The organism is Pseudomonas sp. NyZ201 (assembly GCF_049860765.1).
GTDB lineage: Bacteria > Pseudomonadota > Gammaproteobacteria > Pseudomonadales > Pseudomonadaceae > Aquipseudomonas > Aquipseudomonas bharatica.
In genome coordinates, this window is the sequence record NZ_CP187557.1 from 1,909,623 (window position 1) to 2,023,885 (window position 114,263).

Genomic DNA, 114,263 nt, shown 5'->3' on the forward strand with positions numbered 1-114,263 from the left:
TGACAGACATTACGCGAGGTGCCCATGCACGATCCGTTTGAACAATCCCTGCGCGACATGCTCAAGGCTTCGCCCTCCGCCCTGGAGCGCGATGACGACGCCTGCCTTGGGCGTGTGCTGAAAACCGCCAACCGCCAGGTCGGCGCCGGCGATATGTTCAGCCTGCTTGGCCGCTGGGGCCAGGCGCTGATGATCGCCATCAACAATGGCTCGGCGCATGTCGCGCCGGTTCGCCGCACCGCTTCCAAAAAAGCTGATAAGGCCGATTGAATATGGAACTTGATCTCTGGACCCAGAGCCTGGTCACCGCAATGACCGCGTTGTGGACCAAAGTCGCGAACTTCATCCCCAACCTGTTTGGCGCCCTGGTGGTCGTGCTGCTTGGCTTCGTGGTCGCCAAGCTGCTCGATACCCTGCTGTCCAAACTCCTGGCCAAGCTGGGCCTGGACCGCCTGATGAGCGGTACCGGCCTGACCAAGATGCTCGGCCGGGTCGGCATCCAGGTGCCGATCTCGACCCTGATCGGCAAGATCGTCTATTGGTTCGTGCTCCTGGTATTCCTGGTTTCCGCCGCCGAGTCCCTGGGCCTGGAGCGGGTGTCGGCGACCCTCGACATGCTCGCCCTGTACCTGCCGAAAGTGTTCGGCGGTGCCCTGGTGCTGCTCGCCGGCCTGCTGCTGGCCCAGGTGGCCAACGGCCTGGTGCGTGGCGCCGCCGAAGGCATCGGCCTGGAATACGCCGCCGGCCTGGGGCGCATCGCCCAGGGCCTGGTGATCATCATCAGCATCTCGGTGGCCATCAGCCAGCTCGAGGTCAAGACCGACCTGCTCAACCACGTGATCGTCATTGGCCTGATTACCGTTGGTCTGGCCGTTGCGCTGGCCATGGGCCTGGGCAGCCGCGAGATCGCCGGGCAGATCATCGCCGGCATCTATGTGCGCGAGCTGTACCAGGTAGGGCAGGACGTGCGGATTGGCGACGTCGAAGGGCAGATCGAAGAGATCGGCACGGTTAAGACGGTAGTGCTGACCGACGAAGGCGACCTGGTCTCGCTGTCCAACCGGACCCTGCTGGAACAGCGTGTCAGTAGCCGCTGACCGGGCAAATCTCTGCTAATGTATGCCGCCGCAAAACTGCCCCCTCCGGGCAGGCGGCGATGAATACCTGACTGTCGGCCTGATTTGTTTTGAATAGAACCTCACCGCTGCCCATGCGTTACGACCCCCGCGAACTCACCGATGAGGAGTTGGTGGCGCGTTCGCATGAGGAGCTTTTTCATGTCACCCGCGCCTATGAAGAACTCATGCGGCGCTATCAGCGCACCCTTTTTAACGTATGTGCACGTTATCTCGGGAACGATCGCGATGCGGACGATGTCTGTCAGGAGGTGATGCTGAAGGTGCTCTATGGGTTGAAGAACTTCGAGGGCAAGTCCAAGTTCAAGACCTGGCTCTACAGCATCACTTACAACGAGTGCATTACCCAGTACCGCAAGGAGCGACGCAAGCGCCGGTTGATGGATGCCCTGAGCCTGGACCCGGTCGAGGAGGCCTCTGAAGAGAAGTCGCCGAAGCCGGAAGAGAAGGGCGGGCTGGACAGGTGGCTGGTTCATGTGAACCCCATCGACCGAGAAATCCTGGTGCTGCGATTTGTCGCAGAGCTGGAGTTCCAGGAAATAGCCGACATCATGCACATGGGCTTGAGCGCAACGAAAATGCGTTACAAGCGCGCGCTGGACAAGCTTCGCGAGAAATTTTCCGGGCAGATGGAAACTTAGTCTGTCGGAAAATTCTCTAACGGTTCGGTGAGTTCTGCTAAACTTGCCGACGAGTTGTCCCCCGGATATTGGTGGGGACTACTTAACAATCACCAAATGGGGATTTAACGGATGAAATTGAAAAACACCTTGGGCTTGGCCATTGGTTCGCTGGTCGCCGCCACTTCCTTCGGCGTACTGGCTCAAGGCCAAGGCGCAGTCGAAATTGAAGGCAACGTCACCAAGCAGTACTACGACAGTGAGCGTAACTTCAAGAATGACGGCACCAACCCTGGCGTGCGTCTGGGCTACTTCCTGACCGACGACCTGTCCCTGGACCTGGGCTACAACGAGACTCACAACGCTCGTGGCGAAGTCTTCAACAAGGACATCAAGGGTTCCAAAGCCAAGCTGGACGCTACCTACCACTTTGGTCAAGTCGGCAGCCCGATCCGTCCATACGTTTCGGCCGGTTTCGCCCACGAAAGCCTGGGTCAAGCTACCCGCAACGGCCGTGATCACTCCACCTTCGCCAACTTGGGCGCTGGTGCCAAGTGGTACATCACCGACAACTTCTTCGCCCGTGCCGGCGTTGAAGCCAACTACAACATCGACGGCGGCTACACCGAGTGGGGCCCGAGCGTTGGTGTTGGTCTGAACTTCGGCGGCAGCGGCGGCAAGCAACCTGCTCCAGCACCGGCTCCGGTTGCTGAAGTCTGCTCCGACAGCGACAACGACGGCGTTTGCGACAACGTCGACAAGTGCCCTGACACCCCGGCCAACGTTACCGTTGACGCCGATGGCTGCCCGGCTGTTGCCGAAGTCGTTCGCGTTGAGCTGGACGTCAAGTTCGACTTCGACAAGTCGGTCGTGAAGCCAAACAGCTACGGCGACATCAAGAACCTGGCTGACTTCATGAAGCAGTACCCACAAACCACCACCACCGTTGAAGGTCACACTGACTCCGTCGGTCCTGACGCTTACAACCAGAAACTGTCCGAGCGTCGTGCAAACGCCGTTAAGCAGGTTCTGACCCAGCAGTACGGTGTTGAGTCGAGCCGCGTTCAGTCGGTTGGCTACGGTGAGACCCGTCCGGTTGCCGACAACGCCACTGAAGCTGGCCGCGCCGTTAACCGTCGCGTAGAAGCTCAAGTAGAAGCCCAAGCCAAGTAATTGGTCTAAGCGCTACTAGAAAAACCCGGCCTCGGCCGGGTTTTTCTTTTTCTGCGGTTCGTCAGCCTTTCAGCAGGCCGATCAGCAACACCAGGTTCAACAGCAGCGACAGCAGCGCCAGGCCGCGCCAGACTTTCAGCGGTTCGCGCTCCAGCAAGGGTTTCGCGCGCAGGGCCAGGGGCTGGTTTTCACCCTGGTCGAGCAGCAACAGCCATTGCTCGGCGGTTTCGAAGCGCTGACGCGGGTCGCTGGCCAGCGCCTGGGCCAGGTTGTGCTCCAGCCATTCCGGTAGGTCCGGGCGCAGGCGTGCAGCGCTGGTGGGCGTGGTGAAACGCGGATGTTGGAAGGCTTCGATCTCGCCGTAGGGATAATGCCCGGTGAGCAGCCAGAAAAGGCTGACGCCCACGGCGTAAAGGTCTTGTTGCACCGACGGCGGCTGCCCTTCGTAAGCTTCCGGCGCGATGAACGAGGGCGTGCCGGGCAGATCCTGCGAAGGCGCCTCCGACAGGCCCGGGCAGAAGGCCAGGCCGAAGTCCAGCAGGCGTATCTGGCCGTCATCGCCCAGGTGCAGGTTCTCCGGCTTGATATCGCGGTGCAGGATGTTGCGCCGGTGCAGCATGCCTGCTGCGCGCAGGGTCTGGCGGGCAATATCCAGCCATTGTGCCAGGGGCAGCGGGCCATATTGCTGGAAGTGCCCGGCCAGGGTCTGGCCCGGGTACTCGCGCATCAGGTAGTACAGGTGCTGGCGCTGGTTGCCCGGGTGTACTTCGGGAAAGCAGCGCCCGGCTACGCGGCGCAGGAACCATTCTTCCATCAACAGCGCTTGCTGGGCGCCTGTGTCCTGCTCGCGGCTGGCCGGCAGGGTTTTCAGCAGCCAGGCTTGTCCCTGTTGATCGAGCACACGGTAGAGCAGGGATTGACGGCTCTTGCCGACGATACTGTCGACCTGCCAGCCCTCGAAGGATTGCCCCGGACGCAGGTTTGGCGGCAGCGGCCAGTGGTGCAATTGCGCCAGGGTGTCGCCAAGGCTGCTGGCACCGAGTTCCTCGACCCCGGCCAGCACCGCACTGGCATTGTCCTGGCTGCCGGCCAGGTGGGCCATGCGCACCAGGGTGTCTGCTGCTTGCTGAAGGTCCGGGGTATCGCGCAGGACGCTGGCGATCTGCCTGTCGTTGAGCACGCACCAGACACCATCGCTGAGCAGGACGAAGCGTTCGCCCTGCTGCAGTTCGCCTTCCTGGTAATCCACCAGCAGATGTTCATCCAGGCCGAGGGCGCGCTTGAGCACATGCTGCATGCCGGGCTGGTCCCAGACATGGTCCTGGCTGATGCGTCGCAACTGCCCGGCATGCCAGCGATAAGCCCGGCAATCGCCGACATGGGCCAGGGTAAAGCGCCGGCCACGCAGCACCAGCGCGGTCAGGGTGGTGAGCAGCGGCTGGCCGCCGCCGTTGGCGCGCAGCCAGCGATTCTGCGCCGACAGCAGCCGGTCCAGGGCCTGGGCCACGCCCCAGGTGGGCGGCGTGGCGTAGTAGTCCATGGCCAGCGCCTGCAGGCTGGCCCGCGCCGCCAGGCCGCCGTCGGCGCACTGGCTGACACCGTCGGCAAGGGCGACCAGGTAGCCCTTGCTCGCCGCCAGCTCGGGCCCCGGAGTGACCAGGCGCGTGGCGTCCTGGTTTTCTTCCCGTGGGCCGCTGGCGCTGGCCTGGGCGATGTTCAGTCGCAGGCTCACCGGTATCAGACCCGCGCTGCCGTAACGGCGGCGGAGCCCCAGGTGGTGCGCCAGCGGCGCTTGACCCCATGCAGGCCGAACCAGGCCAGCACGCCGAGGCTGGCGAACAGCCACAAGCCCAGCTGGTAATCACCGCTGTGTTGCTTGATCGCGCCCAGGCCGGCGGCCAGGAGGAAGCCACCGATACCGCCGGCCATGCCGATCAGCCCGGTCATGACCCCGATTTCCTGGCGGAAGCGCTGTGGCACCAACTGGAACACCGCACCGTTGCCCGCACCAAGGCCGAGCATGGCGCTGACGAACAGGGCCAGCGCCGCTACCGAACTGGGCAGGTTGAAGCCGACTGCGGCAATGCACACCGCCGCCACGCTGTACATCGCCAGCAGGGTGCGAATGCCGCCGAAGCGGTCGGCCAGGGCGCCGCCCAGCGGACGCATCAGGCTGCCGGCGAAGACGCAGGCGGCGGTGTAGTAGCCGGCCTTGACCGGGTCGAGGCCGTACTGGTCGTTGAAGTAGCCGGGCAGGGCGCTGGCCAGGCCGATGAAGCCGCCGAAGGTCACGCTGTAGAAGAACATGAACCACCAGCTGTCACGGTCGCCCAGGGCCTTAAGGTAATCGGCCACCGCCTTGGGTTTCGGGCGCTGCGGGGCGTTGCGCGCCAGCAGGGCGAAGAGCACCACGGTGAGCAGCAGCGGCAGTACGGCAAAGCCGAACACGTTGTTCCAGCCGTAGGCGGCGGCCAGCAACGGCGCCAGCAGGGCGGCGAACACGGTACCGGAGTTGCCCGCGCCGGCGATGCCCATGGCCTTGCCCTGGTGCTGCGGTGGATACCACTGCGAGGCCAACGGCAGGGACACGGCGAACGAAGCCCCGGCCACACCGAGGAACACCCCGAGCAGGAGGGCCTGCTCGTAGCTGTTGACCCCCAGCTTCCAGGCGCTGAACAGGGCGACGATAACGATCACCTGGCCGATCAGGCCGGCGGTCTTGGGGGAGAGGCGGTCTACGAGGATGCCCATGACGAAGCGCAGCACAGCGCCGGCGAGAATCGGCGTCGCCACCATCAGCCCGCGTTGTTGCGCGGTGAGTTGCAGATCGGTGGCGATCTGGACGGCGAGCGGGCCGAGCAGGTACCAGACCATGAAGCTCAGGTCGAAATACAGGAAAGCGGCAAACAGGGTCGGGACATGCCCGGATTTCCAGAAGCTCGTATTCATGGGATACCTCACGGGGCTGAAACAAAAAAACGCCGCTTCCCGGCTCGCATGGGTGGCGAGGGGGAGAGCGACGTCTTTGTCGGTATTGGGGTTGGGGCAACCGCCGTTGGCTACCGGAGGATTCCTAGCAAGAGGTGGGCCAGATCCATAAATGGCTGGGGCGCACTCATCAAAACACAACTCTTTGATTTAGCAGAAACCTTGTGGGAGCGGGTTCACCCGCGATTGCTATTTTGAATTCACTACCGCAATCGCGGGTGAACCCGCTCCCACAGGGTACGCGTCGTGCTTTGGAACGGTTCTCTGCGCGACAGCACAGGCTGAAGGACACCTCAACCCAACAAGTCATGCATCGCGATGATCTGCTCCGCCACCTGCACCAGCTTCTGCTGCTTGCTCATGGCCTGCCGGCGCATCAGGGTGTAGGCCTGTTCTTCGTCGCAGTCCTTCATCTTCATCAGCAGGCCCTTGGCCAGTTCGATGCGCTTGCGCTCCGCCAGTTGCTGGTCGCGCGCCTGGAGCTGGGCCTTGAGCGCCTGGTCGCTTTCGAAGCGGGCCATGGCCACGTCGAGGATCGGTTGCAGGCGCCGGGCATGGATGCCTTCGACGATATAGGCGCTGACCCCGGCCTGGATCGCCTGGCGCATCACCGCCGGATCGTGCTCGTCGGTGAACATCACGATCGGCCGCGGCAGGTCGCGGCTGACCAGCACCACCTGGTCCATCACGTCGCGGCCCGGTGACTCGGTATCGATCAGGATCACGTCCGGACGCACCGCTTCGACGCGCGCCGGCAGGTCGATGGTCAGGCCGGACGCCTCGATCACCTCGAAGCCGGCCTCGACCAGCGCCGTGCGCAGGCGGCCGACCTTTTTTTCGGTGTCGTCGATCAACAGGATTCGCAGCATCAGGGCAACTCCCGTTACTGGCCGGACAGGGCATGCAGGCGGAAGCCATGGGCGTAGCCGCGCGGGTCGCCGCCATCCCAGACGCTGCCATCGATCAACTGGCTGCTGCGCATCGACGCCACGGGACAGTCGATGCCCAGGCTGGTCGCCGCATCGCGGTACAGGCCCAGTTGCTGCACCTCGCGGGCGACCGCGAGGTAGTCGGGGTCGTCGCGCAGCAGGCCCCAGCGGCGGAACTGCGTCATGAACCACATGCCGTCCGAAAGCCACGGCAGGTTGGCCCGGCCATCGTCGTGCAGGCGCAGGCCGTGGGCATCGTGCCAGTGATTGCCGAGGCCGTCGCTGTAGTCGCCCAGCATGCGCGGTTCGATGTCCGCCAGCGGCGCATCAAGATAGTTTTCGGCGCTGAGCAGGCGTGCGGTGGCCCGCAGGTTTTCCGGGCTCTGTTCGATAAAGCGGCTGGCGGCGAGTACCGAGGCGACCAGCGCCCGGGCGCTGTTGGGGTATTGCCGGGCGAAGCCGGCGGTGCTCGCCAGGACCTTTTCCGGATGGTCCGGCCAGATCGACTGGCTGGTGGCCAGGGTAAAGCCCATGCGCTGGTTCACTGCATTGGCCGACCAAGGCTCGCCTACGCAGAAGCCGTCGATGCGTCCGGCACGCAGGTGCGCAACCATCTGCGCCGGTGGCACCACCACGCTGTTGACGTCCTGCAAAGGGTGAATGCCCTGGCTGGCGAGCCAGTAGTACAGCCACATGGCGTGAGTGCCTGTGGGAAAAGTCTGCGCGAACGTCAGTTTTGTCCGACTTTGGTGCACGTGACGTTCCAGTGCCTCAGGGCTGGTCACGCCAATCGCCTGCAAGTCCGGCGACAGGTTGATCGCCTGTCCGTTGTGGTTCAGGCCCATCAGCACCGCCATGGGCGTCGGGGCAACGCCGCCGATGCCCAGGTGTACCGCGTAGGTCAGGCCATACAGGCAATGGGCGGCATCCAGTTCGCCGCTGAGCAGCCCGTCGCGCAGCCCGGCCCAGGAGGTCTGGCGCTTGAGGTTGAGGGTCAGGCCGTGGGGCTGGGCAAAGCCCTGGGTGGCGGCCACCACCAGCGGCGCGCAGTCGCTCAGGGCCATGAAGCCGATGTTCAGGCTGGTTTTTTCCGGTGCATCGCTGCCATGCAGCCATGCCAGGGGGGAGGGAGAAAAATCGGTCATCGCAGTGCAGTCGCCCGGCAGGTAAAGCGCTTGGCCGATGCGCGCACGGCGCCGGCCCCATGCAGGCGCTCAAGCAACCCATATGCCAAGGCGCTGTCATGCAACCGCCGCCATGGCTATAATCGCCACCTCTCCAAATCCTGAGCCAAGCCCGCCCATGTATACCCTGGCCCGCCAGCTGTTGTTCAAACTGTCCCCGGAAACTTCCCACGACCTGTCGCTCGACCTGATCGGTGCCGGCGGCCGCCTGGGCCTCAACGGACTGTTGACCAAGGCGCCGGCGCGCCTGCCGGTGAAGGTCATGGGCCTGGACTTCCCCAATCCGGTGGGCCTGGCCGCTGGCCTGGACAAGAACGGCGCGGCCATCGACGGTTTCGCCCAGCTCGGTTTCGGCTTCGTCGAGATCGGCACCGTGACACCGCGCCCGCAGCCGGGCAACCCGAAGCCGCGGATCTTCCGCCTGCCGCAGGCCGAGGCGATCATCAACCGCATGGGCTTCAACAACCTCGGCGTGGACAACCTGATCGAGCGCGTGCGCGCCGCTCGCTACCAGGGCGTGCTGGGCATCAATATCGGCAAGAATTTCGACACCCCGGTCGAGCGCGCCGTGGACGACTACCTGATCTGCCTGGACAAGGTCTACAACCATGCCAGCTACATCACCGTCAACGTCAGCTCGCCCAACACCCCGGGCCTGCGCAGCCTGCAGTTCGGCGACTCGCTCAAGCAACTGCTGGACGCCCTGGCCGTGCGCCGTGAGGAACTGGCCCTGAACCACGGCAAGCGCGTCCCGGTGGCGATCAAGATCGCGCCGGACATGACCGACGAGGAAACCGCGCTGGTTGCTTCGGCCCTGCTGGAGTCGGGAATGGATGCGGTGATTGCCACCAACACCACCCTCGGCCGCGAAGGTGTCGAAGGGCTGGAGCATGGCGACGAAGCGGGCGGCCTGTCCGGTGCCCCGGTGCGCGAGAAGAGCACCCACACGGTGAAGGTCCTGGCGGGCGAGCTGGCCGGGCGCATGCCGATCATCGCGGCGGGCGGTATCACCGAAGGTCGCCATGCGGCCGAGAAGATCGCAGCCGGTGCGAGCCTGGTGCAGGTCTACTCCGGCTTCATCTATAAGGGCCCGGCGTTGATCCGTGAGTCGGTAGATGCTATCGCCGCGATGCCCGGAAGATAATTTGTAAGAGAAGGGTCTGCGCGGCGATCAGGCAAGGCGAAGACAGGCTCGGAAGCGGAGTTGACTGGTTGTCAATGAGCATTCCGAGCCTGTCTTCAACGCAGCATGATCGTCGCGCAGGCACTTCGAAGCCAATAAAAAGGGCCCCGAAAGGGGCCCCTGGGCCTCAGCCCGCCGCCCGGATAGGGCGCGCATGTAAAACGGTTGAAACGGTTACGCTCCTCGATCAGCCAACGGCGTGAACTTCGTTGAGTCTATGGATACCTGCGGTGCCGGTCATTCCATCCCAGTTGTCGCCCCGTCCCTCGCGCCAGCCATTGATCCATGCCTGGCGCACCGACGGTAGGGTGAAGGGGCAAAGCTCCCGGGATTTGCCGGTGACTCCGTATTGGTAGCCACGTGAAAATGCTCTTTCCAACGGATCACGCTTAAGTCTTCTCATAGGGTACTGCCCTCATTTGTTGACTGTAATGTCCCGTCGACCTCGTTGAGGTCGGGCAGATTCTTTCTGCCGGTGTGCGCTCGCTGCCGGCGTGGCGAGCAGAAGTGTCGTACCGTTGCGGTCACGACCTGAGTTGAGTTCTAACCAATGGGGCGAAGCGTGTGAACGAACGAATTGTCATAAGCACGTAACCTTTCCATGGGTGAGGGGATAAGTAAAAAATTGCGTCAGAGGCAGATCTCGGGTAAAGCCAACTATCATCAGGAGTTACCCGGCCTTTGCAGCAAAAGGCCATCGCCGCGAAGGTTTTCCGGCGCTGACCGACTAAACGACGAAGGGTCGCATTCGCATCCTTCAGCAACAGAATTTTTCGTTCTGCCTGGCGATCAAAGCCTTTTTGCTGTCCGCGAAAAGGCATCGCGGGTGGCCCGGCATATCGGGTTTGTACTTATCGTACAAAGCCAGTGCCACTCGGGTGCTTGCGGAAGGCACCCGATCAAACTCTGGAGAGCGATGCGTTCGCTTCTTCACTACAAGGCTGGACTTGACCCATGTCGGACCGTTTCGAACTCTACCTCACCTGTCCCAAAGGCCTGGAAGGCCTGCTTGCCGATGAGGCCCGCGGCCTCGGCCTGGAGGATGTGCGCGAGCACACCTCGGCCCTGCGCGGCTCGGCCGATATGGAAACCGCCTACCGGTTGTGCCTCTGGTCGCGCCTGGCCAACCGTGTGCTGCTGGTGCTCAAGCGCTTCGATATGAAGAACGCCGACGACCTGTACGACGGCGTCCATGACGTTGACTGGCAGGAGCACCTGGACGCCGCCGGCACCCTGGCCGTGGAGTTCAGCGGCCACGGTTCGGGCATCGACAACACCCACTTCGGTGCCCTCAAGGTCAAGGACGCCATCGTCGACAAGCTGCGCAACGCCCAGGGCGAGCGGCCGTCGATCGACAAGCTCAACCCGGACCTGCGCGTGCACCTGCGCCTGGAGCGTGGCGAGGCCATCCTGTCCCTCGACCTGTCCGGCCACAGCCTGCACCAGCGCGGCTACCGCCTGCAGCAGGGCGCCGCGCCGCTCAAGGAAAACCTCGCTGCCGCCGTGCTGATCCGCGCCGGCTGGCCGCGCATCGCCGCCGAGGGCGGAGCCCTGGCCGACCCGATGTGCGGTGTCGGGACCTTCCTCGTCGAAGCGGCGATGATCGCCGCCGATATCGCGCCCAACCTCAAGCGCGAGCGCTGGGGCTTCACCTCCTGGCTCGGCCACGTGCCGGCGCTGTGGCGCAAGGTCCATGACGAAGCCCGCGCCCGTGCCGAAGCCGGCCTGGCCCGGCCGCCGCTGTGGATCCGCGGTTACGAAGCCGATCCGCGCCTGATCCAGCCGGGGCGCAACAACGTCGAGCGCGCCGGGCTGAGCGATTGGGTCAAGATCTACCAGGGCGAAGTCGGTACCTTCGAGCCGCGCCCGGACCAGAACCAGAAAGGCCTGGTGATCAGCAACCCGCCCTACGGCGAGCGCCTTGGCGACGAAGCCAGCCTGCTCTACCTCTACCAGAACCTTGGCGAGCGCCTGCGCCAGGCCTGTCTCGGCTGGGAAGCGGCGGTGTTCACAGGTGCCCCGGACCTGGGCAAGCGCATGGGCATTCGCAGCCATAAGCAATATGCGTTCTGGAACGGCGCCTTGCCGTGCAAGCTGCTGCTGATCAAGGTGCAACCGGACCAGTTCGTAACCGGCGAGCGCCGCAGCGCCGAGCGCAACCAGGACCAGGAGCGCCCGGCCCAGGCCGCTGCTGCCGAGCCGGCGCGCCTGAGCGAAGGCGGGCAGATGTTCGCCAACCGCCTGCAAAAGAACCTCAAGCAACTGGGCAAGTGGGCCAAGCGCGAGCACATCACCTGCTACCGCCTGTATGACGCCGACATGCCCGAGTACGCCCTGGCTGTCGATCTCTACCAGGGCTGGGTGCATGTGCAGGAATACGCCGCACCGCGTTCGGTCGATCCGGAAAAGGCCCAGGCCCGGTTGTTCGATGCGCTGGCGGCCATCCCGCAGGCGCTGGGCGTGGATCAGAGCAAGGTGGTGGTCAAGCGCCGCGAGCGGCAGAGCGGCACCCGCCAGTACGAGCGGCAGAACAGCCAGGGACAATTCCTCGAAGTCAGCGAAGGCGGGGTCAAGCTGCTGGTCAACCTGACCGACTACCTGGACACCGGCCTGTTCCTCGACCACCGCCCGATGCGCATGCGCATCCAGCGCGAGGCCGCCGGCAAGCGCTTCCTCAACCTGTTCTGCTACACCGCCACGGCCAGCGTGCACGCAGCCAAGGGCGGCGCGCGCAGCACCACCAGCGTCGACCTGTCGAAAACCTACCTGGACTGGGCGCGGCGCAACCTGTCGCTCAATGGCTACTCGGACAAGAACCGCCTGGAGCAGGGCGATGTGATGGCCTGGCTGCAGGGCAACCGCGAGCAGTACGACCTGATCTTCATCGACCCGCCGACCTTCTCCAACTCCAAGCGCATGGAAGGGGTGTTCGACGTGCAGCGCGACCACGTGCAGCTGCTCGACCTGGCCATGGCCCGCCTGGCGCCGGGCGGCGTGCTGTACTTCTCCAACAACTTCCGCAAGTTCCAGCTCGACGAGCACCTGCAGGCGCGTTACGCCGTCGAGGAAATCAGCGCCACCACCCTGGACCCGGATTTTGCACGCAACAGCAAGATCCATCGGGCCTGGCGCATCCAGGCCCGGTGATCCGAATGACGACCGAGGGGCTCTCGCGAGTGTGGCGACTGGCTATTATTGAAGAGAGCCCTGAGAGCCGTTACCGGCTGGCGTCCTGAGTGCTTGCCCATGTCGAAGCCGAAAATGCTCGGTTTTATCAGCGAAGAAGTGTCCGCCTGGCTGGTGGCCTTCGTCGCCCTGGTGGTTGGCGGCCTGCTGACCGCCTTGCTCGCGCTCGCCGCCAGCAAGCTTTCCCAGCAGCAACTGACGCAGCGTTTCGAGTTGCTCGCCAACGAGCGCTATAGCCGCATCGAAGAGCGCATGGAAGACCAGGTGCAACGCCTGGACAGCCTGCGCCGGTTCTTCGTCTACGCCCAGGAAATCACCCGCGACGAATTCGACGGCTATGTCGGCCCTTTGCTGCACCGCTCCCAGGCGTACTCCTGGGCGCCACGGGTCAGCGCGGAGCAACGCGCGGGTTTCGAGCGCCAGGGGCGCAGGCTGTTCGGCCAGGACTTCAGCATCCGTGAAGTCGGTGAGGGCGGGGTGCTGCAACCGTCGCCGGCGCGGCCCCTGTACTATCCGGTGCTGTTCAGCCAGACCCTCAGCCAGTTGCCTCCGCCGCTGGGCTTCGACCTGCTGTCCCAGCCGCTGCGTCGCGACACCGTGCAACGCGCCAGCACCCCCGGTTCCATGGCCGCCTCCGCGCCACTCGACCTGATCGGCGTGGCGCCGGCCTATACCCGCGGCATGCTGATGGTTGCGCCGGTGTTTGCCGCCGGTGCCAGCGGCGGGGAACCCAAGGGCTATGTAATGGCGGTGCTGAGCATGCGCCAGTTGATGGCCGACGGCCTGCCCAGTGCCGCCGAGGACAACCTGGTGGTGCGGATTCTCGATCTGTCGTCGCCGTCGGGGCCGGAATCGCTGTTCGAATCGGGCAACCAGGCTGCCGAATCATCGTTGCAGGTGCGCAAGGTCCTGCATCTGGCCGACCGTACCTATCAATTGGATATGTCTCCCAGTCAGGAATTTCTTCAGGACAATCGCTCCTCGGCCATGGGCGTGGCCTTCGTCGGCGGCCTGCTGAGCCTGTTGCTCAGCGCCTTGCTGTTCAGCCTGTTCAGCCAGCGGCAGCGCGCCCTGACCCTGGTGGAGCAGCGCACCGCCGAGCTGCGCATCAGTGAGCAAAGCCTGCGCGATACCCACAACCAACTGCGCAGCGTCCTCGATGCTGCCACCCAGGTCGCGATCATCGCCACCGACCTGCACGGGGTGATCAGCACCTTCAATGCCGGTGCCGAGCGCATGCTGGGCTACAGCGCCGCCGAGGCGCTGGGCAAGCTGACCCTGGAAAGCCTGCTGCTGCCCGAGGAAGTCCAGGAGCGCGCGCGCTCCATGAGCCTGCGTTTCGGCCGGGAGATCAGCGGCAGCCAGGCCCTGCTGGGCGATGACGTGTCTCCGGCGGACCAGGAACCGGGCGAATGGACGCTGCGGCGCAAGGACGGCAGCCTGCTGCCAGCGAACATGCTGGTGACCGCAGTGCTGGATGAATACGGCCTATGGGTCGGGCACCTGGCGATCTGCATCGACATCACCGAGCGCAAGCGCGTGCACGAGGCGCTGGAAGCGCGCGATCGCCTGCTGGAGAAACTCACGGCCCAGGTGCCAGGCGGCATCTATCAGTTCCGTCTCGATCCCGATGGCCGTTCCTGCTTCAGCTATTCCAGCGAGGGGCTGCGGGACATCTACGAGGTCGAGCCCGAGTTGCTCAGGCAGGACGCAACCACGGTGTTCGAGCGGATCCATCCCGATGACCTGGTGCGGGTGCGCAGCTCGATCCGCGACTCCGCCGCGCAACTCACGCCCTGGCGCGAGGAATACCGGGTCAACCTGCCCAAGGCCGGCGTGCGCTGGGTGCGCGGCGAAGCGACGCCGGAGCGGCTGGCCAATGGCGGGACCCTGTGGCACGGCTATCTCACCGACATCTCCGATCTGAAACGGGTCGAAGAGGAACTGCGCGCGCTGTCTGTCACCGACTCGCTGACCGGCATCCACAACCGCCGCTATTTCCAGGAGCGACTCAAGGCCGAACTGGAGCGTGCGCAGCGCGGTGGCCAGGACCTGGCGGTGATCATGCTGGATATCGACCACTTCAAGCAGATCAACGACCACTTCGGCCATGCGGTGGGCGACCTGGTATTGCAGAGCCTGTGCCAGCGCATCAGCAACCGGCTGCGGCGTACCGATGTGTTCTGTCGGTTGGGCGGGGAGGAGTTCATGGTGTTGTGCCCGGGCAGCAATGCCAGCCAGGCGCACTCGCTGGCGCTGGAGTTGTGGCAGGGCGTGCGCAGCGTGCCGGTGGAGGGAGTAGGGCGGGTGACTGCGAGCTTCGGTGTGGCCGGCTGGCGACCGGGGGAAGGGGCTGATGCCTTGCTGCTGCGGGCTGATTCGGGTGTCTATGCGGCCAAGCAGGGCGGGCGGGACCGGGTCGAGGCCGAGCAGCCCTGATCTTTATTGCTCATACCGGCCTCATCGCCGGCAACGCCGGCTCCCACAGGTTTGGCGGTGTATTCGATACTTGTGGGAGCCGGCGTTGCCGGCGATGAGGCCATCAGCAACAGCGAAAAACCTCAGGGCTGGCTTGCCAGTGCCGCCTTCGGCTGCTTGTACAGCTCCAGCAATACCTGGTCCAGCACCGCCGAAGCCCCCCAGGGGCGTGGGTCGTTCAGGATCGCCGTGACCGCCCAGGTGGTGCCGTTGCTGTCACGGCTGAACCCGGCGATCGCCCGTACGGTGTTCAGGGTGCCGGTCTTGATATGCGCTTCCCCGGCCATCGCCGTGCGCTTCAGACGCTTGCGCATGGTGCCGTCCATGCCGGTCAACGGCAGCGAGCTGATGAACTCGGCGGCGTACGGGCTCTTCCAGGCGGCCTGCAACATGGTCGCCATTTCCCGTGCACTGACCCGCTCGGCACGGGACAGCCCGGAGCCGTTCTCCATCACCAGGTGCGAGGCGATGATGCCTTTCTTCGCCATCCATTGCCGCACCACCCGCTGCGCGGCGCGGGCGTCGTCACCGTCGGCATCGGTGCGGTAGCGCGCGCCAAGGCTGAGGAACAGTTGCTGGGCCATGGTGTTGTTACTGTACTTGTTGATGTCGCGGATGATCTCTACGAGGTCCGGCGAGAAGGCGCGAGCCAGCAGGCGCGCGTTCTTTGGCACTTCCTCGACCCGGTTGCGGCCCTGGATGGTACCGCCCAGCTCGCTCCAGATCGCCCGCACCGCGCCGGCGGCGTAGGTCGGGTGGTCGAGCAGCGACAGGTAGGTCTGCGAGTTGCACCCTTCGGCGAGCTGGCCGGTTACGGTCACGCTGACGCCGTCGGCCTGTTGCACCGGGTTGTAGCGCACATCGCCCGTGCATTGCTTGCCGGCCACGGCCTTGACCTGGTTGTCGATGCGGATGCTGGCGATCGGCGGCTCCACCGAAACCAGGACCCGGCCACCGTCATTGCGGGCAACGAAGCGCAGCGCCTTGAGGTTGACCAGCAGCGAGTCGGGCTTGACCAGGAACGGCTTGTTCTCGTCGCCACCGTCATCGTTGAACTGCGGCAGTTGCGGCTGGATGAAATGGCTGCGGTCGAGGACCAGGTCGCCGGTGATGGTCTGCACGCCGTTGGCCCGCAGGTCGCGCATCAGCAACCAGAGTTTTTCCATGTTCAGCTTGGGGTCGCCGCCGCCCTTGAGGTACAGGTTGCCGTTGAGCACGCCGTTGCTCAGCGGCCCGTCGGCATAGAACTCGGTTTTCCATTGGTAGGTAGGGCCGAGCATTTCCAGGGCGGCGTAGGTAGTGACCAGCTTCATGGTCGAGGCCGGGTTGACCGAGACGTCGGCATTGAAAATGGTCGGGGTGCCCGGGCCGTTGAGCGGGATCATCACCAGGGACAGGGCGGAATCGTCGAGCTTGTTGGCCTTGAGCGCCTGCTGCACCTTGGGCGGCAGGCTGGAATTGGCGGGTGCGGCGGATGCCGGCAAGGCGAAGGGCAGAAGCAGGCCGGCGAACAACAGCGAACGAAGGGATGGGGTCATAAGCACTGGAACCCTGCACGCAGAAGGGTGAATTGAAACGGGGCTTTACAAGATGATGGCCCCGACTGGCAAAAATGATAGCGCGCATTATGCCCCAAGCCTGTGCCGGTGTGCGTTGCGATACGCATGCCTGCTGCGGTTTTGTCGGGTTTTCCCGGGCATAAGGAAGGCGAAACTGGTAAAGTGCGCGGCGTTATTACTCAAGAGGATTGTTTCATGGCTACCAACCGTTCCCGCCGTCTGCGCAAAAAGCTCTGTGTAGACGAATTCCAGGAACTGGGTTTCGAGCTGAACCTGGGCTTCAAGGAAGACCTGAGCGATGAAGCCATCGACGCCTTCCTCGATGCATTCCTGGCCGAAGCCATGGATGCCAACGGCCTGGACTATGTTGGCGGTGACGATTTCGGCCTGGTCTGCCTGGCCAAGCGTGGCTCGGTCAGCGAAGAGCAGCGCGCTGCCGTCGAAGCCTGGCTGAAGGGCCGCAGCGAACTGACCAGCATCGAGGTCGGCCCGCTGGTCGACGCCTGGTACCCGGAAAAGCCGATCAACAAGGCCTGATGAACGTAGCGCGGCAGCCCATGGGCTGCCGCGCTGCTTTTCAGCTCTTGTCTTCCCCGCCAGCGTTCGCTGGCCCCGGCAGATTCCCCAGGGTCTGGCGCAGTGTCTGGTCGACCCTGCGCATCTGCCGCAGCACCTGCCGCTTGCGGCGCCTGAGCACCGGCTCGGGGGCATAGCGTGCACAGACTTCCTCGAGTTTTTCACAGGCCAGGATCAATTCCTCGGCCTGGACGATGCGCGCCACTCCGAGAATCTGGTGCGCGACGCTTTTCAGTTGTTGCGGGTCGCCGTGGGTGTCGGTGGCGATGAGCCGCTGCTGGTCATCGGGGCTGCTGCGCAGCAGGGTCTCCAGCAGGCGCCGCAGTTCCTGCGGACAATCGCCGATGATCGGTTGCAGGCCGGTCAGGTCGATCAAGGCCGGCGCCTTGTGCAAGGTTACGCCGGCCAGGCGTTGACCCAGGGTGTGCAAGCCGATGGGCTTGAGCAGGCAATCGTCCATGCCGGCCTGCAGGCAGTGTTCGCGGACTTCCGGCTGGGCGTTGGCGGTGTAGCCGAGGATGATGCAGGCGGGGCGTTGCCGACGTTTTTCTTCCTCGCGTACGGCCCGGGTGAACTCATAGCCGTTCATGCCGGGCATGTTGCAATCGACGATCAACACATCGAAGCGAGCTTCGCGCCAGAGCGCCAGGGCCTCTTCGCCGTTGTCCAGGCAGCGGTAGTGCACGCCGAGGAATTCCAGTTGCTGGGCCACCAGTTGCAGATTGGCAGGATGGTCGTCCACCACCATGACCCTGAGGCTGGCGCTGGGCATGGGCGGCGCTGCTTCGCCGGGTTGCGCTTCGGCGCTTTCCGGCAGGCTGCGCAGGGGCAGGGTGACACGGATCTCGGTGCCCTCGCCGGGTTTGCTGAACAGGCTCAGCCTGCCGCCCATCATTTCGCACAGGCTGCGGCTGATCACCAGGCCCAGGCCAGTACCGCTGCGTGCCTGGGCGCTGTCCGGCTCGACCTGGACGAAGGGCTGGAACAGGCGCTGCTGGTCTTCCGCCGAGATACCGACGCCGGTATCGCACACCGACAGTTCCAATTGCAGGTCGTGCCGCCCATTGTCGCCGCCCTCGGGCAGACTGGACAGGACGAGGTCGATCCTGACCTGGCCCCAAGTGGTGAACTTGATGGCGTTGCTGACCAGGTTGGAGAGGATCTGCCTGACCCGCAGCGGATCGAGCAATACGTCGCGGTTGGCGCTGCGCGAGATGGTCAGCTTCAGCTCCAGGCCTTTTTCCCGCGCCATGCCGTCGAATACTTCGCCCACTGACTGTACCAGGTGCGCCGGGTTGGCCCGCTCCGGGCTGAGATTGAGATGACCCGACTCGATGCGCGCGATATCGAGGATATCGCCGATGAGCGCCAGCAGGTCGCGGGCGGAGCGGTAGGCGACCTCGATCGCGGCATGCTCCCTTTGCGGATCGCCGGTGCGCTTGAGGGCCAGTTCCAGCATGCCGATCAGGGCGTTCATCGGCGTGCGGATTTCATGGCTCATGGTTGCCAGGAACACGCTTTTCGCACGGTTGGCCGCGTCGGCCTGTTCCTTGGCCAGGCGCAGGTCGTGGATCAGCTGGCGGCGTTCGCTGATGTCCAGCCAGCCGCCGATGATGCCCTTCACCTCGCCCAAGGAGTCACGGTAGGGCAGCACCCAATGGTAGATGGTCTGCTCGGTGTCCTTGAGCATCAGCGGACGATCGACGATCAACGGCCTGCCCTCGTTCATCACCCGCAGGTAATCGGCCTGGATCTTGCGCGCATCCTCGGTGACGCCCAGGGGCGCGTCGTGGATCGACTTGCCGAGCACGGCGTCCAGTTCCACGCCGAGGGCCTGCAGGTAACTGTCGTTGCAGGTCTGCAGCAGGCCGTGGCGATCGCGCACATAGATGGGATGGGGGGTACCGTTGACCATGGCCCGCATGAATTCGAGCTGGTCGTTGAGCGCTCGCTCGGCGGCCTCGCGCTGCTTGATCTGGCGGCGCATCCAGGCATTCCAGGCCAGTGACAGCAGCAACAGGACCACGGTGCCGAGAATGATCTTGAGAATGCTCTGCTGATGGCTTTGCCAGTACGAGTAGGAGCCGCCGCTGTAGCCACGCCAACGGCCATTGATGATGCCCATTTCCTCGGGAACGATGCTGGTCAGGGCCTTGTCGAGGATCGATGCCAGCTCGGGGTTGTTGCGTGAAGTGGCCAGGGAGAAGGTCGCCGGTATGTCGCTGACGGTGGCGCGTATCACCAGATGGCGCTGGGTGGTGAGGTTGAAGTTGGCGTTGATCAGGGCCATGACCATGCCATCCACCTGGCGATTGCGCAGCATGCTGGCGGCCGCAGCGGTGTCTTCGGTGGAGACCAGCTGGATGTCCGGGTAGCGTTGGCGGATGCCTTCGTTGAGCAGGTTGCCGCGGCTCACGGCCAGGCGCCGACCTTGCAGTTCCTCCAGGGAGCCGGGGGCGTCCTTGCCTTCGCGGGTCACCAGGACATAGGAGTTCTCCAGGTACGGACGGCTGATATGCAGCGCCGCTTCCCGTTCCGGGCTGCTGGAAATGGCTGCGATCAATTCGGCGTGGCCATGCTGCACCTGGTCGATCATGTCGCTGATGCCATTGCTGCGCGTGATTTCGAAATGCAGGCCGGTGCGCAGGCGGATGAGTTCCAGCAGATCGGCGGCGATCCCCCGCAGGTTGCCGGAGCGGTCGAAGAAGGTCAGGGGCGCGGCATGCTCGTCCACCGTGACCCGTACCACCGGATTCTTCGCCAGCCACTGTTCTTCGCTGGGTGACAATTGCAGCTTGCGGTCGGTGAGCAGGATGCTGCTGCCGGCGCTCCAGCGCTGGAAGATACTGGCGCGGGTGGTGCTGGTCACGGCTTCGAGGATCTTGTTGATCAAGGTCAGCAGCACCTGGTTGCCCTGTTGCACGGCAAAGCCGAAGCCGGTGGCTTCGTGCTTGGCGAAATTGGCCATCTTGAGGTTGCGCAGGTGACTCTGGTTGAGCAGGTAGTGGGTCGACAGGGTGTCGCCGAGGAACACGTCGGCCTGGTCGAAGGCGACTGCATTGAGCGCGTTATGGTACGAGCTGTAGGTGCGGATGCTGGCGTAGGGGTAGGTGGCGCGCACGTCGGCCAGCGGCAGGTAATGCTCGATCATGCTCAGGCGCAGGTTCTTCAGGCCGGTGTCCAGCGGCCGGGTCTCGTTTTCCCGGGTCACCAGAACCGGCTGGTCTTCGGCGTAGGGCTGGGACAGGGCGACGCCCGGCACGGCGAGATCGTAGCTGTTGGCGCTGCCGAGCAGGTCGATCCGGCCTGCGAGCAGGGCCTGGAGTGCCAGGTCGCGGCTGGCGAAGCGCTTGATCCTCACCGGCAGCCCGAGGGTTGCGCCGAGCAGGCCGGCGTAGTCGGCGGTGACCCCTTCATAGTCGCGGCCGCTGGCGGTCATGTCGAACGGCGGGTAGTCCGGCGCCGAGACGCCCAGTACCAGCTCGTGCCGGTTATGCAGCCAGGCCTGCTGGGCAGGCGTCAGGGCGATCCGCAAGGGCACCTGGGCGCTGCGGCTGAAGAGTTTGAGCGTGTCGTCCGGCGGTGTAGTCGCCTGCGCGCGTTCGAGGCAGAGCCCGAGCAGCAGGCCGAGCAGGAGCGCCTTGCCAAGCATGCGTGCATTCATACCAGTTCGTTGCGTTTGGCCATTTCGATAAGTTCCACCAGCGAGCGCGCCTTGAGTTTTTGCATCAGGCGTTTCTTGTAGGTACTCACCGTCTTGTTGCTCAGGAACATGCCTTCGGCGATTTCCTTGTTGCTTCGGCCCTGGGCGAAAAGTTGCAGGACCATCAACTCGCGGTCATTGACCGATTTGAAGCGTTCTATTTCCTCGGGGGTTTCAATCTGCTGGCGCAACGGGCTGATGGCCTGGCTGGGAAAATAGTTATAGCCGGAAAGTACCGCGCGAATGGCACTTAGCAGTTCGCTCAGGTCTTCCTGTTTGCACACATAGCCGCAGGCGCCGGAGAGCATGCAGCGGATGGCGAACAGTGCCGGCGATTGTGCGGTGAGCACCAGGATCTTCAGCGACAGCGACATGGTATTGAAGCGCGACAGCACTTCCAGGCCGTCCAGGCGGGGAATGCCGATATCGAGGATGACCAGGTCGGGCGGGCTTTCGCGGACCATCTGCATGGCGTCGACCCCGTTATCGGACTCGCCGGCGATCCGGTAGCCTTCGTTCTCCAGCAGCATTCGCAGGGCCAGGCGAATGACAGGATGGTCATCGACAATAAAAACAGAGTGCATGCTCAATCTTCCAAAGGAATGCTTATTGAAGCGGCACCATAGCCCAGATGAGAAGCCTGCACATAAAATGAGTGAGGGTCGGCTTTAATATAGGAATTTTCCTACTTTGTATTCTCTTAATGGCTACAAAGTTGTTTGGGAAGTTTCCATTTTCATGTCGGAAAATAGAGGCAAAGAGCCATATTGCCGTTATACAACGGGGTCCTTCGCAGAGGACCCCGTTGTCATTTAGATCGGGCTTGAACGCCCGGTCATTTCCCGCGCCATCTCGGTCGCGTAGCTGTCGGTCATTCCGGCAATGAAGTCGATCATGCGCAGGAACGCTGCATGCAGGGAGCCGTTCGGGTCCGGCGCGTTGTTACCGAGCAGATCAAGGATGCGTCGGTGCTTGAACGACGGCGTGCGCCCGCCATGCTGCTCCAGGGCCGCGCCACAGAAGGCGTTGAGGAGAATCTCCAGGGTGGTGTAGGCGCCGATTTCATGGAGCGTCTTGCGTTTGTCCTGGAAGATTTTCTTGCGCGCGATGTCCTTGGCCTGGAGCACGCAGCGCTTGGCCGGGCCATCCATATGTTCCACCAGGTCGCCCTGCAGGGTACCGGCCAGCAAGGCGTCCTGCTGTTCGACGAAGGCCCGCGCGGCGGCATTGGTCAGGTGTTCGATGGCCTTGCCGCGAAGGATCGCCAGCTTGCGCCGCCGCGAGTCCTGCGGGCCGAGCTGGCGGTAGGTTTGCGGAAGGTCGTCGCCGACCAGGCCAAGCAGCAGTGCTTCCACTTCCTGGTAATCCAGCAGTTCCATCTCCAGACCGTCTTCCAGATCGATCAGGGCGTAGCAGATGTCATCCGCCGCTTCCATCAGGTACACCAGTGGATGGCGGGCCCAGCGCTGGTCTTCCAGTTGTGGCAGGCCGAGCTTGCGGGCGATCTGTTCTAGCAGCGGCAGCTCGCTCTGGTAGCAGCCGAACTTGTGCTTCTTGTAGCCAAGGGCGTCGGCGTGGCGTGCGGTCCAGGGATATTTCAGGTAGGTGCCAAGGGTGGCGTAGGTCAGCCGGGTGCCGCCGTCGAACTGGTGATATTCCAGTTGGGTCAGCACCCGGAAACCCTGGGCATTGCCTTCGAAGTTGAGGAAGTCGGCGCGCTCGGTGGGGCTCATCGCATCGAGCCAGCCGCGCCCGGCAGCCTGCTGGAACCAGTGGCGGATGGCGTCCTCACCCGAGTGGCCGAAGGGCGGGTTGCCGATGTCATGCGCCAGGCAGGCCGATTGCACCACCATGCCCAGGTCGCTGGGCTCGCACCAGTCGGGCAGGACCTCGCGCAAGGTTTCGCCAACGCGCATGCCCAGCGAGCGGCCCACGCAACTGACTTCCAGCGAGTGGGTCAGGCGGGTGTGGATATGGTCGTTGCTGGTGACCGGGTGGACCTGGGTCTTGCGCCCGAGGCGGCGGAAGGCACCCGAGAAGATGATGCGGTCGTGATCCTTGTGGAACGGGCTGCGGCCCAGTTCCTCGGAGCTGTGCAGGGTTTTGCCGAGGCGTTCGCGGGTAAGCAGGGTGTGCCAGTCCAAGGCCGGATCTCCATAACAGGGGGCAGGGGCCTAGCTTCCCGTGTTCCAGGGCCGCGCCGCAAGCTCAAAGTCCGGCGGCGTCCACGTCGATCAGTAACAGGCGGCGTCCGCTGTCGAAGAACTGCCCGGCGGTCAGGCAGTACTGGTTGGTCGTGGCATCGCGATAGGTGTTGGACAGGATCAGCCGGCGCTCGTCCCAACCCTCTGCCAGCAAGTGGTAGAAATACGGCCGCCACGACCAGTTGTGCCCCAGGTAGCTGGAGTCGATGTGCCAGCTGTCCTGGCGCCATTCCAGGTTCGGCGTCAACTGGGTGCCGTGGCGGTCGCAAAGGAAGAACCGCAGCAGCCAGGGGTAGGCCTTGAGGTCGGGCAGCTTTTCCAGGGCGGCATTGGCCAGGACCCACTGCTGCAATTGCGGCATCAGTTCCACCAGCTGCTGGCGCCGTTGCATCAGCCGCGCGCGCTCTGCCAGCTTGCCATGCACGTATTGCTCGCGTAGCTGGGCGAAGCGCCCGGCGAAGGTCTGCGCGGGGAAGAAGCCAGGTTCGGCGCCCGCGAAGAGAAAACCTTGCAGGTAGCGCGCACCGCATTCCAGGGCGAAGTTCAGCTCGGCCTCGGTCTCTACCCCTTCGGCGATGATCACGCAGCCGGTTTTCTCGGCCATCTGCGCCAGGGCCTTGACCACTTCGCTGCTGGGGCCGCCCCGGGCCGCCGCCTGGAACAGGCGCATGTCGAGCTTGAGGATATCCGGTTGCAGCGAGAGCACGCGGTCCAGTTGCGAATAGCCGGCACCGAAATCGTCGATGGCGACCCGCGCACCGGCCTCCCGGTAGCGCTGCACGACCATCGCCAGGCGTTCGCGGTCGCCGCCGGTCTCGGTGATCTCGAACACGACCCGGCGCGGATCGATGCCTTGCTGCTGCAACTGGACGAGGCTTGGCAGCGGCTCGCCAGGTTGCAGTTCGCTGACCCAGCGCGGCGAGATGTTGAGGCTGAGAAACCAGTCTCCCGGAGCCTGGTGGAATTGTCTGAACGCCTGTTCCCGCAGGGTCCGGTCGAGTTTCAACAAGTCGGCGGAGGGCATGTGCGGATCGTTGAACAGCGGCCCTACCGAGCGCAACTGGCCGTCGCTGCGGCGCAGGCGCCCCAGGGCTTCGACGCCAGCGATACGCCCTGTGGCGGTGTCGATGAACGGCTGGAAACAGGCGAGCGGTTGCTCGTCGGACACGGCGACTCCTTGTTGTTCTTGGACGCGGAAGGGCGGCGGACCGCCCGGTCAACGTTCTGCAAGAATGCCGCCAGTTCCGTTAACGACGATTCGGCGGCTGCTGCATGAACAGGCGAATCAAGGGCAGCAGGCCACTGGCCAGCCTGGTCATGCGCGACAGGTTGCCGCTGCGCGCGCCCTTGCCGGTGATGAACCCCAGCAAGACCACGGCACCGATGCCCCACAGCGGCGCATGCTTGATGCCAAGGCCGCCCTGCAGGCCGCTGTGCAGGCTGTCACCCATGCTGCGTAGGCGGGTCAGGGGTTGCAGGACATTACCGGCTTCGTTGCGGATTTCCTGGCGATGCATCTCCATGCGCAGGCGCACCATGGCCTTGCGCAGTTCCCGGCGATCGGAGGTCTTGGGCAGTTCAGGCAGGCTCATGGCAACAGGCGCTCCCGGTCCTTGGCAAGTTCTTCGAGGGTGCCGCGGAACGGCGACAGCTCGTCATGTACCGCGGTTTTCAGGCGTACGGCGCAGAACAGCGCGGCGATGCCGTAGAACACGCACAGGCCGATGATCCCGGCCAGGCGATAGCTGTCCCACAGCAGCACCAGCAGCAGCGCCGACAGCGCGGTCAGCAGGAGCAGGGCGAAGACCAGGGCCAGGCCTGCGAAGAGCAGGAGGTTGAGGGTGCGGGCCTTCTGTTCCTGCAGTTCGATGCCGAACAGCTCGACATGACCGTGCAGCAGCCCGAGGATCGCCGCGCCGAGGCGCCGCGACGACGAGCCGGGGGATTGGTTTTCCATGGCCAGGCCCTCAGCGCCGACTGGCCAGCAGACCGATCAGGAAGCCCACTCCTGCAGCGATGCCGATGGATTGCCATGGATTGTTCTGCACGTAGTCCTCGGTGCTGGTCAGCGCCGCCTGGCCGCGCTCGCGTAGATCCTGGTTGGTCTGCTGCAGGGTTTCCCGGGCACGCAGCAGGCTGTCGTGGATCTGCGCGCGCAGCTCGTCGGCCTGGTCCCCGGCGAGGGTGGCGGTATGTTCAAGGAGTTTCTCGGTGTCGCGCACCAGGGTCTGGAAATCCGACATGAGGATTTCCTGGGCGGTTTGTGCCTGTTTGCTGGCCATACGGTTCTCCATGAAAGGTTGGCAATCGGAATTTCGAGTGCAGGGCGTTGCTGAAGGTTCAGTCAGACGTCGCTGGTACAGCAATTGCTACGCAGTGGTGCGTTTGGCCTGCGGCTTGCGCCTTTTCCGGGCGTCGAGCCGTCTGGCCTGCTGTTCAACCATAACCCAATTCAAGCCAACCCCGGAAAAATCACCTCGCTCGGGTTTTTTCACCCACGGATGGGCGTCCGACTGATCCAGTCTGGTGCGTCATGGATGTCTCTCGAACTGCTTTGGTGCTTTTTTCTTTTTGCAGGCCTGCCGTCTTCATGGAAAATTTGCAAAGCGCAGTGGACTCCCTGGTCCAGGGCTCCAATACCCTGTTCATCCTTCTCGGCGCAGTCATGGTGCTGGCCATGCATGCCGGTTTCGCCTTTCTTGAAGTCGGCACCGTACGCCACAAGAACCAGGTCAACGCACTGTCGAAGATTCTCAGCGACTTCGCCGTCTCGACCCTGGCGTACTTCTTCATCGGCTACTGGCTGTCCTATGGCACGCATTTCCTGCACCCGGCAGCGACCCTCGGTGCAGAGCATGGCTATGGCCTGGTGAAGTTCTTCTTCCTGCTCACCTTCGCGGCGGCCATCCCGGCGATCATCTCCGGAGGTATCGCCGAGCGGGCACGCTTTGCCCCGCAATTGTGCGCAACTTTGCTGATCGTAGCGTTCGTCTATCCGTTCTTCGAGGGCATCGTCTGGAACGGCAACCTTGGGGTGCAGGCCTGGTTGACCGCGGCCTTTGGCGCGCCGTTCCATGACTTCGCCGGCTCCGTGGTGGTGCACGCCATGGGCGGTTGGTTGGCGCTGGCGGCGGTGCTGCTGCTGGGCCCGCGCAACGGCCGCTACCGCGAAGGGCGCCTGGTCGCCTTCGCGCCGTCGAACATTCCGTTCCTGGCGTTGGGTTCGTGGATCCTGATCGTCGGCTGGTTCGGCTTCAACGTGATGAGCGCCCAGACCCTGACGGCGGTCAGCGGCCTGGTGGCGGTCAACTCGTTGATGGCGATGGTCGGCGGCACCGTCGCCGCGCTGCTGGTGGGGCGCAATGACCCTGGCTTCCTGCATAACGGACCGCTGGCCGGCCTGGTGGCGATCTGCGCCGGTTCCGACCTGATGCATCCGGTGGGAGCGCTGGTCACCGGGGCGGTGGCGGGTGCCTTGTTCGTCTGGTGCTTCACTGCGACCCAGAACCGCTGGAAGATCGACGACGTGCTGGGTGTTTGGCCATTGCACGGCCTGTGCGGGGTATGGGGCGGGATTGCCTGCGGGATCTTCGGGCAGCAGGTGTTCGGCGGGCTGGGCGGGGTGAGCTTCGTCAGCCAGTTGATCGGCAGTGCCGCCGGCGTGTTGGTGGCGCTTGCCGGTGGTTTCATCGTCTACGGTCTGATCAAGCGCGTGCATGGCCTGCGCCTGAGCCAGGAGCAGGAGTACTACGGCGCCGACCTGTCGATCCACAAGATCGGTGCCACCAGCCAGGACTGAGGTATGGGCGCCGCTCTGCGCGGCGCATCGCCGGCAACGCCGGCTCCCACAGTATCCGTGCCGGCCACCGATTCTGCGGCTGGCCAGATACCTTGTGGGAGCCGGCGTTGCCGGCGATTCTGCCTTGAAGACATCACAAAACCTCAGCGGCCGGCCAGCAGGCGCGCCTCGCTGGTCTTGATCGCACTCAGCGGCCCACACACCAGTATCGAATCCCCGGCATGCAGGAACGTCCCGGTGTTCAGGGCCAGTTCGCTGCCGTTACGCTGCACCGCCTGCACTTCCACGCCCAGTTGCTCCAGCGCCAGGTCATCCAGGCGCCGCCCGCAGGCATAGGCGCTGGAAGGCAATTGCACTGCATGCATCAGCACCTTGGGCTGGCCTTCGCTGTCCACCAGGTCGGTCTGCGCGCCCTGGTAGAAACCTTGCAACAGGCGGTAGCGGCTCTGGCGCACTTCCTCGACGGTCTTGCGCACCCGGTCCTCGGGAACGCCGAGCATCACCAGGGCATGGGACGCCAGCATCACGCTGGACTCCAGCACCTCGGGGACCACGGCGCTGGCCCCGGCGGCGCGCAGTTCATCGCGCAGGCTGTCGTCGCGGGTGCGCACCAGGATAGGAATCTGCGCGTTGCGCTGGCGTGCGGCCTTGAGTACCTGCATGGCCACGTCGGTATTGTCCACGGCCACCACCAGCAGCCGGGAACGCTCCAGGCCGATGGCTTCGAGCAACTCGCCACGCCGCGAATCGCCATAGTGCACGCAGCTCTCGCCGGCCGCCGCCTCCTGCACCCGCACCGGATCATCGTCCAGGGCGATGAAGGGCAACTGTTCGCGGCGCAGGAAACGGCCTATGGACTGGCCGACCCGACCATAGCCACAGATGATCACGTGCCCCTTGATATCGGCACTCTGCGCTTCGATTTCTTCCAGGTGGACTTCTTCGTTGGGTTTGCGGTGCAGGCGCAGGGCCACGGCCGGTGCGGCGCGCAGGAGCAGGGGCGTGACCAGCATCGAGCAGAAGGTCGCCGCCAGCAGCAATTGGCCCAGTTCGGCGGGGAGCAGGTTGCTTTGCTGCATCTGCGCCATCAGGGCAAAGCAGAACTCGCCGCCCTGGGCCAATGCCAGGCCGCTGCGCCAGGCGGTTTCCGCATCGCTGCCGCGCACCCGCACCAGCGCCGCCACCACCAGGCCCTTGAGCAAAAGCAGGCCGAGGGTCAGGGCAAGGATTTCCAGGCCATGGCTGGCGAACAGGTGCAGGTCGATAAGCATGCCGATGCTGACGAAGAACAGGCCCAGCAGGATGTCGCGGAACGGGCGGATGTCCGCCTCGATCTGATGGCGGTAATTGCTTTCGCCCAGCAGCATGCCGGCGAGGAAGGCGCCCAGGGCCGGCGACAGGCCGAGCAGGTGGGTCAGCCAGGCGGTGAGCAATACGATCACCAGGGCCAGCAGGACGAACAGTTCGGCCGAATGGGAACTGGCGACTTCATGGAACAGCCTCGGCAGCAGCCAGCGGCTGGCCAGCAGCAGGCCGACGAACAGGATCACGGTCTTGCCCAGGGTCAGCGGCAGGGCCCAGTACCAGGCCTGACTGGATTCACCGGCGAACACCGGGACCAGGGTCAGCAGCAATACCGCCACCACATCCTGGAACAGCAGCACGCCAATGGCGTTCTGCCCGTGAGTGCTGAAGATCTCGCCCAGGCTGGTCAACTCCTTGGACACGATGGCCGTGGACGACAAGGCCAGGCCGCCACCGAGCAGCAAGGCTGCCGTGCTCGGCATGCCCAGCAGCGACAGGGCGCCGGCCAGGGCCAGGCCGCAGAACACCACCTGCAGGCTGCCCAGGCCGAACACCACCTTGCGCAAGGCCAGCATCTTCGACAGGGAGAATTCCAGGCCGAGGGAAAACAGCAGGAAGACCACGCCCATTTCCGCCAGGTCTGGCAGTTCCTCGCTTTCGTTGACCCAGTCCAGCGCCGTAGGGCCGACGAACAGTCCGACGCACAGATAGCCGAGTACCGGCGGCAACTGCAGGCGCCTGAACACCGCGATGACGACCAGCGATGACGCCAGGATGATCAGCAGATTTGCGAACACACCACATACTCCCTGTAAAAACGGCAAAAAACGTCCAGCGTACGGCAAACCCAAGCCAGGCCCCTTGACCCCGGTCAGGTCGTCGCGTTGCGCGCATGCCTGCCTCGACGGACCCGGGGGTGCCCCCTAGAATGAACCTTCCGTTCATTTTGTATCGGTAATTTTCAATGCTTCCTGAATGCCAATTGTTCGGCACCCTGGGTTGTCACCTGTGCGAAGTGGCCGAAGCGCTGCTCATGCCGCTGGTGGAGCACGGCCTGCTGGTGGAACTGGTGGATATCGCCGACGATCAGTTGCTGTTCGAGCGTTACGGTCTGCGCATCCCGGTGTTGCGTCGCTGCGACACCGGTGCGGAACTGGACTGGCCGTTCGACGTCGACCAGGTGGTGGCTTTCCTCGGGTAGGTCACCGTTTCACATTTTGATGCACAAGGACGCATGCAATCGTCATCGCGGCGGTTGGAGAATCCGCTGGCACCGGCCGTGGTGGCCGCTGCGGATTTTTCAGCCAAGGAGTGGCATGCATGTTCCTCACCCCCCATTTCACCCTCGCCGAAATGACGGCCTCGCAGGTCGCCAACCGGACGGGGCTCGACAATAATCCCGACAGCCAGGTCATCGCCAATCTGGTCCGGCTGTGCCAGACCCTCGAGTCGGTACGCAGCTTGATCGGCCAGCCGGTCCTGGTCACCAGCGGCTATCGCAGCGAAGCCTTGAACCGGCAGATCGGCGGTTCGGGGTCCAGCGCCCATATCCGCGGGCTGGCAGCCGACATCATGGCCGTCAGCCTTTCGCCCCGCGAGCTGGCCCGGCGCATCATGGACAGCAAACTGGACTTCGACCAGTTGATCCTGGAATTCGACGGCTGGGTCCATCTGGGCCTGGCCGAACACAAGCACCGCCGCCAGGTGCTGACCATTCGCAAGGGCACCGGCTACCTGCCGGGCTTGCAATGATTCGTTACGTCGATTGACGTTCAACCCGCTCGCCTCCTATGCTGTACATAAATACAGTATGCGGGGCGGGCAGCTTCATGCCCGGAGAAACATGATGGTCAACGTCGAACAACTCAAAGCCAGCGTCAATGCCATGTCCGTCGACCAGGTGCGCGGCGCCGTGGCGGAACTGCGCCTGGAAGGCCTGGTCACCGACGACCGTACGCCGTTCGGCAAGGTTCACTTCAACACCTGCTTCGCCGAGATCGAAGCCCTGTTCCAGCGCGCCGGATTTCACCGGCCGCTGGATGTGGTGGGCTTCGACGGCCAGGCCTATGCCTTGTACGACGCCGGCCGCTGGGAGGCAGTCGATGTGTTGCGCTGGTTGAAGGCAGCCTGTGACACGGCGTCGGTCGAGGCTGGCTGAAGCTGCAGGCATGCCGGATAATGCCCGGCCCCCAGCTTGCGAGGCTTCCCATGAGCGTTGTTTTCGATCCGGCCAGCCAGCAGGCCAGTACGGTCTGCCTGCCGCCGGGCAACTGGTCCACCGTGCTGGACTGTCTCTGCGAGCACTTCAAGGCGATCGGGCGCGAGGTCTGGCTCGATCGTTTCGCTCGCGGACGGGTACTGGATGCCCAGGGCCAGCCGATCGCGGTCGATCATCCCTACCGGGTGGGGCTGCGTATCCATTACTTCCGCGAAGTGCCCAACGAAAAGCCCATTCCGGTGCTGGAGGAGATCCTGCATGTGGATGAGCATCTGGTGGTCGCCGACAAGCCGCACTTCCTGCCGGTAACTCCGACCGGCGAGTATGTCGAGCAGACCTTGCTGCGCCGCCTGATCCGCCGTCTCGACAACCCTCACCTGGTGCCGCTGCACCGTATCGACCGGCATACCGCCGGGCTGGTGCTGTTTTCCGCCAATCCGCAAAGCCGCTCGGCGTATCAGCAGCTGTTCCCGACCCGACGCATCGACAAACAGTACCAGGCCATCGCACCGGCCTTGCCCGGCTTGGATTTTCCATTGGTGCACAAGAGTCGCATGGCCAACGGCGAACCGTTTTTCCGCATGCAGGAAGTGCCGGGGGCGAGCAACAGCGAGACCCATGCCGAGGTATTGGAGAAGCAGGGTGGCCTGTGGCGCTACGGTCTGTCGCCGGTGACCGGCAAGACCCACCAGTTGCGCGTGCATATGGCGGCGTTGGGGGCGCCGATCTGCAACGATCCGTTCTATCCCGAGGTGGTTCAGGGCGAGGATGATTATGCAAAGCCGTTGAAACTGTTGGCGCGCAGCCTGAGGTTCGAGGATCCTTTGACGGGGCAGGAACGGTATTTCGAGAGTCGCTTGAAGCTTGATTGGTGAGGTGGCCTTGAGGGCCTCATCGCTGGCTTGCCAGCGATGAGGCCCGAAAGCCCAACAAAAAGGCCCGGAAGCTAAGCACTTCCGGGCCTTTCGCATTTCCAGCAACGATCAGCGGTTGAACCGCTCCACCAGCGAGTACTGCGTGGTCGCCGTATGGGTCAGTTCCTCACTGAGCTGCGCCGAGTGCTGAGCCTGCTCCGAGGTCTGGTCGGCCAGCGCCGCGATGGTACTGATGTTGCGGCTGATTTCCTCGGCCACCGAGGTCTGCTGCTCGGTCGCTGCGGCAATCTGGGTTGCCATGTCGGTGATGTTGGCCACCGCTTCGCTGATGCCCACCAGCGCTTCGTCGGCTTCCATCACCCGTTGCACGCCTTCTTCGGCCTGGCGATGCCCGGCTTCCATGGTCTGCACCGCATTCGAGGCGGTTTGCTGCAGCTTGGCGATCAGGCTATGGATCTGCCCGGTGGATTCGCTGGTGCGCTGGGCCAACTGACGGACCTCGTCGGCCACTACGGCGAAGCCACGGCCCATTTCTCCGGCCCGGGCCGCTTCGATGGCGGCGTTGAGGGCCAGCAGGTTGGTCTGGTCGGCAATGCCCTTGATCACATCGACTACGCCACCGATCTCGTCGCTGTCGCGAGCGAGCTGGGTGACGGTCTGCCCGGTTTCGCCGACGGCGGTGGACAGGCGCTGGATCGCGTCGCGGGTTTCCCCGGCGATGTTGCGCCCGCGATCGGTCAGGCGGTTGGCGGCCTGGGTCGCATCGGCGGCGCGTTGCACATGGTTGGCCACTTCCTGGGTGGTGGCGGCCATCTGGTTGACGGCAGCGGCGACCTGCTCGGTTTCCACGCGCTGGCGTTCCAGGCCCGAGGAACTGTTGTGGGCCAGTGCGTCGGACTGACGAGCCTGCTCATTGAGGTGCTCGGCGGTGTCCTGCAGGCGGGTCAGGCAGGTCTTCAGGCGTGCATCCTGGCTGAGCATGGCCATTTCCAGGCGCGCCTGGACGCCGCGGCTGTCGGTGTACATCTGCGCGATCAGCGGGTCGGAGGTGGTCTGTTCGGCCAGGCGCAGCAGGCGCTTGAGACCACGCTGCTGCCAGCCCAGGCCGAGCAGGCCCAGGGGGACCGAGAGCGCGGCGGCGAGGGCGAAGCCCCAGGAGTGGCCGAGCCAGATGCCGATCAGGAAACCGATCTGGCTGATCATGATGAACGGCAGCCAGTCCTGCAGCACCGGCAGCCACTTGTCGCGCCGCGGGATGGCCGACTTGCCGTCGTTGATGCGCTTGTACAGGGCTTCGGCGCGGCGAACCTGCTCGGCGGTCGGCTTGACCCGCACCGACTCGTAGCCCACCACCTGGTTGTTCTCGAAGATCGGCGTGACGTAGGCGTTGACCCAGTAATGATCACCGGACTTGCAGCGGTTCTTGACGATACCCATCCATGGCAGGCCCTGCTTGAGGGTTGTCCACATGTGGGCGAACACCGCCGACGGCACATCCGGGTGGCGCACCAGGTTATGCGGTGCGCGCATCAGTTCCTCGCGGGAAAAACCGCTGATCTCGATGAACGCATCGTTGCAATAGGTAATGACACCCTTGGCATCGGTAGTCGAAATCAACCGCTGTTGGGCAGGGAAAGTCCGTTCTCTCTGGGTAATCGGTTGGTTGTTGCGCATAAGCTGTTCAATCCGCAAGGCTTTCGTGGGTTATCGGCGGCCCTACGAAATTATTGAATGAATATTTGACTTACGTTGATCTCGCTCAATGAAAACCAGGTGCGCCTGGGTTAAGCGAAGTCTTCACGTTCATGAAATTTGCGCGCATTCTTTCACATTTTCGCAACATAAGTCAGGTGGTGACCGATGGTTCATGATGGTCGGGTCGGAACACCACCTACGCAATTTTCTGATTTGCAGGGACCCTGTGGGAGCGGGTTCATCGGAACGCCGAACCGCCGCGATTGCTATGGCGACTTCACTACCGCAATCGCGGGTAAACCCGCTCCCACAGGGTATGCGTCGAAAGGACGCTAGAGATGTGATGACGAAAGAGCGTGAATTACCGCCCGATCATCTGCCGCAACACATAATGCAGAATCCCGCCGGCCTTGAAGTACTCCACCTCATTCAAGGTATCGATCCGGCACAGCACGGCGATTTCCTCGACGCTGCCGTCCTCCCGGGTGATCCGCAGGTTCAGGCTCATGTGCGGCTCGATCTTCACCCCATCCAGCCCGAGGATGTCGATCTTCTCCCGCCCGGTCAGCCCTAGTTGCTTGCGATCCTGCCCGGCGCTGAACTGCAGGGGCAGCACGCCCATGCCCACCAGGTTCGAGCGGTGGATGCGCTCGAAGCTTTCCGCCAGCACCGCCTTGATGCCCAGCAGGTTGGTGCCCTTGGCCGCCCAGTCGCGGCTCGATCCGGTGCCGTATTCCTGCCCGGCGATCACCACCAGCGGCGTGCCTTCGTCGCGATAACGCATAGCCGCATCGTAGATCGCCAGTTTCTCGCCAGTGGGCACGTGCAGGGTATTGCCACCTTCTTCGCCACCGAGCATTTCGTTGCGGATGCGGATGTTGGCGAAGGTGCCGCGCATCATCACTTCGTGGTTGCCACGCCGCGAACCGTAGGAGTTGAAGTCCTTCGGTTCCACGCCCTTGTCGCGCAGGTAGCGCCCGGCCGGACTGTCGGCCTTGATGTTGCCGGCGGGGGAGATATGGTCGGTGGTCACCGAATCACCGAGCAGGGCGAGGATCCGCGCGCCGTGCACGTCCGCGATCTTCGGCGGCGGGCCGGAAATGCCGTCGAAGAACGGCGGATGCTGGATGTAGGTGGAGTCGTCCTGCCAGACATAGGTCGCCGCCTGCGGCACCTCGATGGCTTGCCACTGTTCATCCCCGGCGAATACCTCGGCGTATTCCTTGTGGAACATCCGCGTGTCCACCTGGGCCACCGCCGCGGCAATTTCCTGCTGGCTCGGCCAGATATCCCGCAGGTACACCGGCTGGCCATTGGCGTCGTGGCCCAACGGGTCGTTGCTCAGGTCAATGCGCACCGTGCCGGCCAGGGCGTAGGCCACCACCAGGGGCGGCGACGCCAGCCAGTTGGTCTTGACCAGCGGGTGCACCCGTCCCTCGAAGTTGCGGTTGCCGGACAGCACCGAGGCCACCACCAGGTCGGCCCTGGTGATGGCGGCCTCGATCGGATCGGCCAGCGGACCGGAGTTGCCGATGCAGGTAGTGCAGCCGTAGCCGACCAGGTCGAAACCCAATTGGTCGAGAAAGGGCGTCAGGCCCGCTGCCTGGTAATAGTCGGTAACCACCTTCGAGCCTGGGGCGAGGGAGCTTTTCACCCAGGGTTTGCGCTGCAGGCCTTTTTCCACGGCCTTCTTCGCCAGCAGGCCGGCGGCCATCATCACGCTGGGGTTGGAGGTGTTGGTGCAGGAGGTAATGGCGGCGATCACCACGGCGCCGTCCTTCAAGTTGTGTTCCTCGCCGTCCAGGCCGAGGCGGATCTCGCCGCTGCCCTCGGCATTGGCCTTGCGCACGTTGAGCCCGAGGAAATCATCGAAGGCCTTGCCCACGCCGGGCAGGGCGACGCGGTCCTGCGGGCGTTTCGGCCCCGCCAGGCTGGCCTGGACCTCACCCATGTCCAGCGCCAGGCTGTCGCTGAACAGCGGCTCCTGGCCCGGCTCGCGCCACAGGCCCTGGGCCTTGCAATAGGCTTCGACCAGTTCGACGGTTTCCGTCGGTCGGCCCGAGAGGCGCAGGTAATCGAGGGTGACGTCGTCCACCGGGAAGAAGCCGCAGGTGGCGCCGTATTCCGGGGCCATGTTGGCCAAGGTGGCGCGGTCGGCCAGGGGCAGGGTGGCCAGGCCATCGCCATAGAATTCGACGAACTTGCCGACCACGCCCTTCTTGCGCAGCATCTGCGTCACCGTCAGCACCAGGTCGGTGGCGGTGATGCCTTCGCGCAGCTTGCCGGTGAGCTTGAAGCCGATCACCTCGGGGATCAGCATCGATACCGGCTGGCCGAGCATGGCGGCCTCGGCCTCGATGCCGCCGACGCCCCAGCCGAGTACGCCGAGGCCGTTGATCATGGTGGTATGCGAGTCGGTACCGACCAGGGTGTCAGGGAAGGCGTAGGTGCGCCCGTCTTCCTCGCGGGTCCAGACGGTACGACCGAGGTATTCCAGGTTAACCTGGTGGCAGATACCGGTGCCCGGCGGCACCACGCGGAAGTTGTCGAAGGCATTCTGCCCCCAGCGCAGGAAGGCATAGCGTTCGCCGTTGCGCTGCATTTCGATATCGACGTTTTCGCCGAAGGCGGCGGGGCTGGCGTAGCGGTCGACCATCACCGAGTGGTCGATCACCAGGTCCACCGGCGACAGCGGGTTGATCCGCTGTGGATCGCCGCCGGCCCGGGCCATGGCGGCGCGCATGGCGGCCAGGTCGACCACCGCCGGCACGCCGGTGAAGTCCTGCATCAGGACCCGGGCCGGACGGTACTGGATCTCGCGGTCGGAGCTGCGCTCCTTGAGCCAGTCGGCCAGGGCCCTGAGGTCGGCGCCGGTGACGGTTTCGCCGTCTTCCCAGCGCAGCAGGTTTTCCAGCAGCACCTTGAGCGACATCGGCAGCCGGCCCAGGTCGCCGAGGGCCTTCGCCGCCTCGGGCAGGCTGTAGTAGTGGTATTCGCGGCCGCTTACGGCCAGGGTCTTGAGGGTTTTCAGGCTGTCGAGCGAGGACATTGACCAACTCCTTCTGTGCCGGTGAGCGGCTGCCTTCCTTGCTGTTGCCGCTGCACCGCCTCTTTCTGGGTCCGCACGGCACGGACCTGGCTAAGCGGTCAGGGTAGCCCTGTTTGGCGCGCCTGACCAAGTACTGGACCGGCGGGGCGTGTCGCCAGTTCCGAAAGTCCTTTATCATTCGCCGATTTTCCACCGGGGCGCAGCCGTCCCCGTCCGGAGTGAGTGATGAATACCCTGTTCCTGCATTGCCGGCCCGGTTTCGAGAGCGAGGTGTGTTCCGAAATCAGCGAGCACGCTGCGTTGCTCGGCGTTGCCGGTTATGCCAAGGCCAAGCCGCAGACCGCCTGCGCCGAGTTCATCTGCAACGACGCCGAAGGCGCTGCGCAGATCATGGGCGCGCTGCGTTTCAAGCAGTTGATCTTCCCGCGCCAATGGGCCCGGGGCAGCTTCGTCGAATTGCCGGAAAGCGATCGCATCAGCGTGCTGCTGGAGTACCTGGCCGACTATCCGGTGGCCGGCAGCCTGTGGCTGGAGGTCATGGACAGCAATGACGGCAAGGAGCTGTCCACCTTCTGCCGCAAGTTCGAGGTGCCGCTGCGCAAGGCCCTGGTCAAGGCCGGGCGCCTGATGGAGAACGGCCCGGGTCCGCGCCTGCTGCTGACCTTCGTCAGTGGCCGGCGGGTCTTCCTGGGCCTGGCCGATGCGGACAACTCGGCCATGTGGCCCATGGGTATCCCGCGCCTGAAGTTCCCCCGCGAGGCGCCGAGCCGTTCGACCCTGAAGCTGGAAGAGGCGTGGCACCATTTCATCCCTCGCGAGCAGTGGGAGCAGCGCCTTGGCGATGACATGACCGGCGTTGACCTCGGCGCCGCTCCGGGCGGCTGGACCTACCAGTTGGTCAGGCGCGGCATGCTGGTGACCGCCATCGATAACGGCCCCATGGCTGAAAGCCTGATGGATACCGGCCTGGTGCAGCACCTGATGGTCGATGGCTTTACCTGGAAGCCAAAGCAGATGGTCGACTGGATGGTGTGCGATATCGTCGAGAAGCCGGCACGTACCGCGTCGATGATCGAAGAATGGCTGGGTGACGGACATTGCCGCGAGGCGGTGGTCAACCTCAAGCTGCCGATGAAGCAACGTTATGCCGAGGTGCGGCGCCTGCTGGAGCGCATCGAGGAGGGCTTCAAGGCACGCAAGGTCAAGGTCTCCATCGGTTGCAAGCAGCTTTATCACGACCGCGAGGAAGTGACCTGCCACCTGCGCCGCCTCGACATCAAGCCTCGCTGACTTTTCGCTTACGGAGTGCTCCACATGACCGATTTCACCCCTGACGCCGTGCTCGACGCCACCGGCCTGAACTGTCCCGAGCCGGTGATGATGCTGCATCAATACGTGCGCGACCTGGGCGCCGGCGGCCTGCTCAAGGTCATCGCCACCGATCCTTCCACCCGCCGCGACATTCCCAAGTTCTGCGTGTTCCTCGGGCACGAACTGGTGCAGCAGGAAGAAGAGGGCGGCACCTACCTTTACTGGATTCGCAAGAAGCTCGACTGAGCCATAGCTGTTACACCCCTGTTTCCTCCGGTGACGCCCGCACCGGCAGTGTGCATGGAATGGGTGCAAGCCTTTTGGCTGCATCCTTTACCGGGCGGTCTCTCTCCTGGGTTCTCTGTATCCGGCATACAGGTTGCTAGCGAAACGCTATCACCCTGGGCGGCTGCAGAAACGTTTGCGCCCAAGGGTACCCCTATGCGCAGGAGTGAGTCATGAATCGTCTGTTGTCACCGGGTGCGCGTCTGTTGGGGCGTTTCGGCTTCGCGCGCAAGTTCCAGTTGCTGTTTTTGTTGTTCATGTTGCCGCTGCTGTTCAGTCTGGGGCTGATCGGCATGGATTACCGCGCCCGGCTGGCGGTGATCGCCGGCGAGCAGTCCGGGGTGCGCCAGTTGCGGGTGCTCGACGAGCTGGAACGCGAGCTGTCGGCCCAGCGCTATCGGGCCGCGCGCTGGAAAGCCGTGGATATCCTGCGCGAGCCGACCGCCGAGGCGCGCCAGTTGATGGGCGAGATCGATGCTGCGCTGCCGCGTATTGATCAATCGCTGAAAAACCTCAAGGTCGCTCTGGTCGACGAGAAGGCCGGCGCCGACGCCCTGGCCCGCTACGACACCCTGCAAGGCTCGGTGTCCGGCCTGGACAGCCAGTCCCTGCGCGGGATCGGCTGGTGGCCGGACGGCTACGAACGCTTCACCGCCAGCATCGGCCATCTGCAAGCCTTGCGCGAACAGATCGCCATGGACAGCGGGCTGATCCTCGACCCCTGGCTGGAAACCTACCTGTTGATGCAGCTCTCGACCCAGCAGGCGCCCGAACTGATCGAGCGCATCGGACGCATGGCGAGCATCGGCCAGACCTCGGTGGTTTCCGGCCAGTTCAGCCTGCAAAGCCGCCTGCAGATGCGCGATTTGCGCAGCCGTATCGGCGATGCCCGCGAGCAGATGGTCAAGACCGCCGCTGCCCTGCAAACCCGGCTGCCGCCCGAGCTGCAGGGCTGGAGCACACGCTACGAGGCGGGCATCAAGGCGCTCGATGCCGAACTGGCGGTGCTGGATGACGGCGTATTCGGTGGCGCGATCAAACTCAAGCCGGCCGACTTCGAAGCCAGCATCGGCCGCTTGCTGGACGACATGTCCGGCCTGCGTGGGCAGTCATTGCAGTCGCTGCATGAGCGGCTGGACTACTACCACGCCAAGTCCAATCGCGAGTTCATTCCGGTGGGCGCGACCATCGGCCTGTTGCTGCTGCTGGCGTTGTACCTGTTCGCCTGCCTGCAGGCTTCGATCCGCCGTAGTGCCAGTGGTATCACCACCCTGGCCGAGTCCTTGCGCGACGGCAACCTGTGCGTCGAAGTCTCGGTGCAGGGGCGCGACGAGCTGGCGGCGATCAGCCAGGCGCTGAACGTCGCCGTGGTGCAATTGCGTGCCAGCCTGCTCGGGGTCAACCACGAAACCCGGCAACTGGGCTCGGCGGTACAGACCCTGAACGTCCAGGCCAACGGCACCTTGCAGGATGTCGAGCGCCAGCAACAGCAGATCAGCCAGATCGCTGCGGCTGCCACGCAACTGGCGGCCACTTCCCAGGAAGTCGCCAGAAGCTGCGAGCACGCCTCCGACAGCGCCCGGCAGACCCGGCGCATCGCCGAAGACAGCAGCCGGGACAGCCAGCGCACCACCGACAGCATCCAGCAGCTCAATCGCCGCCTGACCGATACCGCCGAGGCGCTGGGGCGGGTCAGCGAGCAGGGGCAGCAGATCCAGTCGGTGGTGGATGCCATTCGCGGCATTGCCGAGCAGACCAACCTGCTGGCGCTCAACGCCGCCATCGAGGCAGCGCGGGCCGGCGAGCAGGGGCGCGGGTTCGCAGTGGTGGCCGATGAGGTGCGCAGCCTGTCCCAGCGCACCCAGGCCTCCACGGCGCAGATCGCCGGCACGGTGGACAGTTTGCGCGCCACCGTGACCCAGGCGGTCAGCCTGATGGAATTGGCCTGTGGCCAGGCCGTGCAGGACGCGCAGTCGGTGACCGGGCTGGGCGAACGCCTGGGGCAGATCGCCGGGGCGGTGCAGGGCGTCACCGATACCCTGGCGCAGATCCTCACGGCGGTCGAGGAACAAACCGGCACCGCCGATGAAGTCAGTGGCAGCATCCAGCAGGTCGACCAGGCCGCCGGACGTTTGCTGGACGGAGCGCGGGCGGTGAACCAGGCCGCGGACACCCTCAGCCAGGGCAGCCGCGCGCTCAACGACAACACGGCGCGCTTCAACCTGGGATAAGCACGCTCCTTTGAGGGGCCGGTGCAGACAGCGCTTGGTCATTGTCCTGTGCAGCCCCTACACTGCAGCCCCTCACAGGAGTCCCGCCCATGCTGATCGTTGCCGACGAAAACATCCCCCTGCTCGATGCCTTCTTTGCCGGTTTCGGCGAGATCCGGCGTTATCCGGGGCGGGCCATCGACCGTGACTGCGTGCGCGATGCCGACGTGCTGCTGGTGCGTTCGGTAACCCGGGTCGACCGCGCCTTGCTGGAAGGCAGCCAGGTGCGCTTCGTCGGCACCTGCACCATTGGCACCGATCACCTGGACCTCGGCTATTTCGCCGAGGCCGGCATTCACTGGTCCAGTGCGCCGGGCTGCAACGCCCGCGGGGTGGTCGACTACGTGCTGGGCAGCCTGCTGACCCTGGCCGAGCTGGACGGCGCCGACCTGTCGCGGCGGACCTATGGCGTGGTCGGCGCCGGCCAGGTCGGTGGCCGCCTGATCCAGGTGCTGCGCGGCCTGGGCTGGAAGGTGCTGGTCTGCGATCCGCCACGGCAGGCGGCCGAGGGCGGGGATTACGTGGCGCTGGAGCGGATCCTGGCCGAGTGCGATGTGATCAGCCTGCACACCCCTCTGACCCGCGCCGGCGAGCAGCCGACCTGGCATCTGTTCGATCGCCAGCGCCTGGCCCGGCTGCGCCCGGGCGCCTGGCTGATCAACGCCGCCCGTGGCCCGGTGATCGACAACAGCGCCCTGCGCGAGCTGCTGCTGGAACGCGAAGACGTGCTGGCGGTACTGGATGTCTGGGAGGAGGAACCGCTTGTGGATGTGGAGCTGGCCGACCTCTGCGTGATCGCCACCCCGCATATCGCCGGCTACAGCCTCGACGGCAAGCAGCGTGGTACCGCGCAGATCTACCAGGCGTATTGCGCCTGGCGCGGCGAGCCGGAGCAGGTGCGGCTTGCCGACCTGCTGCCCGCTCCCTGGCTGGCCCGGGTCGAGCTGCAGGCCGATACCGACCCGGCCTGGGCCCTGGCGACGCTGTGCCGCGCGGTGTATGACCCGCGCCGGGACGACGCGGATTTTCGCCGTAGCCTGGGCAATGACCCGGTGGCGCAGAAGCTGGCGTTCGATCTGTTGCGCAAGGGCTATCCGGTGCGGCGCGAGATCGAAGGATTGAAGGTTCGGGCCGAAGGGCAGGAGGTTCGGAAGGTGGCGGCGGCGCTGGGGTGTGTGGTCGAAGGCTGATCGGTTTGCCGGCCCTCAGGGCCTCATCGCGGGTAAACCCGCTCCCACAGGGGGGCGGGCAATAAAAAACCCGGCACCAGGGCCGGGTTTCGAATAGGCGAGGGTCTCAGCCCTTCTTCACCGGGTTGACCCGGCTGTTGTCCAGCTCGCGGCAGGCCTGCTGGATCATCTGTTCGGTGATCGGGATCTCGCGGCCTTGCGCGTCGATGACCGAGCCGAATGCCGGCACAGGCTGGGCCGGGCGTTGTTGCGTGTTGCTGCTTTGCTGCAAGCTCATTTCCTGTCTCCTCCTCAGGGTGGCTAAGCCCAGATTAATCACGCGTGATGACCAGGCTGTGACAACTCCTTTTCGCTGTCTCATCATGCGAACCGACAGTCCAACAGAAAGTTCCTTCGAGAACCAGCGCTACTTTAGACCGATAGGGTCTAAGGTGCTTCCCGACTCGTTGTAATCAGCCACGGCAGCCGTCCATATGTTCAATCCGCTTTCTTCCCGCCAGCGCCGGGCCCTGCACCTGGCCTGGCGCTTCGTGCGTCCGTACCGCCGGCAGGCGCTGCTCGCCCTGCTGGCCCTGGTGGTCACCGCCGGCATTACCTTGTCGATGGGGCAGGGCATCCGCCTGTTGGTGGACCAGGGCTTCGTAACCCGCTCGCCCGACTTGCTGGGCCAGTCCATCGCCTTGTTCATGGCCCTGGTGCTGGCCCTGGCGGTGGGCACCTTCAGCCGTTTCTACCTGGTCTCCTGGATCGGCGAGCGGGTGGTGGCCGATATCCGTCGGCAGGTGTTCGATCATCTGCTTGACCTGCATCCCGGCTTTTTCGAGCACAACCGCAGCTCGGAGATCCAGTCGCGGCTGACTGCCGATACCACGTTGCTGCAATCGGTGATCGGTTCGTCGCTGTCGCTGTTCCTGCGCAATGTGCTGATGGTGCTGGGCGGCATCATCCTGTTGTTCGTCACCAATCCGAAGCTCACCAGTATCGTGGTCCTGGCCCTGCCGCTGGTGCTGGCGCCGATCCTGGTGTTCGGCCGGCGCGTACGCAGCCTGTCGCGGCAAAGCCAGGACCGCATTGCCGATGTCGGCAGCTACGTCGCCGAGACCCTCGGCCAGATCAAGACGGTACAGGCCTATAACCACCAGGCGCAGGACCGCCAGCGCTTCGGCGAAACCGTCGAGGCGGCCTTCGCCACGGCGCGCAAGCGCATTGTCCAGCGCGCCTGGCTGATTACCCTGGTGATCGTCCTGGTGCTCGGGGCGGTGGGCGTGATGCTGTGGGTCGGTGGCATGGACGTGATCGCCGGGCGCATCTCCGGTGGCGACCTGGCGGCCTTCGTTTTCTACAGCCTGATCGTCGGCAGTGCCTTCGGCACCGTCAGCGAAGTGATCGGCGAACTGCAACGTGCTGCCGGTGCGGCCGAGAGGATCGCCGAACTGCTCGCGGCTCGCAGCGAGATCCTTGCGCCGGTCGACGGTGGGGTAAGGCTGCCCGAGCGGGTTCGCGGCGAACTGCAGTTGCAAGGCGTGCGCTTCGCCTATCCGACGCGCCCCGATCGTCCGGCCATCGACGGACTGGACCTGCGCATCGAGCCCGGACAGACCCTCGCCCTGGTCGGGCCGTCGGGGGCGGGCAAGTCGACCCTGTTCGACCTGCTGCTGCGCTTCCACGACCCGCAGGAGGGTCGCATTCTCCTCGACGGCCAGCCCCTGACCACGCTTGATCCCCAGGATCTGCGCCGCCATTTCGCCCTGGTGGCGCAGAACCCTGCGCTGTTCTTCGGCACGGTCGAGGACAACATCCGCTACGGCCGTGCCGATGCCAGCTTCGCCCAGGTCGAGGCCGCCGCCCGCAGTGCCCACGCCCATGAGTTCATCCTGCAATTGCCCGACGGCTACCAGACGCACCTGGGCGACGCCGGCCTCGGCCTCTCCGGCGGTCAGCGCCAGCGCCTGGCAATTGCCCGGGCCTTGCTGGTGGACGCGCCCATCCTGCTGCTCGACGAAGCTACCAGCGCCCTCGATGCGCAGAGCGAACACCTGATCCAGCAAGCGCTGCCAAACCTGATGGCAGGACGTACCACACTGGTCATCGCTCACCGCCTGGCCACGGTGCAGCACGCCGACCGCATCGCGGTGATCGATGGGGGAAAAATGGTAGCGATTGGCAGCCATCGGCAATTGATCGCGGAAAACCCGCTGTATGCCCGGCTGGCAGCGTTGCAGTTCGGTTCGCAGTAGAAGGGGCTTACGCCAGATAAAGGGGGAAATCCGCCACTCTGCCGTTATAGAGCGACGAATGATGGCGGAAACCCGCCAGATAAACCGCCTAATATGGGGTGCGACCATGCGCCTCGCCTATTGGCCGTTGGTCGCGGGTAAGTTGGCCCGCTTCGTGCTTTGTGAGGCGCCGGCGCGGGCCAAGTCCCCGCTTTACAAGACCATGGGCTGCCAGTGCAGCCACGGCATCAGACCGCACCCCGCTTCCAGATACCCCAGCCACCACCGAGTGAGCACAACGATAAAACCAGGGCGTGCACCCGGGCGCGGCGGTCCAGCCAACACCTTCACTTCAATTGGATGAATTATGAAAAAAGTCCTTTTGGCGCTCCTGTGCCTGAGCGTCATTGGTTGCTCCAAGCCCAGTGAACCGGAAAAGACCGTCGACGTGCTGCTGATCGGTGGCGGCATCATGAGCGCCAGCCTCGGCACCTACCTGCACGAGCTGCAACCTGACTGGTCGATCAATATCTACGAGCGCATGGACCAGGTTGCCGAAGAAAGCTCCAACGCCTGGAACAACGCCGGTACCGGCCACTCCGCCTTCTGCGAGCTGAACTACACCAGCGAAGCCGCCGACGGCAGCATGGATATCAGCAAGGCCGTGGGCATCAACGAGCAGTTCGAGATCTCCAAGCAGTTCTGGTCCTACCAGGTCGAGCAGAAGGTCCTGAACAACCCGGGCTCGTTCATCAACAACGTGCCGCACATGAGCTTCGTCTGGGGCGACAAGAACGTCGAGTTCCTGCGCAAGCGCCACGCCGCCCTGCAGCACAGCTCGCTGTTCCGCGGCATGGAGTACTCCGAGGACCATGCGCAGATCGCCAAGTGGGTGCCGATCGTCATGGAAGGCCGTGCTGCCGACCAGAAAGTCGCCGCAACCCGCATGAGCATCGGTACCGACGTCAACTTCGGCGAGATCACCCGCCAGCTGGTGGGCTCGCTGACCAAGAGCGACAAGGTCAGCCTGAACCTGCGTCACGAAGTCCGCGACATCAAGCGCAACGCCGACAACACCTGGACCGTCGTGGTCGCCGACCTCGCCAACAAGGGCGTGGAAACCAGCGTCAAGGCGAAGTTCGTGTTCATCGGTGCCGGTGGTGGCGCCCTGAAATTGCTGCAGAAATCCGGCATTCCGGAAGCTGACGGCTACGCCGGGTTCCCGGTGGGCGGCCAGTTCCTGATGACCGACAACCAGGACATCGTCTCCCGGCACAAGGCCAAGCTGTATGGCAAGGCGTCGGTTGGCGCGCCACCGATGTCGGTGCCGCACCTCGACACGCGCATCATCGATGGCAAGGAAGTGCTGCTGTTTGGCCCGTTCGCGACCTTCTCCACCAAGTTCCTGAAAAACGGTTCGCTGCTGGACATGTTCGCTGCGCTGAACACCCATAACATCATGCCGATGACCCACGCCGGCATCGACAACATCGACCTGAGCACCTACCTGATGGGTCAGTTGATGCTCAGCTTCGACGACCGCATGGCCGCGCTGCGCGAATACTTCCCGAACGCGAAGAACGAAGACTGGAAACTGCTGCAGGCCGGCCAGCGCGTGCAGATCATCAAGAAGGATGCGGTGCATGGCGGCATCCTGCAGTTCGGTACTGAGGTGGTGGCCTCCGAGGATGGCTCGATCGCCGCGCTGCTGGGTGCCTCGCCAGGTGCCTCGACCGCTGCGCCGATCATGCTGACCGTGCTGGAAAAAACCTTCAAGGACCGCATCAAGAGCCCCGAGTGGCAGGCCAAGCTGAAGGAAATCGTGCCGACCTATGGTCAGAAGCTGAACAACAACCTCGAGCTGACCAACAAGACCCGCGAGTGGACCAGCTCGCGCCTGGGCCTGACCTTCGTTCCGGTATTGCCGGAAGAGCAGCCGGTGGCTGTTCAATAAGACTGTTCGAGGGGCAAGGGTCTTCTTTGCCCCTTCTGGCCTCATCGCTGGCAAGCCAGCTCCCACACCCTGTGGGAGCTGGCTTGCCAGCGATAGCGCCGGACCAGTCAACCCAATAGGGGACAAGCACGAAAAAGCCCGCACTAGGCGGGCTTTTTCGTGAGCGATTGGTCGGAGAGACAGGATTCGAACCTGCGGCCTTCTCGTCCCGAACGAGACGCGCTACCTGGCTGCGCTACACTCCGATGAAGAAAATTCTACTCAAAAATTTCGCTTCGACAAGCCCCCGTTTCGTATGGAATGGGGGCTTTTTTACGAAGGCGCTTACAGCTCTTTCACGGTGCGAATCTGGTCCTTGTTGACCCGGGTACGCTTGCCGTCCAGTTGCTCGATTTCGTAGAAGCCCGAATCGTCATCGTATTTCGGGGTATCGACGGCCTGGATCTCACGACCGTCGTTGAGGGTGATCACGGTAGGTGTCGAGCAACCGGCCAGGGCGCCAATGCCAAGAGCGAGCAGGAAGGCGGGAAGGGTCCGTTTGATCATGGGTAAATCTCCAGTTAAGTGGGGCCGTATAGTTCGTTAAGACGCAAACAGTTACAGCAAGTTCAGTACGAAGTTGCGGCCAGTGCCTGATCGCCGTATTGACCGGCAGCAATGCCATGCCGGGTTGCTCGCGCGGGGCAACCCTGCCCTGTGATATAACACCGGCCATTCCCTGGATCTACGGACTTATGCCATGAAAGCCAAGGCCGACGCGCCCTTCGTGCCGCTCAACATCGCCGTGCTGACCGTCAGCGACACCCGCACCTTCGAAACCGATACCTCCGGCCAGGTCTTCGTCGACCGCCTCACCGAGGCCGGGCACCACCTTGCCGAACGGGTGCTGCTCAAGGACGACCTGTACAAGATCCGCGCCCGGGTCGCTGCCTGGATTGCCGACGACAGCGTGCAGGTGGTGCTGATCACCGGCGGCACCGGCTTCACCGGGCGCGACAGTACCCCGGAAGCCGTGAGCTGCCTGCTGGACAAGCAGGTCGACGGTTTCGGCGAGCTGTTCCGGCAGATTTCCGTGGCCGATATCGGCACCTCCACCATTCAGTCCCGCGCCTTGGCCGGCCTGGCCAACGGCACCCTGGTCTGCTGCCTGCCGGGCTCGACCAATGCGGTGCGCACCGGCTGGGACGGTATCCTCGCCGAGCAACTGGACAATCGCCACCGGCCGTGCAATTTCGTACCGCACCTGAAGCAGGCCGCGCCCTGCGAAAGCCGTGGCTGAGGCGCCGGCGGCACGGCCGCTGATGCCGGTGGAGGCGGCTCTCCAGCGCTTGCTGGAACTGGCCGCGGCGGCGCCGATCCGTGATGTCGAAGAGGTCACCCTGGCCGATGCCGAAGGTCGGGTGCTGGCAGCGGACCTGCACGCGTCCATCGACCTGCCGCCATGGCCGAACAGCGCCATGGACGGATACGCCCTGCGTATCGCCGACTGGACCGGCGAGCCGCTGCCGGTCAGCCAGCGGATCTTCGCCGGGCATGCACCACAGCCGTTGCAGCCCGGCACCTGCGCGCGGATCTTCACCGGCGCGCCGGTACCGGAAGGTGCCGACTGCGTTGAAATGCAGGAGAACGCCGAAGTCCTGGCTGACCAGCGCGTACGTTTCACCGAGGGCTTGAGCCTCGGTCAGAATATCCGCCCGCAAGGCCAGGAAACCCGTGCCGGGGAGCTGGTGCTGGCAACAGGCACGCGCCTGGGGCCGATCGAACTGGGGCTGGCGGCGACCCTCGGTCATGCCTCGCTCAGCGTGGTGCGCCGGGTCAGGGTGGCGGTGCTGTCCACCGGTGACGAACTGGTCGAGCCGGGGCTGCCGCTGGGCCCAGGGCAGATCTACAACAGCAACCGTCGCCTGCTGTGCAGCTGGCTGCAACGCCTGGGCTGCGAGGTGGTGGATGCCGGGATCCTGCCCGATAACCTCGAGCAGACCCGCCTGCGTCTCGGCGAGCTGGGGGCTGTGGACCTGATTCTTTCCACCGGCGGTGTATCGGTGGGCGAGGCGGATTATCTCGGCATCGTCCTTCGCGAGGCCGGCGAACTGGCGTTGTGGAAACTGGCGATCAAGCCGGGCAAGCCGCTGACCGTGGGTCAGTACAACGGCGTGCCGGTGATCGGCCTGCCCGGAAACCCCGCCTCGACCCTGGTCACCTTCGGCCTGCTGACCCGTCCCTATCTGCTGCGCCGGCAAGGCGTGCAGGATGTCCAACCGTTGCAGTTCGCCGTGCCGGCCGGGTTCGACTGGCCGAAGGCGGGCAATCGCCGCGAGTACCTGCGCGCCCGGCTGGAGCAGGGCCAGGCAAGGATCTACCGTAACCAGAGTTCCGGGGTGCTACGCAGCGCGGCCTGGGCCGAGGGACTGGTGGAGGTGCTGGAGGGCAGCACTCCACGGCAGGGCGATATCGTCCAGTTCATTCCCTTGAGTGAATTGCTCGGTTGAAGGGTCTCTAGCGGTCCTAGGCAGGCCCAGCACTCGCGCTTGGCAGGGCATCGGGAAGATCGCCGGCCCCGACCGGCCGACTCAGCAGGCGCTGATGCACGCCCTCCAGTTGCATCACCGCCACACTCCAGTCATGCCGCTCGCGCACGAAGGCTCGCCCGGCCTGCGAGAGCTGGCGCATTCGCTGTGGCTGGTTCAACAGCCGGGTCAGGGTCAGCGCCAGGTCGCCCGCGTCTTCGGCGCCGAGGTAATGCTCGCCGCATTTGACCTCGAGCCCCGAAACGCCCGACGGCGTCGTCACCACCGGCAATCCCGCCGCCATGGCCTCCAGCAGCTTCACCTTGCATCCGCCACCCTGGCGCAATGGCGCGAAGAACACCGCCGAGAGGCGCTGCAGTTCGCGTAGATCGGGCAGGTACCCGACCCATTCGATGCGTGGATCATTCCAGTGCAGCCGCCACTGCTCCGGCAGGGCATGGCCGACTATCGCCAGGCGCACCGCCGGATTGCCTTGCCAGACCTGCGGCATGATTTCTTCCAGTGCCCATTCGATGGCCTGGCGATTGGCACAGTGTTCGAAATTGCCGACGAACAACAGGCGCTGGCTATGCGGCGCGAAATCGATGTGCTGGTAATGCGCGCAATCCACGCCATTGACCACGACCTCCACCGGCTTGCCGCCCAGGCGGCTGAGTGCGTCGGCGTCGCACGGGCTTACTGCGATCACCTTGCTGGCCTGTGCCAGCACTCGTGTTTCCCAGCGCCGATAGCGCCAGCCGTCGAAGCTGTTGAAGGGGCGCAGCCACAGGGGCAAAAGGTCCTGGCAGGCGGCGCCCCTGCGCCATTCCACCTGATGCTCGCTGACCACGAACGGCAACCCGCTGGACTGCAGCGCCCGTTCGAATGGCTGGAAGCTGTAGCTGTGTTCGATCTGGATCACGTCCCAGTGCTCCTGCAGCAGTTGCTCGAAGCGATGACGCAGGTGCGGGGCCAGGCCGTTGATGCAGGCGCGCATCGGATAGCCGGCGGACACGGCTGCCAGCACGTTCAGCGGGCTTCGCAGGGGGCGCCGCGGCAGCACGATCAGGCGCTCGAGCAAGGGCTCCAGCGCCTCTCGCGTTCTGTCGCACAGCGGGACCCGGGATTGCGTCAGCAGGGTAATGCGATGACCCCGCAGCGCCATGCCGCGCAGCAGATGAAATTGCCGGGACTTGCTGCCGCTGGTGATTGGCCAAGGCAGGTAAGGCAGTGTCCAGAGTACGCGCATGGCACTTCCTCGCGACCTATGCTGGTGAATGTCAATAAAATGGCTTTTTTTCGCGGCTTGATTTTTTTGCCAATTATTTGTCGAAGCATGGTCGCGGTCGCAGGATTTTTCCATGCCGCTCGTAAGACAGCTCAACTTTTCCTGTAGCGCGATGGTCCAGATAGCAGATGAGAATCCGCCGGGGAGGGCGATCCATGAGCGAGCGCAAGGCACTGCTGGTCCTGCATGGCAAGCAGGCAATGAATGACGATGTACGTGCGGCGGTTGCGGGCATGCGCGAGCGTGGCTGGCAGCTGGACGTGCGACTGACCTGGGAAGGTGGTGATGCCGGACGGCTGGTGAACGAAGCGCTGGAGGCCGGCTACCCGCAACTGATCGCCGGCGGTGGTGATGGCACCCTGCGCGATGTCAGCCACGCCATGGTCAAGGCCGGCGCCTCGGCCAGCCTGGCCTTGCTGCCGTTGGGCACTGCCAATGACTTTGCCCATGCCGCCGGTATTCCGCTGGAGCCTGCGGCGGCGCTGGAGCTTCTGGAGATCGAGGCGCGCCCGGTTGACCTGGGCGAAGTCGATGGCGAGGTGTTCCTCAATATGGGCACTGGCGGCTTCGGCAGCCAGGTCACCGCGCAGACCTCGGAAGATTTGAAAAAGGTACTCGGCGCGGCAGCCTATCTGTTTACCGGGCTGTCCCGCTTCACCGAACTGGGAGCGGCGTCGGTCAGCCTGCAAGGGCCGGATTTCCATTGGCAGGGCGACCTGCTGGCACTGGGCATCGGCAATGGTCGCCAGGCCGGTGGCGGGCATGTGCTGTGTCCGGAGGCGGTGGTGGACGATGGGTTGCTCGATATCAGCATCCTGCCGGCGCCCCAGGAAGTGGTCGGCACCCTGCGCGACCTGCTCGCCGGCGGACTGGGGCTGGACAGCATGTTCGTCCGTGCGCGCCTGCCGTGGGTGGAGGTCAAGGGCTCGCAGGGGCTGGATATCAACCTCGACGGTGAGCCCTTGCAAGGCGACAGCCTGCGCTTTCGCGTCTTGCCCAAGGCGCTGCGCCTGCATTTGCCGGCGAACTCGCCTTTGCTCAGTCGTCGAGGCTGATGATCTGCTCGCGCACGGCAAACAGCACCAGGCCCGCCACGTCGTAGATATGCAGGCGTTTCATGATCTGCGAGCGGTGGGTTTCGACGGTTTTCACGCTCAGGCCCAGGCCATTGGCGATTTCCCGGGTGGACTTGCCGCGCACGATCAGGCGCAGGATCTCCAGCTGGCGGGCGGTGAGATTGTGGTTGTCCATGGGCTCGGGTTTCTGCCCGCGCAGCAGGGCCTGGTTGATCACGGTATGGGCGATGGCCGGGCTCAGGTAGCGCTCGTCATTGCGCAGCGCCGCCAGGGCCTGCTCCAGCTCGGTGGCCGTGGTGTCCTTGAGCAGGTAGCCGTGGGCACCGCTTTCCAGGGCCTGCATGATCAGGTGCGGATCGGTGTGCATGGACAGGATCAGCACCTTGCAATGCATGCCTTCGGCATGCAATTGGCTCAAGGCATCCAGTCCGCCCATGGCCCGCATCGACAGGTCGAGCAGGACGATGTCCGGCGCGAGCTCGCGCACCAGTTCCACCAGCTGGCTGCCGTCGCAGGCCTCGCCCACCACGGTATAGCCGGGGATGTCGGAGACCAAGGCGCGCACGCCGGCGCGGATCAGGGAGTGGTCGTCAACCAACAGCAATTTACAGGTCATGAAGTCTTACTTGAGTTGGCGCGCTCGCGCGTGCGGGGAGGCCAGGGGAACAGCGCGTCTATGCGCGTGCCCTTGCCAGGATCGCTATGTACCGTGAGGCTGCCGTTGAGCAGTTGCGCACGTTCGGCCATGCCGGCCATGCCGCACTGGCCCTCGCTCCCGGGGTCGGACGAGGGCCGGAAACCCTGGCCATCATCACTGATCGACAGCGACAGCCCTTCGGGCTGGCGCTGGAACCGTACGATCAGGTTATCCGCCCGGGCGTGGCGCAACACGTTGGTCACCGCTTCCTGGGTGATACGGAAGGCGGCCATGGCCATGTCCTCCGGAATGCCATCCAGGCGGCTCCTGCATTCCAGGCTCCAGCGCAGGTCGGTATTTTCCAGGGTGCGCGTCAAGTGCGCGCGCAGGCTGGCTTCCAGCCCCAGACTGTTGAGCTGGCGTGGCGCAAGGCTGGTGGCAAGGTTGCGCACATTTGCCAGGGTGTCGTCCAGGGTGCTGCGCAGCGTGCTGCAGTGCTGCTCGAGCGGTTGTGGAATGCGCCGTTGCAGCCACTCGGCCTGGAGCTTGGCCGCGGTGAGCGATTGGCCGATGTCGTCGTGCAGTTCGCGGCTCAGGCGCTGGCGCTCGCCTTCCTGGACCTTGAGCAGACGGTCGGCCAGTTCCTGGGGAGACATCATCAGGCTGTGCTTGCGCCAATGGCCTGCCCACAGGACCGCCACAAGGCAAAGGGCCTGCAGCAGGACCACGAACACCGGCAGGGGTGCGGCGTTCAGGTGGCAGGCCAGTCCGGCCGCCAGCGAGGCCAGGCTCGCCAGCACTGCGGCCCGGTGCAGCAGGACCGCGCCGCGCGGACAGCGGGTGAACGTCTTGAGGCTTGAGTACACGGGAAATGAAGCCATTGAAAGATCACTTTTCAAAGCCAGTCCGGGGTGATTGAAAGGCTTTTAAGCAAGACCTTCAACAACTTTTATCATCATGTTGCAACAAGGCGGCCTGGCACTTTTCCAGTGCGTTGAAAGCGCCATGTTCCAGCATGGCCAACAGTCGGCTACCGGCTCGGGCGGCGCATGTTAACACCTTGGACGCAATTGGTCGTCGGGTCTGTTAATGGGCCGATGAGTCAGGTTTTACGGGCTGGTACGGTCGTTCCGTCGAGGTCGCGATTCTAGCACTTTGCCACTACTGTTGGCGAACCCAAACTTCCCTGAAAGCGTGCATCTGCTGTTTCCGTAGTGATGGAATTTAATGGAAAGAGGCGGCTTAGTTGCTGCTTAGTGCAATGCCGAATCACAGCGATATGCATGTCGGATATGTTTTCGACACGGCTTAGTTGAACTTTGATTGTACGCGCTGATTGTGCCGGGGCCGTGCCAGAGGGGTTGGCACGGTACGGGGGCTGTTCAGGCGGTCTGCACGGGTGTGCGCAGGATGTTTTCCAGGCTGTCCAGCAGTTCCCGTTGTTCCTCGGCATCCAGGTTAAGCGTGCCGCTGTACGGGTCGATCAGTTCGACTTGCCAGGCCAGCAGGCACAGGCAGGCTTCAAGGATGCCCAATGCTGGCCCATGCAGGCGGTTGCGATATTCGACGGGTTCGAGCAATGCAACCAGCGCCGCGCAAAAGTCGGCAATCTCCAACAGCCCGACGCTGCGCGCCCTGTCCCTAAGGGAAGCCAGGGTATGGATCAGGCAATGGCTGGCATCGGCATCCTCGCCGATCTGGTGAAAATGCTGCAGGCATTCCTGGCCACGGCTTAGCAGCAGATGGGCCTCACCCAGGAAATCCTGGACGGCGCTCATATCCGGCGTGTCGTTCAGCATCGGTCCGCTCCCCCCGAATACGAACGCAAGGCCCCAAGGCAGACGGACGAACGGTCAGGAACGGAGGCTGGCCACAGCAGTTTGTTAGCGAACACAGGCCTGACTCCATTCATGCATTGAGAATGGCGTCACATTAATGGCTAACGGATATCACGAATATCAGGTCCAACCCGATTGTTGATAAGGGTTTCCCTGATGAGGTTTTCCGGGGTTGACCCGGTTGCGGGACAGCGCATGAAAGGCTGTGGGCAAAGTAAAGCATGATGCTAAAGTGACATCAATGCCCCCGAGTGCTTTTTCTGCAAGGGGTCAAGCCAAGCCGCATACGGCCGATATAAAGCCGATGCTTTTTACTTTTGCGACAAGCCTGGGGGATTCAATGGCTGGCATTCTCGACACGGTAGACCAACGCACACAGCTGGTAGGCGAGAACCGCCTGGAAATCCTGATGTTCCGCCTCGCGGGCCGGCAATTGTTCGCGATCAACGTCTTCAAGGTGCAGGAAGTCCTGCAACTGCCGAAGCTTACCCTGATGCCACAGCGCCATAGCTACGTGTGCGGTGTGGTCAACCTGCGCGGCCAGACCCTGCCGGTGATCGACCTGTCCCAGGCGATCGGCATGCGCCCGCTCGAGCCGGGGCCGAACAGTACCATCATCGTCACCGAGTACAACCGCTCCGTGCAGGCGTTCCTGGTCGGTGGCGTCGATCGCATCGTCAACATGAACTGGGAAGCCATCATGCCGCCGCCGACCAGCGCCGGTCGCCAGCATTACCTGACTGCCATCAGCAAGGTCGATGAGCAACTGGTCGAGATCATCGATGTAGAGAAGGTCCTGGCGGAAATCGTTCCGTACAACGCCAAGGTGTCCCGGGACAAGCTGGAAGATCCACTGCTGCAGCGCGCCAGGGGACGGGAAATCCTCCTGGTGGACGACTCCACCGTGGCCCTGGCGCAACTACGGGAAACCCTGTCGCAGCTAGGGGCCAGGCTGCATGTGGCCAGCGATGGCCTGAAGGCGTTGAAGATGCTCAAGGGCTGGGCGGATGCCGGTGAAGACGTCTGCGAGAAGTTGCTGATGGTCTTCACCGACGCGGAGATGCCGGAAATGGACGGCTACCGCCTGACCACCGAGATCCGCAGCGATGCGCGCCTGCGCGGGTTGTACGTGGTGCTGCACACTTCGCTCTCGGGCAGTTTCAACGAATCGATGGTGAAAAAAGTGGGTTGCGACAATTTCCTCTCCAAATTCCAGCCTGATCGCCTGGTGGAAGTGGTGCGCCAGCGCCTGCAACTGGACGAAGCCACCGCGTGATGTCGCACCCGGTGTAAGCTGCTCTTTTTTTCCAGGGGAGCATGGCCGATGCATCTGAGTGCGCTTTATCGTTATCCGCTCAAGTCGGGGCGGCCCGAAGCCTTGCAGCGCTCGCCCTCGGGCCTGCTTGGCCTGGCAGGCGATCGTCGCTGGATGCTGGTGGACGCCGGCAACAACCGCTTCCTGACCCAGCGGGCCTTCCCGCAGATGAGCCAGCTGTCGGCGTTGTATGCCGCCGACGGCGGCCTGCTGCTGGATGCGCCCGGTTTTGCGTCCCTGCATGTTGCCGTGCCCCCGCCGGATGAAGCCTTGCGCGGCGTGACCATCTGGCGTGACACCCTGATGGTGCCGGATGCCGGGGAGGCGGCCGCCGAGTGGCTGAGCGGGTTCATGGGGCGTGCGGTGCGCCTGGTGCACGTGCCGGAGCAGCGCACCCGTTATCTGCCCTCGGGCTATGGCGAGAACAGTGACCGGGTGGCGTTCGCCGATGGTTTTCCGCTGCTGCTGATTGGCCAGGCGTCGCTCGACGATCTCAACCGCAAGATCGGGCGGCCCATGGAAATGCTGCGGTTCCGGCCGAACCTGGTGATCGCAGGCGCCGAGCCTTTCGCCGAGGACGGCTGGAAACGGATTCGTATCGGCCAGCAGACATTCCGCGTGGTCAAGCCCTGCGGGCGCTGCATTCTGACCACCATCGACCCCGCCACCGGCGAGCGCAGCGCCGACCGCGAGCCTTTCGCAACCTTGATGAACTATCGGCAGAAGGAAGGGGAGGCCATGTTCGGGCAGAACCTGGTGGCCGACGGGGAGAGTGTGCTGGAGGTGGGGATGGAAGTAGAGGTTCTGGAGTAAACAGAACTTCGGAGCACCGCGTACCCTGTGGGAGCGGGTTCACCCGCGATTGCGGTAGTGAATTCACAATAGCAATCGCGGGTGAGCCCGCTCCCACAGGGGCTGCGCTGGCCTACTCACTGATCATCGAAATACCGCTCATGCCAATCCACCAACGGCTGTGGTGAGTTGAGCTTCTGCCCGTAGATCACCGCATAAGACAGCACGTTCTGTACGTACTGGCGGGTTTCATCGAAGGGAATCGATTCGACCCATACGTCGAAACTCAGGTGATCCGCGCCGCGCAGCCATTGCCGTACCCGGCCAGGCCCGGCGTTGTACGCCGCCGAAGCCAGCACCCGGTTGCCGTTGAACTGCCCGTGGACCTGGCTCAGGTAGGCCGCGCCCAGCTGGATATTCTTGTCCGGATCCAGCACCTGGCTGGGCGAGGCCAGCGGAATGCTGAACTTGCGCGCGGTCTCCTTGGCCGTCGCCGGCATCAATTGCATCAGCCCGCTGGCGCCGACGCTGGAGCGAGCGTCATCCATGAAGGCACTTTCCTGGCGGGTAATCGCGAATACCCAGCTCGAATGCAGGCCGCGAACCTTGGCCTCGCGTACCAGGGTGTCGCGGTGGGCCATCGGGAAGCGGATATCCAGGTCATCCCAGTATTGCGCCTGGCTGATGGTGCGGATGGCCGGGAAGTACCAGCGCAGGTCGTAGGCGATACGCGCCTGGGCGACCATCTCGTCGCGATTGAAGTGGCGGCTGACGTGGTACCACTCGCGGCGGCCGTTGACGATCTCGCCGCGTGCGTGGAACTCAAGGGCGCGCCGGATGCCCGGGGTGTTGCGCACCTTGTTCATCAATTGCTGGCTGATCACCAGCGGTTTGTTGTTCAGCTGATAGGGCGTTTGCGCACGGTCGGCAGCGAGGAACCCATAGAAATCACGTTCACGCGCAACGGTCTTGTACAGCAGCGGAATCTGCGGATTCTGCGGCTGCGCCAGTTCCAGGCTGCGCGCCTGCCAATAGCGCCAGCGGTTGCTGCTGGCAAGGTCCTGGGGCAGGCGCTTGCTCAGTTCATAGGCCTCTTCCCAGCGACCGAGGCGCAGCAGCAGGCGCATGCGCCATTCGCTGACGGTGTTGTCGCGCAGTTGCGGGTCGTAGCGGGTCATCAGGTCCAGCGCCCGCGGGTCGTAGCGACGGGCCAGGGTCAGGCCGATCTCGCGGGCGATGGCAACTTTCTCTTCTGCCGAGAAGTGCATGCGGTTGGCGTAGTCGTCGAGCAGCGCCATGGCCCGGTCCGGATCCTGGCGGGCCAGGCGACGCAGGCCGAGGCTGACCACGTCGGACATGGCTTCGTTGGCCGGGGTGAAGCGCGACGGCTGGTTGAGCAGTTCCGGCTTCTGTGCGACATCGATCAGCAGTCGACCTTCGTTGCCAAGGGTCGGCAGGGTTTTTACCAGGTTGTTGGCCAGCGCGTAGTTGCGAGCCTGTGCGGCCAGCTTGGTGCGCAGCCAGCGTTTCTGTTCGGTGAGCTGGCCTTCTGCGGCCCAGCGTTCGAACAAGGCGTCGCAGGCGGCCGGCTGCGACTTGCCCACGGCCCAGAGTTTGTCGGCGGTGGCATAGCCTTCGGCGCGCAGGCCGTGGGCCAGTTGGTACTGGCCATTGAGGCAGTCCAGTTCGGTGAAATTCAGTTTCGGGTCGTAGTACTTGACGAAGGGCTGCCAGTCGCCGCGCTCGGCCAGCCAGCGCAGCCAGCGCAATTTCATCCAGTTGGCCTGGGGCAGGTCGCCGTTTTTCGCCAGGAACGCTTCGATCTCGGCGTTGCTTGCGGTTTTCAGGCGCGCAGTCAGCTCGTCATAGGCGAGGTAGGGTTCCAGCGGATAGTCCTGCAACGCAGCGGCGTAGCGCTGGTACGGGCCTTTGTCGCCCTTGGCCAGGGCGCGCTTGGCTTCGTCGTACATCTGGCGTTGTTGGGCAAGATCGGCGGCTTGCGCGATGCCGGCCACCGAGGCGGAAAGAAGCAGGCAGGAAACGAGGTTGAGCAGGCGGCGCATGAGACTTCCAGGCAGTTGACCAAAACGAGTGGCGGCGTCGCCAGCACTGTGGGTTCACAGGCCTTAGCTTAGCTGTTTGCCAGCCGTCGATGAAAGCATTGTGCTTGCATCCGGACGTAATGGCGCGCCGCCCGGCGGATACCGGTGCAGGCTGTGTCGGACGGTCAAGTCGGGTAGAATGCGCGCCCGCTTTATGGAGAAGAACATGACCCTGCTCAAATTCAGCGATGTGTCCCTCGCTTTTGGCACCATGCCCTTGCTGGACAAGGTGTCCTGGCAGATCGCCCGTGGTGAGCGGGTCTGCATCATCGGCCGCAACGGCACCGGCAAGTCGAGTATGCTGCGCCTGGTCAAGGACGAGCAGAAGCCCGACGACGGTGAAATCTGGCGCGCCCCCGGCCTGAAGATCGGCGAGTTGCCCCAGGAATTGCCGGTGGCCGACGACCGCACCGTGTTCGACGTGGTCGCCGAGGGCCTGCAAGGTGTCGGCGCACTGCTTGCCGAATACCATCATCTGAGCCAGAACATCCACAGCGATGCCGACCTGGAAAAGCTCATGCATGTCCAGCAGGACCTCGAGGCCCGTGATGGCTGGCGCCTGCAACAGCTGGTGGACAGCACCCTGAGCCGCCTGCAGTTGCCGGCCGACAAGACCCTCGCCGAGCTCTCCGGTGGCTGGCGCCGTCGCGTGCTGCTGGCCCAGGCCCTGGTCTCGGAGCCGGACCTGCTGCTGCTCGACGAACCGACCAACCACCTGGATATCGGTGCCATCGCTTGGCTGGAAGACGCCTTGAGCAGCTTCCCCGGCGCCGTGCTGTTCATCACCCACGACCGTTCCTTCCTGCAGAACCTGGCCACCCGTATCCTCGAACTGGACCGCGGCGGCCTGATCGACTGGAACGGCGACTACGCCAGCTTCCTGGTGCACAAGGAAGCGGCGCTGGCCGCCGAGGAAACCGCCAACGCGCTGTTCGACAAGCGCCTGGCCCAGGAGGAAGTGTGGATTCGCCAGGGCATCAAGGCCCGGCGTACCCGTAACGAAGGTCGTGTGCGCGCACTGAAGGCCCTGCGCGTGGAGCGCAGCGAGCGTCGCGAGCGCCAGGGCAAGGCGAACATTCAGATCGAATCTGCGGAAAAGTCCGGCAAGCAGGTGATGGTGCTGGAGAACGTCAGCTTCGCCCACCCGGGTGGCCCGACCCTGGTCAAGGATTTCTCCATGGTCCTGCAGCGCGAGGACCGTATCGGCCTGCTCGGCGCCAACGGTACCGGCAAGACCACCCTGCTCAAGCTGATGCTGGGCGATCTGCAGCCGACCAGCGGCAAGGTCGAGGCGGGCACCCGTATCGAGGTCGCGTACTTCGACCAGCTGCGCAACCAGCTGGAACTGGAAAAGACCGTGATCGACAACCTGGCCGAAGGCCGGGACTTCATCGAGATCGATGGCCAGAGCCGCCATGTGCTCAGCTACCTGGGCGACTTCCTGTTCAGCCCGCAGCGTGCGCGCACCCCGGTCAAGGCATTGTCCGGAGGCGAGCGCGCGCGGTTGCTGCTGGCCAAGCTGTTCAGCAAGCCGGCCAACCTGCTGGTCCTCGACGAACCGACCAACGACCTCGACGTGGAAACCCTCGAACTGCTGGAAGAAGTGCTGTCCGGCTACAAGGGCACTGTGCTGATGGTCAGCCATGACCGGGCCTTCCTCGACAACGTGGTGACCAGCACGCTGGTCTTCGAAGGCGAGGGGCGGGTGCGTGAGTACGTCGGTGGTTACCAGGACTGGATCCGTCAGGGCGGCTCGCCACGTCTGCTGGGGGTGAGCGAAAGCAAGTCGGGCAAATCCGAGCTGAACAGCGCAGTGGTTGCGGCGCCGGTGGCCGAGGCTGCGCCGGTCGCTGCCGCTGCGGCGCCGGAAGCGAAGAAGAAACTCAGCTACAAGCTGCAACGCGAGCTGGAGGCCCTGCCCGGGCAGATCGACGAACTGGAAGAGAAGATCGCTGCGGTGCAGCAGGAAATCTCCGACCCGGGCTTCTACCAGAAGCCGATCGACCACACCGCCAAGGTGCTGGCCAGCCTGGAGAGCATGCAGGCGGAGCTGGATGTGTTGGTGGAGCGTTGGGCAGAGCTGGATAGCTAATAAAGGAATGGGGCCGCAAAGCGGCCCCAAACCTGTCAGTCGGCTTTCTTCTGCAAGCGAACCGCCAGTACATCGCACGGCGCACCATGCAGCACGTCGTTGGCAGTCGAGCCGAGCAGCAAGGCCAGGCCGTGGCGGCCATGGCTGCCGACCACGATCAGGTCGCAACGCTGGTCCTTGGCCAGTTGGTGGATTTCCTGGCGGGGTTGGCCATAGGTCAGGTGCGAGTCGCCGCGATTGATCTCCGGATACTTGTTGAACAGGCGATCCATGCGCTCCTTGGCCTGGTCGAACTGCTGCTGTTGCAGTTGCGACAGGTCCATCGGCACGTCGCCGCCAAAGGCCATGGCCATCGGCTCGACGATATGCACCAGCGACACCTTGGCATTGCTCGGGCCGGCCAGCTCGCGGGCGCGCTTGATGACCGGATCGCATTCTTCGGTCAGGTCGACGGCAACCAGAATGTGTTCGTAGGGCATGAGAGGTACTCCTGACAATCGTAATAAAGAAAGTATGGCCCGTTTCAGGCTGATCGCATCCAGCTGCGGCTAACCCGCTCATCGGTAACGTGTTGATAGGAATAACAGATATGACGGTCTGGGTAGTTGTGTCAATCCTCGCGCTGATTCTCAGCCCCCTGGCCTGGCTGCTGCCGTCCCGGCGCATGAGCGGGCGCATGGCGTTGCGCCTGGAGGCGCGGCGCATGGGCATGAACATGCAACTGGCGCCACAGACCTGGCCGCACTGGCTGCCGCACGAGCCGCCGGCGACCTGCGCGCAATACCACCGGGCGCGGCGCAAGGGCAGTGCGGATACCTGGAGCTACTGGCAGACCGAGCCGGGTGTCTGGCTTGACCAGTGGCGTGAGCCCTGCGTTGACGAGCGCGTGCTGGAGCAGCTCAAGCGCTTGCCGGCCAGTGTCTACAAAGCCGAGGCTGGCACGCAGATGATCGCCCTGTGCTGGGGCGAGCGCGAGGACGCTGCTGTATTGCAGGATGTTGCTCAGGTGCTGCAAAACCTGGCATGAAAAAAGCCCGCCCGGGCATCCGGGCGGGCTGCGTTACGCTGCTGAAAAAAAGGCCAGGCAGGCCGGGAGGTATTTCAGTAGTTCGCAGTGTAGTGGGCAATTCATCTTCGCGCGCGGCAAATTCCCTTCTTTTTTCTCCTCTACTCCTGTTTACCCCGCTGGATCGATTTCCGGCCACGGGCGTCTATCGCTTACGTGAATGATCGCCGATCACCGTCATGCGCTGTTGCTCAAAAGCCGTACAGAACTGACTGCAAGGTCGCTTTTTGCCAGTGCTTTTGGGGGTTTGACAAAGATCATCTTTTCGTTGAATGTGTGCACACCCCAATCAAACGGGCGTATGAATTGAGCGTTTGTATTGTAAGAAAGCTCGTACAGAATCCCGACTATCACGCTGCCGGTCAGGTCTGAAACAGAACAAAAGCGGTCAGCGTGTACAGTTCAGCTTCCATATCGTGGAGATCAGTTGATGATTTACGAAGGTAAAGCCATCACGGTTAAGGCTCTTGAAAGCGGCATCGTCGAACTGAAGTTCGACCTCAAGGGTGAGTCCGTCAACAAATTCAACCGTCTTACCCTGAACGAACTGCGTCAGGCGGTGGATACCATCAAGGCCGACGCTTCGATCAAGGGCGTGATTGTCAGCAGTGGCAAGGACGTGTTCATCGTCGGTGCCGACATCACCGAATTCGTCGACAACTTCAAGCTGCCCGAGGCCGAGCTGATCGCCGGCAACCTGGAAGCCAACCGCATCTTCAGCGACTTCGAAGACCTCGAGGTGCCGACCGTCGTCGCCATCAACGGCATCGCCCTGGGTGGCGGTCTGGAGATGTGCCTGGCGGCCGACTTCCGCGTGATGTCCACCACTGCCAAGATCGGCCTGCCTGAAGTCAAGCTGGGTATCTACCCGGGCTTCGGCGGTACCGTGCGCCTGCCGCGCCTGATCGGCGCCGACAACGCGGTCGAGTGGATCGCCTCCGGCAAGGAAAACCGCGCCGAAGACGCCCTGAAAGTGGGCGCGGTCGATGCCGTGGTCGCTCCTGAGAAACTCGGCGAAGCGGCCCTGGACCTGATCAAACGTGCCATCAGCGGCGAGTTCGATCACAAGGCCAAGCGCCAGCCGAAGCTGGAAAAGCTCAAGCTCAACGCCATCGAACAGATGATGGCCTTCGAAACCGCCAAGGGCTTCGTCGCTGGCCAGGCCGGCCCGAACTACCCGGCGCCGGTCGAAGCGATCAAGACCATCCAGAAGGCCGCCAACTTCGGTCGCGACAAGGCCATCGAAGTGGAAGCCGCCGGCTTTGCCAAGTTGGCCAGGACCTCGGTAGCCGAAAGCCTGATCGGTCTGTTCCTCAATGACCAGGAACTCAAGCGCAAGGCCAAGGCCCATGACGAGATCGCCCACGACGTGAAGCAGGCAGCCGTGCTCGGCGCCGGCATCATGGGCGGCGGCATCGCCTACCAGTCCGCGGTCAAGGGCACGCCGATCCTGATGAAGGACATCCGCGAGGAAGCCATCCAGCTCGGCCTGAACGAAGCGTCCAAGCTGCTCGGCAAGCGTGTCGAGAAAGGCCGCCTGACGCCTGCCAAAATGGCCGAGGCCCTGAACGCGATTCGTCCGACCCTGTCCTACGGCGACTTCGCCAATGTCGACATCGTCGTCGAAGCCGTGGTCGAGAACCCCAAGGTCAAGCAAGCGGTGCTGGCCGAGGTTGAAGCCCAGGTCAAGGACGATGCGATCCTTGCCTCGAACACCTCGACCATCTCCATCAACCTGCTGGCCAAGGCACTCAAGCGCCCGGAAAACTTCGTTGGCATGCACTTCTTCAACCCGGTGCACATGATGCCGCTGGTGGAAGTGATCCGTGGCGAGAAGTCCAGCGAAGTGGCGGTGGCTACCACCGTTGCCTACGCCAAGAAGATGGGCAAGAACCCGATCGTGGTCAACGACTGCCCGGGCTTCCTGGTCAACCGCGTGCTGTTCCCGTACTTCGGCGGCTTCGCCAAGCTGGTCAGCGCCGGCGTCGACTTCGTACGCATCGACAAGGTCATGGAAAAGTTCGGCTGGCCGATGGGCCCGGCGTACCTGATGGACGTGGTCGGCATCGACACCGGTCACCATGGTCGCGACGTGATGGCTGAAGGCTTCCCGGACCGCATGAAGGACGATCGTCGCTCTGCCGTCGACGCTCTGTACGAGGCCAACCGCCTCGGCCAGAAGAACGGCAAGGGCTTCTACGCCTACGAAACCGACAAGCGCGGCAAGCCGAAGAAGGTCGCCGATGCTTCGGTGCTGGAAGTGCTCAAGCCGGTGGTCTACGAGCAGCGCGAGGTCAGCGACGAGGACATCATCAACTGGATGATGGTCCCGCTTTGCCTGGAAACCGTGCGCTGCCTTGAAGACGGCATCGTCGAGACCGCAGCCGAGGCCGACATGGGCCTGGTCTACGGCATCGGTTTCCCTCCCTTCCGCGGCGGCGCGCTGCGCTACATCGACTCCATCGGTGTAGCCGAGTTCGTGGCCCTGGCAGACAAGTACGCCGATCTGGGCCCGCTGTACCACCCCACCGCGAAGCTGCGTGAAATGGCCAAGAACGGCCAGCGCTTCTTCGGTTAAGCGCCCAACGGTATAGAGCGAGAGTAAATATATGAGCCTGAATCCAAGAGACGTGGCGATTGTCGACTTCGGTCGCACGCCGATGGGCCGCTCCAAGGGTGGCATGCACCGCAATACCCGTGCCGAAGACATGTCCGCGCACCTGATCAGCAAGGTGCTGGAACGCAACGCCAAGATCGACCCGGCCGAAGTCGAGGACGTGATCTGGGGCTGCGTCAACCAGACCCTGGAACAGGGCTGGAACATCGCGCGCATGGCGTCGCTGATGACCCAGATCCCGCACACCGCCGCCGGCCAGACCGTCAGCCGCCTGTGCGGCTCGTCGATGAGCGCCCTGCATACCGCCGCCCAGGCGATCATGACCGGCAACGGTGATGTCTTCGTGGTCGGTGGTGTCGAGCACATGGGCCACGTCAGCATGATGCACGGGGTCGACCCGAACCCGCACATGTCCCTGTACGCCGCCAAGGCCTCGGGCATGATGGGCCTGACTGCCGAGATGCTCGGCAAGATGCACGGCATCAGCCGTGAGCAACAAGACCTGTTCGGCCTGCGCTCGCACCAGCTCGCCCACAAGGCGACCGTGGAAGGCAAGTTCAAGGACGAGATCATCCCGATGCAGGGCTACGACGAGAACGGCTTCCTCAAGGTCTTCGACTACGATGAAACCATTCGCCCGGACACCACCCTGGAAAGCCTCGCGGCGCTGAAGCCTGCCTTCAACCCGAAAGGCGGCACCGTGACTGCCGGTACCTCCTCGCAGATCACCGACGGCGCTTCGTGCATGATCGTCATGTCGGCCCAGCGCGCCCAGGACCTGGGCATCCAGCCGCTGGCGGTGATCCGCTCCATGGCGGTGGCTGGCGTGGACCCGGCGATCATGGGCTACGGCCCGGTCCCTGCGACCCAGAAAGCGCTCAAGCGCGCAGGTCTGAGCATTGCCGACATCGACTTCATCGAGCTCAACGAAGCCTTCGCCGCCCAGGCCCTGCCGGTGCTGAAGGATCTGAAAGTGCTCGACAAGATGGATGAGAAGGTTAACCTGCACGGCGGCGCGATCGCCCTGGGTCACCCGTTCGGCTGCTCGGGCGCGCGTATTTCCGGTACGCTGCTCAACGTCATGAAGCAGAATGGCGGTACCCTCGGCGTTTCGACCATGTGCGTCGGCCTCGGCCAGGGCATCACCACGGTCTTCGAGCGCGTCTGATCGCGTGGTTGACCAAACCGGGGCCTGGTGCCCCGGTTTTTGTTTTTTCGGATTTTTTCAGGAGGGCCAGCGGCATGCAGATACAACCAGGCGTATACCGGCATTACAAAGGGCCTGAGTACCGTGTCTTCGGCACTGCGCGGCATTCCGAAAGCGAGGAATGGGTAGTCTTCTACCAGGCGTTGTACGGCGAATTCGGCCTGTGGGTACGGCCGTTGTCGATGTTTCTCGAGTCGGTGGAAGTTGACGGGGAGCAAGTCCCACGCTTTGCTTTGGTCGAGGCCGAAGCGACGCTGTTTTCGCGACCGGATGGCGCAGGCGGCTGAACTCCCGTGCTTGACCTCATTCTATAGCCACTATATATAGCGGTGCCGCGTCAGGTGCCTGGCGTGTTTTTTATTTCGATATTCAGGAATTTTCCGATCCATGGGCAAATCGCTGGTCATTGTGGAATCCCCGGCTAAGGCCAAGACCATCAACAAGTACCTGGGCAACCAGTACGTGGTGAAGTCGAGTATCGGCCATATCCGCGACCTGCCCACCAGCGGTTCGGCCAGTGCCACCAAGGAACCGGCCGCCAAGCGCGGCAAGGCTGCCGGTGAAGCGCCGGCGCTGTCGCCCAAGGAAAAGGCGCGCAAGCAGCTGGTTGCGCGCATGGGCGTGGATCCGGATCACGGCTGGAAGGCCAAGTACGAGATTCTCCCGGGCAAGGAGAAGGTCATCGACGAACTGCGTCGGTTGGCCAAGGATGCCGACACCATCTATCTCGCAACCGACTTGGACCGCGAAGGGGAGGCCATCGCCTGGCACCTGCGCGAAGCCATCGGTGGTGACGACAGCCGCTACAAGCGCGTGGTGTTCAACGAAATCACCAAGAAGGCCATCCAGGAAGCCTTCTCGCAACCGGGCGACCTCGATATCGACCGGGTCAATGCCCAGCAGGCGCGGCGCTTCCTCGACCGCGTGGTCGGCTACATGGTCTCGCCACTGCTCTGGGCCAAGATCGCCCGTGGCCTGTCCGCTGGCCGGGTGCAATCGGTGGCGGTGAAGCTGGTGGTCGAGCGTGAGCGCGAGATCCGCGCCTTCATTCCCGAGGAGTACTGGGAGGTCCACGCCGACCTCGGTACCGCGAAGAACGCCAAGGTGCGCTTCGAGGTTGCTCGTGAGAAGGGCGAGGCGTTCAAGCCGCTGAACGAAGCCCAGGCCATGGCGGCGCTGGACAAGCTCAAGGCCTCTTCCTACAGCGTGGCCAAGCGTGAAGACCGGCCGACCAGCTCCAAGCCTTCGGCACCGTTCATTACCTCGACCTTGCAGCAGGCGGCGAGCAACCGTCTCGGCTTCGGGGTGAAGAAGACCATGATGATGGCGCAGCGGCTGTATGAAGCCGGCTACATCACCTATATGCGTACCGACTCGACGAACCTGTCGACCGACGCCGTGGAAATGGCGCGCAGCTATATCGAGAGCGAGTTTGGCAAGAAATACCTGCCCGATGCGCCGATCGTCTATGGCAGCAAGGAAGGCGCCCAGGAGGCGCACGAAGCGATTCGCCCTTCCGACGTCAACACCCATCCGAGCAAGCTCAGTGGTATGGAGCGTGATGCCGAGCGCCTGTACGAGCTGATCTGGCGCCAGTTCCTCGCCTGCCAGATGCCACCTGCACAATACCTGTCGACCACCGTCAGCGTCGCTGCTGGTGATTTCGAGCTGCGAGCCAAAGGGCGCATCCTCAAGTTCGACGGTTATACCCGCGTGCTGCCACAACAGAGCAAGCCGGGCGAAGACGATGTCCTGCCGGAAATGAACCAGGGCGAAGTGCTCAAGCTGATCCAGCTGGATCCGAGTCAGCATTTCACCAAGCCGCCGGCGCGCTACTCCGAGGCCAGCCTGGTCAAGGAAATGGAAAAACGTGGTATCGGTCGTCCATCGACCTATGCCGCGATCATTTCCACCATCCAGGACCGCGGCTACGTGACGCTGCACAACCGCCGCTTCTATTCCGAAAAGATGGGCGACATCGTTACCGAGCGCCTGTCCGAGAGCTTCTCCAATCTGATGGACTACGGCTTCACCGCCGACATGGAGGAGAACCTCGACGACGTTGCCCAGGGCGAACGCGACTGGAAGAACGTGCTGGACGAGTTCTACGGGGACTTCAGCAAGAAGTTGCAGGCCGCGGAGTCCAGCGAGAACGGCATGCGTGCCAACCAGCCGACCCCCACCGACATTCCGTGCAAGGAATGCGGCCGGCACATGATGATCCGTACCGCCTCCACCGGCGTGTTCCTTGGCTGCTCGGGCTATAGCTTGCCGCCGAAGGAGCGCTGCAAGGCCACGGTCAACCTGGTGCCGGGCGACGAGATCGCTGCGGACGACGAGGGTGAATCGGAGTCTCGTGTGCTGCGCGGCAAGCATCGTTGCCCGATCTGTTCGACGGCGATGGACGCTTACCTGCTGGACGAAAAGCACAAGCTGCATATCTGCGGCAACAATCCGGACTGCCCTGGCTACGAGATCGAGGAGGGCAGCTACCGGATCAAGGGCTACGAAGGCCCGAGCCTGGAATGCGACAAATGCGGTAGCGAGATGCAGCTCAAGACCGGCCGATTCGGCAAGTTCTTCGGTTGCACCAATCCCGAGTGCAAGAACACCCGCAAGTTGCTCAAGAACGGCGAGGCGGCACCACCAAAGATGGACAAGGTGGATATGCCGGAGCTCAAGTGCGAGAAGGTCAACGACACCTATGTGTTGCGCGACGGCGCCTCGGGCCTGTTCCTGGCGGCCAGCCAGTTCCCGAAGAACCGCGAGACCCGGGCGCCACTGGTGCTGGAGATCATCCCGCACAAGCATGAGATCGATCCGAAGTACCACTTCCTCTGCGACGCACCGCAGAAGGATCCTGAGGGTCGCCCGGCGGTGATTCGCTACAGCCGCAAGACCAAGGAGCAGTACGTGCAGACCGAAGTGGACGGCAAGCCGACCGGCTGGCGCGCGTTCTACGACGGCAAGGCGTGGAAGGTCGAAGACAAGCGCTAAGCGCTTCGGCGGGTAATGTGGAGGCCGCGGCTGACGATGTCAGGCGCGGCCTTTTTGTTTGAATATCCCGGGCACCATGCGGATCCTGTGGGAGCGGGTTCACCCGCGATTGCAATTGTGGATTCACTCCCGCAATCGCGGGTGAACCCGCTCCCACAGGGTCCGCGTTGTATCAGATCCCAATCTCAAATACGAAAAAACTTACAGATCCTTGCACAGGACAAGGCCTTCCCCGAAACTGACAGACCCCGCCTCGCAGCCCTACCGGAGAGCGCCTCAATGGCCCAGGAACTCTACACCCGCACCAATCAGAAAATCTTCTTCGCCGGCCTGGCCCTGGAAGGCTTGGGCAAGGCGCAGGAAAGCCGGGCCATGAATGCCCAAGCGCTGGTCCAGGCCGAGCGGGAGTCGGCGCTATTCCACCTGTACGGTGCATTGCTGGGACTGTGCCATGAGATCGCCGGGTTTTATCGCCTGCCAGAGGCCAATGCGTCCCGCGCCGAGCAACTGTTGACCCCGCAGGTTCTGGAAAGCATCGCAATCCCGGAAATGGCCGAACTGGTAGAACTGGCCCAACAGCCGGAAACCTGGCTGGCGCGTTTGTTGAAAGCTTATTCCGATTTGTTCAAACCGCCGGTCGCCAATAAAGCGCCGAAAGGCGACGTCACCCAGCCGCTGATTCAGGCCGTCAACCTTGACGAGCCTTCTGTCGCGCCGCTTTCCCGGGAGGAACTGGAGGAATGGCGGCAAAACCTGAAGAAGCTGACCGTGCGTTTCCGCGAGGGTTTGAGTGAGTGCTGATTGTGACCGGCACTGTTACAATATCGCCCTTTCCTGGAGACCTCTGCTGATATGCCCACGTCCTTTCTAGAAATTGTCGAATTGCCAGACGGTCGCATCGAGCTGCGCCGTGCCGAGGACGAGGGTTCCCTGGTTACCCTGAGTTTTTCCGAAGACGCCAAGGCGTTCCTGCAGGGCCAGCATGTCGAGGTGGCGAAGGCCATGCTCAGCGTTGGCGTGCAGATGGCGGGGCGTTTGGTGGAAGGTGAGATCGAGCGTGAAGACGAAGGACCGCGCGTCCTTCATTGAGACTGGCCGGGCTTCCTCGCAATGAGGAAGCCGGATGTTCGGCGTCGTAGCGGTTAACCCAGGCGAATGTTCAGGCTCTGCGCGCTTCCGGCGTTGGCGGCACGGGTCAGTTGTTGCCGTGCTGCGCTGCCAAGTGGGGTCAGCCAGCTCACCACGGTGTGGCTGCGGCCCAGGCGCAGGGCGTCGCAGGCCAGTTGCAGGGCGCTCTGGTTGCCACGCGGTTGCAGGATCAGGATGCGCTCGCGGTTCAGCCCGGCATCACGCAGCCAGGCCTGGGTGAGGCTGGCAGGTGGTGCGATCAGTGTCAGCCAGCGTGCATCTTCTTCCTCGCTCAATTCCCGCAGGACCGGTGCCAGCAGGTTCTGGCAGTGCTCCAGCGCACCACGGAAAGACAACTCGCTGAAGACCTGCGGTTCATTGCTGGAACGCGCAGGCTTTTCCGCTTTGAGTCCAGGCAGCGCAGGCTGGGCCAGGAATGCCTCGAACAGGGGTAACTGTGCTTGCTGTGGTGTGTGGGTAAACTGCATGACGCCTCCTGGTTACCGGCGAATGACGCCGACGCTCAACCCCTCGATCACCAGGTCCTGTTCCTTCAGGTTGACCTCGATGGGGGCGAATTCGGGATTTTCCGCGATCAGCCAAACCTTGCTGCCTTCACGTTTGAAGCGCTTGACCGTGACTTCGTCACCCAGGCGGGCTACGACGATCTGCCCATTGCGTGCTTCGCGGGCGGTGTGCACGGCGAGAAGGTCGCCGTCGAAGATGCCGACGTCCTTCATGCTCATGCCATGCACGCGCAACAGATAATCGGCGCGAGGATGGAAGAACGAAGGGTTGATGGCGCAGGACTCCTCGATGTGCTGCTCCGCGAGGATGGGGGCGCCGGCGGCGACCCGGCCGATGATCGGCAGCGAGGTCTCGTCCTGTGGCGGGCGGGCTTCGAAGCCTGGAATGCGGATGCCACGGGATGCGCCCGGCGTCATCTCGATTGCACCCTTGCGTGCCAGTGCCTTGAGATGCTCTTCGGCGGCATTGGGAGACTTGAAGCCCAGCTCCTGGGCGATTTCGGCGCGGGTAGGCGGGAAGCCGTTGTCTTCCAGGCAGCGCTTGATAAAAGCCAGAATCTCAGCTTGGCGTGGCGTCAGTTTTAGCATGTCGATGGCTCTGTCTTTTTATACAGTGACTGGGATTATATACAGTAGATTGGCTGCTGCAAGCTTCAGGCTACAGGCGGTAAGAAAAAGCGGGGCGGCTGTGCTCTAATAGCGCCCTCTGACTTGACAGTCACGTGGATGAAACGTATGTTTCAAACAACTGTTTGTCAGGTAGATCATTTCATGGCCCAATCGGAAACCGTCGAACGCATTCTTGATGCTGCAGAGCAGCTGTTCGCGGAAAAAGGCTTCGCCGAAACCTCGCTGCGCCTGATCACCAGCAAGGCCGGGGTCAACCTGGCGGCGGTCAATTATCACTTCGGCTCGAAGAAAGCCTTGATCCAGGCGGTTTTCTCGCGTTTCCTGGGGCCGTTCTGCCAAAGCCTCGAACGCGAACTGGACCGGCGCCAGGCGCGCCCCGAGCACAGGCCAAGCCTCGAAGAGCTCCTTGAAATGCTCGTGGAACAGGCACTGGTGGTACAGCCGCGCAGCGGCAACGACCTGTCCATCTTCATGCGCTTGCTGGGCCTGGCCTTCAGCGAGAGCCAGGGGCACCTTCGGCGGTATCTGGAGGACATGTACGGCAAGGTCTTCCGCCGCTACATGCTGCTGGTCAACGAGGCAGCCCCGCGCATTCCCCCGATCGAGCTGTTCTGGCGCGTGCATTTCATGCTCGGTGCCGCAGCGTTCAGCATGTCCGGGATCAAGGCGTTGCGGGCGATCGCCGAAACCGATTTCGGTGTCAACACGTCCATCGAACAGGTGATGCGCCTGATGGTGCCGTTCCTCGCCGCCGGCATGCGTGCCGACAGCGGGGTCACCGACGAGGCCATGGCCGCAGCGCAACTGCGCCCGCGCAGCAAGTCGACCGGTGCGCCGGCTCCGGCCAAGGCCTGATTGCGACTGGGCGTGACGCCTGGCTTCGGCTAAGCTAGCGCCCCATGTCTACTCTCGATCTGCTGCATATTTCCCTCGCCGACCAGGCCCTGTACGGCTTCGCCCAGGGGCGCCTGGTCGTGCGCCTGCCGGTGTCCACGGCGCTCAACGGCCCGGGTGAACGCAACGGTTCGGGCTGTACGCCGCGTGGCCTGCACCAGGTGCGGGCGAAGATCGGTGCCGGCCTGCCACAAGGTGCGGTGCTGCGTGGCCGACGCTGGACCGGTGAAACCTGGAGCCCCGCGCTGCACGAGCAGTTTCCCGGCCGCGACTGGATCCTGACCCGCATTCTCTGGCTCAGCGGCTGCGAACCCGGCCGCAATCGCCTGGGGCCGGTCGATACTTTCCGCCGCTACATCTATCTGCACGGCACGCCGGACACCGAGCCCATGGGCGTGCCGTTGTCCCATGGCTGCATTCGCCTGCGCAATGTCGACCTGTTGAAGCTGTTCGACCAGGTTCCGGCGCACTGCCCGGTACGAATCGAAGAAGCCGCCTGCCCGCAGTGGGCAGGCGCGCCCCTTAACTGAAGGATCATTCATGACTGCCAGCCTGCAAGGCTCCCTGATGGTGGATATCGCCGGTACCTGGCTGACCGCCGAAGACCGCCATCTCCTGCGCCAGCCCGAAGTGGCCGGCCTGATCATCTTTGCCCGCAACATCGACAGCCCGCGCCAGGTGCGCGAGCTGACCGCGTCGATCCGCGCCGTCCGCCCGGACCTGATCCTCGCCGTGGACCAGGAAGGCGGCCGTGTCCAGCGCCTGCGCCAGGGCTTCGTGCGCCTGCCGGCAATGCGCGCCATCGCCGACAACGACAACGCCGAGTACCTCGCCGAGCAGTGCGGCTGGCTGATGGCGACCGAAGTGCTGGCGGTGGGCCTGGACCTGAGTTTCGCTCCGGTGCTGGACCTCGATCACCAGCGCAGCGCTGTGGTCGGCAGTCGCGCGTTCGAGGGCGATCCGCAACGCGCCACGGCCTTGGCCGGCGCCTTTATCCGCGGTATGAACGCGGCGGGCATGGCGGCTTGTGGCAAGCACTTCCCCGGTCACGGCTGGGCCGAGGCCGACTCCCATGTGGCCATTCCCACCGACGAGCGCAGCCTGGAGCAGATCCGTGCTGCCGACCTGGTGCCGTTCACCCGGCTCAGCGGCCAGTTGGCAGCGGTAATGCCGGCCCATGTCATCTACCCGCAGATCGACAACCAGCCCGCTGGTTTCTCCCGCCGGTGGCTGCAGGAAATCCTGCGTGGCGAGCTGGGCTTCGATGGTGTGATCTTCAGCGATGACCTGTCCATGGCCGGTGCCCACGTGGTGGGTGATGCGGCGAGCCGGATCGAGGCGGCGCTGAGCGCCGGCTGTGATATGGGGCTGGTGTGCAACGATCGCGCTGCGGCGGAGTTGGCCTTGAGTGCGGCGCAGCGGATGCAGGTCAAGCCTTCTGCGCGCATTGCGCGGATGCGCGGGCAGGGTTTTGCGCGTACCGACTACCGGCAGCAGCCGCGCTGGCTGGAGGCGCTGGGGGCGCTGAAGCAAGCGCAGCTGGTCGACTGACGACGTTGCGGTTTTTCGGTCCGCTGTTGCAAGACCTGCTAGTCGGCAGGGTGGGTAAACCAATGGTATCCGGGGTCGTCGGGATTGGCTGGCGCGCCTGGTACGGCGGTAAGGCTGTTGTCGCTGAACCTGACCATGTACATGATCAGGTTGTATCCCGAAGTCCTCAGGGCCCTTCCCTCGGCAAGCCAGCGTTCATTGGCGCAAGTCGATTCTGAAAGGCTGACGCTTTGGTAACCCGTGCCTACCCCCATACGAAGGCAAAGTGATGGTTTGGCCGCGAGCCTGAACTGGATTTTCTCGTCGTAGTAGCTCTTGTACCAGCGCTGATTGGGGTTGAACCTGTCGCATAACCAGAGCCCGACTTCAGAGCCTTCCCCGGGGTTGCCACCCAGTACGTCCACGCATTGGGTGGGTGCGCTCAGGCTGCTCAACAGCATAGGCCTGGTCATATCGTTGCCCTCGCCACTGCTTTTGCCTGGCGCGTTCTCTCGCCAGACCCGGGCCATGTCGGCAGTTGCCGGATCGCCGAGGGGGACACCGTCCGGGGCGCGCTTGGCTGGATTGGAGTACGAAAGGAACCAACTGCCCTTGCGGCACAGCAACGAGCTGTACTCTCCCGTGAAGTAACCGAAGTGGTATCCATTTCCCTCCGGGCAATGTATGCCGCCGATGTTATGGCCTATCTCATGGGCGAAGGTGCTGGTGGTGGCTACATGGGTCATGCTGAGTCGGCCATTCCGGTAGGCTATTCCATTGATGCCATTCCAGGTTCCGACGAAGCTGGCTATCAGGTCCGCTTTGGCATGGTTGGGAAAGAGACTTTCCAGCATGGCCAGGCTGGGTGAGCTTATCTCGTAATCGATCGGGGTCGTGGAAACACCGGCAAGGACCGCCTTGATATGGAGCAATCCAGTGTTTCTGAGCGCCATGTTCAAGGTCTCGATCTGTGCCTGTGCAAAAGCGGTCGGGTCACCGACCCGCTCTGCGGAGGCATGCGAGAATCCTGCAAGTATCGTCAGGACGACGGGCTGTTCGGCGTCCGCAGGGGTAGCGGGGGATTTATCCGTTCGCCGGGTCTGTTCCGCCGTCGGCTGCGGCTCCATGACGTAGTCATCCTCCCTGTCCGATTTCGGCTCTTCCTGGAACGTCTGGGAGCCATCGGCCTTACCCACGACCAGGCCGCTTCGTGCCGCGGTGTTGACCAGTGCTGTAAAGGCGCCATCGTCGCGATTGACCAGTACGATAAACCCATCGGGCTTGCCCTGCGTATCGACCAGCATGGCGCTGTTCACGCGATAGCCGGCGGCGCTGGGCTGCGCTTCCAGATGCGGTGCCTTGATATTGGCCAGAAGGGGCGAGGTGCTGGTGTCCGCATGGTTTTCCAGCAAGGCGGGCACATCCAGGAAGTGCCCCTTGACCTCCTCGGGCGTTGCAGCGAACGCTGCGTGCGCCATAACCACCATCATCGCCGCGAACGCGCAGCGGCCCAGGTTGGATATGCCCATGTTGGACTCCTGTTTCGTGAATGAACCATTCATGAGGAATACAGGTAGCCCTACTGCGGAAATAAAGAGCGTCTCTCAAGCCTGACTGTAGTGCATGTCCGAAGTCCCGGCTTCAGTCGGATCGGGCTAATGCTCAAGTGGTGCGGATGTTCTCAGCGAGCCTTCTGCTGCTCCGGCAACGGCGAGAACAACGCCTCGATATCATCCGCCGCCAGCTTCCACTGACCCGCGGCGTTCCCCTCCAGCAACCCCGCTGCCAGCGCCGCCTTTTCCTTCTGCAGTTGCTGGATCTTCTCTTCCACGGTGCCGCGGGTGATCAGTTTGTAGACGAATACCGGCTTGTCCTGGCCGATGCGATATGCGCGGTCGGTGGCCTGGTTTTCCGTGGCCGGGTTCCACCAGGGGTCGTAGTGGATCACGGTGTCGGCGGCGGTGAGGTTGAGCCCGGTGCCGCCGGCCTTGAGGCTGATCAGGAACAGGGGTGTGTCGCCATTCTGGAACTCCTGCACCGGCGTGCGCCGGTCCTTGGTGTCGCCGGTCAGCAGGCTGTAGCGGATCTTGCGTTTCTCCAGCTCTTGCTCGATCAACGCCAGCATCGAAGTGAACTGGGAGAACAGCAGGATCTTGCGCCCTTCGCTGAGCAGGTCGTCGAGCATGTCCATCAGGCTGCCCAGCTTGCCCTTGTCGGACTGCGACCCTTTCACTGTGGCATTGGCCACCAGGCGCAGGTCGCAGCAGACCTGGCGCAGCTTGAGCAAGGCTTCGAGAATCACGATCTGGCTGCGCGCCGCGCCATTGCGGGTGATTTCGGCGCGGACCTTGCTGTCCATCGCTACCCGCACGGTTTCGTAGGTGTCGCGCTGGGCGTCGCTGAGATCGACCCAGTGGATGATCTCGCTTTTCGCCGGCAACTCGGTCGCCACCTGCTCCTTGGTCCGGCGCAGCAGGAACGGGCGGATCCGCGCGGCCAGGTGGCTCATGCGTTCGCTATCGCCGTACTTCTCGATGGGCGTGCGGTAGTCGCGGGCGAAGGTCTTGCTGTCGCCCAGCCAGCCCGGCATGAGGAAGTGGAAGATCGACCAGAGTTCGCCCAGGTTGTTTTCCATGGGCGTGCCGGTCAGGCACAGGCGCTGGTCGGCTTTCAGCTCGCGGGCGGCCTGGGCGGCCTTGCTGGTGGCGTTCTTGATGTTCTGCGCTTCGTCGAGGATCAGCAGGTGCCAGTCGATCGGGGTGAAGTGCTCGAGATCGCGAGGGAGCAGGGCGTAGGTGCTGAGGACCAGGTCGTAGTCGCGCAGGTTGGCGAAATGCCGGTTGCGCCCGGCGCCATGCAGGGCGACGACCTTGAGCTGCGGAGCGAAGCGCTCGGCCTCGTCAAGCCAGTTGGGGATCAGGCTTGTCGGCATGATCGCCAGTGCCGGGCTTTCAAGGCGACCGGCGTTCTTTTCCGCGAGCACATGGCTGAGGGTCTGCAGGGTCTTGCCCAGGCCCATGTCGTCGCCGAGCAAACCACCCACCTCCAGTTCACGCAGGGTTTGCAGCCAGCTCAGGCCTTCCAGCTGGTAAGGCCGCAGTGTTGCATTCAGGCCTTGCGGCGCCTGGACTTCGGTGTACTGCGCATTCTTCAGGCGCGAGGCGAAGTCACGCAGGCGTTCGCCGCCTTGCCAGGTCAGGGAGATGTCGTCGAGGTTGCTCAGGCGCGCCGCATCCGGGGCGGACAGGCGCAGGCTGCGGCCATCGTTTTCCGTCAGGTACAGCTCGCCGAGTGTCGCCATCAGCGGTTTGATCCGCGCGTAGGGCAGGGCGACCCGTGCTGCCGTGGTGCCGTGGCGATGGCGATTGAGGTCGATCAGCAGGTGTTCGTCGTCGCCGCGCCTGGCCAGTTCGCTGCTGCGCAGCAGTTCCGGATTGCTGCGCAGCAGGTGCAGGAGGATCGGCAGCAGGCTGTGGCGTTCGCCGTTGACCACGATGCCCAGCTCCAGGTCGAACCATTGGTGCCCGCCGCCTTCCTCGATATCGGCGTACCACTCGTCCACTTCCTGCAGGTTGAAGGCGAAGTCGGCGTGGATCTCGATTTCCCAGCCAGCCTCACGCAGCGCGGGGAGGCCTTCACGGGCGAAGTCCAGCCATTGCTGGTCGGTGTCGAGCAGCAGCAGTTCGCCGGCGCTTTCCGGCAAGGCTTTGCTTTGCCGGGTGGCGACCTTGAAGCCCCAGCCATGCAGGACCTTGCGCAAGGCTTGTTCGGCCTTGGCGTCGCGCTGGATATGCTGGGTGACATTGTCGACGAAGCGGGTCAGTGGCTTGCTGCCGCTGGCACGCAGGCCGTCGTAGTTGAACGACAGTGCGGCGCGGTGTTGCAACTGTCGCTGCATGCGCCCGCTCTTCGGGGCGTAGGCGCTGAATTCGTGGCTTCCGAGGATCAGGTGGGCGACGGGCTGGATGCCGTCGAGGGTTTCTTCGCGCAGCCTGGTGGGTGTCGGCAGTTGCTTGTCCAGGGCGGCGAGGCGGTGGCTGAGCTGGGCTACCAGGGGTTCCGGTACGTCCGGTGCCAGGGTCAGCTGCTGGGCAACGTAAGGATCCAGGTTATGCCGGAGCAGGCCGGCCTGCATGATGGTGATATCGAACCAGTACAACGGTTGCAGCGGCAGGACCCGGCGCACGGGTTCATCGCCGTGATGCCACATTCCCCAGTAGTGACCGTTCTTCTGACGTACCCAACGGAACTCGGCGTCCCGGACCGGGCCCTGGGTCACCGGGCGCATGCCCTCGTCGAACATCAGGCGGCCGCTGTCCAGTGCTTGCTGGAACACCTCGCTGTCATGTTTTTCATCGAGGGGGAAGGTCATGCCCCAGAATCGTTCCTTGCGATTGAGGTGCAGGAGAATCTGCCGGTCTTGCGGGGTGACGTACCTGGGTGGCTGGAACAGCAGTTCGGGGATCGAGCGCAGGTTGGCGAACTGGATGCTCCCATTGGGTTGCCGTGTGCCTTTCCTGATCTTCAGGCAGAAGATGTCTTCATCGAAATGGATGAAGTAGTAGAGGGCACGGCCCTGGCTGTCTGGCCGCTGCTCGACGCTGCCCGGCGCGGGCTTTTCCAGTTTGTCCAGCCATGACTCCAGATCCGCGGTCAGCCTCTCACCCGAGGGTTCGAGATGATCCTGGGCGTAGTAGAGCACGGCAGCGCAGTGCTTGCAGTCGACGCCCACCGGGCAGGTGCAATCGCAATCAACCCAGTATCCATCGTCTCCACGCGGTTTTATGCCGATCACCTGCCTGTAGCGGTGATCGCCCGAGCCCTCGCAGGTGGCGTGGATCGTGTCGTTCTCGACCTTTACGATGCGGACCCGCTGCTGTCTCGCGTAACCGAGCCCGCGTTCCAGCACCCTGGCACTGAATTCGTCCTGCCAGGCGCTACTTCCGAGCAGCCGGTCGAGCATATGAGGCATGCCTTACTGCTCCATCATCTCGGGATCAGGCGCCGGGCTAGCCGGCGCTCCCACTTTGCGAATCTTCACCAGCAGCGCCAGGTGTCCGCCGTCGAGGAAGGTCAGTTCCGCGCTCTTCACGTTCTTGTTGCCCTGCTTGAACGCCTCGCTCTGTATCACTGCGCCGTTGGCGTCGAACTGGTTGACCCAGAAGTTTGCCTCGACGCTGATGAACCGCGCTTCGCCCAGACTCAGGTTGCCTTCGATGGGGAAGTGGCCGAACTGCTCCTGGCCGTCACTGATGGCGACCTTCGACACGCCACTGCCAACGCTCTGCTGCCAGGCCTTGTGCGCCAGCACGGTGTACTGGCTGTTGGCGGCGAGCGCGGCCACTTCCTTGTCGAGAATCGGCTGGCGCACATCGTACTGCGCGATCGGTGCGGCGCCGTCGCTCCAGTTTTCCGGAGCGAACTGGCTGGTGATGGCCGGTACCGCGTTCTGTCGCACCAGGATCATTTCCACCAGGTACTGGGTGTCGGCGAAGGCCGCCGGCGCGACCAGCGCCAGCAGCAGGGTGAGGTTGCGAATGGCACGCATGGATCTTCCTTACGCGGTTTGCGGGGTGAGGCGCTCGAACAGCGCTTCGAGTGTCGAGAATCGTTCATCGGCGCGCTCCATGGGCACCATGAACCTGAACTGGGTGGCGCCTTCGAATTTGTAGCGCTTGGGCTGGCCCTGGATCAGCTTGATCAGCACCAGCGGATCGACCGGGGTCTCGCTTTCGAATTCGATCTTGCCGCCTTGCGGGCCGGCATCGACCTTCTTGATCCCGAGCTTCTCCGCCTGCAGCTTGAGCAGGGTCAGGCGGATCAGGTTCTTGGTCGGCTCGGGGAGCAGGCCGAAGCGGTCGATCATCTCCACTTGCAGGTCGTTGAGGCCGTCTTCGTCCACCGCCGAGGCGATGCGCTTGTACAGGATCAGCCGCGCATGCACGTCGGGCAGGTAGTCCTCGGGAATCAGCGCCGGCAGGCGCAGGTTGATCTCCGGGCCACCGCCCAGCGGCTGGTCGAGGTTCGGCTGGGTACCCTTGCGGATCGCCTTGACCGCACGTTCGAGCATTTCCATGTAGAGGGTGAAACCCACCGCCTGGATCTGCCCGCTCTGGCCTTCGCCGAGCAGTTCGCCAGCACCGCGGATTTCCAGGTCGTTGGTCGCCAGCACGAAGCCGGCACCCAGATCCTGGGTGTTGGCGATGGCCTCCAGGCGCTTCTCCGCATCGGCGGTGATCTGCTGGCGCGGCGGCGTCAGCAGGTAGGCGTAGGCCTGGTGGTGGCTGCGTCCGACCCGGCCGCGCAACTGGTGCAGCTGGGCCAGGCCGAACTTGTCGGCGCGCTCGATGATGATGGTGTTGGCACTCGGCACGTCGATGCCGGTCTCGATGATGGTCGAGGCGATCAGCACGTTGAAGCGCTTGTGATAGAAGTCGCTCATCACCTGTTCGAGTTCGCGCTCGCGCATCTGCCCGTGGCCGATGCCGATGCGCGCCTCGGGCACGAGTTCGGCGAGGTCGGCGGCGCATTTCTCGATGCTCTTCACATCGTTGTGCAGGTAGTAGACCTGGCCGCCGCGCAACAGCTCGCGCAGCAGTGCTTCCTTGATCGTGCTCTTGTTCTGCTCCATGACGAAGGTGCGCACCGACAGGCGGCGGGCCGGCGGGGTGGCGATGATCGACAGATCGCGCATGCCCGACACCGCCATGTTCAGCGTGCGCGGGATCGGCGTGGCAGTCAGGGTGAGGATGTCGACTTCGCTGCGCAGGGCCTTGAGCTGTTCCTTCTGGCGCACGCCGAAACGGTGCTCCTCGTCGATGATGACCAGGCCCAGGTCCTTGAACTTGACGTCGTCCTGCAACAGCTTGTGGGTGCCGATGACGATATCGATCTTGCCCTCGGCCAGCTCGCCCATGGCGGTGCTGACTTCCTTGGCCGACTTGAAGCGGCTCATCACTTCAACGCTTACCGGCCAGTCGGCGAAGCGGTCGCGGAAGCTGTTGTAGTGCTGCTGGGCGAGCAGGGTGGTGGGCACCAGGATGGCCACCTGGCGACCGCTGTGCACAGCGATGAAGGCGGCGCGCATGGCCACCTCGGTCTTGCCGAAGCCGACGTCGCCGCAGACCAGGCGGTCCATCGGCTTGGCGGCAAGCATGTCCTCGCGCACCGCTTCGATGGCGTTCTGCTGGTCCGGGGTTTCCTCGAAGGGGAAGCCGGCGCTGAATGCGGCGTAATCGGCGGCCGGGTCGGCGAAGGCGTAACCCTTGCGCGCGGCGCGGCGGGCATAGATGTCGAGCAGCTCGGCGGCGACATCGCGAACCTGCTCGGCCGCCTTGCGCTTGGCCTTCTGCCACGTCTCGGAGCCGAGCCGGTGCAGCGGGGCCAGAGCGTCGTCGCTGCCGGTGTAGCGGGCGATCAGGTGCAGGTTGGCTACCGGCACGTAGAGCTTGGCGCCTTCGGCGTATTCCAGGGTGAGGAATTCGGCGGCCTGGTTGTCGATCTCCAAAGTCGCCAGGCCCAGGTAGCGGCCGACACCGTGGTCGATATGCACCACCGGGGCGCCTTCGCGCAGCTCGGTAAGGTTCTTGATCACCGCGTCGTTGCTGGCGTCGCTGCGTTTTTCGCGACGTCGGCGCTGCATCACGCGCTGGCCGAACAACGGGCTTTCGGCGACCAGCGCCAGGGCCGGGTCTTCCAGCACCAGGCCGTCGTCCAGCGGGGCGATGGTGATCGCCAGGCGATCTTTGCCGGTGACGAAGTCGAGCCAGCTGTCCACGGTCTGCGGGCGCAGTTTCAGGCGTTCGAGCAGTTCCAGGAGCACTTCGCGCCGGCCTGCGGATTCGGCGGTGAACAGTACGCGGCCGGGGAACTGGTCGAGGAACTCCGAAAGCGCGGCCAGCGGCTGGTTGGCCTTGGCCTCGATGGCCAGGTTCGGCAGTTTCTGCGCCGGGAAACGCTCGCGGCCGACGCCGGCATCCACGTCATCGGCGCTGACCACGATGCGCGGCCAGCCCTTGAGCCTGGCAAAGCAGTCTTCCACCGGCAGGAACAGCTCGGCGGGCGGCAGCAGTGGCCGGTTCGGATCGATGCGGCGCTCTTCGTAGCGGCCGCGCACGTCGTTCCAGAAATGCTCGGCGGCCTGTTCCACGCCCGGCAGGGAGAACACCTGGGTATCCTGGGGCAGGTAGTCGAACAGGGTCGAGGTTTCATCGAAGAACAGCGGCAGGTAGTACTCGATGCCGGCGGGGATGATCCCGCTGGTGAGGTCCTGGAAGATCGGGCTGCGGCGGAAGTCCACGTCGAAGCGCTCGCGGAAGCGCGCCTTGAAGCGGGTCACCGCGTCCTTCTGCAGGGGGAATTCCCGCGCCGGCAGCAGGCGTACCGAGCCGACCTTGTCGATGGAGCGCTGGGTCTCCGGGTCGAAGGTGCGCAGGGTCTCGATCTCGTCGTCGAACAGATCGATGCGGTAGGGCAGCTTGCTGCCCATGGGGAACAGGTCGATCAGGGCGCCGCGCACGGCGAACTCGCCATGTTCGTAGACGGTGTCGACGCAGCGGTAGCCGCTGGCCTCCAGGCGGCTGCGCATCTGTTCCACATCGAGCTTCTGGCCGATATCCAGGACCAGGCTGCTGCCGAGCAGGAAGCGGGTTGGCGCCAGGCGGTGCAGGGCGGTGGTGATCGGCACCACCAGGATGCCGTGGTCCAGCTCCGGCAGGCGGTACAGGCTGGCGATCCGCTGCGAGATGATGTCCTGGTGCGGGGAGAACAGGTCGTAGGGCAGGGTTTCCCAATCGGGGAAGGGCAACACCGCCAGCTCCGGCGCGAAGAAGCGCAGTTCCTGTTCCAGCCGGTCGGCGCTCTGGCTATCGGCGGTCAGTAGCAGGGTGAAGCGCTTGGCGGCGCTGGCAGCCTCGGCGATGGCCAGGCTCAGGGCGGCGCCGGGCAGGTTGCCCCAGGTTTGTTTGCCGGCGGTGGCCGGAAGGTGCGGTAGACGCAGAACTGGCACGGGAGGTCGAGCTCCAAGCGTTGCGACAAAGAGATCGATTGTACCGGTCCGAAGCCCATGGGGTAAGGCTTGCAGTGGTCAAATTGGCGCGACGTAACGGGGGCGACAGGCGCTCATTGCTCGAACGAGAGCTCGGCGTCATAATGTAGCCCCTTTTTTCTGTCCCTACATGTGGAAGGTTCCCGTGACTCAGAAGCCCGACCAGTGTCTTGGTGAGTGGATTGATCGTGAAGCACTTGCAGAAGCGATGATCCCGCTTATCGGTCAGCTCTACCGCAATAACAACGTGGTGAGCTCGATCTATGGCCGCAGCCTGATCAACCGCTCGGTGATCTCGATCCTCAAAGCGCATCGCTTTGCCCGCCATCGCCAGAGCGACGAAACCGAACTGTCCGTCCACGAGACATTCCCCCTGCTCAAGGCCATGAGCGAGCTGAAACTGGGCGCCGCCTCGGTCGACCTGGGCAAGCTGGCCAACAAGTTCAAGCTCGAAGGCAACGGCCGCAGCGTCGAGCAGTTCGTCCGTGAAGAACTGGCCGAAGTGGTCGGTCAGCAGAACGCTTCCGCACGCAAGGGCACCGACGTCGTCCTGTACGGTTTCGGCCGCATCGGCCGCCTGCTGGCGCGCATCCTGATCGAGAAGACCGGTGGTGGCGACGGCCTGCGCCTGCGCGCCATCGTCGTGCGCAAGGGCGCGACCAACGACCTGATCAAGCGTGCCAGCCTGCTGCGTCGTGACTCGGTTCACGGCCCGTTCGACGGCACCATCACCGTCGACGAAGAGAACAACACCATCACCGCCAACGGCAACCTGATCCAGGTGATCTACGCCAAGGCGCCGAGCGAAGTCGACTACACCCAGTACGGTATCGACAACGCCCTGATCGTCGACAACACCGGTGTATGGCGCGACGCCGAGGGCCTGGGCCAGCACCTGGCCTGCCCGGGCGCTGCCCGCGTGATCCTCACCGCACCTGGCAAGGGCGCGCTGAAGAACATCGTGCACGGCATCAACCACGGCGACATCACTGCCGACGACAAGATCATCTCCGCCGCTTCCTGCACCACCAACGCCATCGTGCCGGTGCTGAAGGCGCTGAATGACCAGTACGGCATCGTCAACGGCCACGTCGAAACCGTTCACTCGTTCACCAACGACCAGAACCTGATCGACAACTTCCACAAGGGCAGCCGTCGCGGCCGTGCCGCGCCGCTGAACATGGTCATCACCGAGACCGGCGCCGCCACCGCAGCCGCCAAGGCACTGCCAGTGCTCAAGGGCAAGCTGACCGGCAATGCCATCCGCGTTCCGACGCCGAACGTCTCCATGGCGATCCTCAACCTGAACCTGGAAAAGGCCACGACTCGCGAAGAGCTGAACGAGTACCTGCGCCAGACCGCCATGCATTCCGAGCTGCACAAGCAGATCGACTACGTGAGCAGCCAGGAAGTGGTATCGACCGACTTCGTCGGTTCGCGTCACGCCGGTGTGGTCGACGCCGAAGCCACCATCTGCAACGAAAACCGTGTTGTCCTGTACGTCTGGTACGACAACGAATTCGGTTACAGCTGCCAGGTAGTGCGCGTGATGGAAGACATGGCTGGTGTGAACCCGCCTGCGTTCCCGCGCTAAGCTTGCTGGTGCGTTGAAAAGGAACGGGAGCCTGCGGGTTCCCGTTTTTTTTGGAGTTTTGTTTTGTTCTTGAGGGCCCTATCGCCGGCAACACCGGCTCCCACAGGTGGCGGTGCACGCAATTCCTGTGGGAGCCGGCGTTGCCGGCGATGAGGCCCTCAAGGCTTGCCTAGGAGGACGGTTTGAAACCAATCCTGAGCACCCTCTGTGCCCTGATAATCCTGACCGGATGCAGCAAACCCGACCCGGTCGAGCGCCTCACCGGCCCCACCATGGGCAGCACCTGGACCGTGCAATACGTCCCGCCCGCCTCGGGCCCGGACGCCGGCCAGGTCAAGCAGGAGATCGAAAGCATCCTCGCCGAGATCGACCAGCATTTCTCCACCTACCGCAGCGACTCCGAAGTCGCCCGCTTCAACCGCCTGCCCGCCGACAGTTGCCAGCCGATGCCTGCCGATGTGCTCAAGCTGGTGCGCCTGGGCGAAACCCTCTGGCGCGAAAGTGGTGGCGCCTTCGATCTCAGCGTCGAACCCTTGATGGACCTTTGGGGCTTCGGTCCGCAGTCGCGCGAAGAAAAAGTCCCCTCTGCCGAGCGCCTGGCCGAAGTCCGCCAGCGCGTAGGGCAGGGCCATCTGCGTATCGACGGCCAGCAGTTATGCAAGGACATCGCCCTGGAGCTGGACTTCAACAGCATCGCCGCCGGCTTCAGTGTCGATCGCATCGTCGAACGCCTGCACGCGCTGGGCATCGACGACCTGCTGGTGGAAGTCACCGGCGAACTCAAGGCGGTCGGCCGCAAGCCCGATGGCAGCGCCTGGCGCGTGGCCCTGGAGTGGCCGCGGGAAGACCGCCAGATCGCCGAGCAGATCCTCGGCATCGATGGGCTTGGAGTGTCCACCTCGGGTGACTACCGCAACTATTTCGAGGAAAATGGCCAGCGCTTTTCCCACACCTTCGATGCCCGGCTCGGCAGGCCGATCGCTCATGCGCTGGCGGCGGTCACGGTGTTCGAGACTTCGGCGCTGGTAGCCGACGGTTATTCGACCCTGTTGCTGATCCTCGGGCCGGAGCAGGGTTGGGAATTCGCCGTGGCACAGAATCTGCCTGCGGTTTTCGTCATGCGTGCCGATAGCGGTTTTATCGCCCGTGTGACCCCGGCCTTCGAGCGGATCGTCGGTAGGAACGCAGGGAAAAACGAAGAATGAATGTCTTGCATGTAGTGCAGAGAAAAATAGCCTACGACGCGACCAAGGGTTAATGTGCGCGCCGTTCAAGCTTGATTAGACTGCACCCGAATTTTTTCATGGCGTCCAACCGTGCGCCATGATGCCCCGGTCGCCGGTGTGGCGCCCGGGCCTGTTCTGAAGGAGTACGCATGGCTGTCTACAACTACGACGTAGTGGTGCTGGGTTCCGGCCCCGCAGGAGAAGGGGCGGCAATGAATGCCGCCAAGGCAGGACGCAAGGTGGCGATGGTCGATAGCCGTCGCCAGGTCGGCGGCAACTGCACCCATCTGGGCACCATCCCGTCCAAGGCCCTGCGTCACTCGGTGCGCCAGATCATGCAGTTCAACACCAACCCGATGTTCCGGGCCATTGGCGAACCGCGCTGGTTCTCCTTCCCCGACGTGCTCAAGAGCGCCGAGAAGGTGATTTCCAAGCAGGTCGCCTCGCGCACCGGCTACTACGCGCGCAACCGCGTGGATGTCTTCGTCGGCACCGGCAGCTTCGCCGACGAGCAGACCGTGGAAGTGGTCTGTGCCAATGGTGTGGTCGAGAAACTGGTGGCCAAGCACATCATCATCGCCACCGGCTCGCGCCCTTATCGCCCTGCCGATATCGATTTCCATCACCCGCGCATCTACGATAGCGACACCATCCTCAGCCTCGGCCACACCCCGCGCAAGCTGATCGTCTACGGCGCCGGTGTGATCGGTTGCGAATATGCGTCGATCTTCAGCGGCCTGGGTGTCCTGGTGGAGCTGGTGGACAACCGTGGCCAGCTGCTGAGCTTCCTCGATTCGGAAATCTCCCAGGCCCTGAGCTATCACTTCAGCAACAACAACATCACCGTGCGTCACAACGAAGAGTACGAGCGCGTCGAAGGCCTGGACAACGGGGTGATCCTGCACCTGAAGTCGGGCAAGAAGATCAAGGCCGACGCCTTGCTGTGGTGCAACGGCCGGACCGGCAACACCGACAAGCTCGGGCTGGAAAACATCGGCATCAAGGTCAACAGTCGCGGCCAGATCGAAGTGGACGAGGCCTACCGTACCCAGGTGCCGAACATCTACGGCGCCGGTGACGTGATCGGCTGGCCGAGCCTGGCCAGTGCCGCCCATGACCAGGGCCGTTCCGCTGCCGGCAGCATCGTCGACAATGGCAGCTGGCGCTTCGTCAACGACGTGCCGACCGGGATCTACACCATTCCCGAGATCAGCTCGATCGGCAAGAACGAGCAGGAACTGACCCAGGCCAAGGTGCCTTACGAAGTGGGCAAGGCCTTCTTCAAGAGCATGGCCCGGGCGCAGATCGCCGGCGAGCCGCAAGGCATGCTGAAGATCCTGTTCCACCGTGAAACCCTGCAGATCCTCGGTGTGCACTGCTTCGGCTACCAGGCGTCGGAGATCGTCCATATCGGCCAGGCCATCATGGATCAGCCGGGTGAGCGCAATACCCTGAAGTACTTCGTCAACACCACCTTCAACTACCCGACCATGGCCGAAGCCTATCGGGTAGCGGCCTACGATGGCCTCAACCGGCTTTTTTGAGCGGCTCCGGCCGGTGGCCTGAGCCGGCCGGGGAGATCGATTTCAGCGATTCCCGAGGGTGGCAGTGGCCAAACCGGGAAAGTCTGTAATCAGGCTGTCCACGCCGAAGTCGGCGAGTCGGCGCATCAGCGCCGGCTCGTTGACTGTCCACACCGACACGTGCAATCCCTGGCGCTGGGCCTTGACCAGCCGCTCGGGGCTGCACAGCGTCCAGTTCAATGCCAGCAGCTCGCAACCGTAGTTCTGCGCGACCTTCAGCGGGTCGAGCCAGGCATATTCCGCCACCAGCCCGCGGGAAATGTCCGGGACCAGCTCCTGGGCGGCACCCAGTACTTCGCGGGAGCTGGAGGTGATGGTCACCTTGTCCAGCAGGCCGAAGCGCTGGGCCATTTCGCGAATGGCCAGGACGGTGGTTGCCGCACGGGTGCGCGAGGCGCTCTTGACCTCCAGTTGCCAGTGCTCGAACGGGCATTTCTCGAACAGCTCCTCAAGGCGCGGGATAGGGCAGGGCTGCACCCAGCCCGGACCACCCTTGCGCGCGTCGTAGGTCACCAGGTCGGTGGCGGGATGCTCGACCACCTTGCCGCGGCGGCCGGTGGTGCGTTTCAGGGTCGGGTCATGGATCACCATCAGCTCGTTGTCGGCCGACAGGTGCAGGTCGAGTTCGCAGCGCCGCACGCCGTGCCCGAGGCACTGCTGGAAGCTGGTCAGGGTGTTTTCCGGGGCTTCGCCCTTGGCGCCGCGATGGCCGTAGATCTGCGTCACGTTTGTTCCTTCAATGAAAAAGACCGAAAGCTGAAAATCAGGAAGTCGGTGGGGCGTTCTGTTCCAGTGCCTGGCGGCGTTGCTGTTGCTGGCGTTGCAGGATATAGCGGGCGAGCAACTGGCGCTGGGCATCGCTCATGTCGATGAACACGCAGCCCAGCTCGTAGCTGCCGTCGGCCCGCCTGGCGCAATGGGTGACCTTGCCGCGCAGGAGCAGGCCGGAAGCCCGGGGCATCAGCACCATCTTGAGGGCGACGCGGCTGCCGGGCTCGAAGGGCTCGGGGCTGTTGAACTCGACCCCGCCTTCGGAGAGCTTTACCGGTTGCGGTGCGCCGATCTCGCCGATCAAGGTCTGCGCGAGTACCGCGCTGAGCAGGTCGATGCGTTTGTTCTGGGCCTTGAGGAAGGCGGCGAGGGTGCGGTCCTTCTCGCTCAGCTGGCGCAGCAGGTGCTGGGATTCGAACTCGCTCAGGTGCAGTTCGCTGAGCAGATTGAACAGCGGGGAATCATCTTGCAATAAGTCCGTGCCAAGGGCCTCCGCTGCGCTCAGCGGGCTAATTTCCAGTGCGATCCTGTCGTCGATACGGTAGTATTCGCGGCGATCTTCTTCATCTAATGTCGACATGGCGAACCCATGGTTACGGCGGTGGTCTGAGTGTAAATCCGCTGTCCTGCCCCCGCCACAAGGACGTTCCTCTTTCATCCGAACAAGCCCCGACATGTTCAGACCTCTTTTCGTCTACATCGGCACGCGCTACACCCGTGCCAAGCGTCGCAACCACTTCGTCTCGTTCATTTCCCTGACCTCGATGATCGGCCTCGCCCTTGGCGTGGTGGTGATGATCGTGGTGCTCTCGGTCATGAACGGTTTCGACCATGAGATGCGTACCCGGGTCCTGGGCATGGTCCCTCATGCGACCCTCGAGACCGGGCAACCGCTGACCGACTGGCCAGCCCTTGCCGATCAAGTAAAGCAGAATCCATCGGTGCTCGATGTCGCGCCCTTCACCCAGATGCAGGGGCTGCTGACCCACGCCGGCAAGGTACAGAAGGTCCTGCTCAATGGGGTTGACCCGGCGCAGGAGCGCAAGGTTTCGATTATCGGCGACTTTATCCGGCAGGGGCGGCTGGAAGACCTGGCGCCCGGTGACTTCGGCATCATGATCGGCGACAAGGCCGCGAGCAGGCTGGGTGTCGGCATCGGCGACAAGGTGACCTTCGTCGCCCCCGAGGTCACCGTGACCCCGGCCGGCATGTTCCCGCGCATGAAGCGCTTCACCGTGGTCGGCACCTTCCATGTCGGCGCAGGCGAGATCGATGGCTTCCTGGGGCTGACCAACATCGCCGACCTGTCGCGCCTGCATCGCTGGAAACCGGACCAGGTCCAGGGCCTGCGCTTGAAGTTCGACGACCTGTTCCAGGCCCCGCGCATTGCCTACAACATTGCCCATCAACTGGGCGACCAGGAGTTCTACGCCCGCGACTGGACCCGCAGCTACGGCAACCTGTACCAGGCGATCCGCATGGAGAAGGCGATGATCGGCCTGCTCCTGCTGCTGATCGTCGCCGTGGCGGCGTTCAACATCATTTCCACCCTGGTCATGGTGGTGAACGACAAGCGCGGCGATATCGCCATCCTGCGTACCCTGGGCTCCACGCCGCGACAGATCATGGCGATCTTCATGGTCCAGGGCACCATCATCGGCGTGCTCGGTACCGCCATCGGTGCCGTCGTCGGCATTCTTGCGGCGCTGAATGTCAGCGCCGCCATCGCCGGTCTGGAAACCCTGATCGGGCATAAATTCCTCAACGCCGACGTCTACTTCATCGACTACCTGCCGTCCCGGATCATGGCCGAGGACGTATGGATGGTCTGCGGCGCGGCGCTGGTCCTGAGTTTCCTCGCCACCTTGTATCCGGCCTGGCGTGCGGCACGCACCCAGCCTGCGGAGGCGCTTCGTTATGAGTGAGTTGGGCATGAGTGATAAAGCCGTACTGAGTTGCCGCAACCTGGGCAAGTCCTATGACGAGGGCCCGGAGTCGGTGCAGGTGCTGTCGAACCTGCAATTGGAACTGTTCCCCGGCGAGCGCGTGGCCATCGTCGGCAGTTCCGGATCGGGCAAGAGCACCTTGCTCAACCTGCTGGGTGGCCTCGATACCCCGAGCCAGGGCAGCGTGTGGCTGGCCGGCGAGGAACTGTCCGCCCTTGGCGAACGTGCCCGCGGCCTGCTGCGCAACCGCGCGCTGGGCTTCGTCTACCAGTTCCACCACTTGCTGCCCGAGTTCACCGCGCTGGAGAACGTGTGCATGCCGCTGTTGATCGGTCGTACCGCGATTCCCGAAGCCCGCGAGCGTGCCGAGGCGTTGCTCAAGCGCGTCGGCCTCGGTCATCGCCTGGGGCACAAGCCGGCCGAGCTGTCCGGTGGCGAGCGCCAGCGCGTGGCGATCGCCCGGGCGCTGGTCAACCGTCCCGGCCTGGTGATGCTCGACGAGCCGACCGGCAACCTCGACCAGCACACCGCCCAGGGTATCCAGGACCTGATGCGCGAATTGAGCACCTCGTCGCAGACCGCCTTCCTGGTGGTGACCCATGACCTGAACCTGGCCCGGCAGATGGACCGCGTGCTGCGCCTGGAAGAGGGCCACCTGGTTCCGATCTGAAGCGTCGATCTGACTCGTGGCGGGCGTCCGTGGCATAGCCGGACGCCCTGGTCGTTTTCCTTGCCTGGGTGCATCACTTCATGTTCAGACCCTTGTCCATTTTCATCGGCGCTCGCTACACCCGCGCCAAGCGCCGCAACCACTTCATCTCGTTCATTTCCATGACCTCGATGATCGGCCTGTCCTTGGGCGTGCTGGCGATGATCACCGTGCTCTCGGTGATGAACGGCTTCCAGCGCGAAATGAGCGCGCGCATTCTCGGCATGGTGCCCCACGCCATGATCATCGGCGCCAAGCCGCTGGATGACTGGCAGCCGGTGGCTGCGGCCGCCCTGAAGAATCCCGAGGTAGTCGCCGCGGTACCCTTCACCGAGATGGAAGGCATGCTGTCCTACAAGGGTTCGATGCAGCCGATCCAGGTCAGTGGCATCGACCCGGCCCAGGAAGGCAAGGTCTCGATCGTCACCCAACACATCGTCCAGGGCAGCCTTGAAGACCTGAAGCCGGGCGAATTCGGCGTGGTCGTCGGCGACATCACTGCGCGGCGCTTCCGTCTCAATGTCGGTGACAAGCTGACCCTTATCGTTCCGGAAGCGAGCAGCGAGCCGGGTGGCATCACGCCGCGCATGCAGCGCTTGAACGTGGTCGGCATCTTCAAGGTCGGTGCCGAACTGGACGGGTCCATGGCCATGGTCCATATGGCCGATGCCGCGCAGATGCAGCGCTGGGAGCCGAACCAGGTGCAAAGCGTGCGCCTGAAGATCAAGGACCTGTACGCCGCGCCGGCGGTTTCCGGCGCCATCGCCGGCAGCCTCGGCGACGGCTATCGTGCCGACGACTGGACCCACACCCAGGGCAGCCTGTTCAGCGCGATGAAGATGGAAAAGACCATGATCGGCCTGTTGCTGCTGATGATCATCGCGGTGGCGGCCTTCAACATCATCGCCACCCTGATCATGGTGGTGAACGACAAGGGGGCCGACATTGCGATCCTGCGCACCATCGGTGCCACACCGGGACAGATCATGGGCACCTTCATGGTCCAGGGCAGCCTGATCGGTGTGGTCGGCACCCTGATCGGCGGCGTGCTGGGCGTGGCCCTGGCACTGAACGTCAGCGACGTGGTGGGCTGGATCGAGCGCGTCAGCGGCCAGCACATCTTCACCTCCGACGTGTACTTCATCAGTTCGCTGCCGTCGGAACTGCAATGGGGCGATGTGGTGCTGATCTGCAGTGCCGGCCTGGTGATGAGCTTCCTCGCCACCATTTATCCGGCCTGGCGTGCCTCGCAGGTCGAGCCGGCGATGGCGCTGCGCTACGAATAAGCCTGCTCAGGCGGCGGGCAGCTCGATGATGAATCGGGTCCAGCCCGCCGCCGATTCGGCGCGAATGCTGCCGCCATGGGCGCGGACGATGGATTGGGTAATGGCCAGGCCCAGCCCGGCATGCTCGCTGCTGCCGGCCCGGCGTGCCGGATCGGCGCGATAGAAACGGTCGAACAGGCGCGGCAACAGCGCCGCGTCGATTGGCTCGCCGCGATTGGCGACTTCCAGGTGAATCCCGCCGTCGCATTCTTCGATACTGATCCTGATCTCTCCATCGCCGGGGGTGAAGCGCAGGGCATTGTCCAGCAGGTTGGACAGGGCGCGCCGCAGCATATGCCGGTCGCCGGCCAGGATCGCTTCTCCCGTGCGGCTCAAGCCAACCCCGGTGTCCTCGGCCAGCGCGCCGTAATACTCCAGCAACGCATCCGCTTCCCCGTGCAGCGCCAGCGGCTCGCGATTGGGCATCAGCAGGCCGTGGTCGGCCTTGGCCAGGTACAGCATGTCGTTGACCATCTGCGCCATCCGTTGCAGCTCTTCCAGGTTGCCGTGCAGGGCTTCCCGGTATTCGTCCAGGCTGCGCGGGCGGGTCAGGGTGACCTGGGTGTGGGTCAACAGGTTGGACAGCGGCGTGCGCAGCTCATGGGCGATATCTGCGGAGAAGGCTGAAAGGCGCTGGAAGGCGTCGTCCAGGCGTTCGAGCATGGCGTTCATGGTGCCGGCCAGCTCCGCCAGTTCCACGGGCATTTGCTCGACCGGCAGGCGCGTGGTCAGCGAGCGTGCGGATACGCTGGCGGCCACTTCGCCCATCCGGCGCAAGGGGCGCAGGCCGCTGCGCGCGGCCCAGGCGCCGAGCAGCGCAGTGGCCAGGGCGCTGAGGCCGACGGTCAGCCAGATCAGGTGCTGCATGCGCTGCAGGAAATGCTGGTGGTGGGTGATATCGAGGTACAGGGTCAGTCGGGCATCCGGCAATTGCACGTCGAGGCTGCGGTAATCGCTGTGGTCGGCGTGCAGGGTAGCGAGGCCTGGCGTGCCCGGGCTGTCGGGCAGGTTGCTGCGGCTGGCGAACCACAGGCTGCCGTCCTGGCCTTGCAGGCGCATGGCGAGATCCGCCTGGTGAGCCAGTTCTTCCTTCAGCCCGGGAAGCCGGGATTCGAGGGAGACAGGGCTGTCGACACCTTCAAGGATACGTTGCAGCACTGGCAGGCGGCTGTTCAGCAATTGCTGGTCCAGCTCGACGAAATGCGCCTCGCTGGCACGGCTGAACAGTATGCCCGCCAACAACGAAACCACCGCCGTGCAGGCAGCGAACAGCAGGGCCAGGCGTACGCCGAGGGACAGGCGGGGCATCAGGCTCGACGCTCTTCCAGCACATAACCCATGCCGCGCACCGTATGGATCAGCTTGTTCTCGTGGGCGTCGTCGATTTTCAGGCGCAGACGGCGGATCGCCACTTCGATGACGTTGGTGTCGCTGTCGAAATTCATGTCCCAGACCTGCGAGGCGATCAGCGACTTGGGCAGCACTTCGCCCTGGCGGCGCAGGAGCAGTTCGAGCAAAGCGAATTCCTTGGCGGTCAGGTCCAGGCGCTGGCCGGCGCGTTCAACGCGACGGCGGATCAGGTCCAGGCGCAGGTCGGCCAGGCCGAGGGTGGTTTCCTGCGCCGGATTGCTGCCGCGGCGCAGCAGGGTGCGGACCCGGGCCAGCAGCTCGGAAAAGGCAAACGGCTTGACCAGGTAATCGTCGGCACCCAGTTCCAGGCCGTGGACGCGGTCCTCGACGGCATCCCGGGCGGTGAGGAACAACACCGGCACGCTGTGGCCGGCGTCGCGCACCGCCTGGAGAATCTGCCAGCCGTCGCGGCCAGGCAGCATTACGTCAAGAATCAGCAGATCGTAGTCGCCGGTCAGGGCCATGAACTGGCCGGTTTCACCGTCGCTGGCCAGTTCCGTGCTGAACCCGGCCTCGCTGAGGCCCTGGCGCAGGTACTGGCCGGTCTTGGCCTGGTCTTCGACGATCAGCAGTTTCATTGGGGGACTCGGCTCGGGATGACGGTGACGTTATACCTGTCCGGCGAAGGAGCAGGGCGAAGCTGACAAAGTTGTAATCTTTTCGTCAGGTCGATGCCAGCGCGGTTTTTGCACCATGGCCCCCTGAACCGATTGCAACGAGGTACCCCGATGAAACGCGCACTGACCACCGTCCTGTTTACCTTGCTCAGCCTGCCGGCCCTGGCGGCACCGGACCAGGGGTTCGCCTTCGGCCAGCCAGCCCCGGCGGCCAAGGCGACCCGGACCGTCGAGGTGACCCTGGGAGACATGTACTTCGAGCCGCGTACCCTGGAGGTCAAGGCCGGCGAAACCGTGCGTTTCGTGGTGATCAACAAAGGGCAGGTGGCTCATGAGTTCAACCTCGGCGATGCGGCGATGCATGCGGCGCACCAGAAGGAAATGCTCGCCATGGCGCAGATGGATCACTCGAAAATGGGCCGCGGCGATATGAACCACGGCATGCAGCACGACGACCCCAACACGGTTCTGGTCCAGCCCGGACAACGGGGGGAACTGACCTGGACGTTCAGCAATTCCGCGCCCATCGAGTTCGCTTGCAATGTGCCTGGCCACTATCAGGCGGGGATGGTCGGCACGCTGAATATCGCCCGGTGAGCCATCCATGGCTCAAACCCGATAAACTACGACAATTTCGTCCTTCAGGTTTGAGCCATGCACCCCGCTGCAGAACACTCCCCGCTGGGTAAATCCAGCGAATACGTCTCCACCTACACCCCGTCCCTGCTGTTTCCCATCCCGCGCCTGGCGAAGTGGGCGGAGCTGGGCGTCAGCGGTGACAACCTGCCGTGGCAGGGCGTCGACTTCTGGAACTGCTTCGAGCTGTCCTGGCTGCTGCCTTCGGGCAAGCCGGTGGTGGCGATCGGCGAGTTCGCCATTCCTGCCGACTCGCCGAACATCATCGAGTCCAAGTCGTTCAAGTTGTATCTCAACTCGTTGAACCAGACGCCATTCGACGCCACCGAGGCGTTGCAGGCGTGCCTGGTGAAAGACCTCAGTGCCGCCGCCGGCAAGCCTGTGGGCGTGCGCATCCGCAGCCTGGGTGAAGTGTCTGGGGAGGGCGTAACGAGCCTGCCGGGGCAGTGCATCGACGATCTTGATGTCAGCATCAGCAACTATGAGCAGCCGCAGCCGGAACTGCTGCGCTGCAACCGGGACAAGCCGGTCGAGCAGGTACTGCACAGCCATTTGCTGAAATCCAACTGCCCGGTCACCGGCCAGCCGGACTGGGGCAGCGTGGTGGTGGACTATCGTGGGCCGGAGCTGGATGCCGCGAGTCTGCTGAGCTATCTGGTCAGCTTCCGCCAGCACGCGGACTTCCATGAGCAATGCGTGGAGCGGATCTGGCTGGACCTCAAGCGCCTGCTCGATCCCGAGCACCTGACCGTGTACGCGCGCTATGTGCGGCGTGGCGGGCTGGATATCAATCCGTACCGGAGCATGGGGCCGGTCGAGGTGGATAACCGGCGGTTGGTGCGGCAGTAATCTGTAAAGCTCCGCAAACCCTGTGGGAGCGGGTTTACCCGCGATTACGGTAGTGGATTCACCGACGCAATCGCGGGTGAACCCGCTCCCACAGGGGCCGCAGCGTTCTCTTGATCAGTGTTTCAGATTCCCATGCTCTGCAAGCTTTGCACGATATTGCGCAGGGTCGCCGTCAGCCCCGGGTGATCCACCTCGAAGCGCTCCACCGCCAGGTTCACACCGTCCACCAGGTTGTTGTCCTGGGTCGCGGCCTCGAGCTTGATCTGGGCATCGATCTGCTGCATCAGTTCATGCAGGTGGAGGCGCTCTTCTTCCGAGAGCGGCGGATCCTGCTCCAGTTGCTGGCGCAGGGTGTCGAGCTGGTGTTGCAGATCGCTGTTGGACATGGCGATTTCCCTTCTATCAATAGGCACAGCCATGGACCGTCGACACTGGCGAAAGGTCCATGCGACGTTTGACAGATTAATCCACGCCGCCCCGCTTTGCATGATCCGGATCAGGGCTTCTCGCCCTTGATCCGGCGCTGGCCGATATCCGCCAGGCAGTCCGCCAGTTCCTGCAGATGGTCGATCACCGAGTGGACGCCAAGCCCGAACAATTGCAGGGTGGCCTGGCCGCGCCTGTGCTCGCGCTGCTTGTCGTCCAGCGCCTGCCATTGTTCCTGCGATAGGCCGCACAGCGGCCCGCAGGCGGCCAGGCCGATGGTCCACAGGCCGGCATTGAGGCCGGCCTGGAGCAGGCGCGGATCACCACTGACCAGCACGCAGCCGTCGAGCCGGGCGACGTCGATCTGCATCAGCGCTTTCCAGCACGCATCCGGGGCCGGCCATGGCCTGGCATCGCCATGGTGGAACGGGTGCAACCAGCCGGGCAGGGCATGGCTGAGGTGCTTGCCGTGCTCGGCGGCGACATCATCGAGCCAGGCGCAGGGCACCTGGTGCCGATGCAGCCAGGCAAGTGCGTCGAGCGCGCCGGGCGTGGGCCGGGCCGCAACCGTCCCGGCCGCGTCCAGGCCGGTCCCGCCGAAATCGACCAGGCAGCCACGTAGTCCGAACAACAGCGCAGTGAAGGCGGGAGCATGAGGCATGGCAACATCCTTGAAATAGCCGGGACCTTACCGATCGCGGATGACGATTTGGTGACGGGCCGGTCAAGCCGGTGGCGTCAACTATTTGCGACGCGGCCTTCGCCAGGCTTTATACTTGTTTACTTTGGCGCGGAGCCCGGCGGCTCCGTTCGACCTTCATCCAGGAGAATTGCTATGCGTGGGATCGGTACGGGAGTGCTCGATCGTTTGTTCCGGGCCAGTGTCTGCGCGACCGCGCTGCTGGCGCCGCTGGCGGCCCAGGCGGCTACCGAGGAGGACCCTTGGGAAAGCGTCAACCGGCCCATCTTCCGTTTCAACGACACGGTCGATACCTATGCGCTGAAACCCCTTGCTCAGGGCTACCGCTACATCACCCCGCAATTCCTCGAGGATGGCATCCACAACATCTTCCGCAACCTGGGCGACGTGACCAACCTGGCCAACAACATTCTCCAGCTCAAGCCCCACGCGGCGGGCGTGGATACTGCGCGGCTGATCGTCAACACCACCTTCGGCCTCGGTGGCTTCTTCGATGTCGGTACCAAGATGGGCCTGCAGCGCAACGACGAAGACTTCGGCCAGACCCTCGGCTACTGGGGCGTCGGTAGCGGGCCCTACGTGATGCTGCCGCTGCTCGGCCCGAGCACGGTGCGCGATGCCCTGGCCAAGTATCCGGACACCTACACCGAGCCCTACCAGTACATCGATCACGTCCCGACCCGCAACACCATCCGCGCGGTGGATGTGGTGGATACCCGGGCCAGCCTGCTGCAGGCCGAGAAGATGATCCAGGGCGACAAATACATCTTCATTCGCAACGCCTACCTGCAGAACCGCGAGTTCAAGGTCAAGGATGGTCAGGTCGAAGACGATTTCTGATTTGTTGCCAAATGCAAAAAAAACGCGGGCTGCGGGTTGATGCCTTCCAGCCAGTATTTCGGGGCCGCTATGCGGCCCCGAATCGTTCGGATGACAAATATTGCATGCGGTCATCCTTCCATTGGGTTGCCACAAAACGGTTTTTTATAACCACCGGTGATTTGCCCGCCATGCCCCGTCGCAAGCGCACTGCTGTACGCTTGAAACGCCTGACGGATGGGAGTACCGTCTGCGCCTTACAGGGCACCTCTGCCTGTTGCCGGTCAGGCGTTCCGACCGCAACCCGTAAACGCAGAGAGGCTAGAAGAGAATCCAGTACGTGAGCTCCAGCCTGTCGAGCCACCTACGCCAACCTATTTCTGGCGCCGTTTGCCCACATGCAGAAAACCAGTGCAACGCTGCTGATAATCGATGACGACGACGTGGTGCGCGAGAGTCTCGCCGCCTATCTGGAAGACAGCGGTTTCAGTGTCCTGCAGGCGAGCAATGGCCAGCAGGGTCTCGAAGTGTTCGAACAGGATCGGCCCGACCTTGTGATCTGCGATTTGCGCATGCCGCAAATGGGCGGTCTCGAGCTGATCCGCCAGGTCACCGAGCGCGCGCCCGACCTGCCGGTGATCGTGGTTTCCGGTGCCGGGGTGATGAACGATGCCGTCGAAGCCCTGCGTCTCGGTGCTGCCGACTACCTGATCAAGCCCCTGGAAGACCTCGCCGTGCTCGAGCACTCGGTGCGCCGTGCCCTCGACCGCGCGCGCCTGGTGCTGGAAAACCAGCGCTACCGTGACAAGCTCGAAGCTGCCAATCGCGAACTGGAAGCCAGCCTGCACTTGCTGCAGGAGGACCAGACCGCCGGACGCCAGGTGCAGATGAACATGCTCCCCGAAAACCCATGGCAGTGTGGCGGGTTCTCCTTCGAGCACCAGATCATTCCGTCGTTGTACCTGTCTGGCGATTTCACCGACTACTTCCGCGTCGACGAGCGGCGTATCGCCTTCTACCTGGCGGACGTTTCCGGACATGGCGCATCTTCGGCGTTCGTTACCGTATTGCTGAAGTTCATGACCACCCGGCTGCTGTTCGAGTTCAAGCGTGCCGGTTCGCTGCGTGACTTCAAACCGTCGGAAGTGCTCAGCCACATCAACCGCGGCCTGATCAACTGCAAGCTGGGCAAGCACGTGACCATGGTCGGCGGTGTCATCGACGAAGAAACCGGTCTGCTGACCTACGCCATCGGTGGCCATCTGCCGCTGCCGGTGCTGTTCACCCCGGGGCAGGGCCGCTATCTCGAAGGGCGTGGCCTGCCGGTCGGTCTGTTCGACGAGGCGAGCTACCAGGACCATGTGCTGGAGCTGCCGGAGAAGTTCAGCCTGACCTTGCTTTCCGACGGCATTCTTGACCTTTTGCCCGGCGAGACACTCAAAGATAAAGAAGCGGCCCTGCCTGAGATCATCAGGGACGCGGGCGGCAGCCTGGATGGCCTGCGCCGACGATTCGAATTGGCTACGCTTGGGGAGATGCCGGATGATATCGCCCTATTGGTGTTGAGCAGGAACCTTCAATGAGTACCGGTAGAATCCAGTTCGCCGAACAGAACGGCACCTTTGTTCTGAAATTTGTCGGTGAAGTGCGCCTGACCCTGTGTTCGGCGCTGGATGCAACTATTGAGAAGATCTTCACCGCGCTGAATTTCTCGGCGATCGTTATCGATCTGACGGAAACCCAGAGCATCGACAGCACCACGCTCGGCCTGCTGGCCAAGCTGTCGATCCTGTCGCGGCAGAAGGTCGGCCTGCTGCCGACCGTGGTCACCACCCACGCCGACATCACCCGCCTATTGCAATCGATGGGCTTCGATCAGGTGTTCAACATCGTCGATCGCCCGATTCCCTGCCCGGAATGCCTGACCGACCTGCCGTCCCAGGATCAAGACGAGGAAGTGGTGCGCTCCAAGGTGCTGGAGGCGCACAAGATCCTCATGGGGTTGAATGACTCCAACCGGGAAGCCTTCCATGACCTGGTGAGTGCGCTGGAGCGCAGCTAGCTCTCCAGGGCCCCATCGCTGGCAAGCCAGCTCCCACAGTGACCGCATACACCGCTGGACCTGTGGGAGCTGGCTTGCCAGCGATGACGCCCTCAGTCTCGCCGCAAAAACTCGGTAGCCTCCGCGCCATCCGCATTCAGCTGATAGATCCGCTCCGGCTGCCCCGCCTCATTGAAGAACACCTGCCCCAGCCCCGCGCTATTCCACAGCCGCTCCCCGGCCTCGCTATGACTCGGCACCCGCGGCACCACCTCCATCGAGCGCCGCCGGGTAAACCAGTTCAGCGGCGAGCGCGGTGAATACAGCCAGCGATTCAAGCGGTCGAACACCTCCAGCAAGCGCGCCGGAAAGCGGTTCTTGATGCCGCTGCTGGTGATCTGCCACAGGTGCGGACTGCGCTGGCGATGGCGAATCAGCACCTCGTAGACGAACGAGTAATGCACGTCCCCTGACAGGATCACGTAATGCCCCGGTGTACGTGAGTGGCGGAAGATGTTCAGGATGACCTGCGCCGCACCGCGGTGTGCCATCCAGTTTTCCGCGTCCACCAGCAGCGGGTAGCCGCACCAGCTGAATACCTTCTGCACCGTCTCGATCAGCTTCACCCCGAAGATCGGCGCCGGCGAGACGATGATTGCCGAGGGATGGTCGAGCAGGGCCTGTTGCAGCTCGCTCAGCGCTTCCCAGTCGAGCAGGCCCGAAGGCTTCTGCAGGTTGCTTTCGCTGCGCCAGCGCCGGGTGCGGGTGTCGAGCACCAGCAGGGGCGGGCTGGTCGGCAGGACGAAATGCCATGCGCTGAAACGCAGCAGGTCGTTGATCAGTTCGTCCTGCACCGGGCTGTCCAGGTGTCCATCAGCTCCGGTGCTGGCGAACAGCCCACGGCACTTGTCCAGCAGGTCGGCAAAGGCATCAGGATTGTTGCCCCAGCCCTGGCACAGCAGGTAGGCAAGCAGGGCGTTGCCGATGATTCGGCGGGAGAAGGGATGGCCATACGCGGTTTCCTCCCACTGAGCCGAGAGGTTCCAGTCATCGGTGACATCGTGGTCGTCGAAGATCATCAGGCTCGGCAAGTGCGCCAGCACCCGGGCGGCAGCACCCAGCCCGTCGACGAAGCCATCCAGGCACTGCTGTTCGGAGCGGTAACGGCTTGCTAGACGCGGTTCGAGGGGCGGCACCTGTGTCTCGATCAGCGTCCATGGCACCGGCGACCAGACCAGCAGGTACATGGCCAGCGTCTCGGCGAAGGTCACCAGATGGTTGTCGGCATTGCTGCTGGTGAAGATCGGCTTGCGTGTACCGCCGAAAAAACGCTCGCGCAGGGACTGGTTGCTTTTCAGCGCAGGCAGCAGGTCGCCCCGGTGGTAATAGCTGGCGGGATGGCTGTACAGCTCGGTACTGTCGCGGATCACTGCGCCATCCAGGCATTCCTCGAACAGGCCAAGGCGCTGGACCAGGGCATGGATGGCGCGCAGCATGGGCCCGGCGACGTCATCGGCATAGATCTGGTCGCCGCTCATCATCAGCAAGGCCGGGCGTTCATTGCCCTCATGGGCGGCGGCCAGCAGGCGATCGGCGCAGAGCAGGCCGTCGGCTGCGGGATGGTGGGGCTTGCGGCACGAACCATGGAGCAATTGATCCAGGCGCGAGCGCACCACCAGGTCCGGACGCGTTGCGCCGGCATACAGCAGGTGTGGCGCCCATTCGGCTATGCCCTTGCCCTCGACCAGCAGGTCGTAGCCGATCCGCTTGTCGCACGGCAGTGGGATATCCAGCTGGACATCGATCAGGTGAACGAAGGCATGACGGCCTACCGGCAGGATCTGGCAGCGGGTTTCGTCCAGGGGCAAGCGCAGCGGTTCGGGGGTGTCGAGGTGCAGTTCGGCCTGCAACGGTCGCGAGGCGACCAGCCATAGCACCACGCGACGGTCTTCCAGGCGGCGCAGCAGCGGCCCGGCGAGTACCAGCGGCAATGACGGGGAATTGGACATCAGGACGGGCAATCGTCTGCCAGTAGTTGCGAAGGAGGCGGGACTTTCCCCGCTGTCGCCGCTACTGGCAAACCGATATTTGTATCAAGCTTTTGCAGAGAGCAGGGCTTCGAGTTTTTCCTGGTCACGGGCGAACTGGCGAATGCCTTCGGCGAGTTTCTCGGTGGCCATGGCATCTTCGTTGAACGCCCAGCGGAACTGGCTTTCGTTCAGCGTCTGGCGCGGTTCGCCGGCGGCACCCGGCGCCAGCTTGCGCTCCAGGTTGCCCTGGTCGTCGCTCAGCTGTTGCAGCAGCTCGGGGCTGATGGTCAGGCGGTCGCAGCCGGCCAGTTGCTCGATCTGGCCGATGTTGCGGAAGCTGGCGCCCATGACCACGGTGTCGTAGCCGTTGGCCTTGTAGTAGTTGTAGATGCGGGTCACCGACTGCACGCCGGGATCTTCCGCACCGACATACTCCTTCCCGGTGGACTTCTTGTACCAGTCGTAGATCCGCCCTACGAACGGCGAGATCAGGAAAACCCCGGCATCGGCGCAGGCGGCAGCCTGGGCGAAGGAGAACAGCAGGGTCAGGTTGGTCTGGATGCCTTCCTTCTCCAGGACTTCGGCAGCGCGGATACCTTCCCAGGTCGAGGCCAGCTTGATCAGCACGCGGTCGCGGCCAACGCCGGCCTGGTCGTACAGTTCGATCAGCGTGCGAGCCTTGCCCAGCAGGGCGGGCTGGTCGAAGGACAGGCGCGCATCCACTTCAGTGGAAATGCGGCCTGGAATCGCTTTCAGGATGCCGCTGCCCACCGCCACCGCGAAGGCGTCGCAGGCCAGGTCGACATTGCCCTTGCTGCCGCGGATCGCCTGGTCGAGCAGGTCGGCGTAGCCGGGCATGGCGGCGGCCTTGAGCAGCAGGGAAGGGTTGGTGGTGGCATCGACCGGCTTGAGACGGCTGATCGCGTCGATATCGCCGGTATCGGCGACGACCGTGGTGAACTGCTTGAGTTGTTCCAGCTTGGAAGTCATGAGCGTGCTCTGTCCTGTGCGGTGCGACGACATTACCCGAGCGCCGCCAGCGGCTCAAGGGCCGGGCCGGCGGGGTTTCGGGAGGGTAAGTCTTCGAGTGCGGACGCGCCCGTGGGTTCCTAGTGGCCTTTTAGCAATTCTGCGGCTTGATCAAGCAATCCAAGTGGATCGTCGGTCTTGTGCACATCCACCGAAAGCAACTGGCGGAAGCGCCGGGCGCCCTTGAAACCCTGGGCCAGGCCGAGCACATGGCGGGTGACGTGGTGCATCGCTCCGCCGGCCGCCAGATGCGCGGCGATGTACGGCTTGAGCTGCTCCAGCGCTTCGGCGCGGGTGATGACGGGGGCGCTGCTGCCGAACAGTTGCTGGTCCACCTGGGCCAGCAGGTAGGGGTTGTGATACGCCTCGCGGCCCAGCATCACGCCGTCGAAGGTCTTCAGGTGCTCATGGCATTCCTCGAGCGTCTTGATGCCGCCGTTGAGGATGATCTCCAGGTCCGGAAAGTCGTGCTTCAACTGCGCTGCGATGTCGTAGCGCAGGGGCGGGATCTCGCGGTTTTCCTTGGGCGACAGGCCTTCGAGGATGGCGATCCGCGCATGCACGGTAAAGCTGCGGCAACCGGCATCGCGCACCTGGCCAACGAAATCGCACAGCTCGGCATAGCTGTCACGGCCATTGATGCCGATGCGGTGCTTGACCGTCACCGGAATCTGCACGGCATCGATCATCGCCTTCACGCAGTCGGCCACCAGCGCCGGATGGCCCATCAGGCAGGCGCCGATCATGTTGTTCTGCACCCGATCGCTGGGGCAGCCGACGTTCAGGTTCACCTCGTTGTAGCCGGCCACCTCGGCCAGCTTCGCACAGGCCGCCAGGTCCGCCGGCACGCTGCCACCCAATTGCAGGGCCAGCGGGTACTCCGCGGCGTCATGCCCGAGGAAGCGCGCGCTATCGCCATGAAGCAGCGCACCGGTGGTGACCATCTCGGTGTAGAGCAGCGCATGGCGCGAGAGCAGGCGCAGGAAGAACCGGCAGCGGCGATCGGTCCAGTCCATCATCGGCGCCACGCTGAAGCGGCGGGACAGGACAGCGGGCTCGGTGTGCGGTGTGGCGGTGGGTTCTGGGAGCATTTTTCGACTACGTGGTATGGGGGCTCGTCAGGGTTACTTCGGCTGGTGGGCGCAAAGGGCGGTGATCGAGAAAAGGGCGCCAGTTTACCAGTATGGGCGGGGGTTGGCTTGTCGGAGCGCTGGCCAGGAGAATGCCGGGTTGATTTCCCTCGGGCCGGCGTTAACCTTGAGCCCTCGAGATGATTCTTCAATCGGCCCTGTGGCCGTCGCCGGAGTGCCAGGCCGTTGAGCCGTTACCAGCCCCCTTTGACCCTGACCTTGCGCATGCTGGCCCTGACCGCCGAGATAGCCGAGCGCGTAGGGCGGTTGTCCGCCGTGCATGAGGACGCCCTGACCCCGCAACTGCGCCGGGGTAATCGCATCCGCACCATCCAGGCATCTCTCGCGATCGAGAACAACACCTTGAGCGTCGAGCAGGTGACTGCGGTGCTGGAAGGCAAGCGCGTGCTTGGCCTGCCACGGGAAATCCAGGAAGTGCGCAACGCCTTTTCGGCCTACGAGGCCATGCCTGGCTGGCATCCGGCCCGTCGCGATGATCTGTTGGCGGCCCATGCGTTATTGATGCACGGACTGATCGATGATGCCGGTCACTACCGAAAGGGCGGTGTCGGTATCTATCGAGGTGACCGTTTGCTGCATATGGCACCACCGGCCAGCCGTGTAGCGCAGTTGATGGACGATCTGCTGGATTGGCTGGAGCGCAGTGAGCTGCATCCGTTGATAGCCAGTTGCGTGTTCCATTACGAGTTCGAGTTCATTCACCCTTTCGCGGATGGCAACGGACGTATGGGGCGACTATGGCAGACATTGATCCTCAGCCAGTGGCGAGCGGTCCTCGCCTATCTGCCAGTGGAAAGCGTGATTCGTGAACAACAGGATGCTTACTACGAGGCTCTGGCCCTGTCGGATAAGGTTGCCGAGGCGACGCCTTTCGTTGAGTTCATGCTGGGCGCGCTGCGCGAAGCGTTGCTTGAGAGCGATACCACCGCACAAGTAACCGCACAAGTAACCGCACAAGTAAGCGAACAAGTAGAACGCCTGGTGGAAATTCTCCGGCCCGGGGAGGCATTGAAGGCCAGTGAACTGATGCAACGCCTGGGGCTGACTCATCGCCAGGCATTCAGCAATAGCTATCTCAAGCCAGCCTTGGCGGCCGGTGTGATCGAGATGCTGAATCCCGACTCTCCCCGCAGCCCGGCGCAAAAGTACCGTCGAACGTCCAGGGCATAGCCCGCGGCCCACCTATACTCACCGCTCCCAGTCCCCACCCGGAGCCCTCATGGAGCGGAGAAAGTCCGGTTTCATCGCCATCTTCCATCTTCTCCAGGCCCGTGCCCGGGGCAATCCGCGGCGTACGGTGCTGCTGTGCTTCGCGGCGCTGTTCCTGATCACCTTCGTCCTCGCCTGTCGGCAATACTGGTTGGTCGAGGCCCGGGAACTGGATCATCGCCGATACAACCTGCATCTGCAGGCAATCATGATGGAGACCGCGCTGGCCACCGACCGCAAGCAGATGCAGTTCCTGCGTTCAACGGCCGAGCGTACCTTGCTTGCTGCCCGGGACTCGCCGTCGCAACCGCTGCCGGACCTGACGACCAACGCCGTGGTTGGCATCGATATGCTGCCTGGGGATGCGCCTGTGCGAATCCTTGGCGACGCGCGCCTGCAGGCCATCGCAGGGTTGACCCGCAGCCCTGGGCAATTAGCCGAGGATCTGCGTCTGGCGAGGCAGATGAGCCGCATGCTGGCGGTGCTGTACCAGGGCGGAAACCAGCTGGATCATCTGGTCTACGTGGCCAGCTCCGGCGTACTGGTGGCCTATCCGCCGCTCGATGATCGCCTGGTGGAGCCGCTGCTGCGCCAGTTCGCCGCCTCGTCGTTGTACAGGACGCCGCAGACGCCCTCCGGTGAGTTCGACGTTCGTTTCAGCACGGCTCCCGGGCATTTCATCGACAAGGGGCCGCGGCTGCTGCTCGGTACACCTTTGCTGGTAAACGGTCTGCCGCGCGGCGCGGTGATACTCGATGCGCCGCAGCAGCGGGTGCAGGACTATCTGCATCGCACCACGCCCGAGGGCGAACACCATGTCTTGCTGGATGATTCCGGTACGCTGATCGCCTCCAGCGAGCGCAATTTCGATGTCCGGCAGGACCTCACCGCTCTGTTTGGCGAGGCTGCCGATGCAGACACCGACCTGCGCGGTGCCGGGATGGTCGATTATGGCCGGGGGCCGGTGTTGTACCGCGAACTGGAGGGCACCCGGGCGCTGTTGTTGGCGCATATCCCATCGGCCGGTTTGCGCTGGGCGGTGATTTCCCAGTTCAGCACGCTATTCGTCTGCCTCTGGCTATCGCTTGGCGTGCTGCTGGTGATCACCCTGCTGATCGTCGATCGCCTGCTTCTCGGCCAGCTCGCCGTCAACGAGCGCCTGCGCGACCTCGGTCTGGTCGATCCGCTGACCCGCCTGGCCAACCGCCGCCGCCTGCAGACCGACTTCGACGGCCTGGCCCGACGCCTCAAACGCCAGCAGCCGATGGTCCTGCTGATGCTCGACATCGACAGGTTCAAGCTGATCAACGACAACTGGGGCCATTCCACCGGCGACGAAGTGCTCAAGCACCTGGCGACCCTCTGCTCGGCGCTGGTACGCCCGCAGGACCTGATGGCCCGCTACGGTGGCGAGGAATTCTGCGTGCTGATGCCCGGCATCGGCATCGAACAGGCCAGTGTCATGGCCGAAACCTTGCGCGCGGCGGTGGCGCAGTCGGTGTGCCTGCCCAATCCGCAGACCATGCTCAGTACAGCGCCTTCGCCAGAAGTGCGCTTGACCATCTCCATCGGTGTCGCCGAGCTGTTGCAGGATGACTGCCATTCGCTGGAGGAACTGGTCGCCCGGGCGGACCGGCGCCTGTATGCGGCCAAGCAGAACGGGCGCAACCAGGTTGTGGCGGATGACGCATTAGTGGCGATGAGGCAAACTTGAGGCTCAGGTATCGATTGCCTATTTCGGTTTTAGCTTTGCACTCTCTGCCTTGTTGAATTTCAAGTCCGCTGCCGACGCAGAACTACCTTGGACGATGGCGTCGACTGGGCAGTGGCCAACACACTCCCCGCAATCGATGCAGGCGACCGGATCGATGACAGCCCTGTCTTCTGCCAAGAAAATGCAGCTCACAGGGCATTCCGGTACACAGGATTGGCTGTATATACATTCTTCGGTCACAACATAAGCCATGGCAGCAGTCCTCGCTCAACGAGCCTGAGCCTTCATGCTAGTTTTTCCGCCGTCAGCGCAAACCTGACAGAAATGCCAGTTTTCAATATCGATTTGAAATCATCCTCGGGTTTGTCCAACCGAAGGGCAATATCATTGGTGCAGAGTTACCTGATGACCCCACTTCCCCGGATTCAGCGTTACATCGACAACGGCAGCCTGTTCGCAGTGATGGCTGCACTGGGCTTCAGCCTCAAGGCGATCTTCGTCAAGCTCGCTTACGCCGCCGGCACGGTGGACGCGATCACGCTGCTGGCCTTGCGCATGGCCCTTTCCCTGCCGCTGTTCCTCTGGCTGGTGTGGTCCAGCCGCCACCACGTCAATGCGCCGCTGACCTGGGGTAGCGTGGGGCGGGTGATGTTGCTGGGGTTGTTCGGTTATTACCTGGCGAGCCTGTTCGATTTCTACGGTTTGCAATACATCAGCGCCGGGCTGGAACGGCTGATTCTCTTCCTCTACCCGACCCTGGTGCTGATCTTCCAGGCCGTGGCCCTTCGCGAGAAGCCGACGTTGCGGGTGCTGGCGGCGATGGGGCTGTGCTACTTCGGGCTGGGCATCGCCTTTGTGCATGACGTCAGTATGTCGGGGGGCGGCAACCAGGTGGTCATCGGTTCGCTGTGGGTGTTCGCCAGTGCCGTGACCTACGCCCTGTACTACTCTGGCACCGGGATGATGCTCAAAAGCATGAGTTCGATGCGCCTGGCCGGGCTGGCAGGGACGGCATCCTCGTTGATGGTGCTGGGGCATTATGCGCTGACCGCAGACTTCTCCCTGCTCGGGCAACTGCCCGCAGCGGTGTGGATCAACGCCTTGCTGATGGCGGTGTTCTCCACGGTATTGCCGATCTACTGGGTATCCCTGGCAATCCAGCGCATGGGCGCGACGCAGACTGCGGCCATAGGCAATCTCGGGCCGGTGCTGACGGTGTTCGCCTCGTGGGCGGTGTTGAGCGAGGAGATTTCGCTGTACCAGATTGTGGGGATGGGCCTGGTGTTGTTCGGGGTTTCGCGGTTGAAGCCTGGGAAGCCCAAGGTCGAGGCGGTGGTGGTCGGGAAGGATGTGGCTGCCTGAGGTTTTCTGGTGGTCTCAAGGGCCTCATCGCTGGCAAGCCAGCTCCCACAGTGACCCTGTGGGAGCTGGCTTGCCAGCGATGAGGCCATCAGCAACACCATCAAGCCGAAGATTTGACCCCATCTTCCAACGCCACACAAATCCGGTTCCGGCCCTCCTGCTTGGCCCGATACAACTGCTCATCCGCCACTTCGAACACCCTGGCCGCGTTCTCCGAGTGCAGTGGCCAGACCGCCACGCCCATGGATACGGTCATGTGCCCGATGGTTTCGAACGTCGTTTCCTCCACCACGCTGCGCAACCGCTCGGCCACCCGCGCCGCGGCTTCCGGCGTGGCCCCCGGCAGCAGCATGAAGAATTCCTCGCCTCCCGAGCGGCACACCACGTCGTTGTCCCGCGAGCAGCCGCGCATCAGCTCGGCCAGTGCCTGTAGCACTTCGTCGCCCACGGCATGCCCGAAGCGGTCGTTGACCTGCTTGAAGTGATCGATATCGATCGCCACCACGGCGAACGGGCGTTTTTCCGCCTGCCACAAGGTTACCGCCAGGTCCAGGCCGCGGCGGTTGCGCAGGCCGGTCAGCGGGTCGGTCTGGATATCGTGGTTGAGTTTGCCCAGGCGCTCGTGCAGCAGGTTCAGCCCGATCAGCAAGGCACGCTTGAGCTCCGAGGACTCGAAATACCAGGAGCGCACGCCCTGGATATGCGTACTGGTTTCCGGCTCGCTGAGGCGATGCGCGCCGGCGGCCAGTTGCTTGAGCGGCTGGGCGATGATCCGCGAGAACCACCAGATCAGGATGAAACTGACGATGGCCAGCGGCACGGTCTTGGCGAACATGCTCAACAGCAGGTCGTTGAGGCCCTCCAGGGTCGCCTCGGTGGAGCGCTGCGCGACGATGCCCCAGTGCGCCGAGGGCACCGTGGCGAAGCCGGCCAGCATGTCCTGGCCTTTGCTGTTGATCACCCGCTGGGTCCCGCTCTGGCGATAGGCGAGGCTGTCGATCAGGCTGTTGGCGCCGACGATGGTGCCGACCCGGTCGGCGTCCGGGTGGTACAGCAGGCGCCGGTTGGCATCGACCACATAGAGGTAGGAACCGTTCTTGTAGTAATGCTCGCCAAGCAGTTCGTCCCAGGTAGTTGCCGCCGCGATCGAACACCGGGTGGGAAACGAAGATGATCAGGGTATTGGTCGAGGAGATGTAGGGGCTGGAGATCAGCGGCTTGCGCTCGCGCAGCGCGGCGGCCGCGCCTTCGGACTGCAGCTTGCGCCCGACGATCTGCAGGGTGTCGGGGGAGGTGGACAGCACCACGCCCTGGGCATTGGTGACGATCACCGAGTTGAACGTGTTGGTCTGCAGCCGCAGGCGCGCCGCTTCGGCATCGAGAAAGGCGATATCGTCGAAATCCCGGGCCAGCAGATTGGCCGCGTAGGCCAGTTGCTGCTGTGAGGCTTGCAGGTAGGTTTCGGTACTGGAGGCCAGCTTCGACGCGTAGGCCAGGTTGGCCTCCAGGGCGTTATCGATCAGCAGCTGGTACTGCACGCGATAGCTGGCATGAAAGCTGTTGAGCAGGGTGACCAGCGCCGTGAGCAGCGTCAGCAGCAGAATGAGGCTGCGCAGGTCCCAGCGGAAGAACGTCTTGAACGGCACCGAAGCCCCCTTGCTTCTGATCACCTGGAATGGGTGCGCCAAGGGTAAAGCGACTTTCCCTCGATAGCCACAACGCGGGTAAGGCGATGGGCTGTCGGTCACGGTGATGGACCCGCGACTGGCGGCAGTAATATCATGGAGCTATCAATACGTGTGCCATGGAGGCGAGACCCGTTGATCCCCGGCTATCACCTGGCACCGGCTTCCCCTACCACCCGGTCGCCCGGCGCCGGAATCCATTGAGTAGAAGATGACGCCTCAGGACAACCGTTCCATCGAATTGTCGCTGGCTCAACTGGCCGCCCTGGACCGGGTGATGGCAATCGCCGAGTTCACCCCGGACGGCACCTTGCTGCGGGCCAACGAAAACTTCCTGATGCTGATGGGCTACACGCTGGAACAGGTGACCGGTCGCCATCACCGCACGTTCTGCTCGGCCAAGCAGGTGCAGAGTGCCGACTATGCCGATTTCTGGCCGCGCCTGCGCGATGGCGGCGGCAGTTCCGGGATTGTCGAGCGGATCCGCAGCGACGGCCGCAGTTGCTGGCTCGAAGCGACCTACACCCCGGTGTTCGACGGCCAGGGCGAACTGACCCAGATCCTCAAGATCGCCACCGACATCACCCCGCGCCTGGCCTTGGAACGCATCCAGCAAGAGCGCCTGCGCATGCTGTCGCTGGTGGCCGACGCCAGCGATACGGCGGTGATGATCAGCGACAGCCAGCGCCGCATCGCCTACACCAACGCCGGCTTCGGGCGCATGTTCGGCTGGCAGGCCGAGGAGATCAAAGGGCGCAGCCCCATGGCCCTGCTGGTGCCGGAAAAGGACGAGCAAAGCATCGCCGAGTACTACGCCGAGCTGTACGCTGCCGGGTCCATGCAGCGCGAAGAGATCGTCGTCGGCAAGCACGGGCAACGCTACTGGGCCAAGGTCGTGAGCAACCCGGTGTTCGATGCCGGCGGCCATCTGCAGCACACCGTGACCCTGTTCACCGATATCACCCAGGCCAAGATGCACGAGGCCCTGCAACACCGGGTGCTCGAAGCCATGGCCCGGGAACAGCCGTTGACCGAAGTGCTGGAGCTGATTTGCCTGGAAGTGGAACGCATCGCCCCGGAGCTGGCCGCCTCGATCCTGCGGGTCGACGACGAGGGGCAGTTGCATTCGCTGGCTGCGCCGAGCCTTCCGGGGGAATACAGCCGCCAGCTCAATGGCGTGCGCATCGGCCCGACGGTCGGGTCCTGCGGGACGTCGGCGTGGCGCAACGAAGCGGTACTGGTCGATGACATCCACAGCGATCCGCTGTGGGCCGACTACCAGGACCTGGCCAGCCAGCTGGGCTTTCGCAGTTGCTGGTCGACGCCGATCCGCAACAGCCAGGGCGCGGCCATCGGCACCTTCGCCTTCTATTTCCGTGAACCGCGCAACGTCGCTTCGGCGTTGTTCCACCAGCGCCTCGTGGACGCCTGTGCGCACCTGTGTTCCCTGGCCCTGGAGCGTGAGAACTCGCGCCAGCGGATCCGCCAGCTGGCCTATTACGACGCCCTCACCGGATTGCCCAACCGCAGCCTGCTGCAGGCCAAGGCCGACCAGGCGATCGCCAGCGCGGACCGCAATAACGAGCAGGTCGCGGTGCTGTTCATCGACCTCGATCGCTTCAAGCAGGTCAACGACTCCCTTGGCCATCCGGCCGGCGACGAACTGCTGCGCCAGGTGGCGAAGCGGATGCGCAGCGAGCTGCGTGCCTCCGATATCGCCGGGCGGCTATCGGGCGATGAATTCGTGGTGATCCTGCCGCAATGCGACGGCGACCATGCCGCCGATGCGGTGGAGCGCATCCAGCTGCTGCTCAGCGAACCGCTGACCATCGCCCAGACCCACCTGGCGATTTCCGCCAGCGTCGGCGTGGCCATGTATCCCGCCGATGGCTGCGATGTCGAAACCCTGCTGCACCGCGCCGACATGGCCATGTACCAGGCCAAGAGCAGTGGTCGCGGCTGCTTCAGCTTCTTCAGCAGCGAGCTGAACAAGCTCGCCCAGGAGCGCCTGGCCCTGGAAAACGCCCTGCGCGAGGCCTTGCAGAAAGACCAGTTGCGCCTGCATTACCAGCCGCAGGTGGAAATGGCCACTGGCCGTCTGTACGGCGTGGAAGCCTTGGCACGCTGGACCCATCCGCAACTGGGCGAGATCTCCCCGGCGCGTTTCATTCCACTGGCTGAAGAGTGCGGACTGGTCGCCGACCTGGGGCGCTGGGCATTGCGCGAGGCGTGCCGGCAGTTGTCCGAATGGCGTGCCCGGGGCCTGGCGGTTCCGGCGGTGGCGGTAAACCTGTCGCCGACCAGTTTCCATAACCTCGACCTGCCACGGATGATCGCCGATACCTTGCGCAGCCATGACCTGGCCCCGGCGGACCTGACCCTGGAACTGACCGAGAACATCCTGCTGGACACCAACCCGAGCACCATGAAGACCATCGACGAGGTACATGCCCAAGGGGTGCGCCTGTCGATGGATGACTTCGGCACCGGGTATTCCAGCCTGAGCTACCTGCGGCGCCTGCCGGTGTCGGAGCTCAAGCTCGATCGCAGTTTCGTCGCCGACATCGAAACCGATGAAGCGGCCCGGGCCTTGAGCAACGCGATCCTCGGCATCGGCCGCAGCCTGCACCTGACGGTGGTGGCGGAGGGCATCGAGACCGAATCGCAGAGTGTCTGGCTGGAAGCGCAGGGGTATCCGGTGGCCCAAGGGTATCTGTTCTCGCCACCTCTGGCGCCGGATGCCCTGGCCCGGTGGCTGGAGGAGCGGGTGGTGGTGATGGGGGAGGCTTAAGTTCTGGGGTGACCTTGAGGGCCTTATCGCGGGTGAACCCGCTCCCACAGGTTGGGTGACCACTGTGCGGGTTCACCCGCGATAGGGCCGGAACAGCCACCACCAGACCTTAGGCCTTCTCCCGCTTCATCTGCATCACCAGGGTAAACCGGTCATCCGGGTGCACCGTCTCGGACACCACCACCAGCCTGGCTTTCTCATCCCGGTAGTGGCGGATGATCTTCAATCCGGGTTCACCGGCGACGGCCTCGAGTTTCCCTGCCAGTTCCTCGCTCAACAGCACCGCCCGCACCTGTTGGTCCACCACCTCGATGCGCCGTCCGAAATGCCGCTCGATCAGGGCTGCGACCAGCGCATCCGGATGTTGCCGAGCCATTTCGATCACCTCGGCATAGGCCTCGTCGGCATAGACATCGGTCCAGCACATCGGCGCGCGCCCGCGTTCGTCATCCACCCGGATGCTGGATATGCAGAAGTAATGCCCCCCCGGCTGCAAGCCCAAGCGCTCGGCCTCGGCGATATCGGCGACGAAATGCCGTACGTCCTGGATCGCCCTTTCCTGGGTTTCCGCTAGGTGCACCAGGTCTTCCACCGACGCCAGCGAGTGCCTGTAGCCGGCGCTCGGCGTTGATGCCTCGACCCGCGTCCCGACCCGCTTGCGCCGCGATACCAGGCCGAGGTTCTGCAATTGGGTGATCGCCGCGCGCACGGTATGCCGGCTGACCTCATACAGGTCGCACAGCTCCAGTTCAGTCGGCAGCAGCGAGCCCACGGGATGGACGCCACTGGCGATCTTGTCTTTCAAATCCTTGGCTACCAGCGCGTAGCGTGCCTCGTTCATGCCGTCCGTCAGTCCCGAAATACATAAAGGATTGACAGTGTACCAGCCTCGGCGTATCCATATGTCCGTACATTCTAATATGTACGTACATAATAAGTCACTCAGGATCACGTCATGTCTACCACTGTCTTCGACTCAGCCCTTTTCCGCGATATGTTCGGCACCGCCGAGATGCGCGCGGTGTTCTCCGACAAAGCGCTGATCGAGCGCTATATCGAGGTTGAAATCGCCCTGGCCAAGGCCGAAGCCCGTTGTGGCGTGATCCCTGCCGAGGCCGCGGTAAGGATTGCCGAGCTGGCCCGTTTCGAATCCCTTGATCTTGTGCACATGCAGCACGAGACCGAAATCGTCGGCTACCCGATCCTGCCGCTGGTGGAACAGCTGTCGACACTCTGCGGTGACGCCGGTCGCTACGTGCATTGGGGCGCGACCACCCAGGACATCATGGACACTGCCGTGGTCCTCCAGGTCCGCGCAGCCTTGGCCATCGTCGAGCGCGATATCCAGGCGGTGCGCGGCCTGCTCGCCGGGCTGGCGGCGCAGTATCGCGACACGCCGATGGCCGGCCGGACCCACCTGCAGCATGCGCTGCCGATCACCTTCGGCTACAAGTGCGCGGTGTGGCTGAGCATGTTCGATCGCCATGCCGAGCGTCTGGTGGAGCTGCGTCCGCGGGTTGAAGTGGGCCAGTTCGCCGGGGCTGCCGGCACCCTGGCATCGCTTGGCGACAAGGGCCTGGAAGTCCAGGAGGTGCTGATGGCCGAACTCGGCCTGGGCGTGCCGCAGGCCACCTGGCACGTGGCCCGGGACGGCCTGGCGGAAACCCTGAACTTCCTCGGCCTGGTCACCGGTTCCCTGGGCAAGGTCGCGCTGGACGTGATGATGATGATGACCAGCGAGCTGGGCGAGGTGTACGAACCCTTCGTCAAGGGCCGCGGCGCCAGCAGCACCATGCCGCAGAAGCGCAACCCGATTTCCTGCGAGCTGATGTATGCCGCCGCCAAGGGCGTGCGCCAGCAGGCCGGGCTGATGCTCGACGCGATGATCCAGGACTTCGAGCGCTCCACCGGCCCGTGGCAGGCCGAGTGGGTGGCGATTCCGGAGGCCTTCGCCCTGTCGGCGGCGTCCCTCGGCCAGGCGAAGTTCATGCTCGCCGGCCTGGATGTGCGCACCGAACGTATGCGCCAGAACCTCGACATGACCCGCGGCCTGATCGTTGCCGAGGCGGTGATGATGGGCCTGGCCCCGGCCCTCGGCCGCCAGTTCGCCCACGATGTGGTCTACGCCGCCTGCCGCGTGGCCAACGACGACGGCATCAGCCTGCTCGACGCGCTGCTGGCCCGTGCCGAAATCACCGAGCGCCTGTCCCGCGAGGAACTGGAGCGCCTGACCGACCCGGCCAATTACCTCGGCCTGGCCCCGCAGATGGTCGATAGGGCCCTGGCCCGCGAAGGTGCGGTCAAGCGCTGAAACCCTTTGCAGGGCGCGTCCTGGCGACACGCCCTGCCTGTCTCGCTGCACCGATAAAGACAATAAGAGATCGCGAACATGACTGCTTCCCCGAAAAAACCGCTGTACCGCGACCTGACCTTCCAGGTTGTGGCTGCCATGCTCCTGGGCATCCTCTTCGGCTTCGTCGCTCCGGAGATCGCCGCCAGCTTCAAGATCCTCGGCGACGTATTCCTCAAGCTGATCAAGACTGCCGTCGCCCCGCTGGTGTTCTTCACCGTGGTCCACGGCATCGCCTCGGCCGGCGATATCAAGCGTGTCGGCAAGGTTGGCTGGCGGGCCCTGGTGTATTTCGAAGTGGTGTCCACCATCGCCCTGGCCATCGGCCTGGCCTGGGGCAACCTGCTGGATATCGGCTCGGGCATGCATGACGCCCACCCCAACAGCGCCACTGCCACGGCGGCGGCCGCGGCCCTGGCCAAGGGGCATGCGCCGGGTTCGACCCTGGAGTTCTTCTACGGCATCTTCCCGGACAACTTCGTCGGCGCCTTCGCCGGCGGGCAACTGCTCCAGGTGCTGGTAATCTCGGTACTGTTCGGCTTTGCGCTGCTGGCGCTGAAGCAGGAGCGCCGGGAAGTGATCGAGGACGGCCTCAACCGCGTATCCGAATGCTTCTTCGAGTTCATCAACCTGATCATGAAGTTCGCCCCGCTGGGCGCCTTCGGTTCGGTGGCCTATGCGGTGGGCAGCAACGGCACGGCGGTGCTGATCTCGCTGGCCAACCTGGTGCTGATGTTCTACGTGGCGGTGATCCTCTTCATCGCCATTGTCCTCGGTGCGGTGTGCCGGCTTTCGGGGTTCAGCCTGTGGCGTTTCCTCAAGTACATCAAGGACGAGGTGTTTATCGTCATCGGTACCGCGTCGTCGGAAAGCGCGCTGCCGCGGTTGCTGCTGAAACTGGAAAAGCTGGGGTGCTCGAAGCAGAGCGTCGGCCTGGTGCTGCCCACCGGCTATGCATTCAACCTCGATGGCACATCGATCTACATGTCGCTCTGCGTGCTGTTCATCGCCAACGCCTATGGCGTGCCGCTGACCTGGGAACAGCAACTGGGCATGGTGGCGATCATGCTGGTCACCTCCAAGGGCGCGGCCGCCGTGTCGGGTGGCAGTTTCGTGGTGTTTGCCGCCACGGTGACGGCGATCGGTGTGCTGCCGGTGGAAGGGCTGGCGCTGTTGTTCGGGGTGTACCGCTTCATGTCCATGGCCATCGCCACCTGCAACACCATCGGCAACAGCGTCGCCACCGTGGTGGTGGCGAAGTGGGCCGGGGAGTTCTCCGAGCAGGCGGCGAAGGAGGAGTACCAGCGGGTGTTGGGACGGAGTCCGGCTGCTGCTCTTTGATTGACTGAAAGGGCCCTATCGCTGGCCAGCTCCCACAAGGACTGCGTGCACCGCTGGACCTGTGGGAGCTGGCTTGCCAGCGATGAGGCCCTAAAGATCACCAAAGAGCCAAGGTGTAACTCACGATCAAGCGGTTCTCGTCCAGATCATTGCCGAAGTGGCTGGAACGCACCGTCGCATTCCTCCATTTCACCCCAAGGTTCTTCAGCGGTCCGCTCTGGATCACATAGCCGATATCCGTATCCCGCTCCCATTCCTTGCCGTCCGGTCGTCCTGCACCGAGGTCGATAGCGTCGCCACTCAGGTAGCGGGTCATGAAGGTCAGCCCGGGAATCCCGACGCTGGCGAAATTGAAGTCATAGCGCGCCTGCCAGGAACGCTCGTCCTTGTTGGCGAAGTCGCCGATCTGCACGAAGTTCACCAGGTATGCGTCGGCGCCATTGATGTAGGCGAAGCCGGTATCGCCGCTCATGCGCTGGTAACCCAGGCCGAAGACATGGCCGCCGATGCCGTAGGTGAACATCGCGCCCAGGGCCTTGTTGTCGACATTGCTGGCGCCGTCATCCAGCGAGCG

Annotated in this window: 94 protein-coding genes, 1 tRNA gene and 1 pseudogene (1 of these 96 only partly in view); 52 read left to right on the plus strand and 44 right to left on the minus strand. The window is 63.7% G+C overall.

All coding sequences use genetic code 11. From position 1 onward, the window contains the following. Positions 1–24: 24 nt before the first annotated feature. From ACPFMA_RS08605 to ACPFMA_RS08620, 4 genes are all read left to right on the plus strand, one after another. On the plus strand, positions 25–270 hold the full coding sequence (locus ACPFMA_RS08605) for a hypothetical protein (RefSeq protein ID WP_009404506.1): 246 nt from the start codon (positions 25–27) through the stop codon (positions 268–270). A 2-nt stretch (positions 271–272) separates the two neighbouring features. Then, positions 273–1,097, plus strand: a complete 825-nt coding sequence (locus ACPFMA_RS08610) for a mechanosensitive ion channel family protein (RefSeq protein ID WP_279899155.1) — start codon at positions 273–275, stop codon at positions 1,095–1,097. Positions 1,098–1,210: 113 nt separating this feature from the next. Further along, the gene (sigX, locus tag ACPFMA_RS08615; RefSeq protein WP_009404511.1) at positions 1,211–1,777 is read left to right on the plus strand and encodes an RNA polymerase sigma factor SigX; all 567 of its coding nucleotides are present in this window, start codon (positions 1,211–1,213) and stop codon (positions 1,775–1,777) included. Between the two features lie 111 nt (positions 1,778–1,888). Then, complete coding sequence (locus ACPFMA_RS08620) at positions 1,889–2,929, plus strand: OmpA family protein (RefSeq protein ID WP_064303542.1); 1,041 nt, start codon at positions 1,889–1,891, stop codon at positions 2,927–2,929. A 61-nt stretch (positions 2,930–2,990) separates the two neighbouring features. Here the strand turns inward: ACPFMA_RS08620 and ACPFMA_RS08625 are convergent, their stop codons facing one another. The 4 genes from ACPFMA_RS08625 to ACPFMA_RS08640 form a co-directional block, all read right to left on the minus strand. After that, positions 2,991–4,661, minus strand: a complete 1,671-nt coding sequence (locus tag ACPFMA_RS08625) for a protein kinase domain-containing protein (RefSeq protein ID WP_425929986.1) — start codon at positions 4,659–4,661, stop codon at positions 2,991–2,993. 5 nt (positions 4,662–4,666) lie between these two features. After that, a complete protein-coding gene (locus ACPFMA_RS08630) occupies positions 4,667–5,878 on the minus strand; it encodes a nitrate/nitrite transporter (RefSeq protein ID WP_425929987.1) in 1,212 nt (403 codons plus the stop codon). Between the two features lie 332 nt (positions 5,879–6,210). After that, entirely contained in the window at positions 6,211–6,786 is a 576-nt protein-coding gene (locus tag ACPFMA_RS08635) for an ANTAR domain-containing response regulator (protein WP_009404519.1), read from the minus strand. A gap of 14 nt (positions 6,787–6,800) precedes the next feature. Beyond that, complete coding sequence (locus ACPFMA_RS08640) at positions 6,801–7,991, minus strand: CmpA/NrtA family ABC transporter substrate-binding protein (RefSeq protein WP_425929988.1); 1,191 nt, start codon at positions 7,989–7,991, stop codon at positions 6,801–6,803. A gap of 157 nt (positions 7,992–8,148) precedes the next feature. Here ACPFMA_RS08640 and ACPFMA_RS08645 point away from each other — a divergent pair, with 157 nt between their 5' ends. Beyond that, positions 8,149–9,174, plus strand: coding sequence for a quinone-dependent dihydroorotate dehydrogenase (locus tag ACPFMA_RS08645; protein ID WP_425929989.1), 1,026 nt, complete (start codon positions 8,149–8,151; stop codon positions 9,172–9,174). 226 nt (positions 9,175–9,400) lie between these two features. On the opposite strand, the gene rmf is transcribed toward ACPFMA_RS08645, so the two are convergent. Next, positions 9,401–9,616 (minus strand): ribosome modulation factor, encoded by a 216-nt coding sequence (gene rmf / locus ACPFMA_RS08650; protein ID WP_009404525.1) that lies wholly within the window; start codon positions 9,614–9,616, stop codon positions 9,401–9,403. Between the two features lie 551 nt (positions 9,617–10,167). On the opposite strand from rmf, the gene rlmKL reads away from it, so the two are divergent. Together rlmKL and ACPFMA_RS08660 are read left to right on the plus strand one after the other, a co-directional pair. Beyond that, complete coding sequence (gene rlmKL, locus ACPFMA_RS08655; RefSeq protein WP_420059395.1) at positions 10,168–12,360, plus strand: bifunctional 23S rRNA (guanine(2069)-N(7))-methyltransferase RlmK/23S rRNA (guanine(2445)-N(2))-methyltransferase RlmL; 2,193 nt, start codon at positions 10,168–10,170, stop codon at positions 12,358–12,360. Positions 12,361–12,459: 99 nt separating this feature from the next. Continuing rightward, positions 12,460–14,838 carry a sensor domain-containing diguanylate cyclase gene (locus ACPFMA_RS08660; RefSeq protein ID WP_425929990.1) on the plus strand — a complete coding sequence of 793 codons (2,379 nt, stop codon included), beginning with the start codon at positions 12,460–12,462 and terminating at the stop codon, positions 14,836–14,838. Positions 14,839–14,960: 122 nt separating this feature from the next. Here the strand turns inward: ACPFMA_RS08660 and dacB are convergent, their stop codons facing one another. Next, positions 14,961–16,415, minus strand: coding sequence for a D-alanyl-D-alanine carboxypeptidase/D-alanyl-D-alanine endopeptidase (gene dacB / locus ACPFMA_RS08665; protein WP_009404531.1), 1,455 nt, complete (start codon positions 16,413–16,415; stop codon positions 14,961–14,963). Positions 16,416–16,631: 216 nt separating this feature from the next. On the opposite strand from dacB, the gene ACPFMA_RS08670 reads away from it, so the two are divergent. Then, positions 16,632–16,973, plus strand: a complete 342-nt coding sequence (locus ACPFMA_RS08670; RefSeq protein WP_009404533.1) for a YggL family protein — start codon at positions 16,632–16,634, stop codon at positions 16,971–16,973. 40 nt (positions 16,974–17,013) lie between these two features. Here ACPFMA_RS08670 and ACPFMA_RS08675 read toward each other — a convergent pair whose 3' ends face one another. The 7 genes from ACPFMA_RS08675 to ACPFMA_RS08705 all read right to left on the minus strand — a co-directional run bounded on the left by ACPFMA_RS08675 (position 17,014) and on the right by ACPFMA_RS08705 (position 25,201). Further along, complete coding sequence (locus ACPFMA_RS08675; protein WP_425929991.1) at positions 17,014–20,676, minus strand: transporter substrate-binding domain-containing protein; 3,663 nt, start codon at positions 20,674–20,676, stop codon at positions 17,014–17,016. Continuing rightward, positions 20,673–21,299: a response regulator transcription factor gene (locus ACPFMA_RS08680; RefSeq protein WP_009404540.1), complete on the minus strand. Its 627-nt coding sequence runs from the start codon at positions 21,297–21,299 to the stop codon at positions 20,673–20,675. Before ACPFMA_RS08680 ends, ACPFMA_RS08675 begins: the two co-directional genes overlap by 4 nt. Before the next feature lie 228 nt (positions 21,300–21,527). Continuing rightward, a complete protein-coding gene (locus tag ACPFMA_RS08685) occupies positions 21,528–22,859 on the minus strand; it encodes a deoxyguanosinetriphosphate triphosphohydrolase (RefSeq protein WP_009404548.1) in 1,332 nt (443 codons plus the stop codon). Positions 22,860–22,923: 64 nt separating this feature from the next. Next, positions 22,924–24,087 carry an EAL domain-containing protein gene (locus tag ACPFMA_RS08690; RefSeq protein ID WP_009404550.1) on the minus strand — a complete coding sequence of 388 codons (1,164 nt, stop codon included), beginning with the start codon at positions 24,085–24,087 and terminating at the stop codon, positions 22,924–22,926. Positions 24,088–24,166: 79 nt separating this feature from the next. Then, the gene (locus ACPFMA_RS08695) at positions 24,167–24,511 is read right to left on the minus strand and encodes a hypothetical protein (protein WP_425929992.1); all 345 of its coding nucleotides are present in this window, start codon (positions 24,509–24,511) and stop codon (positions 24,167–24,169) included. After that, positions 24,508–24,876, minus strand: coding sequence for a phage holin family protein (locus ACPFMA_RS08700; RefSeq protein WP_009404554.1), 369 nt, complete (start codon positions 24,874–24,876; stop codon positions 24,508–24,510). Before ACPFMA_RS08700 ends, ACPFMA_RS08695 begins: the two co-directional genes overlap by 4 nt. Before the next feature lie 10 nt (positions 24,877–24,886). Beyond that, complete coding sequence (locus ACPFMA_RS08705) at positions 24,887–25,201, minus strand: DUF883 family protein (RefSeq protein WP_009404556.1); 315 nt, start codon at positions 25,199–25,201, stop codon at positions 24,887–24,889. 308 nt (positions 25,202–25,509) lie between these two features. Here ACPFMA_RS08705 and ACPFMA_RS08710 point away from each other — a divergent pair, with 308 nt between their 5' ends. Further along, positions 25,510–26,718, plus strand: coding sequence for an ammonium transporter (locus tag ACPFMA_RS08710; RefSeq protein WP_420059392.1), 1,209 nt, complete (start codon positions 25,510–25,512; stop codon positions 26,716–26,718). Positions 26,719–26,861: 143 nt separating this feature from the next. Here ACPFMA_RS08710 and ACPFMA_RS08715 read toward each other — a convergent pair whose 3' ends face one another. Beyond that, a complete protein-coding gene (locus ACPFMA_RS08715; protein WP_425929993.1) occupies positions 26,862–28,820 on the minus strand; it encodes a monovalent cation:proton antiporter-2 (CPA2) family protein in 1,959 nt (652 codons plus the stop codon). Positions 28,821–28,987: 167 nt separating this feature from the next. Here ACPFMA_RS08715 and ACPFMA_RS08720 point away from each other — a divergent pair, with 167 nt between their 5' ends. The 4 genes from ACPFMA_RS08720 to ACPFMA_RS08735 all read left to right on the plus strand — a co-directional run bounded on the left by ACPFMA_RS08720 (position 28,988) and on the right by ACPFMA_RS08735 (position 31,116). Then, entirely contained in the window at positions 28,988–29,224 is a 237-nt protein-coding gene (locus ACPFMA_RS08720; RefSeq protein WP_009404566.1) for a glutaredoxin family protein, read from the plus strand. 119 nt (positions 29,225–29,343) lie between these two features. Next, positions 29,344–29,775 carry a D-Ala-D-Ala carboxypeptidase family metallohydrolase gene (locus tag ACPFMA_RS08725; protein ID WP_425929994.1) on the plus strand — a complete coding sequence of 144 codons (432 nt, stop codon included), beginning with the start codon at positions 29,344–29,346 and terminating at the stop codon, positions 29,773–29,775. 94 nt (positions 29,776–29,869) lie between these two features. Continuing rightward, complete coding sequence (locus tag ACPFMA_RS08730) at positions 29,870–30,181, plus strand: transcriptional regulator (RefSeq protein ID WP_279899172.1); 312 nt, start codon at positions 29,870–29,872, stop codon at positions 30,179–30,181. A 50-nt stretch (positions 30,182–30,231) separates the two neighbouring features. Further along, on the plus strand, positions 30,232–31,116 hold the full coding sequence (locus tag ACPFMA_RS08735; protein WP_425929995.1) for a pseudouridine synthase: 885 nt from the start codon (positions 30,232–30,234) through the stop codon (positions 31,114–31,116). A 108-nt stretch (positions 31,117–31,224) separates the two neighbouring features. Here ACPFMA_RS08735 and ACPFMA_RS08740 read toward each other — a convergent pair whose 3' ends face one another. Both ACPFMA_RS08740 and acnA read right to left on the minus strand, forming a co-directional pair. Beyond that, complete coding sequence (locus tag ACPFMA_RS08740; protein ID WP_064303208.1) at positions 31,225–32,790, minus strand: methyl-accepting chemotaxis protein; 1,566 nt, start codon at positions 32,788–32,790, stop codon at positions 31,225–31,227. Between the two features lie 382 nt (positions 32,791–33,172). Beyond that, the gene (acnA, locus tag ACPFMA_RS08745) at positions 33,173–35,860 is read right to left on the minus strand and encodes an aconitate hydratase AcnA (protein ID WP_420059389.1); all 2,688 of its coding nucleotides are present in this window, start codon (positions 35,858–35,860) and stop codon (positions 33,173–33,175) included. Positions 35,861–36,085: 225 nt separating this feature from the next. On the opposite strand from acnA, the gene rlmM reads away from it, so the two are divergent. The 4 genes from rlmM to pdxB all read left to right on the plus strand — a co-directional run bounded on the left by rlmM (position 36,086) and on the right by pdxB (position 40,916). Further along, positions 36,086–37,150 carry a 23S rRNA (cytidine(2498)-2'-O)-methyltransferase RlmM gene (gene rlmM / locus ACPFMA_RS08750; RefSeq protein WP_425929996.1) on the plus strand — a complete coding sequence of 355 codons (1,065 nt, stop codon included), beginning with the start codon at positions 36,086–36,088 and terminating at the stop codon, positions 37,148–37,150. A 24-nt stretch (positions 37,151–37,174) separates the two neighbouring features. Then, positions 37,175–37,417 carry a sulfurtransferase TusA gene (gene tusA, locus ACPFMA_RS08755; protein ID WP_009404574.1) on the plus strand — a complete coding sequence of 81 codons (243 nt, stop codon included), beginning with the start codon at positions 37,175–37,177 and terminating at the stop codon, positions 37,415–37,417. 1,127 nt (positions 37,418–38,544) lie between these two features. Beyond that, on the plus strand, positions 38,545–39,687 hold the full coding sequence (locus tag ACPFMA_RS08760) for a methyl-accepting chemotaxis protein (RefSeq protein WP_376699746.1): 1,143 nt from the start codon (positions 38,545–38,547) through the stop codon (positions 39,685–39,687). Positions 39,688–39,776: 89 nt separating this feature from the next. Next, positions 39,777–40,916, plus strand: coding sequence for a 4-phosphoerythronate dehydrogenase PdxB (gene pdxB / locus ACPFMA_RS08765; RefSeq protein WP_425929997.1), 1,140 nt, complete (start codon positions 39,777–39,779; stop codon positions 40,914–40,916). 106 nt (positions 40,917–41,022) lie between these two features. Here pdxB and ACPFMA_RS08770 read toward each other — a convergent pair whose 3' ends face one another. Further along, a complete protein-coding gene (locus ACPFMA_RS08770) occupies positions 41,023–41,193 on the minus strand; it encodes a PA1571 family protein (protein WP_009404578.1) in 171 nt (56 codons plus the stop codon). Positions 41,194–41,389: 196 nt separating this feature from the next. Between ACPFMA_RS08770 and ACPFMA_RS08775 the strand changes: the two genes are divergently transcribed. Together ACPFMA_RS08775 and ACPFMA_RS08780 are read left to right on the plus strand one after the other, a co-directional pair. Then, positions 41,390–43,153, plus strand: a complete 1,764-nt coding sequence (locus ACPFMA_RS08775) for an ABC transporter transmembrane domain-containing protein (RefSeq protein WP_420059386.1) — start codon at positions 41,390–41,392, stop codon at positions 43,151–43,153. 346 nt (positions 43,154–43,499) lie between these two features. Continuing rightward, the gene (locus ACPFMA_RS08780) at positions 43,500–45,086 is read left to right on the plus strand and encodes a malate:quinone oxidoreductase (protein WP_064303202.1); all 1,587 of its coding nucleotides are present in this window, start codon (positions 43,500–43,502) and stop codon (positions 45,084–45,086) included. A 168-nt stretch (positions 45,087–45,254) separates the two neighbouring features. Here ACPFMA_RS08780 and ACPFMA_RS08785 read toward each other — a convergent pair. Further along, a tRNA-Pro gene (locus ACPFMA_RS08785) sits at positions 45,255–45,331 on the minus strand. A gap of 79 nt (positions 45,332–45,410) precedes the next feature. Then, positions 45,411–45,632 carry a YgdI/YgdR family lipoprotein gene (locus ACPFMA_RS08790; RefSeq protein WP_064303201.1) on the minus strand — a complete coding sequence of 74 codons (222 nt, stop codon included), beginning with the start codon at positions 45,630–45,632 and terminating at the stop codon, positions 45,411–45,413. A gap of 193 nt (positions 45,633–45,825) precedes the next feature. On the opposite strand from ACPFMA_RS08790, the gene moaB reads away from it, so the two are divergent. Beyond that, a complete protein-coding gene (gene moaB / locus ACPFMA_RS08795; protein WP_009404586.1) occupies positions 45,826–46,365 on the plus strand; it encodes a molybdenum cofactor biosynthesis protein B in 540 nt (179 codons plus the stop codon). 22 nt (positions 46,366–46,387) lie between these two features. Next, positions 46,388–47,575: a gephyrin-like molybdotransferase Glp gene (gene glp, locus ACPFMA_RS08800; RefSeq protein ID WP_425930583.1), complete on the plus strand. Its 1,188-nt coding sequence runs from the start codon at positions 46,388–46,390 to the stop codon at positions 47,573–47,575. A gap of 16 nt (positions 47,576–47,591) precedes the next feature. On the opposite strand, the gene ACPFMA_RS08805 is transcribed toward glp, so the two are convergent. Then, positions 47,592–48,842 (minus strand): glycosyltransferase family 4 protein, encoded by a 1,251-nt coding sequence (locus ACPFMA_RS08805; protein WP_425929998.1) that lies wholly within the window; start codon positions 48,840–48,842, stop codon positions 47,592–47,594. 194 nt (positions 48,843–49,036) lie between these two features. Between ACPFMA_RS08805 and yegS the strand changes: the two genes are divergently transcribed. Continuing rightward, positions 49,037–49,936 carry a lipid kinase YegS gene (gene yegS / locus ACPFMA_RS08810; RefSeq protein ID WP_425929999.1) on the plus strand — a complete coding sequence of 300 codons (900 nt, stop codon included), beginning with the start codon at positions 49,037–49,039 and terminating at the stop codon, positions 49,934–49,936. Here the strand turns inward: yegS and ACPFMA_RS08815 are convergent. The 3 genes from ACPFMA_RS08815 to ACPFMA_RS08825 form a co-directional block, all read right to left on the minus strand. After that, complete coding sequence (locus ACPFMA_RS08815) at positions 49,920–50,573, minus strand: response regulator (RefSeq protein WP_009404594.1); 654 nt, start codon at positions 50,571–50,573, stop codon at positions 49,920–49,922. The genes yegS and ACPFMA_RS08815 overlap by 17 nt on opposite strands. Next, positions 50,570–51,460: a sensor histidine kinase gene (locus ACPFMA_RS08820; RefSeq protein ID WP_064303198.1), complete on the minus strand. Its 891-nt coding sequence runs from the start codon at positions 51,458–51,460 to the stop codon at positions 50,570–50,572. The genes ACPFMA_RS08815 and ACPFMA_RS08820 overlap by 4 nt, the downstream gene beginning before the upstream one ends. Before the next feature lie 516 nt (positions 51,461–51,976). Further along, positions 51,977–52,393 (minus strand): hypothetical protein, encoded by a 417-nt coding sequence (locus ACPFMA_RS08825; protein WP_064303197.1) that lies wholly within the window; start codon positions 52,391–52,393, stop codon positions 51,977–51,979. Positions 52,394–52,772: 379 nt separating this feature from the next. On the opposite strand from ACPFMA_RS08825, the gene ACPFMA_RS08830 reads away from it, so the two are divergent. Next, positions 52,773–53,708, plus strand: coding sequence for a chemotaxis protein (locus ACPFMA_RS08830; RefSeq protein ID WP_064303196.1), 936 nt, complete (start codon positions 52,773–52,775; stop codon positions 53,706–53,708). Positions 53,709–53,756: 48 nt separating this feature from the next. Further along, positions 53,757–54,560 (plus strand): MOSC domain-containing protein, encoded by an 804-nt coding sequence (locus tag ACPFMA_RS08835; RefSeq protein WP_425930000.1) that lies wholly within the window; start codon positions 53,757–53,759, stop codon positions 54,558–54,560. A gap of 116 nt (positions 54,561–54,676) precedes the next feature. On the opposite strand, the gene ACPFMA_RS08840 is transcribed toward ACPFMA_RS08835, so the two are convergent. Continuing rightward, entirely contained in the window at positions 54,677–56,602 is a 1,926-nt protein-coding gene (locus tag ACPFMA_RS08840; protein WP_064303194.1) for a transglycosylase SLT domain-containing protein, read from the minus strand. Positions 56,603–56,807: 205 nt separating this feature from the next. Here ACPFMA_RS08840 and ACPFMA_RS08845 point away from each other — a divergent pair, with 205 nt between their 5' ends. Continuing rightward, complete coding sequence (locus ACPFMA_RS08845; RefSeq protein ID WP_064303193.1) at positions 56,808–58,733, plus strand: ATP-binding cassette domain-containing protein; 1,926 nt, start codon at positions 56,808–56,810, stop codon at positions 58,731–58,733. A 35-nt stretch (positions 58,734–58,768) separates the two neighbouring features. On the opposite strand, the gene ACPFMA_RS08850 is transcribed toward ACPFMA_RS08845, so the two are convergent. After that, positions 58,769–59,212: a universal stress protein gene (locus ACPFMA_RS08850; RefSeq protein WP_009404606.1), complete on the minus strand. Its 444-nt coding sequence runs from the start codon at positions 59,210–59,212 to the stop codon at positions 58,769–58,771. 110 nt (positions 59,213–59,322) lie between these two features. On the opposite strand from ACPFMA_RS08850, the gene ACPFMA_RS08855 reads away from it, so the two are divergent. From ACPFMA_RS08855 to ACPFMA_RS08885, 7 genes are all read left to right on the plus strand, one after another. After that, positions 59,323–59,760, plus strand: coding sequence for a hypothetical protein (locus ACPFMA_RS08855; RefSeq protein WP_009404608.1), 438 nt, complete (start codon positions 59,323–59,325; stop codon positions 59,758–59,760). A gap of 469 nt (positions 59,761–60,229) precedes the next feature. Further along, positions 60,230–62,377 carry a fatty acid oxidation complex subunit alpha FadB gene (gene fadB / locus ACPFMA_RS08860; RefSeq protein ID WP_064303192.1) on the plus strand — a complete coding sequence of 716 codons (2,148 nt, stop codon included), beginning with the start codon at positions 60,230–60,232 and terminating at the stop codon, positions 62,375–62,377. Between the two features lie 31 nt (positions 62,378–62,408). After that, positions 62,409–63,584, plus strand: a complete 1,176-nt coding sequence (fadA, locus tag ACPFMA_RS08865; RefSeq protein WP_425930001.1) for an acetyl-CoA C-acyltransferase FadA — start codon at positions 62,409–62,411, stop codon at positions 63,582–63,584. A 74-nt stretch (positions 63,585–63,658) separates the two neighbouring features. Further along, entirely contained in the window at positions 63,659–63,910 is a 252-nt protein-coding gene (locus ACPFMA_RS08870; protein WP_009404614.1) for a DUF1653 domain-containing protein, read from the plus strand. Positions 63,911–64,010: 100 nt separating this feature from the next. Then, complete coding sequence (gene topA, locus ACPFMA_RS08875; protein WP_425930002.1) at positions 64,011–66,620, plus strand: type I DNA topoisomerase; 2,610 nt, start codon at positions 64,011–64,013, stop codon at positions 66,618–66,620. Positions 66,621–66,899: 279 nt separating this feature from the next. Beyond that, a complete protein-coding gene (locus ACPFMA_RS08880; protein ID WP_425930584.1) occupies positions 66,900–67,421 on the plus strand; it encodes a DUF6586 family protein in 522 nt (173 codons plus the stop codon). Between the two features lie 51 nt (positions 67,422–67,472). Further along, positions 67,473–67,709 carry a hypothetical protein gene (locus tag ACPFMA_RS08885; protein ID WP_009404620.1) on the plus strand — a complete coding sequence of 79 codons (237 nt, stop codon included), beginning with the start codon at positions 67,473–67,475 and terminating at the stop codon, positions 67,707–67,709. Between the two features lie 53 nt (positions 67,710–67,762). Here the strand turns inward: ACPFMA_RS08885 and sulA are convergent, their stop codons facing one another. Together sulA and lexA are read right to left on the minus strand one after the other, a co-directional pair. Next, complete coding sequence (gene sulA, locus ACPFMA_RS08890) at positions 67,763–68,236, minus strand: SOS-induced cell division inhibitor SulA (RefSeq protein WP_064303188.1); 474 nt, start codon at positions 68,234–68,236, stop codon at positions 67,763–67,765. A gap of 12 nt (positions 68,237–68,248) precedes the next feature. After that, complete coding sequence (gene lexA / locus ACPFMA_RS08895; RefSeq protein ID WP_064303187.1) at positions 68,249–68,863, minus strand: transcriptional repressor LexA; 615 nt, start codon at positions 68,861–68,863, stop codon at positions 68,249–68,251. Positions 68,864–69,046: 183 nt separating this feature from the next. Here lexA and ACPFMA_RS08900 point away from each other — a divergent pair, with 183 nt between their 5' ends. The 3 genes from ACPFMA_RS08900 to nagZ are packed head-to-tail and all read left to right on the plus strand — an operon-like array spanning position 69,047 to position 71,350. After that, entirely contained in the window at positions 69,047–69,760 is a 714-nt protein-coding gene (locus ACPFMA_RS08900) for a TetR/AcrR family transcriptional regulator (RefSeq protein ID WP_420059226.1), read from the plus strand. 44 nt (positions 69,761–69,804) lie between these two features. Next, a complete protein-coding gene (locus ACPFMA_RS08905; protein WP_420059227.1) occupies positions 69,805–70,329 on the plus strand; it encodes a L,D-transpeptidase family protein in 525 nt (174 codons plus the stop codon). A 22-nt stretch (positions 70,330–70,351) separates the two neighbouring features. Then, positions 70,352–71,350, plus strand: coding sequence for a beta-N-acetylhexosaminidase (nagZ, locus tag ACPFMA_RS08910; protein WP_420059264.1), 999 nt, complete (start codon positions 70,352–70,354; stop codon positions 71,348–71,350). A gap of 38 nt (positions 71,351–71,388) precedes the next feature. On the opposite strand, the gene ACPFMA_RS08915 is transcribed toward nagZ, so the two are convergent. The 4 genes from ACPFMA_RS08915 to mfd form a co-directional block, all read right to left on the minus strand. Next, positions 71,389–72,858, minus strand: a complete 1,470-nt coding sequence (locus ACPFMA_RS08915) for a hypothetical protein (RefSeq protein ID WP_420059228.1) — start codon at positions 72,856–72,858, stop codon at positions 71,389–71,391. Positions 72,859–73,010: 152 nt separating this feature from the next. Continuing rightward, a complete protein-coding gene (locus tag ACPFMA_RS08920; RefSeq protein WP_425930585.1) occupies positions 73,011–76,292 on the minus strand; it encodes an SNF2-related protein in 3,282 nt (1,093 codons plus the stop codon). Positions 76,293–76,304: 12 nt separating this feature from the next. Then, complete coding sequence (locus ACPFMA_RS08925) at positions 76,305–76,877, minus strand: CsiV family protein (protein ID WP_279899196.1); 573 nt, start codon at positions 76,875–76,877, stop codon at positions 76,305–76,307. A 9-nt stretch (positions 76,878–76,886) separates the two neighbouring features. After that, a complete protein-coding gene (mfd, locus tag ACPFMA_RS08930) occupies positions 76,887–80,336 on the minus strand; it encodes a transcription-repair coupling factor (RefSeq protein ID WP_064303182.1) in 3,450 nt (1,149 codons plus the stop codon). 169 nt (positions 80,337–80,505) lie between these two features. Here mfd and ACPFMA_RS08935 point away from each other — a divergent pair, with 169 nt between their 5' ends. The 3 genes from ACPFMA_RS08935 to sthA all read left to right on the plus strand — a co-directional run bounded on the left by ACPFMA_RS08935 (position 80,506) and on the right by sthA (position 84,739). Continuing rightward, positions 80,506–81,969 carry a glyceraldehyde-3-phosphate dehydrogenase gene (locus ACPFMA_RS08935; RefSeq protein ID WP_009404630.1) on the plus strand — a complete coding sequence of 488 codons (1,464 nt, stop codon included), beginning with the start codon at positions 80,506–80,508 and terminating at the stop codon, positions 81,967–81,969. 182 nt (positions 81,970–82,151) lie between these two features. Then, entirely contained in the window at positions 82,152–83,174 is a 1,023-nt protein-coding gene (locus ACPFMA_RS08940; RefSeq protein ID WP_420059230.1) for an FAD:protein FMN transferase, read from the plus strand. A 170-nt stretch (positions 83,175–83,344) separates the two neighbouring features. Continuing rightward, positions 83,345–84,739, plus strand: coding sequence for a Si-specific NAD(P)(+) transhydrogenase (sthA, locus tag ACPFMA_RS08945; RefSeq protein WP_009394761.1), 1,395 nt, complete (start codon positions 83,345–83,347; stop codon positions 84,737–84,739). 42 nt (positions 84,740–84,781) lie between these two features. Here the strand turns inward: sthA and ACPFMA_RS08950 are convergent, their stop codons facing one another. Next, on the minus strand, positions 84,782–85,504 hold the full coding sequence (locus ACPFMA_RS08950) for a glycerophosphodiester phosphodiesterase (RefSeq protein ID WP_425930003.1): 723 nt from the start codon (positions 85,502–85,504) through the stop codon (positions 84,782–84,784). Between the two features lie 37 nt (positions 85,505–85,541). Further along, positions 85,542–86,129: a PilZ domain-containing protein gene (locus ACPFMA_RS08955; RefSeq protein ID WP_420059231.1), complete on the minus strand. Its 588-nt coding sequence runs from the start codon at positions 86,127–86,129 to the stop codon at positions 85,542–85,544. A 94-nt stretch (positions 86,130–86,223) separates the two neighbouring features. On the opposite strand from ACPFMA_RS08955, the gene ACPFMA_RS08960 reads away from it, so the two are divergent. The 3 genes from ACPFMA_RS08960 (at position 86,224) to ACPFMA_RS08970 (ending at position 89,490) form a co-directional block, all read left to right on the plus strand. Next, the gene (locus ACPFMA_RS08960; RefSeq protein ID WP_009394767.1) at positions 86,224–87,474 is read left to right on the plus strand and encodes a lipoprotein-releasing ABC transporter permease subunit; all 1,251 of its coding nucleotides are present in this window, start codon (positions 86,224–86,226) and stop codon (positions 87,472–87,474) included. Positions 87,475–87,481: 7 nt separating this feature from the next. After that, a complete protein-coding gene (gene lolD / locus ACPFMA_RS08965; protein WP_170394411.1) occupies positions 87,482–88,165 on the plus strand; it encodes a lipoprotein-releasing ABC transporter ATP-binding protein LolD in 684 nt (227 codons plus the stop codon). Between the two features lie 80 nt (positions 88,166–88,245). Then, positions 88,246–89,490 carry a lipoprotein-releasing ABC transporter permease subunit gene (locus tag ACPFMA_RS08970; RefSeq protein WP_425930004.1) on the plus strand — a complete coding sequence of 415 codons (1,245 nt, stop codon included), beginning with the start codon at positions 88,246–88,248 and terminating at the stop codon, positions 89,488–89,490. Between the two features lie 6 nt (positions 89,491–89,496). Here ACPFMA_RS08970 and ACPFMA_RS08975 read toward each other — a convergent pair whose 3' ends face one another. Continuing rightward, positions 89,497–90,840 (minus strand): heavy metal sensor histidine kinase, encoded by a 1,344-nt coding sequence (locus ACPFMA_RS08975; protein ID WP_425930586.1) that lies wholly within the window; start codon positions 90,838–90,840, stop codon positions 89,497–89,499. Continuing rightward, positions 90,837–91,517: a heavy metal response regulator transcription factor gene (locus ACPFMA_RS08980; RefSeq protein ID WP_009394771.1), complete on the minus strand. Its 681-nt coding sequence runs from the start codon at positions 91,515–91,517 to the stop codon at positions 90,837–90,839. The genes ACPFMA_RS08975 and ACPFMA_RS08980 overlap by 4 nt, the downstream gene beginning before the upstream one ends. Before the next feature lie 150 nt (positions 91,518–91,667). On the opposite strand from ACPFMA_RS08980, the gene ACPFMA_RS08985 reads away from it, so the two are divergent. Both ACPFMA_RS08985 and queF read left to right on the plus strand, forming a co-directional pair. After that, a complete protein-coding gene (locus tag ACPFMA_RS08985) occupies positions 91,668–92,153 on the plus strand; it encodes a cupredoxin domain-containing protein (protein ID WP_425930005.1) in 486 nt (161 codons plus the stop codon). Between the two features lie 57 nt (positions 92,154–92,210). Then, on the plus strand, positions 92,211–93,041 hold the full coding sequence (gene queF, locus ACPFMA_RS08990; RefSeq protein WP_425930006.1) for an NADPH-dependent 7-cyano-7-deazaguanine reductase QueF: 831 nt from the start codon (positions 92,211–92,213) through the stop codon (positions 93,039–93,041). A 122-nt stretch (positions 93,042–93,163) separates the two neighbouring features. Here queF and ACPFMA_RS08995 read toward each other — a convergent pair whose 3' ends face one another. Further along, positions 93,164–93,427 carry a DUF4404 family protein gene (locus tag ACPFMA_RS08995; RefSeq protein ID WP_009394774.1) on the minus strand — a complete coding sequence of 88 codons (264 nt, stop codon included), beginning with the start codon at positions 93,425–93,427 and terminating at the stop codon, positions 93,164–93,166. A gap of 110 nt (positions 93,428–93,537) precedes the next feature. Next, the gene (locus ACPFMA_RS09000) at positions 93,538–94,128 is read right to left on the minus strand and encodes a phosphonoacetaldehyde phosphonohydrolase-related protein (protein ID WP_425930007.1); all 591 of its coding nucleotides are present in this window, start codon (positions 94,126–94,128) and stop codon (positions 93,538–93,540) included. Between the two features lie 174 nt (positions 94,129–94,302). Between ACPFMA_RS09000 and ACPFMA_RS09005 the strand changes: the two genes are divergently transcribed. The 3 genes from ACPFMA_RS09005 to rssC all read left to right on the plus strand — a co-directional run bounded on the left by ACPFMA_RS09005 (position 94,303) and on the right by rssC (position 97,048). Continuing rightward, positions 94,303–95,007: an MlaA family lipoprotein gene (locus ACPFMA_RS09005; protein ID WP_064303174.1), complete on the plus strand. Its 705-nt coding sequence runs from the start codon at positions 94,303–94,305 to the stop codon at positions 95,005–95,007. 377 nt (positions 95,008–95,384) lie between these two features. Further along, entirely contained in the window at positions 95,385–96,569 is a 1,185-nt protein-coding gene (rssB, locus tag ACPFMA_RS09010; RefSeq protein ID WP_064303173.1) for a two-component system response regulator RssB, read from the plus strand. Then, positions 96,566–97,048, plus strand: a complete 483-nt coding sequence (gene rssC / locus ACPFMA_RS09015; RefSeq protein WP_009394781.1) for an anti-sigma factor antagonist RssC — start codon at positions 96,566–96,568, stop codon at positions 97,046–97,048. Before rssB ends, rssC begins: the two co-directional genes overlap by 4 nt. Before the next feature lie 92 nt (positions 97,049–97,140). Here the strand turns inward: rssC and ACPFMA_RS09020 are convergent, their stop codons facing one another. From ACPFMA_RS09020 to dusA, 3 genes are all read right to left on the minus strand, one after another. Next, a complete protein-coding gene (locus ACPFMA_RS09020; RefSeq protein ID WP_425930008.1) occupies positions 97,141–99,036 on the minus strand; it encodes an alkaline phosphatase D family protein in 1,896 nt (631 codons plus the stop codon). An 84-nt stretch (positions 99,037–99,120) separates the two neighbouring features. Next, positions 99,121–100,047 (minus strand): transaldolase, encoded by a 927-nt coding sequence (tal, locus tag ACPFMA_RS09025; protein ID WP_064303171.1) that lies wholly within the window; start codon positions 100,045–100,047, stop codon positions 99,121–99,123. A gap of 119 nt (positions 100,048–100,166) precedes the next feature. Then, positions 100,167–101,177: a tRNA dihydrouridine(20/20a) synthase DusA gene (gene dusA, locus ACPFMA_RS09030; RefSeq protein ID WP_425930009.1), complete on the minus strand. Its 1,011-nt coding sequence runs from the start codon at positions 101,175–101,177 to the stop codon at positions 100,167–100,169. Positions 101,178–101,402: 225 nt separating this feature from the next. On the opposite strand from dusA, the gene ACPFMA_RS09035 reads away from it, so the two are divergent. Both ACPFMA_RS09035 and ACPFMA_RS09040 read left to right on the plus strand, forming a co-directional pair. Further along, positions 101,403–102,407 carry a Fic family protein gene (locus ACPFMA_RS09035; protein ID WP_425930010.1) on the plus strand — a complete coding sequence of 335 codons (1,005 nt, stop codon included), beginning with the start codon at positions 101,403–101,405 and terminating at the stop codon, positions 102,405–102,407. Positions 102,408–102,456: 49 nt separating this feature from the next. Next, the gene (locus tag ACPFMA_RS09040; protein ID WP_425930011.1) at positions 102,457–104,160 is read left to right on the plus strand and encodes a diguanylate cyclase; all 1,704 of its coding nucleotides are present in this window, start codon (positions 102,457–102,459) and stop codon (positions 104,158–104,160) included. Between the two features lie 18 nt (positions 104,161–104,178). On the opposite strand, the gene ACPFMA_RS09045 is transcribed toward ACPFMA_RS09040, so the two are convergent. Next, complete coding sequence (locus ACPFMA_RS09045) at positions 104,179–104,412, minus strand: DUF362 domain-containing protein (protein ID WP_425930012.1); 234 nt, start codon at positions 104,410–104,412, stop codon at positions 104,179–104,181. Between the two features lie 153 nt (positions 104,413–104,565). Between ACPFMA_RS09045 and ACPFMA_RS09050 the strand changes: the two genes are divergently transcribed. Next, entirely contained in the window at positions 104,566–105,522 is a 957-nt protein-coding gene (locus ACPFMA_RS09050) for a DMT family transporter (protein WP_420059242.1), read from the plus strand. Positions 105,523–105,622: 100 nt separating this feature from the next. Here ACPFMA_RS09050 and ACPFMA_RS09055 read toward each other — a convergent pair. Further along, positions 105,623–107,168, minus strand: a pseudogene (locus ACPFMA_RS09055) (sensor domain-containing diguanylate cyclase). 250 nt (positions 107,169–107,418) lie between these two features. Here ACPFMA_RS09055 and ACPFMA_RS09060 point away from each other — a divergent pair. Next, a complete protein-coding gene (locus ACPFMA_RS09060; RefSeq protein WP_425930013.1) occupies positions 107,419–109,998 on the plus strand; it encodes a sensor domain-containing protein in 2,580 nt (859 codons plus the stop codon). A 109-nt stretch (positions 109,999–110,107) separates the two neighbouring features. Here the strand turns inward: ACPFMA_RS09060 and ACPFMA_RS09065 are convergent, their stop codons facing one another. Next, positions 110,108–110,839, minus strand: a complete 732-nt coding sequence (locus ACPFMA_RS09065; RefSeq protein WP_425930014.1) for a GntR family transcriptional regulator — start codon at positions 110,837–110,839, stop codon at positions 110,108–110,110. Positions 110,840–110,953: 114 nt separating this feature from the next. On the opposite strand from ACPFMA_RS09065, the gene ACPFMA_RS09070 reads away from it, so the two are divergent. Both ACPFMA_RS09070 and ACPFMA_RS09075 read left to right on the plus strand, forming a co-directional pair. Further along, positions 110,954–112,309 carry a class-II fumarase/aspartase family protein gene (locus ACPFMA_RS09070; protein WP_425930015.1) on the plus strand — a complete coding sequence of 452 codons (1,356 nt, stop codon included), beginning with the start codon at positions 110,954–110,956 and terminating at the stop codon, positions 112,307–112,309. 78 nt (positions 112,310–112,387) lie between these two features. Then, the gene (locus ACPFMA_RS09075) at positions 112,388–113,689 is read left to right on the plus strand and encodes a cation:dicarboxylate symporter family transporter (RefSeq protein ID WP_425930016.1); all 1,302 of its coding nucleotides are present in this window, start codon (positions 112,388–112,390) and stop codon (positions 113,687–113,689) included. Between the two features lie 97 nt (positions 113,690–113,786). On the opposite strand, the gene ACPFMA_RS09080 is transcribed toward ACPFMA_RS09075, so the two are convergent. After that, positions 113,787–114,263, minus strand: the 3' portion of a protein-coding gene (locus tag ACPFMA_RS09080; protein WP_425930017.1) for an OprD family porin. Its footprint extends 768 nt past the window's final position; the window shows 477 of its 1,245 coding nt (coding positions 769–1,245); its start codon lies beyond the right edge, outside the window — the gene reads right to left on this strand; its stop codon occupies positions 113,787–113,789.

What these genes read in the sequence shown, in the direction of transcription:
- ACPFMA_RS08725 (WP_425929994.1), top strand. Translation starts at nt 29,344, where the DNA reads ATGTTCCTCACCCCCCATTTCACCCTCGCCGAAATGACGGCCTCGCAG.
- dacB (WP_009404531.1), bottom strand. Translation starts at nt 16,415, where the DNA reads ATGACCCCATCCCTTCGTTCGCTGTTGTTCGCCGGCCTGCTTCTGCCC.
- ACPFMA_RS08980 (WP_009394771.1), bottom strand. Translation starts at nt 91,517, where the DNA reads ATGAAACTGCTGATCGTCGAAGACCAGGCCAAGACCGGCCAGTACCTG.
- ACPFMA_RS08825 (WP_064303197.1), bottom strand. Translation starts at nt 52,393, where the DNA reads ATGCTGAACGACACGCCGGATATGAGCGCCGTCCAGGATTTCCTGGGT.
- topA (WP_425930002.1), top strand. Translation starts at nt 64,011, where the DNA reads ATGGGCAAATCGCTGGTCATTGTGGAATCCCCGGCTAAGGCCAAGACC.
- ACPFMA_RS08900 (WP_420059226.1), top strand. Translation starts at nt 69,047, where the DNA reads ATGGCCCAATCGGAAACCGTCGAACGCATTCTTGATGCTGCAGAGCAG.
- rlmKL (WP_420059395.1), top strand. Translation starts at nt 10,168, where the DNA reads ATGTCGGACCGTTTCGAACTCTACCTCACCTGTCCCAAAGGCCTGGAA.
- tal (WP_064303171.1), bottom strand. Translation starts at nt 100,047, where the DNA reads ATGACTTCCAAGCTGGAACAACTCAAGCAGTTCACCACGGTCGTCGCC.
- ACPFMA_RS08935 (WP_009404630.1), top strand. Translation starts at nt 80,506, where the DNA reads ATGTGGAAGGTTCCCGTGACTCAGAAGCCCGACCAGTGTCTTGGTGAG.
- ACPFMA_RS08985 (WP_425930005.1), top strand. Translation starts at nt 91,668, where the DNA reads ATGAAACGCGCACTGACCACCGTCCTGTTTACCTTGCTCAGCCTGCCG.
- lolD (WP_170394411.1), top strand. Translation starts at nt 87,482, where the DNA reads ATGAGTGATAAAGCCGTACTGAGTTGCCGCAACCTGGGCAAGTCCTAT.
- fadB (WP_064303192.1), top strand. Translation starts at nt 60,230, where the DNA reads ATGATTTACGAAGGTAAAGCCATCACGGTTAAGGCTCTTGAAAGCGGC.
- ACPFMA_RS09040 (WP_425930011.1), top strand. Translation starts at nt 102,457, where the DNA reads ATGGAGCGGAGAAAGTCCGGTTTCATCGCCATCTTCCATCTTCTCCAG.
- ACPFMA_RS08675 (WP_425929991.1), bottom strand. Translation starts at nt 20,676, where the DNA reads ATGAATGCACGCATGCTTGGCAAGGCGCTCCTGCTCGGCCTGCTGCTC.
- rssB (WP_064303173.1), top strand. Translation starts at nt 95,385, where the DNA reads ATGCAGAAAACCAGTGCAACGCTGCTGATAATCGATGACGACGACGTG.
- ACPFMA_RS08610 (WP_279899155.1), top strand. Translation starts at nt 273, where the DNA reads ATGGAACTTGATCTCTGGACCCAGAGCCTGGTCACCGCAATGACCGCG.
- ACPFMA_RS08915 (WP_420059228.1), bottom strand. Translation starts at nt 72,858, where the DNA reads ATGGGCATATCCAACCTGGGCCGCTGCGCGTTCGCGGCGATGATGGTG.
- ACPFMA_RS09060 (WP_425930013.1), top strand. Translation starts at nt 107,419, where the DNA reads ATGACGCCTCAGGACAACCGTTCCATCGAATTGTCGCTGGCTCAACTG.
- pdxB (WP_425929997.1), top strand. Translation starts at nt 39,777, where the DNA reads ATGCTGATCGTTGCCGACGAAAACATCCCCCTGCTCGATGCCTTCTTT.
- ACPFMA_RS08760 (WP_376699746.1), top strand. Translation starts at nt 38,545, where the DNA reads ATGTCCGGCCTGCGTGGGCAGTCATTGCAGTCGCTGCATGAGCGGCTG.
- glp (WP_425930583.1), top strand. Translation starts at nt 46,388, where the DNA reads ATGCCGGTGGAGGCGGCTCTCCAGCGCTTGCTGGAACTGGCCGCGGCG.
- ACPFMA_RS09050 (WP_420059242.1), top strand. Translation starts at nt 104,566, where the DNA reads ATGACCCCACTTCCCCGGATTCAGCGTTACATCGACAACGGCAGCCTG.
- ACPFMA_RS09005 (WP_064303174.1), top strand. Translation starts at nt 94,303, where the DNA reads ATGCGTGGGATCGGTACGGGAGTGCTCGATCGTTTGTTCCGGGCCAGT.
- ACPFMA_RS08740 (WP_064303208.1), bottom strand. Translation starts at nt 32,790, where the DNA reads ATGCGCAACAACCAACCGATTACCCAGAGAGAACGGACTTTCCCTGCC.
- ACPFMA_RS08705 (WP_009404556.1), bottom strand. Translation starts at nt 25,201, where the DNA reads ATGGCCAGCAAACAGGCACAAACCGCCCAGGAAATCCTCATGTCGGAT.
- ACPFMA_RS08735 (WP_425929995.1), top strand. Translation starts at nt 30,232, where the DNA reads ATGAGCGTTGTTTTCGATCCGGCCAGCCAGCAGGCCAGTACGGTCTGC.
- fadA (WP_425930001.1), top strand. Translation starts at nt 62,409, where the DNA reads ATGAGCCTGAATCCAAGAGACGTGGCGATTGTCGACTTCGGTCGCACG.
- ACPFMA_RS08640 (WP_425929988.1), bottom strand. Translation starts at nt 7,991, where the DNA reads ATGACCGATTTTTCTCCCTCCCCCCTGGCATGGCTGCATGGCAGCGAT.
- ACPFMA_RS08995 (WP_009394774.1), bottom strand. Translation starts at nt 93,427, where the DNA reads ATGTCCAACAGCGATCTGCAACACCAGCTCGACACCCTGCGCCAGCAA.
- ACPFMA_RS08920 (WP_425930585.1), bottom strand. Translation starts at nt 76,292, where the DNA reads ATGCTCGACCGGCTGCTCGGAAGTAGCGCCTGGCAGGACGAATTCAGT.
- ACPFMA_RS09020 (WP_425930008.1), bottom strand. Translation starts at nt 99,036, where the DNA reads ATGTCCAATTCCCCGTCATTGCCGCTGGTACTCGCCGGGCCGCTGCTG.
- ACPFMA_RS08775 (WP_420059386.1), top strand. Translation starts at nt 41,390, where the DNA reads ATGTTCAATCCGCTTTCTTCCCGCCAGCGCCGGGCCCTGCACCTGGCC.
- ACPFMA_RS08660 (WP_425929990.1), top strand. Translation starts at nt 12,460, where the DNA reads ATGTCGAAGCCGAAAATGCTCGGTTTTATCAGCGAAGAAGTGTCCGCC.
- ACPFMA_RS08905 (WP_420059227.1), top strand. Translation starts at nt 69,805, where the DNA reads ATGTCTACTCTCGATCTGCTGCATATTTCCCTCGCCGACCAGGCCCTG.
- ACPFMA_RS08645 (WP_425929989.1), top strand. Translation starts at nt 8,149, where the DNA reads ATGTATACCCTGGCCCGCCAGCTGTTGTTCAAACTGTCCCCGGAAACT.
- ACPFMA_RS09075 (WP_425930016.1), top strand. Translation starts at nt 112,388, where the DNA reads ATGACTGCTTCCCCGAAAAAACCGCTGTACCGCGACCTGACCTTCCAG.
- queF (WP_425930006.1), top strand. Translation starts at nt 92,211, where the DNA reads ATGCACCCCGCTGCAGAACACTCCCCGCTGGGTAAATCCAGCGAATAC.
- ACPFMA_RS08960 (WP_009394767.1), top strand. Translation starts at nt 86,224, where the DNA reads ATGTTCAGACCTCTTTTCGTCTACATCGGCACGCGCTACACCCGTGCC.
- ACPFMA_RS08850 (WP_009404606.1), bottom strand. Translation starts at nt 59,212, where the DNA reads ATGCCCTACGAACACATTCTGGTTGCCGTCGACCTGACCGAAGAATGC.
- ACPFMA_RS08970 (WP_425930004.1), top strand. Translation starts at nt 88,246, where the DNA reads ATGTTCAGACCCTTGTCCATTTTCATCGGCGCTCGCTACACCCGCGCC.
- ACPFMA_RS08620 (WP_064303542.1), top strand. Translation starts at nt 1,889, where the DNA reads ATGAAATTGAAAAACACCTTGGGCTTGGCCATTGGTTCGCTGGTCGCC.
- ACPFMA_RS09000 (WP_425930007.1), bottom strand. Translation starts at nt 94,128, where the DNA reads ATGCCTCATGCTCCCGCCTTCACTGCGCTGTTGTTCGGACTACGTGGC.
- sigX (WP_009404511.1), top strand. Translation starts at nt 1,211, where the DNA reads ATGCGTTACGACCCCCGCGAACTCACCGATGAGGAGTTGGTGGCGCGT.
- ACPFMA_RS08955 (WP_420059231.1), bottom strand. Translation starts at nt 86,129, where the DNA reads ATGTCGACATTAGATGAAGAAGATCGCCGCGAATACTACCGTATCGAC.
- ACPFMA_RS08700 (WP_009404554.1), bottom strand. Translation starts at nt 24,876, where the DNA reads ATGGAAAACCAATCCCCCGGCTCGTCGTCGCGGCGCCTCGGCGCGGCG.
- ACPFMA_RS09070 (WP_425930015.1), top strand. Translation starts at nt 110,954, where the DNA reads ATGTCTACCACTGTCTTCGACTCAGCCCTTTTCCGCGATATGTTCGGC.
- rssC (WP_009394781.1), top strand. Translation starts at nt 96,566, where the DNA reads ATGAGTACCGGTAGAATCCAGTTCGCCGAACAGAACGGCACCTTTGTT.
- ACPFMA_RS08870 (WP_009404614.1), top strand. Translation starts at nt 63,659, where the DNA reads ATGCAGATACAACCAGGCGTATACCGGCATTACAAAGGGCCTGAGTAC.
- ACPFMA_RS08770 (WP_009404578.1), bottom strand. Translation starts at nt 41,193, where the DNA reads ATGAGCTTGCAGCAAAGCAGCAACACGCAACAACGCCCGGCCCAGCCT.
- ACPFMA_RS08840 (WP_064303194.1), bottom strand. Translation starts at nt 56,602, where the DNA reads ATGCGCCGCCTGCTCAACCTCGTTTCCTGCCTGCTTCTTTCCGCCTCG.
- ACPFMA_RS08790 (WP_064303201.1), bottom strand. Translation starts at nt 45,632, where the DNA reads ATGATCAAACGGACCCTTCCCGCCTTCCTGCTCGCTCTTGGCATTGGC.
- ACPFMA_RS08880 (WP_425930584.1), top strand. Translation starts at nt 66,900, where the DNA reads ATGGCCCAGGAACTCTACACCCGCACCAATCAGAAAATCTTCTTCGCC.
- ACPFMA_RS08925 (WP_279899196.1), bottom strand. Translation starts at nt 76,877, where the DNA reads ATGCGTGCCATTCGCAACCTCACCCTGCTGCTGGCGCTGGTCGCGCCG.
- ACPFMA_RS08695 (WP_425929992.1), bottom strand. Translation starts at nt 24,511, where the DNA reads ATGAGCCTGCCTGAACTGCCCAAGACCTCCGATCGCCGGGAACTGCGC.
- sthA (WP_009394761.1), top strand. Translation starts at nt 83,345, where the DNA reads ATGGCTGTCTACAACTACGACGTAGTGGTGCTGGGTTCCGGCCCCGCA.
- ACPFMA_RS08680 (WP_009404540.1), bottom strand. Translation starts at nt 21,299, where the DNA reads ATGCACTCTGTTTTTATTGTCGATGACCATCCTGTCATTCGCCTGGCC.
- ACPFMA_RS08805 (WP_425929998.1), bottom strand. Translation starts at nt 48,842, where the DNA reads ATGCGCGTACTCTGGACACTGCCTTACCTGCCTTGGCCAATCACCAGC.
- acnA (WP_420059389.1), bottom strand. Translation starts at nt 35,860, where the DNA reads ATGTCCTCGCTCGACAGCCTGAAAACCCTCAAGACCCTGGCCGTAAGC.
- rmf (WP_009404525.1), bottom strand. Translation starts at nt 9,616, where the DNA reads ATGAGAAGACTTAAGCGTGATCCGTTGGAAAGAGCATTTTCACGTGGC.
- ACPFMA_RS08635 (WP_009404519.1), bottom strand. Translation starts at nt 6,786, where the DNA reads ATGCTGCGAATCCTGTTGATCGACGACACCGAAAAAAAGGTCGGCCGC.
- ACPFMA_RS08605 (WP_009404506.1), top strand. Translation starts at nt 25, where the DNA reads ATGCACGATCCGTTTGAACAATCCCTGCGCGACATGCTCAAGGCTTCG.
- ACPFMA_RS08855 (WP_009404608.1), top strand. Translation starts at nt 59,323, where the DNA reads ATGACGGTCTGGGTAGTTGTGTCAATCCTCGCGCTGATTCTCAGCCCC.
- ACPFMA_RS09045 (WP_425930012.1), bottom strand. Translation starts at nt 104,412, where the DNA reads ATGGCTTATGTTGTGACCGAAGAATGTATATACAGCCAATCCTGTGTA.
- ACPFMA_RS08845 (WP_064303193.1), top strand. Translation starts at nt 56,808, where the DNA reads ATGACCCTGCTCAAATTCAGCGATGTGTCCCTCGCTTTTGGCACCATG.
- lexA (WP_064303187.1), bottom strand. Translation starts at nt 68,863, where the DNA reads ATGCTAAAACTGACGCCACGCCAAGCTGAGATTCTGGCTTTTATCAAG.
- sulA (WP_064303188.1), bottom strand. Translation starts at nt 68,236, where the DNA reads ATGCAGTTTACCCACACACCACAGCAAGCACAGTTACCCCTGTTCGAG.
- ACPFMA_RS08885 (WP_009404620.1), top strand. Translation starts at nt 67,473, where the DNA reads ATGCCCACGTCCTTTCTAGAAATTGTCGAATTGCCAGACGGTCGCATC.
- moaB (WP_009404586.1), top strand. Translation starts at nt 45,826, where the DNA reads ATGAAAGCCAAGGCCGACGCGCCCTTCGTGCCGCTCAACATCGCCGTG.
- ACPFMA_RS08830 (WP_064303196.1), top strand. Translation starts at nt 52,773, where the DNA reads ATGGCTGGCATTCTCGACACGGTAGACCAACGCACACAGCTGGTAGGC.
- ACPFMA_RS08835 (WP_425930000.1), top strand. Translation starts at nt 53,757, where the DNA reads ATGCATCTGAGTGCGCTTTATCGTTATCCGCTCAAGTCGGGGCGGCCC.
- ACPFMA_RS08670 (WP_009404533.1), top strand. Translation starts at nt 16,632, where the DNA reads ATGGCTACCAACCGTTCCCGCCGTCTGCGCAAAAAGCTCTGTGTAGAC.
- tusA (WP_009404574.1), top strand. Translation starts at nt 37,175, where the DNA reads ATGACCGATTTCACCCCTGACGCCGTGCTCGACGCCACCGGCCTGAAC.
- rlmM (WP_425929996.1), top strand. Translation starts at nt 36,086, where the DNA reads ATGAATACCCTGTTCCTGCATTGCCGGCCCGGTTTCGAGAGCGAGGTG.
- ACPFMA_RS08815 (WP_009404594.1), bottom strand. Translation starts at nt 50,573, where the DNA reads ATGACCTGTAAATTGCTGTTGGTTGACGACCACTCCCTGATCCGCGCC.
- ACPFMA_RS08630 (WP_425929987.1), bottom strand. Translation starts at nt 5,878, where the DNA reads ATGAATACGAGCTTCTGGAAATCCGGGCATGTCCCGACCCTGTTTGCC.
- ACPFMA_RS09065 (WP_425930014.1), bottom strand. Translation starts at nt 110,839, where the DNA reads ATGAACGAGGCACGCTACGCGCTGGTAGCCAAGGATTTGAAAGACAAG.
- dusA (WP_425930009.1), bottom strand. Translation starts at nt 101,177, where the DNA reads ATGCTCCCAGAACCCACCGCCACACCGCACACCGAGCCCGCTGTCCTG.
- ACPFMA_RS08780 (WP_064303202.1), top strand. Translation starts at nt 43,500, where the DNA reads ATGAAAAAAGTCCTTTTGGCGCTCCTGTGCCTGAGCGTCATTGGTTGC.
- ACPFMA_RS08720 (WP_009404566.1), top strand. Translation starts at nt 28,988, where the DNA reads ATGCTTCCTGAATGCCAATTGTTCGGCACCCTGGGTTGTCACCTGTGC.
- yegS (WP_425929999.1), top strand. Translation starts at nt 49,037, where the DNA reads ATGAGCGAGCGCAAGGCACTGCTGGTCCTGCATGGCAAGCAGGCAATG.
- ACPFMA_RS08710 (WP_420059392.1), top strand. Translation starts at nt 25,510, where the DNA reads ATGGAAAATTTGCAAAGCGCAGTGGACTCCCTGGTCCAGGGCTCCAAT.
- ACPFMA_RS08730 (WP_279899172.1), top strand. Translation starts at nt 29,870, where the DNA reads ATGGTCAACGTCGAACAACTCAAAGCCAGCGTCAATGCCATGTCCGTC.